The 111609-nt window shown below is 71.3% G+C and carries 93 protein-coding genes, 1 rRNA gene and 4 pseudogenes; 60 read left to right on the top strand and 38 right to left on the bottom strand.

Annotated features, from left to right (window positions below; translation table 11 throughout):
• Positions 1 to 211: 211 nt before the first annotated feature.
• The 3 genes and pseudogenes from rrf to ACZ5U5_RS26280 all read left to right on the top strand — a co-directional run bounded on the left by rrf (position 212) and on the right by ACZ5U5_RS26280 (position 2551).
• Positions 212 to 328, top strand: a 5S ribosomal RNA gene (gene rrf, locus ACZ5U5_RS26290).
• A gap of 321 nt (positions 329 to 649) precedes the next feature.
• A pseudogene (locus ACZ5U5_RS26285) lies at positions 650 to 1195 on the top strand (DEAD/DEAH box helicase); the annotation flags it as partial.
• 522 nt (positions 1196 to 1717) lie between these two features.
• Positions 1718 to 2551, top strand: a complete 834-nt coding sequence (locus ACZ5U5_RS26280) for a tetratricopeptide repeat protein (protein ID WP_469026142.1) — start codon at positions 1718 to 1720, stop codon at positions 2549 to 2551.
• A gap of 73 nt (positions 2552 to 2624) precedes the next feature.
• Here ACZ5U5_RS26280 and ACZ5U5_RS26275 read toward each other — a convergent pair whose 3' ends face one another.
• Positions 2625 to 3902 carry a DUF1015 domain-containing protein gene (locus tag ACZ5U5_RS26275; RefSeq protein ID WP_469026079.1) on the bottom strand — a complete coding sequence of 426 codons (1278 nt, stop codon included), beginning with the start codon at positions 3900 to 3902 and terminating at the stop codon, positions 2625 to 2627.
• A gap of 72 nt (positions 3903 to 3974) precedes the next feature.
• On the opposite strand from ACZ5U5_RS26275, the gene ACZ5U5_RS26270 reads away from it, so the two are divergent.
• Entirely contained in the window at positions 3975 to 5003 is a 1029-nt protein-coding gene (locus ACZ5U5_RS26270) for an HAD hydrolase-like protein (protein ID WP_469026077.1), read from the top strand.
• A 123-nt stretch (positions 5004 to 5126) separates the two neighbouring features.
• Here ACZ5U5_RS26270 and ACZ5U5_RS26265 read toward each other — a convergent pair whose 3' ends face one another.
• From ACZ5U5_RS26265 to ACZ5U5_RS26255, 3 genes are read right to left on the bottom strand one after another with little or no spacing between them, the layout of a single operon-like run.
• Positions 5127 to 5960, bottom strand: coding sequence for a siderophore-interacting protein (locus ACZ5U5_RS26265; protein ID WP_469026074.1), 834 nt, complete (start codon positions 5958 to 5960; stop codon positions 5127 to 5129).
• Positions 5960 to 6997: an ABC transporter substrate-binding protein gene (locus ACZ5U5_RS26260; protein ID WP_469026071.1), complete on the bottom strand. Its 1038-nt coding sequence runs from the start codon at positions 6995 to 6997 to the stop codon at positions 5960 to 5962. The genes ACZ5U5_RS26265 and ACZ5U5_RS26260 overlap by 1 nt, the downstream gene beginning before the upstream one ends.
• Positions 6997 to 7329 carry a hypothetical protein gene (locus tag ACZ5U5_RS26255; RefSeq protein ID WP_469026069.1) on the bottom strand — a complete coding sequence of 111 codons (333 nt, stop codon included), beginning with the start codon at positions 7327 to 7329 and terminating at the stop codon, positions 6997 to 6999. The genes ACZ5U5_RS26260 and ACZ5U5_RS26255 overlap by 1 nt, the downstream gene beginning before the upstream one ends.
• Before the next feature lie 53 nt (positions 7330 to 7382).
• Between ACZ5U5_RS26255 and ACZ5U5_RS26250 the strand changes: the two genes are divergently transcribed.
• Genes ACZ5U5_RS26250 through ACZ5U5_RS26240 form a run of 3 tightly spaced genes read left to right on the top strand, consistent with a single transcriptional unit; the run spans position 7383 to position 10362 of the window.
• A complete protein-coding gene (locus ACZ5U5_RS26250) occupies positions 7383 to 8426 on the top strand; it encodes a FecCD family ABC transporter permease (protein WP_469026067.1) in 1044 nt (347 codons plus the stop codon).
• Positions 8423 to 9451, top strand: coding sequence for a FecCD family ABC transporter permease (locus tag ACZ5U5_RS26245; protein WP_469026064.1), 1029 nt, complete (start codon positions 8423 to 8425; stop codon positions 9449 to 9451). The genes ACZ5U5_RS26250 and ACZ5U5_RS26245 overlap by 4 nt, the downstream gene beginning before the upstream one ends.
• Positions 9448 to 10362, top strand: a complete 915-nt coding sequence (locus tag ACZ5U5_RS26240) for an ABC transporter ATP-binding protein (RefSeq protein ID WP_469026062.1) — start codon at positions 9448 to 9450, stop codon at positions 10360 to 10362. Before ACZ5U5_RS26245 ends, ACZ5U5_RS26240 begins: the two co-directional genes overlap by 4 nt.
• On the opposite strand, the gene ACZ5U5_RS26235 is transcribed toward ACZ5U5_RS26240, so the two are convergent.
• The gene (locus ACZ5U5_RS26235; RefSeq protein ID WP_469026059.1) at positions 10346 to 10693 is read right to left on the bottom strand and encodes an alkyl sulfatase C-terminal domain-containing protein; all 348 of its coding nucleotides are present in this window, start codon (positions 10691 to 10693) and stop codon (positions 10346 to 10348) included. The two genes, ACZ5U5_RS26240 and ACZ5U5_RS26235, sit on opposite strands and share 17 nt — an antisense overlap.
• 42 nt (positions 10694 to 10735) lie before the next feature.
• Between ACZ5U5_RS26235 and ACZ5U5_RS26230 the strand changes: the two genes are divergently transcribed.
• Genes ACZ5U5_RS26230 through ACZ5U5_RS26220 form a run of 3 tightly spaced genes read left to right on the top strand, consistent with a single transcriptional unit; the run spans position 10736 to position 12811 of the window.
• Positions 10736 to 11071, top strand: a complete 336-nt coding sequence (locus tag ACZ5U5_RS26230; protein ID WP_469026057.1) for a hypothetical protein — start codon at positions 10736 to 10738, stop codon at positions 11069 to 11071.
• Positions 11072 to 11078: 7 nt separating this feature from the next.
• Positions 11079 to 11894, top strand: a complete 816-nt coding sequence (locus ACZ5U5_RS26225) for a TlyA family RNA methyltransferase (protein WP_469026055.1) — start codon at positions 11079 to 11081, stop codon at positions 11892 to 11894.
• Positions 11891 to 12811 carry an NAD kinase gene (locus ACZ5U5_RS26220; protein WP_469026052.1) on the top strand — a complete coding sequence of 307 codons (921 nt, stop codon included), beginning with the start codon at positions 11891 to 11893 and terminating at the stop codon, positions 12809 to 12811. The genes ACZ5U5_RS26225 and ACZ5U5_RS26220 overlap by 4 nt, the downstream gene beginning before the upstream one ends.
• 75 nt (positions 12812 to 12886) lie before the next feature.
• Here ACZ5U5_RS26220 and ACZ5U5_RS26215 read toward each other — a convergent pair whose 3' ends face one another.
• A complete protein-coding gene (locus ACZ5U5_RS26215; RefSeq protein ID WP_469026050.1) occupies positions 12887 to 14236 on the bottom strand; it encodes an FtsX-like permease family protein in 1350 nt (449 codons plus the stop codon).
• A gap of 222 nt (positions 14237 to 14458) precedes the next feature.
• Between ACZ5U5_RS26215 and recN the strand changes: the two genes are divergently transcribed.
• The 3 genes from recN to ACZ5U5_RS26200 all read left to right on the top strand — a co-directional run bounded on the left by recN (position 14459) and on the right by ACZ5U5_RS26200 (position 19252).
• Positions 14459 to 16186, top strand: coding sequence for a DNA repair protein RecN (gene recN / locus ACZ5U5_RS26210; protein WP_469026140.1), 1728 nt, complete (start codon positions 14459 to 14461; stop codon positions 16184 to 16186).
• 114 nt (positions 16187 to 16300) lie between these two features.
• Positions 16301 to 17077, top strand: coding sequence for a hypothetical protein (locus ACZ5U5_RS26205; RefSeq protein ID WP_469026047.1), 777 nt, complete (start codon positions 16301 to 16303; stop codon positions 17075 to 17077).
• 1029 nt (positions 17078 to 18106) lie between these two features.
• Positions 18107 to 19252 carry a glycosyltransferase family 4 protein gene (locus ACZ5U5_RS26200; protein WP_469026045.1) on the top strand — a complete coding sequence of 382 codons (1146 nt, stop codon included), beginning with the start codon at positions 18107 to 18109 and terminating at the stop codon, positions 19250 to 19252.
• 27 nt (positions 19253 to 19279) lie between these two features.
• Here ACZ5U5_RS26200 and ACZ5U5_RS26195 read toward each other — a convergent pair whose 3' ends face one another.
• Both ACZ5U5_RS26195 and ACZ5U5_RS26190 read right to left on the bottom strand, forming a co-directional pair.
• Complete coding sequence (locus ACZ5U5_RS26195) at positions 19280 to 20917, bottom strand: PucR family transcriptional regulator (RefSeq protein ID WP_469026043.1); 1638 nt, start codon at positions 20915 to 20917, stop codon at positions 19280 to 19282.
• Between the two features lie 126 nt (positions 20918 to 21043).
• Entirely contained in the window at positions 21044 to 22849 is a 1806-nt protein-coding gene (locus tag ACZ5U5_RS26190) for a glycoside hydrolase family 15 protein (RefSeq protein WP_469026041.1), read from the bottom strand.
• Between the two features lie 415 nt (positions 22850 to 23264).
• On the opposite strand from ACZ5U5_RS26190, the gene ACZ5U5_RS26185 reads away from it, so the two are divergent.
• From ACZ5U5_RS26185 to der, 17 genes are all read left to right on the top strand, one after another.
• Positions 23265 to 24923 carry a CTP synthase gene (locus tag ACZ5U5_RS26185; RefSeq protein WP_469026038.1) on the top strand — a complete coding sequence of 553 codons (1659 nt, stop codon included), beginning with the start codon at positions 23265 to 23267 and terminating at the stop codon, positions 24921 to 24923.
• An 86-nt stretch (positions 24924 to 25009) separates the two neighbouring features.
• Complete coding sequence (locus tag ACZ5U5_RS26180; RefSeq protein WP_469026035.1) at positions 25010 to 25636, top strand: NUDIX domain-containing protein; 627 nt, start codon at positions 25010 to 25012, stop codon at positions 25634 to 25636.
• A 159-nt stretch (positions 25637 to 25795) separates the two neighbouring features.
• Entirely contained in the window at positions 25796 to 27895 is a 2100-nt protein-coding gene (locus tag ACZ5U5_RS26175; RefSeq protein WP_469026033.1) for a tetratricopeptide repeat protein, read from the top strand.
• A gap of 144 nt (positions 27896 to 28039) precedes the next feature.
• The gene (gene ald / locus ACZ5U5_RS26170) at positions 28040 to 29155 is read left to right on the top strand and encodes an alanine dehydrogenase (protein WP_469026138.1); all 1116 of its coding nucleotides are present in this window, start codon (positions 28040 to 28042) and stop codon (positions 29153 to 29155) included.
• Positions 29156 to 29479: 324 nt separating this feature from the next.
• Positions 29480 to 30673, top strand: coding sequence for a ParA family protein (locus ACZ5U5_RS26165; RefSeq protein WP_469026030.1), 1194 nt, complete (start codon positions 29480 to 29482; stop codon positions 30671 to 30673).
• Positions 30658 to 31254, top strand: a complete 597-nt coding sequence (locus tag ACZ5U5_RS26160) for a hypothetical protein (RefSeq protein ID WP_469026027.1) — start codon at positions 30658 to 30660, stop codon at positions 31252 to 31254. The genes ACZ5U5_RS26165 and ACZ5U5_RS26160 overlap by 16 nt, the downstream gene beginning before the upstream one ends.
• Positions 31255 to 31271: 17 nt before the next feature.
• Entirely contained in the window at positions 31272 to 32210 is a 939-nt protein-coding gene (locus ACZ5U5_RS26155; RefSeq protein ID WP_469026024.1) for a segregation and condensation protein A, read from the top strand.
• Positions 32207 to 32863, top strand: a complete 657-nt coding sequence (gene scpB / locus ACZ5U5_RS26150; protein WP_469026021.1) for an SMC-Scp complex subunit ScpB — start codon at positions 32207 to 32209, stop codon at positions 32861 to 32863. Before ACZ5U5_RS26155 ends, scpB begins: the two co-directional genes overlap by 4 nt.
• A 10-nt stretch (positions 32864 to 32873) precedes the next feature.
• Positions 32874 to 34088, top strand: coding sequence for a pseudouridine synthase (locus ACZ5U5_RS26145; RefSeq protein ID WP_469026018.1), 1215 nt, complete (start codon positions 32874 to 32876; stop codon positions 34086 to 34088).
• A 109-nt stretch (positions 34089 to 34197) separates the two neighbouring features.
• Positions 34198 to 34941, top strand: coding sequence for an NUDIX hydrolase (locus ACZ5U5_RS26140; RefSeq protein WP_469026015.1), 744 nt, complete (start codon positions 34198 to 34200; stop codon positions 34939 to 34941).
• The gene (locus tag ACZ5U5_RS26135) at positions 34938 to 35954 is read left to right on the top strand and encodes an ADP-ribosylglycohydrolase family protein (protein ID WP_469026013.1); all 1017 of its coding nucleotides are present in this window, start codon (positions 34938 to 34940) and stop codon (positions 35952 to 35954) included. The genes ACZ5U5_RS26140 and ACZ5U5_RS26135 overlap by 4 nt, the downstream gene beginning before the upstream one ends.
• Before the next feature lie 228 nt (positions 35955 to 36182).
• A complete protein-coding gene (locus ACZ5U5_RS26130; protein WP_469026012.1) occupies positions 36183 to 36638 on the top strand; it encodes a YidB family protein in 456 nt (151 codons plus the stop codon).
• A gap of 144 nt (positions 36639 to 36782) precedes the next feature.
• Positions 36783 to 37145, top strand: a complete 363-nt coding sequence (gene aroH / locus ACZ5U5_RS26125; protein ID WP_363210717.1) for a chorismate mutase — start codon at positions 36783 to 36785, stop codon at positions 37143 to 37145.
• A complete protein-coding gene (locus tag ACZ5U5_RS26120) occupies positions 37142 to 38227 on the top strand; it encodes a prephenate dehydrogenase (RefSeq protein ID WP_469026009.1) in 1086 nt (361 codons plus the stop codon). Before aroH ends, ACZ5U5_RS26120 begins: the two co-directional genes overlap by 4 nt.
• A gap of 112 nt (positions 38228 to 38339) precedes the next feature.
• On the top strand, positions 38340 to 39041 hold the full coding sequence (cmk, locus tag ACZ5U5_RS26115) for a (d)CMP kinase (protein ID WP_469026006.1): 702 nt from the start codon (positions 38340 to 38342) through the stop codon (positions 39039 to 39041).
• Positions 38999 to 39685, top strand: coding sequence for a lysophospholipid acyltransferase family protein (locus ACZ5U5_RS26110; protein WP_469026003.1), 687 nt, complete (start codon positions 38999 to 39001; stop codon positions 39683 to 39685). Before cmk ends, ACZ5U5_RS26110 begins: the two co-directional genes overlap by 43 nt.
• A 70-nt stretch (positions 39686 to 39755) precedes the next feature.
• A complete protein-coding gene (gene der / locus ACZ5U5_RS26105) occupies positions 39756 to 41228 on the top strand; it encodes a ribosome biogenesis GTPase Der (RefSeq protein ID WP_469026001.1) in 1473 nt (490 codons plus the stop codon).
• A gap of 89 nt (positions 41229 to 41317) precedes the next feature.
• Here der and ACZ5U5_RS26100 read toward each other — a convergent pair whose 3' ends face one another.
• Both ACZ5U5_RS26100 and ACZ5U5_RS26095 read right to left on the bottom strand, forming a co-directional pair.
• Entirely contained in the window at positions 41318 to 41614 is a 297-nt protein-coding gene (locus ACZ5U5_RS26100; protein WP_469025999.1) for a hypothetical protein, read from the bottom strand.
• A gap of 178 nt (positions 41615 to 41792) precedes the next feature.
• Positions 41793 to 42599, bottom strand: a complete 807-nt coding sequence (locus ACZ5U5_RS26095; RefSeq protein ID WP_469025997.1) for a hypothetical protein — start codon at positions 42597 to 42599, stop codon at positions 41793 to 41795.
• A 526-nt stretch (positions 42600 to 43125) separates the two neighbouring features.
• Here ACZ5U5_RS26095 and ACZ5U5_RS26090 point away from each other — a divergent pair.
• Positions 43126 to 43758: a LysM peptidoglycan-binding domain-containing protein gene (locus ACZ5U5_RS26090; protein ID WP_469025994.1), complete on the top strand. Its 633-nt coding sequence runs from the start codon at positions 43126 to 43128 to the stop codon at positions 43756 to 43758.
• Positions 43759 to 43877: 119 nt separating this feature from the next.
• Positions 43878 to 44780 carry a LysM peptidoglycan-binding domain-containing protein gene (locus ACZ5U5_RS26085; RefSeq protein WP_469025992.1) on the top strand — a complete coding sequence of 301 codons (903 nt, stop codon included), beginning with the start codon at positions 43878 to 43880 and terminating at the stop codon, positions 44778 to 44780.
• Here ACZ5U5_RS26085 and ACZ5U5_RS26080 read toward each other — a convergent pair.
• From ACZ5U5_RS26080 to ACZ5U5_RS26070, 3 genes are read right to left on the bottom strand one after another with little or no spacing between them, the layout of a single operon-like run.
• The gene (locus ACZ5U5_RS26080; protein WP_469025990.1) at positions 44755 to 45447 is read right to left on the bottom strand and encodes an ATP-binding cassette domain-containing protein; all 693 of its coding nucleotides are present in this window, start codon (positions 45445 to 45447) and stop codon (positions 44755 to 44757) included. The two genes, ACZ5U5_RS26085 and ACZ5U5_RS26080, sit on opposite strands and share 26 nt — an antisense overlap.
• Positions 45444 to 48749 carry an ABC transporter permease subunit gene (locus tag ACZ5U5_RS26075; protein WP_469025988.1) on the bottom strand — a complete coding sequence of 1102 codons (3306 nt, stop codon included), beginning with the start codon at positions 48747 to 48749 and terminating at the stop codon, positions 45444 to 45446. The genes ACZ5U5_RS26080 and ACZ5U5_RS26075 overlap by 4 nt, the downstream gene beginning before the upstream one ends.
• Positions 48750 to 48753: 4 nt before the next feature.
• On the bottom strand, positions 48754 to 49266 hold the full coding sequence (locus ACZ5U5_RS26070; protein ID WP_469025986.1) for a hypothetical protein: 513 nt from the start codon (positions 49264 to 49266) through the stop codon (positions 48754 to 48756).
• A gap of 136 nt (positions 49267 to 49402) precedes the next feature.
• Here ACZ5U5_RS26070 and ACZ5U5_RS26065 point away from each other — a divergent pair, with 136 nt between their 5' ends.
• From ACZ5U5_RS26065 to ACZ5U5_RS26045, 5 genes are all read left to right on the top strand, one after another.
• The gene (locus ACZ5U5_RS26065) at positions 49403 to 50002 is read left to right on the top strand and encodes an MTB12 C-terminal domain-containing protein (RefSeq protein WP_469025983.1); all 600 of its coding nucleotides are present in this window, start codon (positions 49403 to 49405) and stop codon (positions 50000 to 50002) included.
• Positions 49977 to 51269 (top strand): ABC transporter substrate-binding protein, encoded by a 1293-nt coding sequence (locus ACZ5U5_RS26060; protein WP_469025980.1) that lies wholly within the window; start codon positions 49977 to 49979, stop codon positions 51267 to 51269. The genes ACZ5U5_RS26065 and ACZ5U5_RS26060 overlap by 26 nt, the downstream gene beginning before the upstream one ends.
• A 164-nt stretch (positions 51270 to 51433) precedes the next feature.
• On the top strand, positions 51434 to 52714 hold the full coding sequence (locus tag ACZ5U5_RS26055; RefSeq protein ID WP_469025977.1) for a glycosyltransferase family 4 protein: 1281 nt from the start codon (positions 51434 to 51436) through the stop codon (positions 52712 to 52714).
• On the top strand, positions 52711 to 53586 hold the full coding sequence (locus ACZ5U5_RS26050) for a hypothetical protein (RefSeq protein WP_469025974.1): 876 nt from the start codon (positions 52711 to 52713) through the stop codon (positions 53584 to 53586). The genes ACZ5U5_RS26055 and ACZ5U5_RS26050 overlap by 4 nt, the downstream gene beginning before the upstream one ends.
• Before the next feature lie 82 nt (positions 53587 to 53668).
• Positions 53669 to 54739, top strand: coding sequence for a helix-turn-helix transcriptional regulator (locus ACZ5U5_RS26045; RefSeq protein WP_469025971.1), 1071 nt, complete (start codon positions 53669 to 53671; stop codon positions 54737 to 54739).
• Between the two features lies 1 nt (position 54740).
• On the opposite strand, the pseudogene ctaD reads toward ACZ5U5_RS26045, so the two are convergent.
• A pseudogene (ctaD, locus tag ACZ5U5_RS26040) lies at positions 54741 to 56312 on the bottom strand (aa3-type cytochrome oxidase subunit I); the annotation flags it as partial.
• Positions 56313 to 56729: 417 nt separating this feature from the next.
• Between ctaD and ACZ5U5_RS26035 the strand changes: the two are divergent.
• The gene (locus ACZ5U5_RS26035; RefSeq protein ID WP_469025969.1) at positions 56730 to 56945 is read left to right on the top strand and encodes an I78 family peptidase inhibitor; all 216 of its coding nucleotides are present in this window, start codon (positions 56730 to 56732) and stop codon (positions 56943 to 56945) included.
• Between the two features lie 113 nt (positions 56946 to 57058).
• Here the strand turns inward: ACZ5U5_RS26035 and ACZ5U5_RS26030 are convergent, their stop codons facing one another.
• The gene (locus ACZ5U5_RS26030) at positions 57059 to 58072 is read right to left on the bottom strand and encodes a phosphatase PAP2 family protein (protein ID WP_469025967.1); all 1014 of its coding nucleotides are present in this window, start codon (positions 58070 to 58072) and stop codon (positions 57059 to 57061) included.
• A 237-nt stretch (positions 58073 to 58309) separates the two neighbouring features.
• Positions 58310 to 59500 (bottom strand): glycosyltransferase family 39 protein, encoded by a 1191-nt coding sequence (locus ACZ5U5_RS26025; protein ID WP_469025964.1) that lies wholly within the window; start codon positions 59498 to 59500, stop codon positions 58310 to 58312.
• A 230-nt stretch (positions 59501 to 59730) separates the two neighbouring features.
• On the opposite strand from ACZ5U5_RS26025, the gene ACZ5U5_RS26020 reads away from it, so the two are divergent.
• Both ACZ5U5_RS26020 and ACZ5U5_RS26015 read left to right on the top strand, forming a co-directional pair.
• Complete coding sequence (locus ACZ5U5_RS26020; RefSeq protein WP_469025961.1) at positions 59731 to 61356, top strand: MFS transporter; 1626 nt, start codon at positions 59731 to 59733, stop codon at positions 61354 to 61356.
• 113 nt (positions 61357 to 61469) lie between these two features.
• On the top strand, positions 61470 to 62666 hold the full coding sequence (locus tag ACZ5U5_RS26015; RefSeq protein WP_469025958.1) for an acyl-CoA dehydrogenase family protein: 1197 nt from the start codon (positions 61470 to 61472) through the stop codon (positions 62664 to 62666).
• 13 nt (positions 62667 to 62679) lie between these two features.
• Here ACZ5U5_RS26015 and ACZ5U5_RS26010 read toward each other — a convergent pair whose 3' ends face one another.
• Positions 62680 to 63123 (bottom strand): cell division protein SepF, encoded by a 444-nt coding sequence (locus ACZ5U5_RS26010; RefSeq protein WP_467686985.1) that lies wholly within the window; start codon positions 63121 to 63123, stop codon positions 62680 to 62682.
• Between the two features lie 289 nt (positions 63124 to 63412).
• On the opposite strand from ACZ5U5_RS26010, the gene ACZ5U5_RS26005 reads away from it, so the two are divergent.
• The 5 genes from ACZ5U5_RS26005 (at position 63413) to ACZ5U5_RS25985 (ending at position 69134) form a co-directional block, all read left to right on the top strand.
• On the top strand, positions 63413 to 64684 hold the full coding sequence (locus ACZ5U5_RS26005) for a DUF5685 family protein (RefSeq protein ID WP_469025955.1): 1272 nt from the start codon (positions 63413 to 63415) through the stop codon (positions 64682 to 64684).
• A gap of 56 nt (positions 64685 to 64740) precedes the next feature.
• A complete protein-coding gene (locus tag ACZ5U5_RS26000) occupies positions 64741 to 65559 on the top strand; it encodes a DUF1684 domain-containing protein (RefSeq protein ID WP_469025952.1) in 819 nt (272 codons plus the stop codon).
• 255 nt (positions 65560 to 65814) lie between these two features.
• Positions 65815 to 66714, top strand: a complete 900-nt coding sequence (locus tag ACZ5U5_RS25995) for a S1 family peptidase (protein WP_469025949.1) — start codon at positions 65815 to 65817, stop codon at positions 66712 to 66714.
• Between the two features lie 168 nt (positions 66715 to 66882).
• Complete coding sequence (locus ACZ5U5_RS25990) at positions 66883 to 67773, top strand: slipin family protein (RefSeq protein ID WP_469025947.1); 891 nt, start codon at positions 66883 to 66885, stop codon at positions 67771 to 67773.
• A 275-nt stretch (positions 67774 to 68048) separates the two neighbouring features.
• Positions 68049 to 69134 (top strand): S1 family peptidase, encoded by a 1086-nt coding sequence (locus ACZ5U5_RS25985; RefSeq protein WP_469025944.1) that lies wholly within the window; start codon positions 68049 to 68051, stop codon positions 69132 to 69134.
• Between the two features lie 167 nt (positions 69135 to 69301).
• On the opposite strand, the gene ACZ5U5_RS25980 is transcribed toward ACZ5U5_RS25985, so the two are convergent.
• Both ACZ5U5_RS25980 and ACZ5U5_RS25975 read right to left on the bottom strand, forming a co-directional pair.
• A complete protein-coding gene (locus tag ACZ5U5_RS25980) occupies positions 69302 to 70447 on the bottom strand; it encodes an AAA family ATPase (protein WP_469025942.1) in 1146 nt (381 codons plus the stop codon).
• Between the two features lie 49 nt (positions 70448 to 70496).
• On the bottom strand, positions 70497 to 71552 hold the full coding sequence (locus ACZ5U5_RS25975; protein WP_469025939.1) for a DUF3533 domain-containing protein: 1056 nt from the start codon (positions 71550 to 71552) through the stop codon (positions 70497 to 70499).
• A 174-nt stretch (positions 71553 to 71726) separates the two neighbouring features.
• Here ACZ5U5_RS25975 and ACZ5U5_RS25970 point away from each other — a divergent pair, with 174 nt between their 5' ends.
• Together ACZ5U5_RS25970 and ACZ5U5_RS25965 are read left to right on the top strand one after the other, a co-directional pair.
• Positions 71727 to 75152 carry a DNA polymerase III subunit alpha gene (locus ACZ5U5_RS25970; RefSeq protein WP_469025937.1) on the top strand — a complete coding sequence of 1142 codons (3426 nt, stop codon included), beginning with the start codon at positions 71727 to 71729 and terminating at the stop codon, positions 75150 to 75152.
• Entirely contained in the window at positions 75149 to 76123 is a 975-nt protein-coding gene (locus ACZ5U5_RS25965) for a DNA polymerase Y family protein (RefSeq protein ID WP_469025935.1), read from the top strand. Before ACZ5U5_RS25970 ends, ACZ5U5_RS25965 begins: the two co-directional genes overlap by 4 nt.
• A 12-nt stretch (positions 76124 to 76135) precedes the next feature.
• On the opposite strand, the gene ACZ5U5_RS25960 is transcribed toward ACZ5U5_RS25965, so the two are convergent.
• Positions 76136 to 76996 carry an ABC transporter permease gene (locus ACZ5U5_RS25960; RefSeq protein WP_469025932.1) on the bottom strand — a complete coding sequence of 287 codons (861 nt, stop codon included), beginning with the start codon at positions 76994 to 76996 and terminating at the stop codon, positions 76136 to 76138.
• Entirely contained in the window at positions 76993 to 77901 is a 909-nt protein-coding gene (locus ACZ5U5_RS25955; protein ID WP_469025930.1) for an ABC transporter ATP-binding protein, read from the bottom strand. Before ACZ5U5_RS25955 ends, ACZ5U5_RS25960 begins: the two co-directional genes overlap by 4 nt.
• A 132-nt stretch (positions 77902 to 78033) precedes the next feature.
• Between ACZ5U5_RS25955 and ACZ5U5_RS25950 the strand changes: the two genes are divergently transcribed.
• Together ACZ5U5_RS25950 and ACZ5U5_RS25945 are read left to right on the top strand one after the other, a co-directional pair.
• Positions 78034 to 79329: a sensor histidine kinase gene (locus ACZ5U5_RS25950; RefSeq protein ID WP_469025928.1), complete on the top strand. Its 1296-nt coding sequence runs from the start codon at positions 78034 to 78036 to the stop codon at positions 79327 to 79329.
• Positions 79326 to 80000, top strand: coding sequence for a response regulator (locus ACZ5U5_RS25945; protein ID WP_469025925.1), 675 nt, complete (start codon positions 79326 to 79328; stop codon positions 79998 to 80000). The genes ACZ5U5_RS25950 and ACZ5U5_RS25945 overlap by 4 nt, the downstream gene beginning before the upstream one ends.
• 150 nt (positions 80001 to 80150) lie before the next feature.
• Here the strand turns inward: ACZ5U5_RS25945 and ACZ5U5_RS25940 are convergent, their stop codons facing one another.
• Together ACZ5U5_RS25940 and ACZ5U5_RS25935 are read right to left on the bottom strand one after the other, a co-directional pair.
• Positions 80151 to 81164, bottom strand: coding sequence for a lytic polysaccharide monooxygenase auxiliary activity family 9 protein (locus tag ACZ5U5_RS25940; protein ID WP_469025922.1), 1014 nt, complete (start codon positions 81162 to 81164; stop codon positions 80151 to 80153).
• A gap of 255 nt (positions 81165 to 81419) precedes the next feature.
• Complete coding sequence (locus ACZ5U5_RS25935; protein ID WP_469025919.1) at positions 81420 to 82106, bottom strand: response regulator; 687 nt, start codon at positions 82104 to 82106, stop codon at positions 81420 to 81422.
• A 228-nt stretch (positions 82107 to 82334) separates the two neighbouring features.
• Between ACZ5U5_RS25935 and ACZ5U5_RS25930 the strand changes: the two genes are divergently transcribed.
• From ACZ5U5_RS25930 to ACZ5U5_RS25915, 4 genes are read left to right on the top strand one after another with little or no spacing between them, the layout of a single operon-like run.
• Positions 82335 to 83318: a Bug family tripartite tricarboxylate transporter substrate binding protein gene (locus ACZ5U5_RS25930; protein ID WP_469026135.1), complete on the top strand. Its 984-nt coding sequence runs from the start codon at positions 82335 to 82337 to the stop codon at positions 83316 to 83318.
• Positions 83315 to 83857, top strand: coding sequence for a tripartite tricarboxylate transporter TctB family protein (locus ACZ5U5_RS25925; RefSeq protein WP_469025916.1), 543 nt, complete (start codon positions 83315 to 83317; stop codon positions 83855 to 83857). Before ACZ5U5_RS25930 ends, ACZ5U5_RS25925 begins: the two co-directional genes overlap by 4 nt.
• 1 nt (position 83858) lies before the next feature.
• Entirely contained in the window at positions 83859 to 85367 is a 1509-nt protein-coding gene (locus ACZ5U5_RS25920) for a tripartite tricarboxylate transporter permease (protein ID WP_469025914.1), read from the top strand.
• A complete protein-coding gene (locus ACZ5U5_RS25915) occupies positions 85364 to 85819 on the top strand; it encodes a GNAT family N-acetyltransferase (RefSeq protein WP_469025912.1) in 456 nt (151 codons plus the stop codon). The genes ACZ5U5_RS25920 and ACZ5U5_RS25915 overlap by 4 nt, the downstream gene beginning before the upstream one ends.
• Before the next feature lie 21 nt (positions 85820 to 85840).
• Here ACZ5U5_RS25915 and ACZ5U5_RS25910 read toward each other — a convergent pair whose 3' ends face one another.
• On the bottom strand, positions 85841 to 85981 hold the full coding sequence (locus ACZ5U5_RS25910) for a hypothetical protein (RefSeq protein WP_469025910.1): 141 nt from the start codon (positions 85979 to 85981) through the stop codon (positions 85841 to 85843).
• Between the two features lie 132 nt (positions 85982 to 86113).
• Between ACZ5U5_RS25910 and ACZ5U5_RS25905 the strand changes: the two are divergent.
• A pseudogene (locus ACZ5U5_RS25905) lies at positions 86114 to 87013 on the top strand (NUDIX domain-containing protein); the annotation flags it as partial.
• Between the two features lie 9 nt (positions 87014 to 87022).
• On the opposite strand, the gene ACZ5U5_RS25900 reads toward ACZ5U5_RS25905, so the two are convergent.
• Both ACZ5U5_RS25900 and ACZ5U5_RS25895 read right to left on the bottom strand, forming a co-directional pair.
• Entirely contained in the window at positions 87023 to 87517 is a 495-nt protein-coding gene (locus tag ACZ5U5_RS25900; RefSeq protein ID WP_469025907.1) for a ribonuclease FAU-1 family protein, read from the bottom strand.
• On the bottom strand, positions 87498 to 88427 hold the full coding sequence (locus tag ACZ5U5_RS25895) for a GNAT family N-acetyltransferase (RefSeq protein WP_469025905.1): 930 nt from the start codon (positions 88425 to 88427) through the stop codon (positions 87498 to 87500). Before ACZ5U5_RS25895 ends, ACZ5U5_RS25900 begins: the two co-directional genes overlap by 20 nt.
• A gap of 75 nt (positions 88428 to 88502) precedes the next feature.
• Between ACZ5U5_RS25895 and ACZ5U5_RS25890 the strand changes: the two genes are divergently transcribed.
• Positions 88503 to 88895, top strand: a complete 393-nt coding sequence (locus ACZ5U5_RS25890; protein WP_469025902.1) for a GntR family transcriptional regulator — start codon at positions 88503 to 88505, stop codon at positions 88893 to 88895.
• Positions 88896 to 88936: 41 nt separating this feature from the next.
• On the opposite strand, the gene ACZ5U5_RS25885 is transcribed toward ACZ5U5_RS25890, so the two are convergent.
• Positions 88937 to 90031: a DUF5925 domain-containing protein gene (locus tag ACZ5U5_RS25885; RefSeq protein WP_469025900.1), complete on the bottom strand. Its 1095-nt coding sequence runs from the start codon at positions 90029 to 90031 to the stop codon at positions 88937 to 88939.
• A 153-nt stretch (positions 90032 to 90184) separates the two neighbouring features.
• Between ACZ5U5_RS25885 and ACZ5U5_RS25880 the strand changes: the two genes are divergently transcribed.
• On the top strand, positions 90185 to 91609 hold the full coding sequence (locus ACZ5U5_RS25880) for a GH39 family glycosyl hydrolase (protein ID WP_469025896.1): 1425 nt from the start codon (positions 90185 to 90187) through the stop codon (positions 91607 to 91609).
• Positions 91610 to 91636: 27 nt separating this feature from the next.
• Here the strand turns inward: ACZ5U5_RS25880 and ACZ5U5_RS25875 are convergent, their stop codons facing one another.
• The 6 genes from ACZ5U5_RS25875 to ACZ5U5_RS25850 form a co-directional block, all read right to left on the bottom strand.
• Complete coding sequence (locus tag ACZ5U5_RS25875; RefSeq protein ID WP_469025894.1) at positions 91637 to 95584, bottom strand: lipopolysaccharide biosynthesis protein; 3948 nt, start codon at positions 95582 to 95584, stop codon at positions 91637 to 91639.
• Entirely contained in the window at positions 95577 to 96377 is an 801-nt protein-coding gene (locus ACZ5U5_RS25870) for a polysaccharide deacetylase family protein (protein ID WP_469025891.1), read from the bottom strand. The genes ACZ5U5_RS25875 and ACZ5U5_RS25870 overlap by 8 nt, the downstream gene beginning before the upstream one ends.
• Positions 96374 to 97405 (bottom strand): glycosyltransferase family 2 protein, encoded by a 1032-nt coding sequence (locus ACZ5U5_RS25865; protein ID WP_469025888.1) that lies wholly within the window; start codon positions 97403 to 97405, stop codon positions 96374 to 96376. The genes ACZ5U5_RS25870 and ACZ5U5_RS25865 overlap by 4 nt, the downstream gene beginning before the upstream one ends.
• The gene (locus ACZ5U5_RS25860) at positions 97402 to 98235 is read right to left on the bottom strand and encodes a glycosyltransferase family 2 protein (protein ID WP_469025885.1); all 834 of its coding nucleotides are present in this window, start codon (positions 98233 to 98235) and stop codon (positions 97402 to 97404) included. The genes ACZ5U5_RS25865 and ACZ5U5_RS25860 overlap by 4 nt, the downstream gene beginning before the upstream one ends.
• Before the next feature lie 377 nt (positions 98236 to 98612).
• On the bottom strand, positions 98613 to 99713 hold the full coding sequence (locus ACZ5U5_RS25855) for a GNAT family N-acetyltransferase (protein ID WP_469025883.1): 1101 nt from the start codon (positions 99711 to 99713) through the stop codon (positions 98613 to 98615).
• A gap of 1 nt (position 99714) precedes the next feature.
• Positions 99715 to 100146, bottom strand: coding sequence for a hypothetical protein (locus tag ACZ5U5_RS25850; RefSeq protein WP_469025880.1), 432 nt, complete (start codon positions 100144 to 100146; stop codon positions 99715 to 99717).
• Positions 100147 to 100380: 234 nt separating this feature from the next.
• On the opposite strand from ACZ5U5_RS25850, the gene ACZ5U5_RS25845 reads away from it, so the two are divergent.
• Positions 100381 to 101205 carry an SGNH/GDSL hydrolase family protein gene (locus tag ACZ5U5_RS25845; RefSeq protein ID WP_469025878.1) on the top strand — a complete coding sequence of 275 codons (825 nt, stop codon included), beginning with the start codon at positions 100381 to 100383 and terminating at the stop codon, positions 101203 to 101205.
• Positions 101206 to 101251: 46 nt separating this feature from the next.
• Here the strand turns inward: ACZ5U5_RS25845 and ACZ5U5_RS25840 are convergent, their stop codons facing one another.
• A complete protein-coding gene (locus tag ACZ5U5_RS25840; protein ID WP_469026133.1) occupies positions 101252 to 102859 on the bottom strand; it encodes a serine/threonine-protein kinase in 1608 nt (535 codons plus the stop codon).
• An 807-nt stretch (positions 102860 to 103666) separates the two neighbouring features.
• Between ACZ5U5_RS25840 and ACZ5U5_RS25835 the strand changes: the two genes are divergently transcribed.
• Entirely contained in the window at positions 103667 to 103933 is a 267-nt protein-coding gene (locus tag ACZ5U5_RS25835) for a hypothetical protein (RefSeq protein WP_363210773.1), read from the top strand.
• Positions 103934 to 104130: 197 nt separating this feature from the next.
• Positions 104131 to 105858, top strand: coding sequence for an amidohydrolase (locus ACZ5U5_RS25830; RefSeq protein ID WP_469025875.1), 1728 nt, complete (start codon positions 104131 to 104133; stop codon positions 105856 to 105858).
• Positions 105859 to 105888: 30 nt separating this feature from the next.
• On the opposite strand, the pseudogene ACZ5U5_RS25825 reads toward ACZ5U5_RS25830, so the two are convergent.
• A pseudogene (locus tag ACZ5U5_RS25825) lies at positions 105889 to 106365 on the bottom strand (ABC transporter permease); the annotation flags it as partial.
• A 36-nt stretch (positions 106366 to 106401) separates the two neighbouring features.
• Between ACZ5U5_RS25825 and ACZ5U5_RS25820 the strand changes: the two are divergent.
• The gene (locus tag ACZ5U5_RS25820; protein WP_469025873.1) at positions 106402 to 106725 is read left to right on the top strand and encodes a TetR/AcrR family transcriptional regulator C-terminal domain-containing protein; all 324 of its coding nucleotides are present in this window, start codon (positions 106402 to 106404) and stop codon (positions 106723 to 106725) included.
• Between the two features lie 28 nt (positions 106726 to 106753).
• Here the strand turns inward: ACZ5U5_RS25820 and ACZ5U5_RS25815 are convergent, their stop codons facing one another.
• The 3 genes from ACZ5U5_RS25815 to ACZ5U5_RS25805 form a co-directional block, all read right to left on the bottom strand.
• Positions 106754 to 109516 (bottom strand): helix-turn-helix transcriptional regulator, encoded by a 2763-nt coding sequence (locus ACZ5U5_RS25815; protein WP_469025870.1) that lies wholly within the window; start codon positions 109514 to 109516, stop codon positions 106754 to 106756.
• 43 nt (positions 109517 to 109559) lie between these two features.
• Positions 109560 to 110498, bottom strand: coding sequence for an NADP-dependent oxidoreductase (locus ACZ5U5_RS25810; RefSeq protein WP_469025868.1), 939 nt, complete (start codon positions 110496 to 110498; stop codon positions 109560 to 109562).
• Between the two features lie 77 nt (positions 110499 to 110575).
• Complete coding sequence (locus ACZ5U5_RS25805) at positions 110576 to 111559, bottom strand: zinc-binding dehydrogenase (RefSeq protein WP_469025866.1); 984 nt, start codon at positions 111557 to 111559, stop codon at positions 110576 to 110578.
• Positions 111560 to 111609: the final 50 nt, after the last annotated feature.

Genomic DNA, 111609 nt, shown 5'->3' with positions numbered 1-111609 from the left:
GTTGATAGGCCAGATCTGGAAGCCCGGCAACGGGTGGAGGTGACTGGTACTAATAGGCCGAGGGCTTGTCCTCAGTTGCTCGCGTCCACTGTGTTAGTTCTGAAACAACGAACAGTTGTGTCGGCTGAACGGCTACACCACTTAATTGAAGAGTGTGCTTGTTCGCTGCCCTGTTTGGGATCCCGCTTTGCGGCGGGATATTTCATAGGGTTTCGGTGGTCATAGCGTGAGGGAAACGCCCGGTTACATTCCGAACCCGGAAGCTAAGCCTCAAAGCGCCGATGGTACTGCAGGGGGGACCCTGTGGGAGAGTAGGACGCCGCCGAACAATTTTTGGAGGACCCTTGGTCCCAGCGTCCACGCTGGGACCAAGGGTCCTTTTTGTTTTTGTCGAAGCGCGCCGGCTACCCGGCTGCGCGAGAATGACTGCGGTACCGAAGACTAGGAGTCACCGATGTCCACCAACTCTCCCGACGAGCGACCGGAGCGCGGGCAGCGCAGCCGGGACGGTGGCGACCGTGGCGGTTACCGTGGCGGCGCACCGCGTCGCGACAACGACCGTAGCGGTGGCGGGCGTCCTCCGTTCCGCCGCGACGACCGCTCCACCTCCGGTGGCCCCCGCCGTGACGACCGCGACCGGGGCGCCCCCCGTCGCGACGACCGGGGTGGCGAGCGCGGTGGCTTCCGCCGTGACGACAACCGTGGCGGCGGCGGTGACCGCCCGGCGTTCCGTCGTGATGACAACCGTGGCGGCGGCGACCGTGGCGGTTTCCGCCGTGATGACCGGCGGGACGATCGCGGTGGTGACCGTGGTGGCTTCCGTCGTGACGACAACCGCGGTGGTGGCGGCTTCCGCGGCCGTGATGACCGGGATGGTGGCGGACGTCCTCCGTTCCGTCGCGATGACCGTTCGACCTCCGGTGGCCCGCGCCGTGACGACCGTCGCGACGGTGACCGTCCCGCGTTCCGCCGTGACGACCGTTCGACCTCCGGTGCCCCGCGCCGTGACGACCGCCGTGATGGCGACCGTCCCCCGTTCCGCCGTGACGACCGGCGTGATGACCGCGGTGGTGACCGTGGTGGCTTCCGTCGCGACGACAACCGTGGCGGCGGCGAGCGCGGTGGCTTCCGCCGTGACGACAACCGCGGCGGCGGCAGTGACCGTCCCGCGTTCCGTCGTGACGACAACCGTGGTGGCGGCAGTGACCGCCCCGCGTTCCGTCGTGACGACAATCGTGGTGGCGGCGACCGTGGCGGTTTCCGCCGTGATGACCGTCGTGACGATCGCGGTGGCGACCGTGGTGGCTTCCGGCGTGACGATCGCCGTGATGACCGGCCCCGCGGTGGCGACCGCCCCGCTTTCCAGCGTGACGACCGTCGTGACGACAACCGTGGCGGTGGCGATCGCGGTGGTTTCCGCCGTGACGACCGTCGGGATGACCGTGGTGGCGATCGTGGTGGATTCCGTCGTGACGACCGCGGCAGTGACCGTGGTGGCGATCGCGGTGGTGACCGTGGCGGTTTCCGTCGCGATGACAACCGTGGTGGTGGCGGCGGTGGCGGCTTCCGTGGGCGCGATGACCGTGGTGGGCCGCGGCGCGACGACCGTGGTGGGCGGCCCGGTGGGTTCCGTGGGCGCGATGACCGGCGCGACGGCGACCGTGGTGGATACCGCGGCCGTGACGACCGTGACCGTGACCGCGAGCCGATCAAGCGGCTGCCGATCCCCGAGGACGTCACGGGTCACGAGATCGACAAGGACGTGCAGCAGGAGCTGCAGAGCCTTCCCAAGGGGCTCGCTGAGGACGTCGCCAGGAACCTGGTGATGGTCGCGAACCTCATCGACGAGGACCCCGAGCAGGCCTACGAGTACTCGCGTGTCGCGCTGCGGCTCGCCTCGCGTGTCGCCGCCGTACGCGAGGCGGCGGGTTTCGCGGCGTACGCGACCCAGAAGTACAGCGAGGCGCTCGGTGAGTTCCGTGCTGCCAAGCGGATGACCGGCAGTGTCGAGCTCTGGCCCGTCATGGCGGACTGTGAGCGCGGTATGGGCCGGCCCGAGAAGGCGCTGGACATGGCCGGGGCGCCCGAGGTGCAGAAGCTGGACAAGCCGGGGCAGGTCGAGATGCGTCTCGTCGCCGCCGGTGCGCGGCGCGACCTGGGGCAGATCGATGCCGCGATCGTCACCCTGCAGGGTCCTGAGCTGGCGTCGAACTCCGTCCAGCCGTGGACCGCGCGGCTGCGGTACGCGTACGCCGACGCGCTGCTCGCCGCGGGTCGTGAGGACGAGTCGCGCGAGTGGTTCGCGAAGGTCATCGAGTCCGACAAGGACGGCAGCACCGACGCGTCGGACCGTCTCGCCGAGCTGGACGGCGTCGAGTTCGTCGACGCGCTCCATGGCGACGTGGACGCGGCCGCGGCGGTCGCGGAGCCCGCGGTCGTCGATGCCGCCCCCGTCCTGGAGGACGAGGACGAGGGTGTCGAGGAGTACTACGACGAGGACGACTTCGAGCTGGACGACGACGGTGACGGTGACGAGGACCGCAAGGCCTGAGCACTGACCTGGTAATACGACAACGGGCGGGATCCCTTCGGGGATCCCGCCCGTTGTCGTATGTGTGCGTGCTTCAGAGGTCCAGGCTGCGCAGGACCAGGCCCGATGCCGGCTTGGGGCCGAAGGACGTGGACTTGCGGGGCATCGTGACCCCCTGGCGGGCCAGGTCGCGTACGACTTCTTCGCGGACCGGGTGCATCAGGACCGCCGTACCGCCGTCGCGTTCCGCCTTCTCCACCGTCGCCTCGGTGTCGTGGATGTACGCGATGTGTTCCGGGGCGTCCGGGATCTGCCAGATGTGATCGAGGAGTGTGGAGTGCAGGACCGTCGCGTCCAGGGTGCGCCAGGCCTCCGGCGGGTCCGCCGGGATCGTACGGGCCAGGAGGTCGGGGGAGGGGCGGTCCACGAGGTGGAAGGCGCCGTCACCCACGAGGAGGAAGGCGTTGCCCTCGGCCGCCGCTTCGGCCAGGGCTTCGAGGGCGCGGGGCAGGGGTCCTTCGAGGGTGCGGACGCGGAAGGAGTCCTTGAGGGCGGCGAGGGCGTCGGCGACCGGGAGCCCGTGCAGGTAGCGGTGGATGGAGCGGACCCGGAGCGGGTAGCGCGCGGTGTCCACCAGGAGCACCAGGCCGTAGTCCCAGGCGCTGTCGGACGGGTGCTCGGAGCGCAGCCGGAGATTGGTCGCCCAGCGGTGGTGGCCGTCCGCGATCAGGGCCTGGTGGTGGGAGAGATCTGACTGGATCTCGGCGAGGTCGGCGGGGTCGGTGACCGCCCACAGGCGGTGGCTGAAGCCGTCCTCCGTGGTCGTCGACAGGAGAGGTTCGGTGATGACGGTGCGCTCGATGACGGCTGTCGCGCCCTTGGCGTCGTCGTCCGAGCGGTAGGTCAGGAGCAGCGGTTCGAGGTTGGCGCTCGTCGCGCGCATCAGGGCCGCGCGGTCCTCCACGACGTGCGGCATGACGCCCTCGTGGGGCAGGACGATGCCGTCCTCGGCCTCGGAGAGGCGCAGTGCGCCGATGACGCCGCGCTGCAGGATGCCGGCGTCGCGCTGTTCGTAGATGTAGAGGCTCGGCTCCGGGTCGGGGGCGAGGATGCCCTCGGTGAGCCAGGCGTGCAGGGTCTCGGCGGCCTGTTGGTTGCGGGCCGCCGGTGTGGTCGCCTGCGGGAGGATCAGCCGGACGATGTTGTGCGGGTCGGCGGACTCCAGGTGGAGCAGGCCGTCGGGCCGTACGACCACGTCGTACGGCGGGGACGTCACGGCGGCAAGGCTGCCGACCCGGTCGGGGTCGTAGCGCACGCCCCGGAACGGGATCAGGTCGAGGCCTTGGTCGTCGGTATGACCCGCTGTGTTCATTGCTGCATCGTATGTGTGTCAGTGGCATGAGCGATGATCGGGGGAGTGGGATCGATCGAGGAGCGATGCGTAATGAGCCAGACCGTCAGGACGCGGCCCGAAGGCAGCCGGAATGTGCTGAGCGAGGCGTATGACACGGCGCTGCTCGACCTGGACGGGGTGGTGTACGCGGGCGGCCACGCGATCGACCATGCCGTCGAGTCGCTCGGGACGGCCCGGTCCGGCGGCATGCATCTCGCGTACGTGACGAACAACGCGCTGCGTACGCCGGACGCGGTGGCCGAGCATCTGTCGGAGCTCGGGATCCCCACGGGGGCCGCGGACGTCATCACGTCCGCGCAGGCGGCGGCACGGCTGGTGAGCGAACAAGTCCCCGAAGGGGCACGGGTGTTGGTGATCGGCGGGGAAGGGCTGCGGGTCGCGCTGCGCGAGCGTGGTCTTGAGCCGGTGGAGTCGGCGGACGACGAGCCCGTGGCGGTCGTGCAGGGGTACGGCGGTCCCGACATGGCGTGGGGGCGGTTCGCCGAGGCCTGTTACGCGATCGCGCGGGGCGTGCCGTGGTTCGCGTCCAACACGGACCTGACGATTCCCAGCGCGCGGGGCATCGCGCCGGGCAACGGCGCGGCCGTCGAGGTCGTGCGCATCGCGACGGGTGCGGAGCCGCAGGTGGCGGGCAAGCCGTTGCCTCCGATGCACCGCGAGACGATCCTGCGGACGGGCGCCGAGCGGCCGTTGGTCGTGGGGGACCGGCTCGACACGGACATCGAGGGCGCGTTCAACGGCGAGGTGGACTCGCTGCTCGTCCTGACCGGGGTCACGGACGGCGCCCAGCTGCTCGCCGCCCCGCCCGAGCACCGGCCGGCGTACGTGGACGCGGACCTGCGCGGCATGCTGACCGGCCAGCCCGAGGTGACCCCGGCGGAGGGCGGCTTCGGCTGCGGCGGTTGGACGGCTTCGGCGCGGGGTCACGAGCTGGTGCTCGACGGTGAGGGCGAGGTCATGGACGGGCTGCGGGCGCTGTGCGCGGCGGCGTGGACGGAGGCGGGGGACGGCAAAAGCACGTTGGACGCGGGGAAGGCGTTGGCGCGGCTGGGGATGTAGCCGCCGCCTCTTGAGCGCCCTGCTGCCCGACGTACGGCGAAGCCCCGACCTACGGCGAAGCCCCGGCCGGCGGTGGGCGGTCGGGGCCTCGGGCGGCTTCGGTGAGGGGCGGGCCAGGGAAGGTCAGGCCGTCTCGTTGCGGTCGATCAGCTCGTCCGTGGTGGTGCCCTTGCGCCAGTAGCCGGAGAAAGAGATCCGCTTGCGGTCGAAGTCGCGGTCGCCGACCAAGTGACGCCGGACCGTCTTGACCGTCGCGGACTCGCCCGTGACCCAGGCGTACGGGGTGCCCGAAGGCAGTTCGGCGGCGCGGATCGCGGAGGGCGTCGAGCCTTCCTCCGTGAGCCAGGTGATCTCGGCGTCGGCCTTCGTGGGCAGTTCCTGCTTGTCCGCCAGGTCGTGGACCTCGATCCAGACGCGGGTCGGCGTCCGGGGCGGGAGCGTCTCCAGGATGGCCGCGACCGCCGGGAGCGCGGACTCGTCGGCGGTCAGCAGGACCCAGTCGGTGTCCTGCGGCGGCCTGAAGTCGTAGGCGCCGTTCTCCTCCTCGATGGGGGCGAGCACGCCGATCCGCGCGCCGGGCCCGGCGGACCGCGCCCAGCTGGTGGCCGGGCCGTCGGAGGGCGAGGGGGTCGCGCCGTGGACCGCGAAGTCGACGATCAACTCGTCAGGATCGCGGCGCAGTTCACGCGTGGTGTAGGTGCGCATGATGCCCCGCACGTCGGGGTCGAGGGCGCACCAGTCGGCGTACCAGTTGGCCGCGTCGCCGTTCGTCGTGTCCGGCATGACGGGGGCGTCCTGGCCCGGGTGTGGCAGGAACACCTTGATGCGCTGGTCGCGGCCCGCCGATGCCATCCGCGCCAGGTCGTCGCCGCCGAGGGCCACGCGGATCATGGAGGGGGTGACGTACTCGGTGCGCAGTACGTGGGTGTCGAAGAAGTGGTACGGGGATTCGGACATCAGGTGAGCCTCTTCGACTTCTCGATGGCGGCGGCGAGTTGTTCGAGTACGGGGGCGAAACCGGCGTAGCTGTAGCGCTCCTCCATCGACCAGGGCACGGTCTGGTCGGCCTTGACGGCGGGGAGCAGTTCCCAGGTGGGTTTCTTCGCGAGCTCCTTGGGCGGCAGCGCGCTCGACCGGTTGTCCATCATGATGAGATCCGCGTGGTATTTGTCGGCGTTCTCCCAGCTGAGGAACTCCCAGAAGCCCCAGTCGTCGCTCTTCTTGCCCTCGACGAACTCGACGCCGAGGTCCTTGAAGTAGTTCAGGTCGCAGTAGGAGTCCGGTACGGCGACATAGAACTGGTCGGCGTCGCCGGTCATCGCGAGGACCTTCAGGCCGGGGTTGGCCTTCGCCGCCTTGCGCAGTCGGCGCTCGGCCTTGTCGAAGCGGGCCTTGGCGGTGCGTACCTTCTCCGACGTGAGGTCCCCGCCGAGCGCCTCGGCGAGTTCGGTGTAGCGCTTGAGCGGTTCCAGGAGCGAGGCGCGGGCGCCGTTGATGCCGACCGTGGGAGCGAGTGCCTCGATCTTCTTGGTGCTCTCCTCGGGCACGAACCAGAGGGCCGGCGGCGGGAACATGTTGCTGACCAGGAGGTCGGGTTCGAGCGCCGCGTACTTCTCGATGCTGAACTGGTTGAAGGACTCGCCCAGGCTCGTCAGTTTGTCGACATCGAGATCGCCTGCCTGGGGGTTGGGCTTGCCGTCCACCGGCTTGGAGGGGCCGAAGACTCCGGTACAGGTGACGCCGTAGTCGTGCAGCGCCGCGGCCGTGCTGATGTAGGCGACGATGTTCTTCGGCGCGTGGGCGACCTTGGCGGTCCTGCCGCGGTCGTCCTTGAAGCTCCAGGATTTCGAGCCCGCGCTCTTCCCCTTCCCGGACTTCTTCTCCTCGCCCCCGCAGGCGCTGAGCAGCGCGCCGATGCCGAGGGCTCCGCCGGACGCCAGCAGGCCGCGGCGGGACATACCTCTGGAGGCGAGGGGGCGGTGGGTCGTGGGCATCAGGCTGCCGCCTTCTCTGAATTGAGCTCGTCGGGCTGGAGATTGCCGGTCTGTTTGTCGACAAGGATCAGATCGGCGGCGTATGTGTCGATGCTGAACTGGCTGGAGACGGCGGGTCTCGATGTCGACAAGGTGACCGTCATCGGCAACGCCTGGGTCGCCGTCGTGCCGTGGTCGTCCCGGAAGCTCCACCCCTTGCCGCCGCCTGACGATTTTGTGTCGTCCTCAGTGCCGCCGCATGCTGTCAGGAGCCTGCCGACGCCGAGGGTGCTGCCCGTGCCGAGTACGCCACGTCGGGTCGGACCGGGAGGTATCGGGCGGCGGACACGCATAGGTGGTGCTTCTCTCGTCGAAGTCCAGTGCGAGGGTAGGCTAACCTAACCTGGTGTTGGTCGACAGTCCCCCCGAAGCCAGCGCGGAGACCGCCCCCGCGCCACCCAACCGCCGCGCGATACGCAGCGCCGGGCTCCTCGTCTCGGTCTGTGTGCTGCTGCTCGTCGTCGTGGCGAGCATCGCGGTCGGTGCCAAACAGCTGTCCATGGACCAGGTCTGGCACGGCCTTTTCCAGGACACCGGGACGTACGGCGATGTCGTCGTCGGAGAGCGGCTCTCGCGGACACTGCTCGGCGTGCTCGTCGGCGTGGCCCTCGGCCTCGCCGGAGCCGTCCTCCAGGCGCTGACGCGCAACCCACTCGCCGACCCGGGACTGCTCGGCATCAACCTCGGGGCGTCGGCCGCCGTCGTCACCGCCATCAGCTTCTTCGGCGTCACCTCGCTGAGCGGCTACGTGTGGTTCGCCTTCGCCGGAGCGGCCGTGGTCGGAGCCGCCGTCTACGTGCTCGGCGGGACCCGCAACGCGACGCCCGTACGGCTCGCGCTCGCCGGTACCGCGCTGAGCGCCGCGCTCTACGGCTATCTGCAGGCCGTGATGATCACGGACAACGCCGCGCTCAACAAGATGCGCTTCTGGACGGTCGGCTCCCTGGCCTCCGCCAAGACCGAGACCATCCTCCAGGTCCTGCCCTTCCTCGTGATCGGCATCGTGCTCGCGCTTGGCCTCGCCCGGCCGCTCAACGCCATGGCCATGGGCGACGACACCGCCCGCGCGCTCGGCGCCCATCTGAACCGCACCCGTGCCCTGTCCATGGCCGCCGCGACGCTGCTCTGCGGTGCGGCGACCGCGGCCTGCGGGCCGATCATGTTCGTCGGCCTGATGGTGCCGCACGTCGTGCGGTCCTTCACCGGGCCCGACATGCGCTGGATCCTGCCGTACGCGGCGATCCTCTCGCCCGTCCTTCTGCTCGGCGCCGACGTCATCGGGCGTATCGTCGCGCGCCCCGCAGAGCTGCAGGTCGGCATCATCACCGCGTTGATCGGCGCCCCGGTCTTCATCTTTCTCGTACGACGGCGGAGGCTGGCCCAGCTGTGAAGGCGATACGCACCCGGGGCGGGCTCAGCTTCCGCCTCGACGTCCGCACGGCCGTGGTCGTCGCCGTGCTCATCCTGGCCGCGCTCGTCGCGAGCGTCGTCCTGATCGGCACCGGCGACTTCCCCATCCCCGCCGCCGACGTCATCCGCACCCTGCTCGGCGACGGCGACGCCGGCCAGGAGTTCATCATCAACGACCTGCGCCTGCCGCGGGTCCTCGTCGGCCTCCTCGTGGGGGCCGCGCTCGGGCTCGGCGGCGCGATCTTCCAGTCCATCTCCCGCAATCCGCTGGGCAGTCCTGACATCCTCGGCCTCGGGCAGGGGGCCACCGCGGGCGCGCTCATCATGATCGTCCTCTTCCAGGGCACCGCGGTGCAGGTCGCGGGCGGGGCGCTCGTGGGCGGCCTGGTGACCGGCTTCGCGATCTACGTGCTCGCCTGGAAGCGGGGCGTGCACGGCTTCCGGTTCGTCCTGGTCGGCATCGGCGTCTCCGCCTTCGTCACTGCGATCAACGGATATCTGCTCACCAAGGCGGACCTCGTCGACGCCGCCCGCGCCGTCGTCTGGATGACCGGCTCGCTCAACGGCCGTGACTGGGAGCAGGTCTGGCCGCTGCTCGTCCTGTGCGCCATCCTCGTACCGCTCGTCATGACGTACGCACGTCCGCTGCGGATGCTGGAGATGGGCGACGACGTCGGCTACGCGCTCGGCGTGCCCGTCGAGCGCACCCGCATCGTCCTGATGGCCTCGGCGGTGCTGCTCACCGCCGCGGCCACCGCTGCCGCGGGCCCCGTCAGCTTCGTCGCGCTCACCGCGCCGCAGCTGGCCAGGCGGCTCACCCGTTCGCCGGGGCCGAACCTGATGCCGGCGATGTTCATGGGCGCCACCCTGCTGATCGTCGCGGACTGGGCCTCGCAGCGGGCCTTCGGCGCCGACCAGCTGCCCGTCGGCGTGGTCACGGGTGTGCTCGGCGGTATCTACCTGCTGTGGCTCCTGGTCATCGAGCGCAAGGCAGGGCGGATATGAAGACGCGTACGGCGACCGATACGAATACCTCCCAGAGCACCGACAGGCAGGAGCGTGCCGCAGTGAACCGGCTCATCGCGGACGACGTGACCCTTGGCTACGACCAGCGCGTCATCGCGGAGAAGTTGTCCGTCGAGATACCCGACAACTCCTTCACGGTGATCGTCGGCCCGAACGCCTGCGGCAAGTCCACCCTGCTGCGCGCCCTGTCGCGGATGCTCAAGCCCTCGGCGGGCCGGGTCCTGCTCGACGGCAACGTCATCCAGTCGATGCCCGCGAAGAAGGTGGCACGGACGCTCGGCCTGCTCCCGCAGTCGTCCATCGCGCCCGACGGGATCACCGTGGGCGACCTGGTGGCGCGCGGCCGCTACCCCCACCAAGGGCTCCTTCGCCAGTGGTCGGCGGAGGACGAGCGGATCGTGAACGAGTCGATGGCCTCGACCGGTGTCGCCGAACTGGCTGACCGCTATGTCGACGAGCTCTCGGGCGGCCAGCGCCAGCGCGTCTGGATCGCGATGGCGCTCGCCCAGCAGACCCCGCTCCTTCTCCTTGACGAGCCGACGACGTTCCTCGACATCCAGCACCAGATCGACGTACTGGATCTGTGCGCCGACCTCCACGAGGAGCAGGGGCGCACGCTCGTCGCCGTCCTGCACGACCTCAACCACGCGGCTCGCTACGCCACCCACCTCATCGCCCTGCGGGAGGGCGAGGTCATCGCGGAGGGCCCGCCGTCGGAGATCGTCACGGCGGAGCTCGTGCGGGAGACCTTCGGGATGGAGTGCCAGATCATCGACGACCCGGAGTCGGGGACGCCGCTCGTGGTGCCCGCGGCACGGCGGGGGCGGACGAAGCCCGTGGACACCGCGGGCGTGGGGTCGGCGGGCGTGGGCTCTAAAGCAGCGACCTGAGGCGGAGCATGTCGCGCAGGCCCGCCTCCAGCTTGACCCGGCCGGAGGCCCAGGCCTTCGCGAAGTTCAGCTCCCCGTCGACCATCGCCACCAGATCGTCGCCGGACATGGCGAGGCGGATCTCGGCCCTCTCGCGAGGGGCACCGGGATGCGTGTCGAGCACCGTGATCCGGCCGTTCTCGAGACGGCCGGTGAAGGTCACGTCGAGATCGGTGATGCGGCAGCTGAGCGAGCGGTCGAGCGCGGCGGCGCCGCGCACGCCGTCTTCGGCGCCCGCCAGGTTGTCCGAGAGTTTGTCGAGCGCCGTGCGGCACTCTTCGATCGTCGCCATCGTGATCGACGGTACCGCAGCGCTTCGCGGTAGCGTCGTGGCATGAGCGACTCGTTGCCGGGACCTGAGCCTGAGCCGGAGACGTACGACCCCGTCGGCCCCGCGCCCCTCGGGGTGGAACGTGTCCCGACCGGTGACGCGGACGTGGACGGCCTGCTGCGGCGTCTCGGCGACGCCGACCACCTCGCCACGGACGGCCACATCGAGGTGTACGAGGATGTACACCGGGGCCTGCGCGACGCGCTGACCGCGCTCGACGCACGCCCCGGGCCGCCGGCGCCCTCGCCCACGGGGACGCCCGCGGCTTCGTCCCAGCCTGCATCCCCGTACTCACCCCCTCACTCATCCCCGCACTCACCCTCGTACAACAGGAGCTGAACAGAACGTGGCAGGAGTGGCACGCCGCCGCCTCGACGCCGAGCTCGTCCGGCGCAAGCTGGCGCGCTCGCGCGAGCACGCCAGCCAGCTGATCGCCGCCGGCCGTGTGACCGTCGGCAAGAACCCCGCGACGAAGCCCGCGACGCAGGTGGAGACCGCCGCGGCCATCGTGGTCGCGAACGACGAGGGCGACCCCGACTACGTCTCGCGCGGCGGCCACAAGCTGGCGGGCGCGTTCGCCGCGTTCGTCCCGCAGGGCCTGGTCGTCGAGGGGCGGCGCGCGCTCGACGCCGGCGCGTCCACCGGCGGCTTCACCGATGTGCTGCTGCGCGCGGGCGCTTCGGGCGTCGTCGCCGTGGACGTCGGGTACGGCCAGCTCGCCTGGTCGCTGCAGAGCGACGACCGGGTCACCGTCAAGGACCGTACGAACGTACGCGAGTTGACGCTCGAGTCCCTCGACGGCACCCCCGTCGACCTGGTCGTCGGCGACCTGTCGTTCATCCCGCTCGGTCTGGTGCTGCCCGCGCTCGTGCGCTGCGCCGCCCCGGACGCCGACCTGGTCCTGATGGTCAAGCCACAGTTCGAGGTCGGCAAGGAACGCCTGGGCAGCGGCGGCGTGGTGCGCAGCACCGCGCTGCGGGCCGATGCCGTACGCGGTGTGGCGCGCCAGGCGTGGGGGCTCGGGCTCGGTGTGCGTGGCGTGACCGCGAGCCCGCTGCCCGGACCTTCCGGGAATGTCGAGTACTTTCTGTGGCTGCGTGCCGGGGCGCCCGAACTCGACCCGGCGGACGTTGACCGTGCCGTGGCGGAGGGGCCCCGTTGACTCAGACCGGATCGACCCAGACCCGAGCTCGTACCGTTTTCCTGCTCGCGCACACCGGACGGCCAGCCGCCATCCGCAGCGCCGAACTCGTCGTCCAGGGGCTGTTGCGCAGCGGCATCGGCGTACGCGTCCTGGAGGCGGAGGCGGCCGATCTGCCGCTGCCGTCCGAGGTGGGCACGGTGAAGGAGGCCACGCCGCAGTGCCTGGACGGCTGTGAACTGCTCGTCGTGCTCGGCGGTGACGGCACGCTGCTGCGCGGCGCTGAGTTCGCCCGCGCCTCCGGGGTGCCGATGCTCGGCGTGAACCTGGGCCGGGTCGGCTTCCTCGCCGAGGCCGAGCGCGACGACCTCGACAAGGTCGTCGACCGGGTCGTGACGAAGGCGTACGAGGTCGAGGAGCGGATGACCATCGACGTCGTCGTACACAGCAACGGCGGTGTCGTGCACCGCGACTGGGCGCTGAACGAAGCCGCCGTGCAGAAGATGTCCGCCGAGCTGATGCTCGAGGTCATCCTGGAGATCGACGGGCGTCCGGTCACCGGCTTCGGCTGCGACGGCATCGTGTGCGCGACGCCCACCGGATCCACCGCGTACGCCTTCTCCGCGGGCGGGCCCGTGGTGTGGCCGGAGGTGGAGGCGCTCCTGATGGTGCCGATCAGCGCCCACGCCCTGTTCGCCAAGCCCCTGGTGACCTCGCCGGACTCGGTGCTCGCCGTCGAGGTCCAGCAGCACACGTCGCACGGGGTGCTGTGGTGCGACGGCCGGCGGACCGTGGAGCTGCCGCCGGGTGCGCGGGTCGAGGTGCGCAGGGGGGAAGTGCCGGTGCGGCTCGCGCGGCTGCACCACGCCTCGTTCACCGACCGGCTCGTGGCCAAGTTCGCCCTGCCGGTGTCGGGGTGGCGGGGGGCGCCTCACTAGCGTGGGGCGCGGGGCGGAATTGGCTGCGGGTCTGTCGTGGTTGCGCGCGCCGTTCCTCGCGCCCGTGTGGGGCGCTCATGCTGACTGCACCACAGTGATCGCTCGGCGCCGCATCACACTCCCCACCGGAAGCCCTGTGGCCAGCAGGGTGAGCAACAACGTGCCCGTCGCGATTCCTGTCGGTACCGCCCACGGCAGGTGGGGGAGCGACGAGCCGAAGGCCGTGCTGAGGATGGGGGCCAGTGTGCCGAGCGCTATCGCGGTGCCGAGCAGCAGGGCCGTCCCGGCGACCACCACGGCTTCCCAGGCCGCCATGGCCCGCACCTGGGAGCGCCGGCTGCCCACCACCCGCAGCAGGGCGACATCGCGGCGGCGCTCGAAGGAGATCATGGCGAGGGTGTTGGCCGCGGCGATCGCGGCGAAGCCCGCGTACAACCCCGTGCCCACGTAGTCGAGCCAGACCTCGCCCGTGCTGCCCGCAGAGCCCGTGTGGTGCTGCGCCGTCGTGTGCATGCCGATCTTGGTCAGGCCGAAGCCCACGACCAGGACGAGCGGCACGACCGCGGCGGAGAAGCGGCGGGGCTGCGAGCGGATGTTGAGCATGGCGAGGCGCGCGCTGCCGCCGAACCGGCCCACCAGCGCGGAGACCAGCCAGGCCGCGGGCCCGATGATCCGCGGACCGAGCAGACCCGCGCCGACGCAGAAGAGGATCAGGACGAGGAAGGCACCCTCACCGGCCTCGTCAGCCGGCTGCTTCGACAGGAGCACGGCCAGGGCGCAGGCCCCCACGATCGCGATCACGCCGAGCGGCGCCCGCAGCATGCCGAGGCCCCGCCGCCCGGTCGCCGCCTCGCTCAGGGCGCGGGCCGGGCGAAGGAGCGAGAACCGCAGTGCCGAGAGGAACGCGGCGAGCGTCGTCGTCACCACGGCCACGCCGAGGCACACCGGCAGGGCGACCCAGCCGAACCGGAAGTCGGACTCGGCGGGGAGCAGCCCGTGCGACACCATGCCCGCGTGCCACCAGCGTGCGACGAAGCCGCCGACGACGAAGCCGACGAGCGCCGCCGGGACCGACGCGGCGAGCGCCTGGCCTGCCACCGCCCGGCGGATCTGCCGGGGCCTGGCGCCGATGGACCGTACGAGGGCGAGCTCGCGGTGCTGTTGGGTGACGGCCGTGCCCATCGTCGACGCGACCACGAATATCGACATGTAGATCGATCCGATGAGCAGGACGAGGGCCATGTCCCCGACGCCGTTCTCCGTGATCTGCCTGCGGGCCCGCGCGGAGAGTCCTTCCGTGCTCGTCGCGCCGAGCATCATCGTCGACGCGCTGACCACCGTCGCCGCGAAGAGCGCGGCCACCGCCGTACCCACGAAGGCCGGGCGGTGCGCCCGCAGCGCCGCCTGTGCCAGTCCCGTTCCCATACCGATCATGGTGGGGCCCTGGGTCCCCCACGCACCAGGAGGCTGTCAGGAAGATCGTGGTGGGGTAATCCCCACCCCGGAAAACCCCACCCCCTGCGAGTGACAGCGTCCGTTCGGTCCGCCTTTGCCACCTGCGTCTTCGTGGAAGGAACGGGGAAGGGGACCAGGGGCCGTCGCACACCTGGCCCATGACCTCGTAAGGTCGTGTCCGTGTTGGAGGAGATGCGGATACGGTCGCTCGGAGTCATCGACGACGCTGTGGTCGAGCTGTCGCCGGGGTTCACCGCGGTGACCGGCGAGACCGGTGCGGGCAAAACGATGGTGGTCACCAGCCTTGGCCTGCTGCTCGGCGGACGTGCCGATGCCGCCTTGGTGCGGATCGGCGCCAAGGCGGCGGTGGTGGAGGGGCGGATCACTGTGCCCGCGGATGCCGCGGCTGCCGTGCGCGCCGAGGAGGCGGGGGCCGAACTCGACGACGGGGCGCTGCTCATCAGCCGTACGGTCTCGGCGGAGGGGCGTTCGCGTGCGCACCTCGGCGGCCGTTCGGTCCCGGTGGGTCTGCTGTCCGAGCTCGCCGACGATCTCGTGGCGGTGCACGGTCAGACGGATCAGCAGGGTCTGCTCAAACCGGCCAGGCAGCGCGGGGCCCTCGACCGGTACGCGGGTGACGCGGTCGCCGTGCCGCTGGCCAAGTACACGGCGGCGTACCGCAGGCTGCGGGCCGTGACGACCGAGGTCGACGAGATCACCACGCGCGCGCGTGAGCGGGCCCAGGAGGCCGACCTGCTGCGTTTCGGCCTCGAAGAGGTCGCCGGCGTCGAGCCGCGTGCCGGTGAGGACACCGAACTGGCCGCCGAGGCCGAGCGGCTCGGCCACGCGGAGGCCCTCGCCTCCGCCGCCACGTCCGCGCACTCCGCGCTCGCGGGCGTCCCCGAGGACCCGGAGGGTGTCGACGCGACGACGCTCGTGGCGGGCGCACACCGGGCGCTCGAAGCGGTGCGGTCCCACGACCCCGCGCTGGCCGCCCTCGCCGAGCGGATCGGTGAGATCGGGATCTTGCTGGGCGATGTGGCGGGAGAGCTCGCGGGTTACGCCGACGACCTCGACGCCGATCCCCTGCGCCTCGCGGCGGTCGAGGAGCGGCGGGCCTCGCTCACCCAGCTGACCCGGAAGTACGGCTCCGACATCGACGCCGTGCTCGCCTGGGCCGAGGAGGGGGCCGCGCGGCTCACCGAACTCGAGGGCGACGACGACCGCCTGGAGGAACTCACCGCCGAGCGGGACGCGCTCCGCGGCGAACTCGCCGGGCTCGCGCAGGCGTTGACCGACGCGCGCCAGGAGGCCGCGTCGCGGTTCGCGGCGGCCGTCACCGCGGAGCTGGCCTCGCTCGCGATGCCGCACGCGCGCGTGACGATCGACATCACCAGTACGGAGGTGCCGGAGGGTGGGGACGGAGTGCCGGTCGACGGGCGCTTCGTCGCGTACGGCCCCGCGGGCGTGGACGAGGTGGAGCTCCTCCTCGCCCCGCACCCGGGGGCCCCGCCGCGGCCGATCGCCAAGGGTGCGTCCGGCGGTGAGCTGTCGCGGGTGATGCTCGCCGTCGAGGTGGTCTTCGCGGGCACGGATCCCGTGCCGACGTATCTCTTCGACGAGGTCGACGCAGGTGTCGGCGGGAAGGCCGCGGTCGAGATCGGCCGCAGGCTCGCCCGCCTCGCCAAGTCCGCGCAGGTCGTGGTCGTGACGCATCTGCCGCAGGTGGCGGCGTTCGCGGACCGGCAGCTCCTTGTCGAGAAGACGAACGACGGGTCCGTGACGCGGTCCGGGGTGCTTGTGCTCGAAGGCGAGGACCGGGTGCGGGAGCTGTCCCGGATGCTGGCGGGCCAGGAGGACTCGGAGACCGCGCGGGCGCATGCGGAGGAGTTGCTGGCCACGGCTCGGGGGGACGGGTAGCCGGGCGGGGCGCCTTCAGCGGGCGACTCGGGGTCGGCGTACCACCGATCACCGGCTTCGCCGGGTTCGTCCTCGAACGCCGGACGGGCTGGGCCTCCCCGTAGCCTGGTCCGCATGATCGACCGCAAGCCTGCCCGGCGCCTCACCGCCCTCCTCGCCTCGGCCGCCGTCACCCGCGCCGCCACGACCGCGTTGCGCTCCCGCGCCCCCGGTGGCCCCGACCGCTGGCAGCGGAAGAACTACGCAGGGCGGACGGTGGAGTTGTACGCCGGGCCGGCTGCCGCCATCGGTGCGGCGGCCGGAGCCGTGGCGCTGCCTCTCAGGACCCGCGCGGCGGCCGCGCTCGCCGTGCTCGCGGCGGGAGCCTGCGGGGCGTACGACGACGCGGCGGGGGAGGGTGACCCGCGCCGGGGCTTCCGCGCGCACCTGGGCGCGCTGCGGGACGGCGAAGTGACCAGCGGGGCCGTGAAGTTGTTCGGCGTCTCCGCGGCGGGGCTCGCCGCAGGTGCCCTGCTCAAGGAGCGGCCGGTGGACAAGCTCCTCGCGGGCGTCGTGATCGCGGGCGCCGCCCACTTCGTCAACCTCGTGGACGTACGCCCGGGAAGGGCCGCCGCGGCGGTGGTCGCGCTGGGGGCGCCGGGGCTGCTGCGCCGGGGCGCCGCCGGAGTCCTCTCGGCCGCCGCCGTGGGCGCCGCGACGGCCGTGCTGCCGGATGACATCGGGGAACGCGCCATGATCGGCGACGCGGGCGCACACGCCTTGGGCGCGGCACTGGGCCTCGCCATCACCACGGGCAACGGGCGCGCCGGCCTAGCGCTACACGCGGCAGGGGTTGTGGCGGCGGCCGTGGGCGGGGAGAAGGTGAGCGCGGTGGCGCGGGGCTGGGCCTAGGGGCTCGGCCGCGCTGGGCCGTGGTTTTGTCGCGTTGAGGGTGGGCCCTGTTGCTGGCGCGGGAGTGCGGCCTCGGGCGGGAAGCTCGGTCCCACCCGCCACGCGCTGCACGCGGCGGGGGTTGTGGCGGCTGCCGTGGGCGGGGAGAAGGTGAGCGCGGTGGCGGGGGGTTGCGCCTAGGGGCTGGGCCGGGCTGGGTCGTGGCTTTGTCGTGTTGAGGGCGTGCTCTGCTGCGGGGTGTGGGAGTGCGCGTGGGCGGGAAGTTCGGCCTCACCGGCCACGCGCTGCACGCGGCGGGGGTTGTGGCGGCGGTCGTGTGCGGCGAGAGGGCGAGCGCGGTGGCGGGGGGCTGGGCCCGTGGCCCCGGCTGCAGGGGCCGTATCGCTGAAGGGTTTGAGGAGTGCGCCGTGATGAGAGCGCGGGAGTGTGCGCCGTGGGTGTGGCGCTCGGCGCCACCGTCACCTGGTTTTGTCGCGTTCAGGGCGTGCCCTGCTGCGGGGTGCGGGAGTGTGCCTGGGCGGGAACCTCGGCCTCGCCGTCATCACCGGCAACGGCCGCGCCGTGCGCGGCGGCTGGGTGGGGCGAGACGGTCAGCGCGGTGGCGGGGGCCGTGTGGGGAGTGCGCCGGGATGAGTGAGGGCGCGTCCTGTTGCGGGGTGCCGGAGTGCGCGGCCCCGGGTGTCAAGCTCGGCGGCGCCATCGCTACAGGCAGTGCCTGCCGCCGCTGGGAGTTGGCGTGGCTGGGTGCGGGGTGGTTTCTTTGGGGGAGGGGTGGGGGCACTGCTGGGGGAAGTCCTGGCGTGCCGAAGTTTCGGAAGTCTTTCTTCGGGAGTGGGGTCGCTGCGAAGATGCGAGGGCCGTGAGTCGTTCGCGGTGCTGAATCCTCGTTGTCCTCACCCGTGTGGGTGATCCGCGTCAGGGAGTTGCCCGCCCCGACACGGAAGAGACCTGTCGGCGGTGCCGGAACGTCCGTGCGGGCTGGCATCCTTGGCGCAGCCCCCCGACGCCGAACCCAGGAGCCCCGGCTACGTGAGCCACGTGAGCAGCCAGTCGTCGCACGGCCGGCCCCCGTTGCACACTGTGCAAGTACTGGGCGGTGGCAGCGCGGGCAGCAGTGCCCACGTCAGGTCGCTCGCAACGGGCCTCGCGGCGCGGGGCGTGCGGGTCACGGTGTGCGCCCCCACCGAGGCGGCCGACGCCTACGACCTCACGGGCACCGGTGCCCGGCACGTACACGTACCCCGCAGCAGCGACCCCGCGTCCGTCGCCTCCCTCCGCCTGGCCTGCGCCGACGCCGACCTGGTGCACGCGCACGGCCTGCACGCCGCGCTCCGCGCCACCCTCGCGCTCACCGGCCGCCGTACCCCCCTCGTCGTCACCTGGCACACGCGCGCGCACGCGGAAGGCGCGCGCGCCCGCCTCCTGCGCCTCCTGGAGCGACGCGTCGCCAAGGCCGCGGCCGTGGTCCTCGGCACCTCGTCCGACCTCGTCGACCGCGCCCGCAGCAGGGGCGCGCGGGACGCCCGGCTCGCCCCCGTGACGTTTCCCGCACCGCGACCGGTCACCGGAGCAGGTGGTGATGCCGAGGATGCCGAGGGGCTCCGACACAAGGCGCTTGCCGAACTGGGAGCCGTCGGGCGGCCGTTGGTCGTCACGCTCGGCACGCTCGAACGGCAGCGCGGCTACGACATCCTCCTGGAGGCCACGCGCGCGTGGCGCCACCTCGATCCCCTGCCGCTCCTCGTCATCGCGGGCGAGGGGCCGGAACGCGCCGCGCTGCAACGCCGTATCGAGGGCGAGGGCCTGCCGGTCCGGCTCGTCGGGCGGCGCGACGACGTACCGGAGATGCTCGCGGCGGCCGACGTCGTGGTGCTGCCCAGCAGCTGGGAGTCCCGCTCCGTGCTCGCCCAGGAGGCCCTGCACGCACGCGTGCCGCTCGTCGCGACCGCGGTCGGCGGCATCCCCGAACTGGTCGGCGACGCCGCGGTGCTGGTCCCGTACGGCGACGCCGAGGCCCTGGCCACCGCCGTCGCGCGCCTCCTGGCCGACCCCGCGCTCCGGGAGCGCCTCAAGGACAAGGGCACGGCGCAGGCGGCGACATGGCCGACCGAGGACGAGACGGTCACTCAAGTCCTCAGCGTCTACGACGAGTTGACGCGGCCGTTCGGCATGTAGGGCAGGGGCTGGGGCGGGGAGGCGACGTTACGCCACATGTCTGCGTGCCCGCAGCGCCAGGCTCAGCGCGAGCACCGTCTGCGGGTCGTCCAGGTCCGTGCCGAGGAGCTCACTGATCCGGGCGAGCCGGTTGTAGAGCGTCTGACGGTTCAGGTGCAGTTCGCGCGCCGTCTCCGCCTTGCGTCCCGCATGCGCCAGATAGGTCTGCAGGGTGGGCAGCAGCGGCGGCTTCGAGCGCAGGTCGTGGGCGCGCAGCGGGCCGATCGCACGGTCCACGAACGCCGCGAGCGCCGAATCGTCGTAGTTGTGCAGGCGCCACAGCAGCAGGTCGATGTCCAGGCGCCGCGCGTCGTACCAGGGGCGGTCGACGAGACCCTGCGCGGCCGTCGCCGTCTCCGCCGCGTGCCGGAGCCCCGCCGAAGCCGCCGCCCAGCCGCCCGCGACCCCGACCACCACGACCGGCGGCAGCGCCCCGGCCCGCTGCATCCCCGCCCGCTCCACGCCCGCCCGCAGCGCGGCGGCGACCCGGTCGGCCACCGCGGTGCGCTCGGACTCCGAGCGGAGCCCCAGGAGCAGCGGGACACGCCCCTCGACCGGACGTACGCCGAGCAGCACCGGCACCCCCACCGCCGCGAGCTCCTCCGCCACGGCCCGCGCGAGCACCGCCCAGCCACCGCCGGGCGGCAATCCGTCCGCGAGGCGCATCACGACCGGCAGCAGCGGGCTCTCGCCGGGCTTGAAGCCGAGCACCCGCGCCTGGGCGGGCGCGTCGTCGGCCAGGATCCGGCCCTCCGCCAGATCGGTCAGGAAGTCGCCCCGGCCCCGCGCGGCGAGCTCCTCCTCCTGGCGCGCCTGCATCAGGACCACCGCGAGCGAGCCCGCGGCCCGCTCCGCCGCGATCCGGTGCACCGGAAGCAGCGCCGACTCCACGGCGAGCAGTACGAGGCGGGCGCGCACCGAGCCCGAGCCGGGGCCGCCGCCCGGCACGTCGACGAGCAGCGCACCCGCGGGCGGTCCGTCCTTGTGCTGACCCCGCAGGCCCTCCCACACCTGGAGCGGATCGGCACACTCCGTGCCCGCCCCGGCGGCGTACAGAAGCTGCCCGTCCGGAGACTCCAGGAACACCGGATTACCGCTGAAGTCCGCGAGGACGCGCAGCACTTGAGGCACGCCGCCCCCGCCGAGCAGCGCCTCCGTGCAGCGCCGGTGGACCTCCTCGGCCCGCTGGAGCAGCGCGTAGTGACCGTTGACGATCTCGGTGTGGATCTCTTCGGTGACCGTCACGAAGGGCACTTCCCGGTGCAGCTGCACCAGCGGAAGGCCCGCGGCCCGCGCCGTCTCCACTATCGCCGCGGGCAGCCGTGTGAACCGCGGGCCCAGCTCGACGACGAGGGCCGCGATGCCGCGCTCGGCGAGCTTGCGCACGAAGACACGCTGCTCGGCGGGGCGCGCGCCGAGACCGAGGCCCGTGGTCAGGAGCAGCTCGCCGCCCTTGAGGAGCGAGGCGATGTTCGGCACCTCGCCCGCGTGCACCCAGCGCACCGTGCGCTGCAGCCGCTCGGCGCCCGCGACCACCTCGGGCAGCCCGCCGCGAAGACCCGGAAGTTCCAGGGCGCGCTGCACGGTGATGCCGCCCTGAGTCCCCTGCGTACCCTGACTTTCCATGGGCGGACCGTACCTGCGCTCACGTTCCGGGAACATCTCCGACCGGTCACGGGAATGATCTGACCCGCTCATACCCCGACAAGTCGAACATCCCGGAACGTCACTCGCAAGACGCCGTACGCCCCGCTAGCCGCCGTACGCCCCGCTGGCAGTCAGCCGCAGTGCCGTGTCGATCAGCGGCACGTGGCTGAACGCCTGCGGGAAGTTGCCGACCTGGCGCTGCAGCCGCGGGTCCCACTCCTCGGCGAGCAGCCCCAGGTCGTTGCGGAGAGCGAGCAGCTTCTCGAAGAGCTTGCGGGCCTCGTCCACCCGGCCGATCATCGCCAGGTCGTCCGCCATCCAGAACGAACAGGCCAGGAAGGCGCCTTCGTCACCCTCAAGCCCGTCCACGCCCGCGGCGTCGCCGGTGGTCGGGTAACGCAGGATGAAGCCGTCCGACGTCGAGAGCTCCCGCTGGATCGCCTCGATCGTGCCGATCACGCGCTTGTCGTCGGGCGGCAGGAAGCCCATCTGCGGGATGAGCAGCAGCGAGGCGTCCAGCTCCTTCGAGCCGTACGACTGCGTGAACGTGTTCCGCTCCGGGTCGTAGCCCTTCTCGCAGACGTCCCGGTGGATGTCGTCACGCAGGTCGCGCCACTTGTCCAGGGGGCCGTCCGCGTCACCGGACTCGATGAGCTTGATCGTGCGGTCGACGGCGACCCACACCATCACCTTGGAGTGCACGAAGTGGCGGCGCGGGCCGCGGACCTCCCAGATGCCCTCGTCCGGCTGGTCCCAGTGCGTCTCCAGATACCGGATCAGCTTGAGCTGGAGCAGCGAGGCGTAGTCGCTGCGGGCCAGGCCCGTCATGTGCGCCAGGTGCAGGGCTTCGGTGACCTCGCCGTACACGTCGAGCTGGAGCTGGTGCGCGGCGCCGTTGCCGGCCCGGACCGGTGTCGAGCCCTCGTACCCCGGCAGCCAGTCGAGCTCGGCCTCGCCGAGCTCCCGCTCGCCCGCGATGCCGTACATGATCTGCAGGTTCTCGGGGTCGCCCGCCACCGCGCGGAGCAGCCACTCGCGCCAGGCGCGGGCCTCCTCGCGGTATCCGGTGCGCAGGAGCGAGGAGAGCGTGATGGCGGCGTCGCGCAGCCAGGTGTAGCGGTAGTCCCAGTTGCGGGAGCCGCCGACGTCCTCCGGCAGCGACGTCGTGGGCGCCGCGACGATGCCGCCCGTGGGGGCGTATGTCAGGGCCTTCAGGGTGATCAGCGAGCGGACCACGGCCTCGCGGTACGGGCCGTGGTACGTGCAGTGGTCCACCCACTCCCGCCAGAAGTCCTGCGTCGCCGTGAGGGCGTTCTCGGGCTCGGCGGGCGGCGGCGGCTCCTTGTGCGAGGGCTGCCACGAGATGGTGAACGCCACCCGGTCACCGGGCGAGACCGTGAAGTCCGAGTACGTCGTGAGGTCCTTGCCGAAGGTCTCGGCCGTCGTGTCGAGCCACACGGAGTCGGGCCCCGCGACGGCCACGGTGCGCTCGTCGACCTTGTGCACCCAGGGCACGACCCGGCCGTACGAGAAACGCATCCGCAGGGCGGAGCGCATCGGCACCCGGCCGCTGACACCCTCGACGATCCGCACCAGCTGCGGGGCGTCCGTGTCGCGCGGCGGCATGAAATCGGTCACACGGACCGTGCCGCGCGGGGTGTCCCACTCGGATTCCAGGATCAGCGAGTCGCCGCGGTACGTGCGCCGCGCGGCGGTCGGCGGTGGTGCGTCGGGGCTGTGAGCGGGCCCGAGCCGCCAGAATCCGTGCTCCTCCGTGCCGAGCAATCCGGCGAAGATGGCGTGAGAGTCGAAGCGGGGCAGGCACAGCCAGTCGACTGTCCCGTCCCGGCAGACCAGGGCAGCGGTCTGCATGTCTCCGATGAGTGCGTAATCCTCGATGCGCCCGGCCACGTGCATCTCCAGTCAAACGGCCACGTCGCCCTCTCGGGGCGCTCGCTACTACGGTCAAGGGTTCGCTGTGAAACGAACTGCGCGAGCCTCTTGTTCCAAGAACGGTAGGGGGTGGTTGCCGTTGATCGGTCCGGCTCGGCAGCGAGTGTCCGAGCAGGATACGACGCACCCCGGTGATCTGCGCGCCGCTCCCGGCAACCGGCCTGCGCCGAACGGGTGAGCGCCCGGTGAGGGACGTGTGACGTGGGTGTCCGTGCGTGGCCGGAAGCAGCCTCGTCCGGTCGCTGATACCCTGGTAGCCCGTGAGCCGGTGGTCATCGAACCCCCGAACCGCAGCGACGGCACCTCCTCCGAAACCTGGGACGAGGCCGGTACGCACCCTTCGAACCGCGACCACGGGAGCCCCCTCTTGGCCATGCAGACTCGATCCTCTGCGTCATCGACGACCAAGCACATCTTCGTCACCGGGGGTGTCGCCTCTTCCCTCGGCAAGGGTCTGACTGCCTCGAGCCTGGGTGCGCTCCTCAAGGCGCGCGGCCTGCGCGTCACCATGCAGAAGCTCGACCCGTACCTGAACGTCGACCCCGGCACGATGAACCCCTTCCAGCACGGTGAGGTGTTCGTCACCAACGACGGCGCCGAGACCGACCTGGACATCGGCCACTACGAGCGCTTCCTGGACGTCGACCTCGACGGCACGGCCAATGTCACCACCGGCCAGGTCTACTCGCAGGTCATCGCCAAGGAGCGGCGCGGCGAGTACCTCGGCGACACGGTGCAGGTCATCCCGCACATCACGAACGAGATCAAGCACCGCATCCGCCGCATGGCCACCGACGACGTCGACGTCGTCATCACGGAGGTCGGCGGCACGGTCGGCGACATCGAGTCCCTGCCGTTCCTGGAGACCGTCCGTCAGGTCCGCCACGAGGTCGGCCGCGACAACGTCTTCGTCGTGCACATCTCGCTGCTGCCCTACATCGGCCCGTCCGGTGAGCTGAAGACCAAGCCGACCCAGCACTCGGTCGCGGCCCTGCGCAACATCGGTATCCAGCCGGACGCCATCGTGCTGCGCGCCGACCGCGACGTGCCGACCGCCATCAAGCGCAAGATCTCGCTGATGTGCGACGTCGACGAGGACGCGGTCGTGGCCTGCAAGGACGCCCCGTCGATCTACGACATCCCGAAGGTCCTGCACACCGAGGGCCTGGACGCCTACGTGGTCCGCAAGCTGGACCTCCCGTTCCGCGACGTGAACTGGACCCAGTGGGAGGACCTCCTGGACCGGGTGCACAACCCGAACCACGAGGTCACCATCGCGCTGGTCGGCAAGTACATCGACCTGCCCGACGCCTACCTCTCGGTGACCGAGGCCCTGCGCGCCGGCGGCTTCGCCAACCGCGCCCGGGTCAAGGTCAAGTGGGTCACATCCGACGACTGCAAGACCCCGGCGGGCGCCGCCAAGCAGCTCGGTGACGTCGACGGCATCCTGATCCCCGGCGGTTTCGGCGAGCGCGGCGTCAACGGCAAGGTCAGCGCGATCCAGTACGCCCGTGAGCACAAGGTGCCGCTGCTCGGCATCTGCCTCGGCCTGCAGTGCATCGTCGTCGAGGCCGCCCGCAACCTCGCGGACATCCCCGACGCCAACTCCACGGAGTTCGACGCCGCGACGGCCCACCCGGTCATCTCGACCATGGCGGAGCAGCTGGACATCGTCGCCGGTGAGGGCGACATGGGCGGCACGATGCGCCTGGGCATGTACCCCGCGAAGCTCGCCGAGGGCTCCATCGCCCGTGAGGTGTACGACGGCAAGGAGTACGTCGAGGAGCGTCACCGTCACCGCTACGAGGTGAACAACTCCTACCGCGCCGAGCTCGAGAAGAAGGCCGGCATCCTCTTCTCCGGCACGTCCCCGGACGGCAAGCTCGTCGAGTACGTCGAGTACCCCCGCGAGGTCCACCCCTACCTGGTGGCCACCCAGGCGCACCCGGAACTGCGCTCGCGCCCGACGCGTCCGCACCCGCTCTTCGCGGGTCTGGTGAAGGCCGCGGTGGAGCGCCAGACGGGTAAGTAACACAAGAGCGATACGGTTGCCGGGGTGCGGGCCTCATGAGGCCCGCGCCCCGGTTTCTGTTTGCACGTGTGGGAGGACAGGGCGACATGACGATCAAGGACACCGCCGAGGAGTGGCAGGTCACGGCGACGAAGACGCCCTTCGTGGGGAACAAGACCTCGGTTCGCACCGACGACGTGGTCATGCCCGACGGGTCCGTCGTCCACCGTGACTACCAGGTGCACCCCGGCTCCGTCGCGGTGCTCGCCCTGGACGACGAGGGCCGCGTCCTGGTCCTGAGCCAGTACCGCCACCCCGTCCGCCACAAGCTGTGGGAGATCCCGGCGGGCCTGCTCGACATCCCCGGCGAGAACCCCCTGCACGCCGCCCAACGCGAGCTCTACGAAGAGGCGCACGTCAAGGCCGAGGACTGGCGTGTCCTGACCGACGTCTACACCACGCCCGGCGGCTGCGACGAGGCAGTGCGGATCTTCCTGGCCCGCGATCTGTCCGAGGCCGAGGGCGAGCGCTTCGAGGTCTCCGAGGAAGAGGCCGACATGGAGCTGGCGCGCGTACCGCTCGACGAGCTCGTACGGGGTGTGCTCGCCGGTGAGCTGCACAACAACTGCCTCGTGGTGGGCGCCCTTTCGCTGACCGCCGCGCTGAGCGGCGACGGCGTCGACACGCTGCGTCCCGCCGAGGCGCCCTGGCCCGCGCGCCCCTTCGAGGCCTGAAGGGGCCATCAGGGCTCTCCGGTGTGACGATCTGCTGATCCGATCGGGGGACTTGCGCGTGCCGCTCGCCAGGGGGGACACCAGGGCCTGAACTAGGCTCTGGAAGCGTCCCGACCGGAGTCCCGGCGGGTTCGCGCGCAGGCGGACGGAGCATGACCCGTGACGGATCAGGCGGTCGACACGGACGGTGCGGCGGCGGGCGGCGCGGTGCCGCGGCCCGCTCCGGCCCAAACTCCCGAGGACAGTCAATTCGTCGGCCGGCTCAGAGAGTTGAAAGAGCTCCGCGCCGACATCGACCGCGCCGGGCTCGACACCATCGCCGGCCGTAAGGCGCCCAGGGCACGCGTGCTCCTCATCGCGGGCCGCCCCGGCTCGGGCCGCTCCGCGCTCGCCGGGGAACTCGCCCGGCAGGTCGCCGACGACTACCCCGACGGGGTGCTGCGCGCCCACCTCACCGAACCCGACGGCACACGCGTGCCCACGGAACGCACCGCCCGGGAACTCCTCGACGCCCTCGACGTCCCCGCGCCGCCGGGCGCCGACGAGGACGAGCTCGCCGAAGTGCTCCGCGAAGCCCTGTCGGGCCGCAGGGCCGTGCTGCTGCTCGACGGAGCCGTGGACGCCGAGCAGGTCGACCCGCTGCTCCCGGACGCGCCCGAGTGCCTGGTCGTCGCCGTGTCGGAGGGCCCGCTCACCGGGATCCCGGACGTGCGGCCCTGCACGCTTGGCGGCCTGGACACCGCCGCGGGGGTCGAACTGCTCTCCCGCGCGGCAGGCCCGGTGCGCATCACCGTCGACCCGCGGTCGGCGGAGTCCCTGGTCGAGGCCTGTGCCGCGCACCCCGCCGCGCTCGTGCTGGCCGGCGGCTGGCTCTCCGGGCGGCCCAAGGCGGCCGTCGCCGATCTGGCCAAGCAGGTGCACGACCGGCCCGAGGACGAGTCCGTGTCCGGTGCGCTCGCCCGCATCTTCGAACTCTCGTACACCTCCCTGCCGGGGGCCGCCGCGCGGATACTGCGCTACCTCTCCCTCGCCCCGGCCGGCTACCTCGACCCGCACACCGCGTCCGCGCTCGCGGGCTGCTCGGTCTCCGCGGCCCGCACGACCCTGGACGACTTCGTGAAGCTCGGCCTGGTCAGGGCCGTGGATTCGCCCCTTCCGCAGTACGAGCTGCCGGCCTGCCTGCTGCCGCTGCTCCGTGCGCGCACCGAGAGCCAGGACCGGCCCGCCGAGGTGCAGCTCGCGCGGGCCAGGATGCTGGAGCGGACCGTACGTCTCCTCCAGTCCTGCCGGGCGGTCACGGAGCCGGACGGCTCGGGCGCCCGCAAGAAGCTCGCCGGGCTGCCGCGCGCCCTGCGGTTCCCGAACCCGGCGGCCGCCTCCGAATGGCTGCGCATCCGGCAGCCCGCCCTGCTCGCCGCGGCCCGCCTCGCGGTCGCCGACGGGGAGCTCGACACCCTCGCGCGGCGCCTGATGGCGGCCCTGACGCGGGCCCTGGTCGCCCACCGGGGCACGGAGGACGCCGCTCCCGAGCTGTACGGCGTACACCGGCTGGTCCTGGATGTCGCCGAGCGGCGGAACCTGCCCCGCGAGAAGGCGGCGGCCCTGCTGAATCTCGCGGATCTGGACGCGCGGACGGGACGTACCCAGGAGGCACTGGCGCGATATCGGCTCGCTCTGGATGCCGGACGGGAAGCAAATGATCCGTACGCGACCGGCCGCGCGATGGAATCCGTAGGCGGCGCCTACCAGGAGCTGGGGGACTGGTCGCGGGCCTCCGACTGGTTCGGGCGCGCGCTCGCCCACCGCCTCGCGCGAGGCGAGCGCGCCGACGCCGCCCGCCTGTACGGCCGCATCGCGACGGCGCACACCTACGCGGGCCGCTACGGCGAGGCGCTGCGCAACTGGAGCTCGGCGGTCACCGGCTACCGCAAGGCCGGTGATGTGGCGGGCCAGGCAAGGGCGTTGAGCGAGCTGGCACGGGTGCAGGAGTACGCGGGACGGCCCGAGGAGTCGCTGCGCACCTGCCAGGAGGCCGTCGACTGGGCGCGGCAGGCCGGTGACGTACGTCTCCAGGCCGCGCTGCAGCTCAGGCTCGCCGACACCCTGGACCGGCTCGGCGACCCGGCGGCCGCCCGGCTGCACCGCAGTGCCGCCGAGCGCATGCTGGGAACAGGGACCGAGGAGGTCACCGGGCTTGCATCGCAAGCTGGAGCGACGCCTTCCGCCTGCGAAATCCGTAGCACTTCCGCAGAAGATTGATGCTTTGAAAGGCTAGACAGCGAGAAGTCCTTCATTAGACTGGCTCCGCCGCGTACTTCCGTGGTGTCTCCGATGCGCCCTCTTGTGTATCGGTATGTAGTGCATTGCCCGAAGAACCCCTGAGCCAAGAGGACCGTGATCGACGTGAAGGTCGGCATCCCCCGCGAGGTCAAGAACAACGAGTTCCGGGTGGCCATCACCCCCGCCGGCGTGCATGAGCTGGTGCGCCATGGCCACCAGGTCGTCATCGAGCGGAACGCCGGTGTCGGCTCCTCGATCACGGACGCGGAGTACGTCTCCGCGGGCGCCGTCATCCTGGACACCGCGGACGAGGTCTGGGCCACGGCCGACCTCCTCCTGAAGGTCAAGGAGCCCATCGCCGAGGAGTACCACCGCCTCCGCAAGGACCAGACCCTCTTCACCTACCTGCACCTGGCCGCGTCCAAGGAGTGCACGGACGCGCTCCTGGAGTCCGGCACGACGGCCATCGCGTACGAGACGGTCGAGACCGCGAACCGCGCGCTCCCGCTGCTCGCCCCGATGTCCGAGGTCGCGGGCCGCCTGGCCCCGCAGGTCGGCGCCTACCACCTGATGGCCGCCCAGGGCGGCCGCGGTGTCCTGCCCGGCGGTGTCCCGGGTGTCGCGGCCGGCAAGGCCGTCGTCATCGGCGGTGGCGTCTCCGGCTGGAACGCCGCGCAGATCGCCATCGGCATGGGCTTCCACGTGACCCTGCTCGACAAGGACATCAACAAGCTCAAGGAGGCGGACAAGATCTTCGGCACGAAGATCCAGACCGTCGTCTCCAACGCCTTCGAGCTGGAGAAGGCCTGCCTCGACGCCGACCTCGTCATCGGCGCCGTCCTCATCCCGGGCGCGAAGGCGCCGAAGCTCGTCACCAACGAGCTCGTCTCGCGCATGAAGCCGGGAAGTGTCCTTGTCGACATCGCGATCGACCAGGGCGGCTGCTTCGAGGACTCGCACCCGACGACGCACGCCGAGCCGACCTTCCCGGTCCACAACTCGGTGTTCTACTGCGTCGCCAACATGCCCGGCGCGGTGCCCAACACCTCGACGTACGCGCTGACCAACGCGACGATGCCGTACATCGTCGAGCTGGCGAACCGCGGCTGGGTCGATGCGCTGCGCCGTGACCACGCCCTCGCCCTGGGTCTCAACACCCATGACGGCAAGGTCGTTTACAAGGAGGTCGCCGAGTCGCACGGCCTCGAGCACGTCGAGCTGGAGACGCTCCTCGGCTGAAGCTGACCGCTTTCGTCAACGAAAGTCGTCAATCTCACGCCCACGGCCGGACCTTGAGAGGGGTCCGGCCGTATGCGTATGTCCGTGGACATGGTCAACTCGCCTTGAACGTAACCGTTTAACCGATTCGCACACCCCGGAATCGCGCCGAAGACACGCCGCACGCCCTTGACATGAGGGCGTTCGATTGCCGACACATCGGGCCGGGTCCGGCGGATTGTGTTGCTGCGGACCGGTGACACGCCATAGAGTCGCCAACCGTCGGCATGGTGCCACGCTGACCTATCGAGAAATTTCCTGGTCACCAAGGAGGTAAGACGACTTGTGAATGAGTCGACATTTGCTCCCGGGGGTGGTCAACCAGGAACCTCTGAGCGGGGCCAAGGACCCGTGGGGCTCGAGGCTGTCGGCTCCGTCGCTGTCCGCACCTTCGAAGCCCGCCAGAAACCGCAGCCGACGCAAGCGATTCAGTCGGCATCGTCTGCACCCCAGAGCATGGATGGCCATCACGTGAACGCCATGGCCGGCGACCGGAGTGGCGAGAACACCACCCACACCCAACTCGCCGACTACGAGGAACTGCCCCAGGGGCACTTCTACGACCCTGACGCCGAGTACGAGCCCGATCCCGAGTACGCGGCCACGCTGGCCCCGGACGCGGCCCGTCAGCGCCGTGAGCGCATCGGTCCCACCGGACGCCCGCTGCCGTACTTCCCGATTCCGGGTCCGCTGACCGATCACGGTCCCGCGAAGATCATCGCGATGTGCAACCAGAAGGGCGGCGTGGGCAAGACGACGTCGACCATCAACCTGGGTGCCGCGCTCGCGGAGTACGGACGCCGGGTCCTGCTGGTCGACTTCGACCCGCAGGGCGCCCTGTCGGTGGGCCTCGGGGTGAACCCGATGGAGCTGGACCTGACGGTCTACAACCTGCTCATGGAGCGGGGCATGTCGGCCGACGAGGTGCTGCTGAAGACGGCGGTCCCGAACATGGACCTGCTGCCCAGCAACATCGACCTGTCCGCCGCCGAGGTGCAGTTGGTGAGCGAGGTCGCGCGCGAGTCCACGCTGCAGCGGGCGTTGAAGCCGCTGATGCAGGACTACGACTACATCGTGATCGACTGCCAGCCCTCGCTCGGCCTGCTCACCGTGAACGCCCTGACGGCGGCCCACAAGGTGATCGTGCCGCTCGAGTGCGAGTTCTTCGCGCTGCGCGGTGTGGCCCTGCTCACGGAGACCATCGAGAAGGTCCAGGAGCGGCTCAACCCCGACCTGGAGCTCGACGGCATCCTGGCCACCATGTACGACTCCCGCACGGTGCACAGCCGTGAGGTGCTCGCGCGGGTGGTCGAGGCCTTCGACGATCACGTGTACCACACGGTGATCGGACGCACGGTCCGCTTCCCGGAGACCACGGTCGCCGGTGAGCCGATCACGACGTACGCATCGAACTCGGTCGGCGCGGCCGCTTATCGCCAGCTCGCCAGGGAGGTGCTCGCCCGGTGTCACGCCGAGTGAGTCTGCCGGGGGCCGACGAACTGTTCCGTACGACCGGGGGGATGGCGCTGACGTCGTCGTCCCCGCGTCGCCAGGCGAACGGCGACGCGCGGGTGCCCGCGCCCGCCGGCGAGAGCGACGAAGCCGCTGCCGTCGACGCGCACGGCAGTGTCACGGCGGGAGGTGGCGGTGACGGCGCCGAACACGGCGCCGCCGACGCGGAGTCGGGAGAATCCCGCAGCCGGCCGGCCACCGCCGAGGGCCGCGCCGCCCAGGGGCAGGGTCAGGACCAGGAGGGCGCCGCCGCACAGAGCGGCGCCGGCCGGTCCGCGAACGCCTCCTCCACGGCACAGGCGCGGCGGCGCGCACGGGCGGCCAACCGGCGGCCCAGCGGGCGCGAGCGGCACGACGAGAAGATCACCGTGTACGTCTCCGCCGAGGAGCTGATGGACCTGGAGCACGCGCGTCTCGTGCTGCGGGGCGAGCACGGGCTCGCGGTCGACCGTGGGCGCATCGTCCGCGAGGCGGTGGCCGTGGTGCTCGCGGATCTGGAGTCCCGCGGGGACGCGAGCATTCTCGTACGACGGTTGCGCGGGCGGTAGCGGTAGCGTTCCCGCCGATGCCCCTGAACGACGATTCCGCACCGGCCGCCCGTCGGCGTGCGCTGGGGCGCGGCCCGGGGGCGGCTCCGGCGGAGCCCGAACCGGAGCCAGCGGCTCACGAGCCCAAGCCGGAGCCCGAGCCCGACGACGGGCGGTTCAAGGTCCGTCTCGCCAACTTCGAGGGCCCCTTCGATCTGCTGCTCCAGCTCATCTCGAAGCACAAGATGGACGTCACCGAAGTAGCGCTTTCGACGGTGACCGACGAGTTCATGGCGCACATCCGCGCCATGGGGCCCGACTGGGACCTGGATCAGACCACCGAGTTCCTCGTGGTCGCCGCCACCCTGCTCGACCTCAAGGCGGCCCGCCTGCTGCCCTCCGCCGAGGTCGAGGACGAGGCGGATCTCGCGCTGCTCGAAGCGCGGGACCTGCTCTTCGCCCGGCTGCTCCAGTACCGCGCGTACAAGCGGATCGCCGACATCTTCAGCGAGCGGCTCGAGGAGGAGGCGCGGCGCTACCCGCGCACCGTCGGTCTCGAGGCCCACCACGCGGAGCTGCTGCCCGAGGTCGTCATCAGCATCGGCGCGGAGGGGTTCGCCCGGATCGCGGTGAAGGCGATGCAGCCCCGTGCGAAGCCCCAGGTGTACGTCGACCACATCCATGCCCCGCTCGTGTCCGTGCAGGAGCAGGCCGGGGTGGTCGTGGCCCGGCTCCGGGAGCGGGGCGAGCTCAGCTTCCAGGTGCTGGTGGAGGACGCGGGGGACACCCTCACCGTCGTCGCCCGTTTCCTCGCGCTCCTGGAGCTGTACCGCGAGAAGGCCGTGGAGCTGGACCAGGAGACCGCCCTGGGCGAGCTGATGGTGCGCTGGACCGGCGGGGACGGCGACGGGGAGCCGACGGTGACCGACGAGTTCGACCGTGCCCCGGAGCCGGTGAGTGAGGAGAAGGCCACATGAGCGTGGAGAGTCCTGCGGGAGACCTGGCGGGCACTGTCGCCGATCTGGAGCTGCGGCCCGCCCTGGAGGCCGTCCTCATGGTCGTCGACGAACCGGCCACCGAGGAGCACCTCGCCAAGATCCTCGACCGGCCCCGGCGGCAGGTCGCCGACGCGGTGCGGGAGCTGGCCGACGAGTACACCGTGCAGAAGCGGGGCTTCGAGCTGCGGCTCGTGGCGGGCGGCTGGCGGTTCTACACCCGGCCCGAGTACGCCGCCGCCGTGGAGCGCTTCGTGCTCGACGGGCAGCAGGCACGGCTCACCCAGGCGGCCCTGGAGACCCTCGCGGTCGTCGCGTACCGCCAGCCCGTCAGCCGTTCCAGGGTCTCCGCGGTGCGCGGAGTGAACTGTGACGGCGTGATGCGGACGCTTCTCCAGAGGGGTCTGGTGGAGGAGGCGGGCGCGGAACCCGAAACAGGTGCGATCCTGTACAGGACGACGAACTACTTTCTGGAGCGGATGGGCGTGCGCGGCCTGGACGAGCTCCCGGAGCTCGCGCCCTTCCTCCCCGAGGCGGAGGCGATCGAGGCCGAGACCCTTGAAGGCGTTCCGTCGTTCGATCCGGACGCACCCGATGCGCCGGGTGATGAGTACACCGAGAGCACAGACGACTAACGGAAATTTGATGCGAAGCAGCAACGGCAGGAACAGCAGCGGAAACAACGGCGGGAGCCGTGGTGGCAACAGCGGCAGCCGTGGCAGCAGCGGTGGCGGTCGCGGAAGCGGCGGGAGCAGCGGTGGCCGCGGGAGCGGCGCCGGTCGTGGCGGCGGTGGCGGCCGCGACTACCGGGGTTCCGGCAACAGCCCCGACCGCCAGGGTCGCGGCGCCGGTGGCGCGCGCGACGACCAGGCACCGAAGCGCGAGAGCAAGCCCCGTCCCGAGGAGCGCCGCTACGACGTAGGCGGCGACGCGTCGAGGAAGGGCCGCGGCGCGGCCGCGCGCGGTGGCGCCAAGGGCGGCCCCAGGGCTCCTCAGGGCTCGGACAGGGGCACGCGGCGTGGTGCGGGAGCTCCCGCGACGTCCCGTGAGTACGACGCGCGGCAGGAAGAGCGCAACCGCGAGCGTTACGCGGGCAAGCCGAAGGCCAGCCCGCCCAAGACCTTCCCCGGCGCCGAGCAGGAGGGCGAGCGGCTGCAGAAGATCCTCGCCCGCGCGGGCTACGGCTCGCGCCGTGCCTGCGAGGAGCTGGTCGAGCAGGCCCGCGTCGAGGTCAACGGCGAGATCGTGATGGAGCAGGGCCTGCGGGTCCAGCCGGAGCGGGACGAGATCAAGGTCGACGGCCTGACGGTCGCGACGCAGTCGTACCAGTTCTTCGCGCTGAACAAGCCCGCCGGTGTCGTCTCCACCATGGAGGACACCGAGGGGCGGCAGTGCCTGGGCGACTACACGAACAACCGCGAGGCGCGGTTGTTCCACGTCGGGCGGCTCGACACCGAGACCGAGGGCGTCATCCTGCTCACCAACCACGGTGAGCTGGCGCACCGCCTCACACACCCGAAGTACGGCGTGAAGAAGGTCTACCTCGCGCACATCGTCGGCCCGATCCCGCGTGACCTGGGCAAGCGGCTCAAGGACGGCATCGAGCTGGAGGACGGGTACGCCCGCGCCGACCACTTCCGCGTCGTCGAGCAGACCGGCAAGAACTACCTGGTCGAGGTGACGCTGCACGAGGGCCGCAAGCACATCGTGCGCCGCATGCTCGCGGAGGCCGGCTTCCCGGTCGACAAGCTGGTGCGGACGTCCTTCGGACCCATCGCGCTCGGCGACCAGAAGTCGGGGTGGCTGCGCAGGCTCTCGAACACCGAGGTCGGCATGCTGATGCAGGAGGTCGACCTCTAGGCGAGCCCTTAGGTCAGCTGAGGCGGCCGGTCCCTGCGGATGCAGGGGCCGGCCGCCTTTTGCGTATTGCGGTGCGAGCGCTCCCCTTTTATAGTCGTCCTGACCATAAATGAAAGGGGGGATCGTGCAGGGCTACGACAAGTACGCCTTCGAGCCGTTCGCCGTCACCGTCGACCTCGCCGTCTTCACCGTCCGCGCGGGCCGCCTGCACGTGCTGCTCGTCGAGCGCGGGCAGGAGCCGTACGCCGGACGCTGGGCGCTGCCCGGCGGATTCGTGCTGCCGGACGAGTCCGCCGAGACCGCGGCGGGGCGCGAGCTCGCCGAGGAGACCGGCCTCACCGACAGCGCCGGACTCCACCTGGAACAGCTGCGCACCTACAGTGAACCGGACCGCGACCCGCGGATGCGCGTCGTCTCGGTCGCCTTCGCGGCCCTCGTCCCCGATCCGCCCGCGGTACGCGCCGGCAGCGACGCGGCTCGCGCGGAATGGCTGCCGTACGGCACCCAGGGGTCCCTCGCCTTCGACCACGACCGGATCCTGGCCGACGCCCACGACCGGGTCTGCGCGAAGTTCGAGTACACCGGCCTCGCCACCGCCTTCTGCCCGCGCGAGTTCACGCTCGGCGAGCTGCGGCAGGTCTACGAGACGGTGTGGGGCGCCGAACTCGACCCGGCCAACTTCCGGCGCAAGGTGCTCGGCACGTCCGGCTTCGTCGAGGCGATCCCCGGCGCCGCGCGCCTGACCGGGGGCCGGGGCAAACCCGCGGCCGTCTACCGGGCGGGCCCGGCCACCGCCCTGCACCCGCCCCTCCTGCGCCCCTCGACCGTCCCCTCGGAAGGAAAGCCCTCATGAAGCGTGCCGCCACCGGATCCCTCATAGGCCTCGCCCTCGGGGACGCGCTCGGCTTCCCGACCGAGTTCAACGACGTGCCCTCGATCCTCGCCAAGTGCGGGCCCTGGCGGGAGATGGAGCTGCCCCGGCCCGCGATCGTCACGGACGACACGCAGATGACGCTGGCGCTGGGCCGCGGCCTGCGCACCGCCATGGACCGAGGACTGCTCGGGCCGAAGCGCATGGAGCGGCCGGTGCGCGAGGAGTTCGTGGAGTGGTACCAGTCGCCGGAGAACAACCGCGCACCCGGCAACACCTGCCTCAAGGCCTGCTACCTCCTCAAGACCGGCAAGCCATGGGAGGAGGCGAGCCAGATCCACTCCAAGGGCTGCGGCGCCAACATGCGCGTCGCGCCGATCGGGCTCGTCCCCGGTCTGAGCGACGAGCAGCGGGCGGGTGCCGCCCAGCTGCAGTCCGCGCTCACCCACGGCCACCCGACGGCGCTCGCCGCGTCGGACCTCACGGCGCACGCCGTGCGGCTGCTCGCGGAGGGCGCCGAGCCGACGGGGCTTGTCGGGCTGCTGCGCTCGTACGCGTACGAGAACCGGCAGACCTACCACGAGCGCTGGCTCGGCGAGCTGTGGACGCGGGACGACGACCCGACGCCGGGGATGTTCATCGCCCGCGGCTGGGACGAGTGCCTCGCCGTCCTCGAACGCCTGGAGGCCGCGCTGCGGGACACCAACCCGGAGACGGACCCCTGCCTGGCCACCGGCGCGGGCTGGATCGCCGAGGAGGCGCTCGCCACGGGGCTGCTGTGCTTCCTGCAGTTCGTGGACGAACCCCTCACCGCCCTGCGCAGGGCCGCCTGCACCTCCGGCGACTCCGACTCCATCGCCTGCCTGGCCGGCGCCTTCGCGGGCGCCCACCTGGGCGCGGACGCCTGGCCCGCCGAGTGGGCCGAGCGGATCGAGTACCGGGCGGAACTGCTTGAGCTCGGGGCGCTGTGGGACGGGGTGGACGCGAACGGTTAGGCCGTTGCTGTTGCCGCCGGTCTAGCCGCGTGTGATCGAATCTCCGGTGACCTTGATGCTCTCCGGGGGGGGGCGGGCGTGGTGCCGGACCGTGCCCCCGGCGTCCATAGTTGAACGGCCACCAATCGGGCCAAGTGGCGACAGGGGGCGATTCGGGTGACATTGGCAGGGTCTGAGGCCCGCGCCCCCGGCGGCGCGGGACCGGCCACACACGCGAAAGGCGCGACCATGGCGGGTAACGATCTGGGAAGCCTTCTCGGCGGTCTCCTCGGCGGAGGCCAGGGCGGCCAAGGCGGCCAGGGCGGAGGCGGCAACATCCTCGGCTCGCTGCTCGGCGGGCTGCTGGGCGGCGGCGCGGGCGGTTCCGGCGGCCAGGGCGGCTCCGGCGCCGGCAACCCGCTGGGCGGCCTGATGGACATGATCACGAAGTCGGGCCTGGTCAACCAGGAGCAGCTGGACTCCTGGGTCGGCAAGGGCGACAACCAGCCGCTGAGCCCCGACCAGGTCAAGCAGGCCGTCCCCGACGAGACCCTGGACAAGGTGGCCACCGACGCGGGCGTCAGCCGCGAGGAGGCCGCCGACCAGATCGCGCGGCAGCTGCCCCAGGCCGTCGACAAGCTGACCCCGGAGGGCCAGGTCCCGACGGGCTCCCTTGAGGACATCATCAGGGAGCAGAAGCTCTGACCCCACGGTGCTCCCCACCCCGGTGAGGCACGGCGAGGCACGCGGCGTCCGTCTCGGCAGACGGGCGCCGCGCACTCGTCCCCCGGGCGCTGACTACCCTTGGTCCGCACAGCAGTCGTAGACACGCGAGCGAGGAGCAGCACAGTGGCGGTACGAGCGGTCCGGGGCGCCGTCCAGTTGGAGCGGGACGCGGCCGACCACATGGACGAGCAGGTCAGCGAGCTGCTCACCGCCATCCTTGAGCGGAACGCGCTGACCCAGGAGGACCTGATCAGCATCTGGTTCACCGCGACGCCCGATCTGCACAGCGATTTCCCCGCGGCGGCCGCGCGCAAGCTCGGCATCGTGGACGTCCCGCTGATCTGCGCGCAGGAGCTGCAGATCGACGGCGCCATGCCACGGGTCGTCCGCGTCCTCGCGCACATAGAGTCCCCCAAGCCCCGCGCCGAGATCACGCACGTCTACCTCGGCGCCGCGGCCACCCTGCGCAAGGACATCGCCCAGTGAGAACCGCCCTCGTCATCGGCACCGGCCTGATCGGCACCTCCGCCGCCCTGGCCCTCGCCTCGCGTGGCGTGACCGTGCACCTCGCCGACCACGACTCAGGTCAGGCCCGCACGGCGGCCGCGCTCGGCGCCGGGACCGACGAACCGCCGGAGGGGCGGGTCGACCTGTGCGTCGTCGCCGTGCCGCCCGCGCACGTCGCCGCCACGCTGGCCGACGTCATGCGGCGCGACGCGGCCCGCGGCTACCTCGACGTGGCGAGCGTCAAGGGCGGCCCGCGCCGTGAGCTGGAAGCGCTCGGCGTCGACCTCACCTCGTACATCGGCACGCACCCCATGTCGGGGCGCGAGCGTAGCGGCCCGCTCGCCGGCACCGCGGACCTCTTCGAAGGGCGGCCCTGGGTCCTCACGCCCACCCGCGACACCGACACCGAGGTCCTCAACCTCGCCCTGGAGCTCGTCGCCCTCTGCCGTGCCGTGCCGGTCGTCATGGACGCCGACGCGCACGACCGCGCGGTCGCGCTCGTCTCGCACATGCCGCACCTGGTCTCCAGCATGGTCGCCGCCCGCCTGGAGAACGCCGAGGAGACGGCGGTGCGCCTGTGCGGACAGGGCATCCGTGACGTCACGCGCATCGCCGCGTCCGACCCGGGGATGTGGATCGACATCCTGTCGGCCAACCCAGGCCCCGTCGCCGATCTGCTGTCCGCCGTCGCCACCGATCTCGACGAGACGGTGACGGCGCTGCGCGCGCTGCAGTCGGTGGACGACGCGAAGCGGCGCGAGGGTGCCACGGGCGTCGAGAACGTCCTGCGGCGGGGGAACGCCGGACAGGTCCGGGTGCCCGGCAAGCACGGCGCGGCCCCGACCGCGTACGAGGTCGTCGCGGTGCTCATCAACGACCAGCCGGGACAGCTGGCCAGGATCTTCGCCGACGCCGAGCGGGCCGGGGTGAACATCGAGGACGTCCGCATCGAGCACGCCACGGGGCAGCAGGCGGGCCACGTGCAGCTCCTCGTCGAGCCGAAGGCCGTGCCGGTGCTGGCGGCGGCCCTGCGCGAGCGGGGCTGGGCGATCCGGCAGTGAAGGCCCGGGGCATCCGGCAGTAAGAGGTGCGCGCGGGAGCCAGTAACCTTGTGCGGGGCGTGTCTGCGCCCCGCTACCCCGCCCCCGCGTCCTGAGAGAGGTTTCGCACCCCGTGGAAACCGTGGAAACCGCCGGTCCGGCGCCCGCAGCAGTGATCGTCGCCATCGACGGGCCCTCCGGCACGGGCAAGTCGAGCACCTCCAAGGCCGTCGCCGCCCAGCTCGGCCTCAGCTACCTGGACACCGGTGCCCAGTACCGCGCGATCACGTGGTGGATGGTGCACAACGGCATCGAGCTGACGGACCCGACCGCCATCGCCGCGGTCGCGGGCAAGCCCGAGATCATCTCCGGCACCGACCCGCTCGCCCCGACCATCACGGTCGACGGCACGGACGTCGCGGGGCCGATCCGCACCACCGAGGTCACCTCGAAGGTCAGCGCCGTCAGCGCCGTCCCCGAGGTGCGCTCCCGCATCACGGAGCTGCAGCGCACCATCGCCGCCTCCGCCGAGAAGGGCATCGTCGTCGAGGGACGCGACATCGGGACGACCGTCCTGCCCGACGCCGACCTGAAGATCTTCCTCACGGCCTCGCCCGAGGCCCGCGCGGCCCGCCGCAGCGGCGAGCTCAAGGGCGCCGACGTCGCCGCGACGCGTGAGGCGCTCATCAAGCGGGACGCGGCCGACTCGAGCCGCAAGACGTCCCCGCTGGCCAAGGCCGGCAACGCCGTCGAGGTGGACACCACCGAGCTCACGCTGCAGCAGGTCATCGAGTGCGTCGTCACCCTCGTCGAGGAGAAGCGGGCGGCGAAGTGACCGCGGCGCCGTCGGAACGGGGTGCGGAGGTCGGCCGCCGCATCGGCGTCGGCCTCATGTACGGCCTGTGGAAGCCCCGCGTCCTCGGCGCCTGGAAGGTTCCCGTGAGCGGCCCGGTGATCCTGGCCGTCAACCACTCCCACAACGTCGACGGCCCGATGGTGATGGGCACGGCACCCAGGCCGACGCACTTCCTCATCAAGAAGGAAGCCTTCATAGGCCCCCTGGACCGTTTTCTCCAGGGCATCGGGCAGGTGAAGGTGGACCGCGAGATCGCCGACCGCACGGCGATCACCCGGGCCCTCGGCGTCCTCGACGGCGGCGGCGTCCTCGGCATCTTCCCCGAGGGCACCCGGGGCGAGGGCGACTTCGCCTCGCTGCGCGCCGGCCTCGCGTACTTCGCCGTACGGAGCGGGGCGCCGATCGTTCCGGTCGCGGTCCTGGGAAGCACGGAGAAGCGCGGACGGTTGTTGAAGGGGCTGCCCCCGCTGCGCAGCAGGGTCGACGTCGTCTTCGGCGACCCCTTCGAAGCGGGCGACGACAGCGGACGGCGTACGCGCAAGGCGCTCGACGAGGCGACCGTGCGCATCCAGGAGCGGCTCACCGCCCACCTGGCGGACGCCAGGCGCCTGACCGGGCGCTGAGCGAGACTTTCAGTAGTGGGCGCCTCCGAGGCGGGCCACCGATCACGAATACGACAGAGGTACGGACTTCATGAACGACCAGATCCAGCCCGAAGGCTCGGCTGAACACGAGCACGGGGCGCTTGGCGACGCCGAGTACGCGGAGTTCATGGAGCTCGCCGCGGAGGAAGGCTTCGATCCCGAGGACGTCGAGGGCGCGATCGGCGACGCGGGCCACGGCCCGCTGCCCGCCCTCGCGGTGATCGGCCGCCCGAACGTCGGCAAGTCGACCCTCGTCAACCGCATCATCGGCCGCCGCGAGGCCGTCGTGGAGGACCGCCCCGGCGTGACCCGCGACCGCGTGACGTACGAGGCCGAGTGGGCGGGCCGCCGCTTCAAGCTCGTCGACACCGGCGGCTGGGAGCAGGACGTCCTCGGCATCGACGCGTCCGTGGCCGCCCAGGCCGAGTACGCGATCGAGGCCGCCGACGCGGTCGTCTTCGTCGTGGACGCCACGACCGGCGCCACCGACACGGACGAGGCCGTCGTGCGCCTCCTGCGCAAGTCCGGCAAGCCCGTCGTCCTGTGCGCCAACAAGGTCGACGGTCCCTCGGGCGAGGCCGACGCCACCGCCCTGTGGGCGCTCGGCCTCGGTGAGCCGTACCCCGTCTCCGCACTGCACGGCCGCGGTACGGGCGACATGCTGGACGCCGTCCTGGAAGCCCTGCCCGACGCGCCCGAGCAGTCCTTCGGCGGCGGCATCGGCGGCCCCCGGCGCATCGCGCTCATCGGCCGCCCGAACGTCGGCAAGTCGTCGCTGCTCAACAAGGTGGCGAACGAGAACCGCGTGGTCGTCAACGAGATCGCGGGCACCACCCGTGACCCGGTCGACGAGCTCATCGAACTCGGCGGCGTCGTCTGGAAGTTCGTGGACACCGCGGGCATCCGCAAGCGCGTCCACCTCCAGCAGGGTGCCGACTACTACGCCTCCCTGCGCACGGCGGCCGCCGTCGAGAAGGCGGAGGTCGCGGTCATCCTGATCGACGCCAGCGAGTCGATCAGCGTCCAGGACCAGCGCATCGTCACGATGGCCGTCGAGGCGGGCCGCGCCATCGTCGTCGCGTACAACAAGTGGGACACCCTCGACGAGGAGCGCCGCTACTACCTGGAGCGGGAGATCGAGACCGAGCTCCTCCAGGTCGCGTGGGCCCCCCGGGTGAACGTCTCCGCCGAGACCGGCCGTCACATGGAGAAGCTCGTCCCGGCGATCGAGGCTGCCCTCGCGGGCTGGGAGACGCGCGTCCCGACGGGCAGGCTCAACGCCTTCCTCGGCGAGCTCGTGGCCTCCCACCCGCACCCGATCCGCGGCGGCAAGCAGCCCCGCATCCTCTTCGGCACGCAGGCCGGAACGAAGCCGCCGCGGTTCGTGCTGTTCTCCTCCGGCTTCATCGAGCACGGCTACCGCCGCTTCGTGGAGCGCAGGCTCCGTGAGGAGTTCGGTTTCGAGGGCACGCCGATCCACATCTCGGTGCGCGTGCGTGAGAAGCGCGGCCGCAAGAAGTAGGCACGGATGGACCAATGGGCCGGGCCCCGCCTTCGAGGAGAAGGCGGGGCCCGGCCCATTGCGTGGGGCGCCGGTGGCGCGGTGGTGGCTCAGAGCCCCCTGCGCGGCCCCGGCGGGAGCGCCGCGGGCTGCTGGTGCACCGTGCCGTGCTGCTCGTGGCCGTAACGGGAGACGTGCAGCTGGCTGAAGGTGTTGTGCCGCGGGTCGAGCCGGTCGCCCACCCGGTGCATGCCGTACGGCGCGGAGCCGAACGACGTGAACCCCAGATCCTCCTCGCCGGTCCGGTCCCCCGGGAGGGCCTTGAACGACCTGCGGTACTCCGAGTAGAGCGCGTCGTAGATCGGTGTGGCCGAGTGGTCGCCCCCCGAGTCCTGCGCCGAGCGCATGGACGGGATGGGGGTCTGGTACGCCGGCCGGGGGCGGGAGGGGTCGTATGTGTGCACGTATGTGCCAACGACCCCGTGCTCGTACGGATGCGGGGGCCGCGCCGCTTTCACGGGGCGCCGGGGGCATGACCGGCGCAGCCGGGACCCGGTGCGTGACGGCGGCGCGGCCCGCACGGGCTCAGGTGCCCGCGAGCGGCATCGAGGCCGCGACCAGACGCCCGTGCGTCGCCGCCTTGTCCAGGGCGCCGCGCAGCAGGTCCTCGCGGGGCTGGCGGCCGATGGAGCCGACCGGTGCCGCGAACAGGAGCACCGTCTGGAGCTTGTTCGCCGCGGACCGCCAGGCCTCCGTGACCTGCAACGGGTGGTGGGCCTGCCACCAGGCGACGGGAGAGCCGCCGCCCGCGGCGGGCTGGAGCACCGCGTGCAGTTGGCCCGCCGCGAGCAGCACCGACCAGCCGTGCAGCACGGGGGGTACGCCGTCCAGCGAGGCCACCGGCGCGAATCCCTGCTCGGCCAGGAGCTGCAGGAAGTCGTCGCCGCCGCCGGGGGCGGACCCCGGGCGGGCGACGGCGCCGGTCGGCTCGACGACGAGGGCGGGATGCAGCTCGCCCTCGATGAGGACGAGACCGCTGGTCACACCGAGGACCGCCTGGTCGGGCACTCCTTCGACGGGGCCGGGGCCCGCGACACCGGCCATGCCGGTGCCCTCCTCGCCGGTGATGGAGCGCACGGCACCCTGCAACTGCTCCTCGGAGACCTGGACGATCTGGGAGGGCAGGCAGGTGGCGTGCGCGAAGGCGAGTACGGCGGTCTCGTCGCCGATGAACAGGACGGTGCTGGTGCGTTCCTGCTCCGTGTCGCCCGGGGTCCGGCAGGACGTGCAGTCGTAGCTGCCCGGGGCGTTCTCTCCGGCGAGCAGCCGGTCTGCTTCTTCGTCGCCGATCTCGGCGCGTACGTCGTCGCCGACGTCGAGCATGCGCGGCACGGGGGGCTCCTCGGAATCGTTGCGTGCGGACCGGGGGTGCCCGGCTCATAAGAAGACAACGGGCGATCAGTGGCGCAGGTCACGCGCGAAGGCGAACGGAATCGAACCATCCGCAGCGGAGGGTGAGTTGCCCGACGGTATCCGTCACTCCGCGCCAACATCTGCCGCGTACAGGCAAGTTGCACCCATGAGCTGGGTCACAGATCGCCATGCTGACAGGTCGACAAATCGTGAAATCGGGGAATTAAATGGCTGGCTTGAATTGGCTGATACCCCGGGTAACGGCCAACTGGCCTGGAATGACAAGGAGTTGGTTGATACCGGGGCGAGGACGCACCTAGATTCCACCGCCGTGTGCAGCGAGCACCGCTCGGGTTCGTCCGCCGGCCGCACCAGGCAGCCAGCTCAAGCACCACGGCACGAATGTGCCGAACTCCGGCGGACGGGGTGAGCGGGCCTCCGGCGTCAGATGCGCGAGGAGGTCCGGGTCACCTGGGGGATCCCGGGTCCTTCGAGAGGGATATACATGTCCGCACATCCCAAGCGCGTTCGCAGGACGGCAGTGATTGGCGGAGCGGCGTTGCTCGCCCCGCTGGGACTGCTCACCGCCACCGGCCAGGCCGGAGCGGCGGACAGCGGAGTGTGGGATCGCATCGCTCAGTGCGAGAGCGGCGGAAACTGGAGCATCAACACCGGGAACGGCTACTACGGAGGGCTGCAGTTCTCCGCGTCCACCTGGCGAGCGTACGGCGGAGGCGCCTACGCGGCGACCGCCGACAAGGCGTCCAAGGCGCAGCAGATCGCTGTCGCCACGAAGGTTCAGCGCGCCCAGGGGTGGGGCGCTTGGCCCAGCTGCTCGGCGCGGGCGGGAGCGTCCGGCAGCGCGCCGGGGGCGGCAGCCGCTCCGGCGGCCCCCAAGGCGGCCAAGGCTCCGCAGGCCCCCAAGGTGGCCGAACAGCCCGCGAAGCCGCAGAACCGTACGCCGAGCCATGCCGGCCGGGGATCCGGGCGCGGTGACTACACCGTTCGGCAGGGGGACACCCTCAGCCGGATCGCGGCCGCGCACGGCGTCAGTTGGCAGAAGGCGTACTCCGCCAACAAGGTGGTCATCGGCGGGAATCCGAACGTGATCCTGCCGGGGCAGCGGCTCGACCTCTGAGTTCCGCCCCTCCGGGGTGTGGTCCCGCCCGGTCGTCCGACCGGGTGGGGCCGCGCCCGTGGCGGCGCGGCACGGCTCCTCGCCGCGGTGGCGCTGCCTAGCTTGGGCGGATGCATCCGATGCCGATCAAGAGTCTCCGGTCGCTGTGGCCCGCAGGTCTGGTCATCGCCGCTGTCACCTCCCTGCTGCTGCCCGCGTCCGCGACCGCGCAGGCCGCTCCGGCTCCGGCCGCTCCCCTGCCGGGGTCCGGGTCCGCGGCCGAGGCGCTCGAATGCTCCCGGACCAAGGGTCCCTGGAACTGCCTCGCACAGTGCGAGAGCACCGGCCGGTGGAATGTGAACACCGGGAACGGCTTCTACGGAGGGCTGCAGTTCCGGCAGTCCACCTGGGAGGAGCACGGTGGGCTCAAGTATGCGCCGCGTGCCGACCTCGCCACCAAGAAGGAGCAGATCAAGGTCGCCGAGGCCGTGGTCCGCAACCAGGGGTGGAATGCCTGGCCCGTCTGCTCCAAGAAGATCCCCAAGGAGGTCCGGGACGGCTACTTCGACGTGCACGTCGTGAAGGCGGGGGAGACGCTGAGCTCCATCGCGCGGCGGTACGAGGTGCGGGGCGGCTGGCAAGCGCTGTATCGAGCCAATCGCAAGGCCGTGGGAAGCGAGCCTGACCGGCTGGGTGTCGGTACCAGGCTGGTCATCCCGGGGAAGTCCCCGGCGAAGCCCGCGAAGCCGAAGCCCGGGGGTACCGGCAAGCCCGGGGCGACGGCCAAGCCTTCGGAGCCCGCGGAGCCTTCGGAGCCCGCGGAGCCTGCGAAGCCTGCGGAGCCTTCGAACACGGCCAAGCCGTCGCAGTCTGCTGAGCCTTCGGAGACCGCGAAGCCCTCGGTCAGCCCCAAGCCTTCGGCGACCCCCCCCAAGCCCTCCGCTACCCCCAAGCCCTCGGCGACCCCCAAGCCTCCGAAGGCCTCCGAGCCCGAGCCTGCCGCGAGCGCTGAGCCGGTCAAGACCACATCCGCCGACGGCTGAGTTCGGTTGCCTCGCCGCTGAACACGACCTCGCCACGGCGTAGTTCGTGAACCACCACTGCCGTCCGGTCCGCGTGTCCGCGCAGACCGGGCGGCAGGCGTTGTTCCGCGGTCAGGACGCAGGCGTGCGCGCTCAGGCCCACCAGGAGGTCGTACGTTCGTGACGCGACGGAGGGGGACATCCCCTGGGTGGGTTCGTCGATGAGGATCACCCGGGCGCGGGCCGTCAGGAGGGCGCGGGACAACGCCAGCATGCGTTGCTCGCCGCCGGAGAGGGTGCCCGCGCGGCGGGCGAGGAGGGGGCGCAGTTCGGGGTACGCGTCCAGGGCGGGGGTGAGGTCAGGGGCGGCCTCGGAGCCTGCGAGGCCGAGGTTCTCGGCGACCGTGAGGTGGCTGAAGACGGCTGGTCCGTCCGGTACGAAGCACAGGCCCCGCGTCGCGCGTGCGTGGGCGGTGAGCCGGGTGATGTCCGCCCCGTCCCAGATGGCGGCGCCGGCGGTGAGGCGTGCCGTGCCGGCCAGGGCCCGCAGCGTTGTGGTGCGGCCCGAACCGTTGCGGCCCAGGAGGATGGTGAGGCCGGGGGCGGGGGCGGCGAGGGTCACGCCGTGCAGCGCTTCGAGGGGGCCGTAGCGGACCCGGGCCGCGTGGAGTTCGATGCCGGTTCTCACGGGGCCGCCTTGTGGAGGACGTCGGTCGGGGTGCCTGAGGTGACGATGCGGCCCGCTGCCATGACGTGCACGGTGTCGGCCAGGTCCGCGATGAGGCCGATGTCGTGCTCGACCACCAGGAGGGCCATGCCGTCGGAGGCGAGGGCGCGCAGGACGCGGGCCAGTGCGGCCACTTCGGCGGTGTCCAGGCCTGCCGCCGGTTCGTCCAGGAGGAGGGTGTGGGGGCGGCCTGCGAGGGCTCGGGCCAGTTCGACGCGTCTGAGGGTGCCGGTGGGGAGGTCCGCGGCGGGGTGGTGGCGGGTCGCGGGGTGGTGGAGGGAGAGGAGGCGCAGGGCTTGGGTGGTGGTCCGGGGGTGCCTGAGACCGGCCTGGTCCGCGCCTACTTGCACGTTCTCCGCGACGGTCAGGGACGGGAACACCGCCAACTGCTGGAACGTGCGGGCTATGCCGAGACGGGTCCGGGTGTGGGCGGGGGCGCGGGTGATGTCCCTGCCGCCGAGGCTGATGCGGCCCGCGGCGGGGCGAAGGGTGCCGGCGAGGCAGTGGAAGAGGGTGCTCTTGCCTGCGCCGTTGGGGCCCACCACGGCGGTGATGCGGCCAGGGGGCACGGTGAGGTCCACGCCGTCGAGGGCGAGGAACCCGTCGTCGTAGGTGGCGGTGATGTGGTGGGCGGTGAGGGTGTGCTGTGGGTGTGGCGGGAGCGGGACTTCGCGGCGGGGCCGACCGGGGGACGGGACCGCCTCGGTAGGTCCGTCTACGCCGTCCGCCGACGGACGTGAGGCTGCTATGGCTCCGGGGTGCCGCGTATGGCGCTCCGGGCGGCCATACGGAACCGCCCCCTCCGGAGGGAGCGGAGCCTGCGCCCCGCTGCCACTTTCCGCTGCGGCGGGGGTGTTCTCACGGCCGGTCTGCTCGCCGCGGGGCGGCAATTCAGGCGGCCGTCTGGGCGACCGGGCGAGGTTTGCCCGCCAGGGAAGCAGCCGGGTGAGGGCCGTTATTGCGACGCTGGGGGTCGATCCGGTTTCCGCTGCTGCGGGGGTGCTCTCGCGGCCTGTCTGCTCGCTGCGGGGTGGCCGGCCAGACGATCGGGTGAGGCTTGGCCGCCAGGGAAGCAGCCGGGTGAGGGCCGTTATCGCTCCGCTGGGGCCCGATCCGGGTTCTGCTGCTGCGGGGGTGTTCTCGCGGCCCGTCTGCTCGCTGCGGAGCGGCCGTTCAGGCGATCGAGTGAGGCCTGCTGTCCCACCGCTGGGAGCCGATTCCGTTTCTGCTGCTGTGGACGTGTTCTCCCGGCCCGCCTGCTCACCGGGGTGTGGTTGTTCAGGCGGTCGGGTGAGGGCCGTTGTCGCGACGCTGGGGGTCGATCCCAGCGGGTGGGTGACGGGGTCCCGTTCGTTGCGGGGTGATCGGGTGGGTGGGTGGGAGGGGCTGTTCGTGGGGGTGGCGCTGCGGGGTGATCGGAAGGGCAGTGCGGTTCGGGTCCGTTTGCCCAGGGGCGTCAGTGTGGGGTGGCGGTTCAGGCGGGGGGTGAGGGAACGCAGTGCCTCGTAGGGGCCGCCGGGGAAGCGGCCCACCAGGACCGCGAGGACACCGATCAGCGCGGCGGCCACACCGCCCCGCGTACCCGCGTCCAGGCCCACCAGAAGCGCCGCCGCCAGCAGGGCCCCGAGGAGGCTGTCGGCGCCGAGCACCACCACCGCCGCAAACCACAGGAGCCCGCGCACGGGATCGAACGCGGCGGGGTCGAAGGCCCGTAACCCCATGCCCAGCATCCCGCCCCCCAGAGCGGCAAGACCCGCGCCGGCCACGAACGCCTTGAGCTTGAGGCCGCGTACCGGAACCCCCGCGGCCGACGCCCCCGCCTCGTGGTCCCGCATCGCGGCAAGGGCACGCCCCATGCGGCCCCGGCGCATACCGGCCGCGAAGAGCAACGCCGCCGCAAGGAGGACCAGTTCGAGGACGTAGTACGCGCGGTCGCTGCCGAAACCCGCCGGGCGGCCAAGGGCGAGGCCCGACGTCGCGTACGGCTGGGCGAAGACGAAGCGGCTGACGCCGACGCCGACCGCGAACGTCGCGAGGGCGAGCGCGAGCCCGCGGCGGCGAAACGCGGGCCAGCCGGTGAGGAGGCCGAGGGGGGCCACCAGGAGGACGGCCACGGCCAGGGCGGGCAGGTGGGGAAGCTCGGGCAGGCCCGGGAAGCGGCCCGACGTGAGCAGCGCCGTGAAGAGCGCGCCCAGACCCGCGTACGCCGCCTGACCGAGGGAGATCTGGCCGCCCCTGCCGGTGACGACCACCAGGGAGAGAAGGACGACGGCAAGGGCGGGCACCTGGACCGAGGTCGTCAGGTCCGAGCCCGCGAAGCCCAGAGGGATGAGGAAGAGGACCGCGGCCACGATCCACGCGCCCGGCGGCGTGGGGAAGCGTGCCGTCGCCGTGCGGGGGAGTGTGCTGTGCGAGCCGATGCCCGGAAGCACGAGGGCCGCGACGAGGAGAGCGACGACGAAGAGGTTGGCCCCCAGGGACTGCAGAAGCGGCTCCGCCCACCCCGACGGGTGCAGGCGGGTCAACTGGCTCTGCGCCACGCCGAGTCCGAGGGCCACCGTGACCGCGATGAACAGGCTCCGCATCCGGGCCGCCACCGCCACGGCCACCACTTCCATCACGAGCAGCGGCATGCCGTAGGGGTCGAGGCGTACGAAGGGGGCGAGCAGTATGCCGGTGAGCCCCGCCGTGAAGGCGCCGAACGCCCAGCCCACCGACGCCACCCGGTCCGCGTCGATGCCGCTGAGGACGGCGAGGGGACGGTTGTCGACCACGGCCCGCAGCTCGCTGCCGAAGCGGGTCCAGCGGGTCACCGCCCAGACCGTCGAAGCGAGCGCGACCGTCACCGCCAACGGAGCCCAGGGGTCCGCCGATACGAGCGTGGGCGCGTCCGCCTTCGCTCCCGGGCCCCAGACCAGTGCGGCGCCCCCGACCAGCAGGACGAAGACGCCGATGGACGCCACCAGGGTCTGGGCCGGGTCGCTGCCCAGGATCGACAGGGGGCGGAAAACCGCCTTCTCCAGGAGCAGGCCGATGGCCGGGGCGATCAGGAGGAGCGTGACCGCGGCGGCCGCCGGCAGGGGCCAGTTCCACTCCACGGTCAGCTGGCGCAGGACGTATGCGCAGAGCATCGCCATCGCGCCGTGTGCGAAGTTGAGGACGCCGGTCGCGCGGTACGTGACGAGCAGGCCGATGCCGGTGAGGGCCGCCGCGCTGCCGACCGCGAGCCCGGCCAGCGTCAGGTCGTAGCTCAGGGAGGCCACCGGGTCAGCGCTCCGGCGACGGGGTGATCGGGGTCGGCTGCGGTTCGCAGATGGGGCACGGGCTCAGGCCGCCGGTCGCGAGGATGTGGGCGTCGGCGGGGACCGCTTCCGGTTTGTCCGCCACCAGGGGGCAGTCCGCGCGGTGCCAGAGCGTGCCGCCGGGGATCATCAGCAGTTCGCCGCTGGTCGGCACCGTGGCTGCTCGCTCCGTGGGGTCGGCGGGCGATCCCGCCGTAACCAGGAGCTCGTACAGCTCCTCTACGCGGGCCGTGGCCAGGGTGCTTCTGCCGTGCGTGTAGAGCACCGCCCCGGCGACGATCAGCGCCGCGCCGGGCACGGTGCACGACGCCAGATACGGGAGTTGCCGTTCCGCGAAGCGTTCGCCGGACGTGCCGTACCAGCCGACCACGCAGAGCACCGCACCCGCGGCGAGGGCGGCGAAGGCCACCCAGAGCACGGGGCGCACGGCACGCAGCCGGGCCGAACGGAGTGTCTGATCCGGTTGAGCCGCCCGCATCTGCGCCCCCTGGGACACGTTCGTAGCGTCGGTGGGCTGTCCATGTCAGCCGATGGCTTGCACTATGCCTTCTGCAAGCTGACCCTGAAAGCTCCGGGCCCCAGGCGGCCCGGACCGACACCCGGTGGTGAGCCAGATGGTTTTCTGGACCAGCCCCAAGCGGGGGAGCGATCTCAGGCGGGGAAGGGTGCGGAGCGCGGCCCTCGCGGCAGCCGCGGTCCTGCTTCTCGCGCCGGCCGCCGTGGCATGCGGTGACGACAGCGGCGGGGGCGGTGACAGCGATCCGCCCGCGCCGTCCACGGACAGGACGAGCCAGGAGGCCTCTTCACAGGCGCCTGAAGACGACGAGCCCGCAGAGCCCGCTGAGGACGAGCCCGCGGATCCGGCTGCGGCCGAGAAGGAGGTCAAGGAGAACTTCGAGAAGTTCTTCGACCCTTCCGTCCCGCTGAAGGAGAAGGAGGCCGTCCTGGAGGACGGGGCGAAGATGCGGGGCGTCCTGGAGAGCTTCAACGGCGACGAGCGCGGCAAGCAGGTCAGCGCCGACGTCAACAAGGTCGAGTTCAGCTCGTCGACCGAGGCGGACGTGACGTACGCCCTGACCCTGAAGGGCGCCACCGCGCTGCCCGACGCCTCGGGCACCTCCGTCAACGAGGACGACACCTGGAAGGTGTCCGTCAAGACTCTCTGCGCACTGGTGAAGCTGAGCGGCAATGAGTCGCCCGGTCCGGGCTGTTGAGGTCCTAGGGGGCGCCCTGGCCGCAGCCGCGCTGCTCGTGGCCGTGGCGGGGTGCGGCAGCCGGCTCCCCGAGAGCGACTTCGAGGACAGGAGCAGGGCGCCCGCCCCGCCGGGGGCGCCGATGCGGGTCGGAATCATCACCAGTGCGACGAGCCCGGTCGGCGGCTCCGCGTTCACCGGGCCCCGGGACGGGGCCAAGGCGTACTTCGAGGGGCTGAACGCGCGGGGCGGGATCGACGGACGCAAGATCGAGGTGCACACGTGCGACGACGGCGGCAGCGGCGTCGGCAACAACGAGTGCGTGGACAAGTTGGTCGAGGAGAAGCGTGTCGTCGCGCTCGTCGCCACCAGCTCACTCGACTACGCGGGCGCCTCCCGCGTCTCGCGCGCGCGCGTGCCCGACATCGGGGGCCAGCCGATCGGGTCCGCGTACGACACCTATCCGCATCTGTACGGGATCTACGGCAGCCTCGCCCCGCGTGACGGGAAGCCCGGCTGGGGCGGCAAGCTGATCGGCGGGACCGAGGTCTACCGCTACTTCAAGCGGGAGCAGGGGGCACGGACGGCCGCCGTCGTCTCCTACAACCAGGCCGCGTCCGCCGCGTACGCCCGTCTCGTCACCCGGGGCCTGAAGGCCGAGGGCTACAAGGTGGTCACCGAGCAGGTCGACTTCGCGCTGCCCAACTTCCGCGCGGCGGCGGCCGATCTGAAGGAGCAGGGCGCCGACCTCGTCTTCGACGCGATGGACACGCACGGCAACGCCCGGCTGTGCGAGGCGATGGATGACGTGGGCGCCGACGTCACCGCCAAGGTCACCAACGTCCAGAACTGGACCTCGACCGTCGCCGACGACTACAAGGACGCCCCGCGCTGCCGCAACGCCCTGTGGGTCACCGGCGCGAGCCGCAACTACGAGGAAACCGGCCAACCCGCCGTACGGGAGTTCCGCGACGCCATGAAGGGGCACAAGGATGTCTCGCAGTGGCAACTGGAGGGGTGGGCGGCAGCCATGTGGTTCACGGACGCGGCGAAGTCCTGCCGGGGTGACGTCACGCGCGCATGCGTCGACCGCTTCATGAACCGAGGCGAGTCCTACACGGCGCGTGGACTGCTGCTCCCGGTGAGGTACGAGGAGCGGGCGCAACCGCCCGGGACCCGTAGGACCTGTGTGTCGGTGGCCCGCTGGAAGGACGGTGAGGGATGGGTCACACAGGGGGACATGGACGACAACTGCTTCGACGTGCCGCAGCTCTCCTACCAGCCATGATGCGTGTACCTAGCAGGAAAGTTCCCGAAACCGGATACCGATGGCACAACTGTTCAAGAACAAGATGATGATGAAACCCAACCCTGTGCCCGTAATCCCCGTCTAACCCTGCGGTAGGCGGACGAGAAGGACTGTCCGCGGGGAAGCGTGGGATACGGGGACGCATGCATATTTCTTTCCTGATTCACAACGCGTACGGAATCGGCGGGACGATCCGGACGACGTACAACTTGGCGAACACCCTCGCCGAGCAGCACGACGTCGAAATCGTCTCCGTCTTCCGGCATCGCGACGAACCCGTGTTCGCGCCCGACTCCCGCGTCAGGCTCAGTCACCTCGTCGACATGCGCAAGGAAAGCCCCGGCTACGACGGGGAGGCCGCCGACGCCCTGCGGCCCGCAAGGACCTTCCCCAGCGCGGAAGGGCGCTACGACCAGTACAGCGCCCTCACCGACCGGCGCATCGCCGCGCACCTCTCCTCGGTCAGCGCCGATGTGGTGGTGGGAACGCGTCCCGGCCTGAACGTGCACCTCGCCCGCGAGACCGCGCGCGGCCCGCTGCGGGTCGGCCAGGAGCACCTCACCCTCGACAGCCACTCCAAGGAACTGCACCGTCAGCTGCGCAGCGTCTACCCCCGCCTCGACGTCCTGACCACGACGACCGAGGCGGACGCCCGCGCCTACCGCCGCAAGATGCGCCTGCCCGGAGTCCACGTCCAGGCCCTGCCCAACCCGGTGCCCGCGCCCGGCATAGAGCCCGCCGACGGCTCCCAGAAGTGGGTCGTCGCGGCGGGGCGGCTCACCCCCGTCAAGCGGTACGACCTGTTGATCCGCGCCTTCGACCAGGTGCGCGCCCAGCGCCCCGACTGGCGCCTTCGGATATACGGCGGCGGCAAACAGAAGGACAAGCTGCGCGCCCTGATCGACGAACTCGGGCTCTACAACCACGTCTTCCTGATGGGGCCCGCCCACCCCATCGAGCCCGAGTGGGCCAAGGGCTCCATCGCGGCGGTCACCTCCAGCCTCGAATCCTTCGGCATGACCATCGTCGAGGCGATGCGCTGCGGACTGCCCGTCGTCGCCACCGACTGCCCGCACGGGCCGGGCGAGATCATCGACAACGGTGTCGACGGGCGTCTCGTCGAGGTCGGCAACCCGGACGCGATCGCGGGCGGACTGCTCGAACTGATCAACAACGACACGCTCCGCCGGCGGATGGCGGGCGCCGCCCTGGAGGACTCCGAGCGCTTCGACCCGGTCCGCATCGCCGAGCGCTACGACGCGATGTTCACCGGGATGATCACCCGCGGCAGCTCCTTCGGCGGCCGGATGCGCGGCTCACTGCACCGCACCCGCGGCGCGCTCCTGAACGGCGCCTACGCGGTACGGGACATCGGACACGGGGTACCGGCCAGCGGCATACAGACGAAGGGATCCACCGCATGACGGCCTTGGCCACCTCGGACGCCTCATCGCCCTGCGACTCCGGTGCCGATCAGGACGTCGCCGCGGCCCCCCGCGCCGACTGCATCGCCGACTCCGCGGGCGGTCTGACCTTCGACGTCACCGACCCCGGTGGCCAGGGCGCGGCCTACCTGCTGCTGCGCCACCGCGACGCGGCGTCCACCGACGAGGACGTACGCCTTCCGCTGTCCCCGGCGGCCGACGGCCGGCTGCGGGCCGCGCTGCCCAGAAGCGTCGAGCTGGCCGAGGGCCGCTGGAACGCCTACGCGGAGGTCGGCGGCGCCACCCCGCGCCGTCTGGCGCCCGGCGTCAACGACCTGCGCTCGCTGGTGGACCGCGCCCCCAGCGGGGCCCGCGGCCACATCGACGTCCGCATTCCGTACGCGACCAAGCAGGGCAACCTCTCCGTACGCAGCTGGCTGCGCGCCCCGCACGCGGAGATCGGCGAGCTGGAGATCACCGGCCCCGCGGTGACCGCGCAGGGCCGCGTGTACGGCACCGCGCTGACCGGCGCCGCATACGCCGAGGCGACCCGCCGCGCCGAGCCCGACAAGGTCGAGCGGTACGAACTGACCGCGGACGGCGTGGAGTTCAGCTTCGGTCTGCGGTGCGACGTGCTCGCGGACAGCGGCGTGGGCCCCTGGGACCTCTGGCTGCGTCCGGCGGGGGAGAGCGGGCCGCGGGTCCGGCTCGCCCGGCTCCTCGACGACATCCCGGACAAGAAGCAGATCTTCACCTACCCGGCGGTCCGGCTCGACACGGCGGCGCACGGCCCGCTGGAGGCGGGGCCGTACTACACGAACGACAACGACCTCGCGATCCGGATCCGCGAGGCGAACACGGTCGAGGGCTGACCCAGAGATCCAGGGGCACGGCTCCAAGGACCGGCGCCATCGCGGACCGTGGCTGTCCGCGACGCCGGGCACAATCGGCCCCATGTTGGAGACCTCCGCACGACTGCTCCGCCTGCTCTCGCTGCTGCAGGCCCACCGCGACTGGTCGGGCGCGGACCTGGCCGACCGGCTCGGCGTCACCCCGCGCACCGTACGGCGTGACGTGGACCGCCTGCGCGAGCTCGGCTACCCCGTCAACGCCAGCCCCGGCACGGGCGGCGGCTACCAGCTCGGCGCGGGCGCGGAGCTGCCCCCGCTGCTCCTGGACGACGACGAGGCGGTCGCGGTGGCCGTCGGCCTGCGCACCGCAGCGGGGCAGGGCATCGAGGGCATCGGTGAGACCTCCGTACGCGCCCTGACCAAGCTGGAGCAGGTCCTGCCGAACAGGCTGCGACGCAGGGTGGGAGCGCTGACGGCGTACACCGTGCCCATGCTGCGGACCCCGCGGCAGCAGGCCGTCGACCCCTCCGTCCTGACCGAACTCGCCCACGCCTGCCGGGACGCGGAGCGCCTGCGCTTCGACTACCTCGACCACGGCGGCAGTTCGACCCGCCGCACTGTCGAACCGCACCGCATCGTCTGCACCGAGCGCCGCTGGTATCTCGTGGCCTGGGACGTGGACCGCGCCGACTGGCGCACGTTCCGCGCGGACCGCATCACGCCGAGGCCGCCGCACGGACCGCGCTTCGCGCCGCGCACCCCGCCCGCCGACGACCTCGCCGCTTACGTCTCCCGAGGCGTCTCCACACGTGGGTACGCCGCCCAGGCGGTGTTCCGGCTCCTGGTGCCCCTGGAGGAGGCGGCCCAGCGGGTCACCCCGTCGGATGGCACCCTGGAGGCCGAGACCGAGCACAGCTGTCTGTTGCGCACGGGTGCCATGAGCCTGGACGTCATGGTGATCCATGTGCTTCTGATGGGCTTCGAGTTCGAGGTCGTCGAGCCTGTGAACTTCACCGAGCGGATCAGCTCGGCGAGGGACCTCCTGAGCCGGGCCCTGGACCGGGGTGTTCGGTCTGCGGGTCCGGATACTGCGCCTGGCTCGGATGGAACGGCGCGTACTCCGGATGATGCAGGTCGAACGCCGGGGACTCGGAGCGGATCCGGGGCAGCGTGACGAAGTTGTGGCGCGGCGCCGGGCAGGCGGTGGCCCACTCCAGGGAGCGGCCGAAGCCCCAGGGGTCGTCGGTCTCGACCTTCTTGCCGTACTTGGCGGTCTTCCAGACGTTGTAGAGGAACGGCAGCGTGGACATGCCGAGCAGGAACGCCCCGATGGACGAGACGGTGTTGAGCGCCGTGAAGCCGTCCGCCGCCAGGTAGTCCGCGTAACGCCGTGGCATGCCCTCGGCGCCCAGCCAGTGCTGGACGAGGAACGTCACGTGGAAGCCGATGAAGAGCGTCCAGAAGTGGATCTTGCCGAGTCTCTCGTCGAGCATCTTCCCGGTGAGCTTGGGCCACCAGAAGTAGAAGCCGCCGAAGGTCGCGAAGACGACGGTGCCGAACACGACGTAGTGGAAGTGCGCCACGACGAAGTACGTGTCGGTGACGTGGAAGTCGAGGGGCGGCGAGGCCAGGATGACGCCGGTGAGCCCGCCGAAGAGGAAGCTCACCAGGAAGCCGACCGACCACAGCATCGGTGTCTCGAACGACAGCGACCCCTTGAGCATCGTCCCCGTCCAGTTGAAGAACTTCACGCCCGTGGGCACCGCGATGAGGAAGGACATGAAGGAGAAGAAGGGCAGCAGCACCGCGCCCGTCGCGAACATGTGGTGCGCCCACACGACGACGGAGAGCCCGGTGATGGCCATCGTCGCGCCGATCAGGGGCAGATAGCCGAAGATGGGCTTCCTGCTGAACACCGGGATGATCTCGGAGATGATCCCGAAGAACGGCAGGGCGATGATGTAGACCTCGGGATGCCCGAAGAACCAGAAGAGGTGCTGCCACAGCAGCGCGCCGCCGTTCTCCGAGGCGAAGACCATGGAGCCGAAGCGCCGGTCCGCCTCCAGGACGAGCAGCGCGGCGGCCAGGACGGGGAACGCGAGCAGCACCAGGATCGACGTGAACAGGACGTTCCAGGTGAAGACGGGCATCCGGAACATCGTCATCCCCGGCGCCCGCATCCCGATGATGGTCGTCAGGAAGTTCACCGAGCCGAGGATCGTGCCGAACCCGGAGAGCGCGAGGCCCATGATCCACAGGTCGGCGCCGATCCCCGGTGTCCGCTCCATGCTGTTGAGCGGCGCATAGGCGAACCAGCCGAACGAGGCAGGGCCGCTGGGCACCAGGAGCGAGCCGAGCACCATCAGGCCGCCGAAGAGGAACAGCCAGTACGACAGCATGTTGAGCCGGGGGAAGGCCACGTCAGGGGCGCCGATCTGCAGCGGCATGATCTCGTTGGCGAAGCCCGCGAACGTCGGTGTCGCGAACAGCAGCAGCATGATCGTGCCGTGCATGGTGAACGCCTGGTTGAACTCCTCGTTGGTCATCAGCTGCAGCCCGGGACGGGCCAGCTCGGCCCGCATCATCAGGGCCATCAGACCGGCGACGAGGAAGAACGCGAACGACGTGATCAGGTACAGGTGACCGATCTTCTTGTGGTCGGTGGTGGTCAGCCAGTCCACGAGCACCCGGCCCGGAGTCCTCTGCCGGACCGGCGGTGCCGCCGCGCTTGCGGTCTCAGTCCCCATCGCTCGCCCCTTCGCCGTCACGCCGCCGGTCCTGTTCGAAGCACCCGCCATGATGCTCGTGTCACCCCCGGATCCGACAGGGGGCGTACGGGCCCCGCTGTGCTGGAATCTTGAATTCCCTATGCGTCGTCACATCTCACCCGGCGCCCTGGATTCGGAAATGAGGGCGCGTGAAAAAGGTGAGTCGGTGACCTGTCCGCCGCGCTATTGAGGTGGTATCGGTGGCATCTCGAAGGGCCCGAGGTAAATCCGCTAATGGCAGGGGAACAACTCCGGAACCGCCCGTACGTGTGACGGAGTTAAGGGGAAACGGGCGTCGTGATCCTGTGACAGAAGCGTGACCGGAGAGGTACCGGTGACGCATGGTGTCCGGCTACGGCCTTCCGCGGCCGGGCCGCGCCGCCTAACGTGGCGGCCATGGCACCTATACCGACCCCTCCCGCCGAACCCCAGGACTCCTTGGACGCCTACGTCGGCCTCGCGGCCGACGGCGCCGAGACGCAGGCCCGTGAGCGCGGCTGGTCCACCGTCAGGGCGTTGCCGCCGGGCGCGATCATCACCATGGAGTACCTCGCGGGGCGGCTCAACTTCGAGGTCAAGGAAGGCGTCGTGGTCCGCTGCTGGAAGGGCTGACCCGCGGCGGGACGTGACCACGGCACGGCGAAAGGCCCCGGTTCCTGGACGGAACCGGGGCCTTCGCGATGCGGGGGATGGGTTGTGCGTACCGACCCCCGCGGTCTTCGGGGTCAGCCGCCCGCCACCGGGCGGGGTGACGTGGCGGCGCGTGTGCCGCGCTCTGTGTGCGGCGGGCGGCGGCTGCCCGCCGGGGTGACCGGGCTGCGCTCGGAGCGCGGTGTGTGCGGGCCCGGGGCGAGGTAGGCCGGGGCGCGGGCGGGGCGCGCGGCGCCGACCGGCTCGCGGAGCGGGGGCTCGTCGGCCGGTGCGGGCAGGGGCTGCGGAACCCTGGCCGGGGCGGGGGCGGCCGGTCCCGCGAGGCCGGTGCGACGGGAGCGCCACAGTTCCCGCAGGCTGAAGATCCAGCCCTCGACCTGGGTGAGCAACGGCTCCACCCAGGGCAGCGCCAGCAGGACGAGCAGGCCCGCGGCCCAGCCGAGGAAGACGTCGCTCAGCCAGTGCGTGCCGAGGTACACGGTGGTCAGGCCGACGCTGAGGGAGACCACGGCGGAGAGCGCCGACAAGTAGCGGCGGGTACGCGGGGTGGAGGCCATATAGGCCAGGATTCCCCAGGTCACGACGGCGTTGGCGGTGTGGCCGGAGGGGAATATATCGCCGCCGAGCCACATCTCGTTGGCGCCGATCGTGGTCGCGTAGTGCGGGCCGAGGCGGCCCATGCCGATCTTGGCGGCGCCGACCGTGACGTTCAGGAGCAGCAGGGCGGCGCCGAACGTCAGGAGCGGGCGGATCGTGTGCTGACGCCAGGAGCGCCAGCCCAGCCATGCCGCGACCATCACGGCGGTCGGGCCGCGCTGGCCGAGGACCACCCAGTAGTCGAGGAAGGCGTGGATCTCGGGCCACTGCTGGTAGGGCCGGAAGAACATGACCTGCCAGTCGAACCGCACCAGCCACGACGTGGTCAGCACGGCGACCACGATCGCGAGGTAGAAGGCCAGGGTCGCGCTGAAGAGCACGATCCTGTGCCTGCTCATCCTCGGCAGATCGAGGCCGGCCGGTCGTTCCGGCTCACGGTCGAGCCGGGCGAAGACCCGGTCCAGACGGGTGAGGTTTCGTTCGGTACGCACCCAATCGACGTTACAGCGAGTGAGTGAGGGACTAGGCCGAATCAGTGGCTTTGTGATGACGATGTGATGTGGCATTGATCTCAGGCGGGGGTTTATTCCTGCGGTTTCCCTATTCCGAGATCGGGCCCTTACCGAATTCGTTGATCATTGGCGCGGTCGTTTTATGGCCCTTATTAATTCGTTCACCGGGGGCTGGTGCGGAATTTCCCGGCCGCTCACCGGGAGCCCCGAAAACGATCATGGCGGACCCGAGCCGTTCAGCCAGAACGCCCCGTACACCGCGCTCACCGCTGCCACCGCCCCGAGCACCGGCGCCGACCTGGACGTACGCAGTTCGGCGAGCGCCACAGCGAGGGGCAGGAGCAAGGGGAAGGCGGGCAGCAGGAGGCGCGGCTTCGAGCCGAAATAGCCCGCGGCGCACAGCGCGAGCGCCACGACGATCCCGCCGTACACGAGGAGCGGCAGCGGCTGCTTCTGCCGTACGCCGACGACGTACAGCCAGACCACCAGGGCGACCCCGACGATCAGACCGACCCCCGCGAGGGCCCCGGGGAAGCCGGTGAACTGGTCGCCGACGAAGCGGGCGAAGGCGTAGCCGAAGTCGAAGCCGTTGCCCCAGCCGGCCTGGACGTCGAGATAGCCGAGGATGCCGTCGCCGGTGCGGTGGCCGACCCACAGGACATAGCCCGCGGCGCCGAGCGGGGCGAGTACCACCCCGAGGATCAAGCGGAGGTCCATGCGCTGGTCCCTGCGCGGGTCCTGCTTGCGGTCCCGGTACAGGCGGACGGCGGCCGTCACCCAGATCGCGGCGACCACCGCGGCGCCGACCGGCCGGGTCAGGCCCGCGAAGGAGGCCAGTACGCCCGCCCACACCCAGCGTCCGGTGAGCACCGCGTACAGCGACCAGGCCGCGAGCGCCGTGAACAGTGACTCGCTGTACGCCATCGACTGCACGATGCCGACCGGGAGCACCGCCCACAGCGCGACCGCGCAGACACCGGCCCGGCGCCCGTACAGATGGTCGGCGATCGCGAAGATCCCCGCGGCGGCGCAGAGCGAGGCGAGCCAGCTCACCACCAGGCCGGCATCGGCGTACGACAAGGGGCTGATCGCCGAGACGAGACGCTCCAGCCAGGGAAGGAGCGGGAAGAACGCGAGGTTCGAGTGGACGCTGCCGTCCGGGAGCGTCACCTCCCAGCCGTAGCCGTGCTCGGCGACGCGGGTGTACCAGAGCGAGTCCCAGCGGGCGGTGAGCAGCGTGTGGGCGCTCTTTCCCGCGGCCGCGCTCCAGATGGCGAGCACCGCGAGCCCCAGGGCACGCACCCCGGCGTAGACGAGCAGCGCGGGCGCCGCACGGCGCAGCGCGGCGCGCGCACGCGCACGGGCGCCGGGGGACGGCGGGGGCGGGCGTTGGTCCAGGTCGGTCACGGGCTCGATTATCGGCGCAGGCGGGAACCGGCCACCCTGGCGGGGGCGTGGTCCATGCGTGTGCAGCGTGGCGTATGCCACACCGTCTCCGCTCAACCGTGAGAGGTCCGCCACGCGCCACAGCCGTGAACTCGCGTACTCTGGCGGCTCACTCGCCTTTCGTTGCCGCCAGCTGGGAGATCACGTCCCGCGGGGCCGCCGATGCGAGGGATCACTGGGAGGTATCGCACATGTCGGGTTCAACCACGGCCACCGCTCCTTCCGGCCGTCGGGTACCCGGGTCGCAGGGCGGCGCCAACCGCTGGCTGGTGCTCGTAGTCCTCTGCGTAAGCCTGTTGCTCGTCGCCGTCGACGCCACCGTTCTGCACGTGGCAGTGCCCGCCGTCACCGAGGACCTGAAGCCCGGTGGCATCGAGCTGCTGTGGATCGTGGACGTCTATCCGCTGGTCTGCGCCTCGCTGCTCATCCTCTTCGGCACGCTCGGTGACCGTGTGGGCCGCAGACGGGTGCTGCTCCTCGGGTACGCCCTCTTCGGCGTGGCCTCGGCCGTGGCGGCCATGGCGGACAACGCCCAGGTGCTGATCGCGGCCCGCGCCCTGCTCGGCGTCGGCGGCGCGATGATCATGCCGGCGACGCTCTCGATCCTCCGCCAGGTCTTCCCCGACCGGCGTGAGCGCGCGGTCGCCATCGGTGTCTGGAGCGCCGTGGCCGGAATCGGCGCGGCGGGCGGCCCGCTGCTCGGCGGATTCCTCCTCGAGCACTTCTGGTGGGGCTCGGTCTTCCTGATAAACATTCCGCTGATGCTGGTCAGCCTGCCCATCGGGCGTCTGCTGCTCCCCGAGTCGACGGGTGATCGCGACGGGCCGTGGGACGTGGTCGGCGCGCTGATGGCCGCGGGCGGCCTCTTCGGCATCGTGTTCGCGGTGAAGCGGGCGGGCGGCGGCGAGTCGCCGTTCGGCATGACCACCCTTCTCTCGTTCTTCCTGGGCGCGGCCCTCCTGGTCGGCTTCGTCCGCAGGCAGCGGCGGCGCAAGCATCCGCTCATCGACCTCTCGATGTTCGCGCGGCCCGCCTTCAGCACCTCGCTGGGCTGCATCGTGCTCGCGATGCTCGCCCTGGTGGGCCTCGAACTGGTCGCGGCACAGTATCTGCAGCTGGTGCTCGGCCTCTCCCCGCTGGAGACCGGCATGCGGCTCGTGCCGCTCACCGTCGCCGCGATGGCCGCGGGCCTCGCCGGATCGAAGCTCCTGCACCGCTTCGGCCCGCGCACGATGGTCGCCTCCGGCTTCACCCTCACCGCGGTGGCCGTGCTGGTGCTCACCGGCCTGGGCGACGAGGTCAACGACCCACTGCTGCTCCTCAGCTTCGTGCTGCTCGGCCTCGGCCTGCAGACCACGCTCTTCGGTTCGTACGAGTCGATGCTCAGCGAGGCGCCCCAGTCGCAGGCGGGCGGTGCTGCCGCGATCGGCGAGACCTCGTACCAGCTGGGCGCAGGCATCGGCATCGCCCTGCTCGGCAGCGTCATGAACGCCGCGTACGCGCCGGGCCTCTCGTCCGTGCGGGGCGTGCCGGCCGAGGAGAGCGCCGCCGCGAGCCACTCGCTCGGCGAGGCGTACGAGGTCGCTTCGAGTCTCGGTGGCGGGGCGGGCGCGGCACTGCGCGACGCCGCACGCGAGTCCTTCGTGCACGGGCTGCACGTGACGCTGCTTGTCAGCGCCGGGCTGCTGCTGCTCGGTGCGCTGATGGCGCTCAAGCTGCCGCGGACCATGGAGTGCGGGACGCCTGCGGCGCAGCTCGACCAGGGGGTCCCGGCGCCCCGGAGCGAGGCGGAGGTCCCGGCGGAATCCCTCCGCTGAGGTGCTTCCGCGGCCTTCGGCCGGGGAATTCCCCCACCCGCCAGCCCTTGGTACCGTCAACGCGAGCCGTAAGTAACTACCACTGCTAGTTTTTGCGCCGCCGGAGGCCCGAGATGTCCGCACGCAGCCGCATGCCCCTGCCGCCCTTCGACCCCACCGACCCCCTCGGCATCGACGATCTCCTGGAGCCGGAGGACCTCGCGATCCGCGGGACCGTCCGCACCTGGGCGGCCGACCGCGTCCTGCCGCACATCGCCGACTGGTACGAGAAGGGCGAGCTGCCCGGCATCCGCGAGCTCGCCCGGGAGCTCGGCTCGATCGGCGCGCTCGGCATGTCCCTGGAGGGCTACGGCTGCGCCGGGGCGACCTCCGTCCAGTACGGGCTCGCCTGCCTGGAGCTGGAGGCCGCCGACTCCGGCATCCGCTCGCTGGTCTCCGTGCAGGGCTCCCTCGCCATGTACGCCATCCACCGCTTCGGCTCCGAGGAGCAGAAGCAGCGCTGGCTGCCCGGCATGGCCGCGGGCGAGATCATCGGCTGCTTCGGCCTGACCGAGCCCGACCACGGCTCCGACCCGGCGTCCATGCGCACCTTCGCCAAGAAGGACGGCACCGACTGGGTGCTCACCGGGCGCAAGATGTGGATCACCAACGGTTCGGTGGCCGGGGTCGCCGTGGTCTGGGCGCACACCGACGACGGGATCAGGGGTTTCGTCGTCCCCACCGAGACCCCCGGCTTCTCGGCGCCCGAGATCAAGCACAAGTGGTCGCTGCGGGCGAGCGTCACCAGTGAGCTGGTGCTTGACGAGGTACGGCTGCCCGCCGACGCGGTGCTTCCCGAGGTCACCGGGCTCAAGGGCCCGCTGAGCTGTCTCTCCCACGCGCGCTACGGCATCGTCTGGGGAGCCATGGGCGCCGCCCGCTCCTCCTTCGAGGCGGCCGTCGAGTACTCCAAGACCCGCGAGCAGTTCGGCAGGCCCATCGGCGGCTTCCAGCTCACCCAGGCCAAGCTCGCCGACATGGCGGTCGAGCTGCACAAGGGCATCCTGCTCGCGCATCACCTCGGCCGGCGTCTGGACGCGGGCCGGCTCCGTCCCGAACAGGTCAGCTTCGGCAAGCTCAACAACGTGCGAGAGGCGATCGAGATCTGCCGCACGTCCCGGACGATTTTGGGCGCCAACGGGATCTCGCTGGAGTACCCCGTGATGCGGCATGCGACGAATCTCGAGTCGGTGCTCACCTATGAGGGCACCGTCGAGATGCATCAACTCGTGTTGGGCAAGGCGCTCACCGGCCTTGACGCCTTCCGGTGAGCGGCCTCGCCCGCTAGCTCTGGTTGAAGAAGCCGTCCGCCGGACGGCTCCGGGCCTCCCCGTTGACGATGTTCGTGTCGGCGGGGCTGAGCAGGAAGACCCGCGTCGCCACGCGCTCGATGGAGCCGCGCAGTCCGAACGTCAGGCCCGCCGCGAAGTCCACGACGCGCTTGGCGTCGCCGGGCTCCATCGACGTGAGGTTGATGATGACCGGGACACCGTCCCGGAAGAGTTCGCCGATGCCGCGTGCGTCCCGGAAACTGTCCGGGGTCACGGTCCCGATCCGGCGCCCTTCCTCTTCGGCGGCCTCGGCGACCACCCGCACCCGCGGGTCGGTCACCCAGGCTTCGCCGGGCCCCTCGGCCCCGTCGTCGTCGTAGCCGTCGTAGTAACGCTCGTCATTGTTGTTGTCGTCGACGAGGCCAAGCCAGGCACTCGCCTTGCGCACCGATCCCATGGACGCCTCCTCTCACAGCGGGCTTTCTGCGTTCCCTGTCCCCATGTTCGTCCATGATGCGGATAGTGCGCCAAGTGGATAGTCGCCGCGCGGGGTTTTCGTGACGGTACTGGTGCAGAGTCAACACGCCGTGACGCGTGATTCCCCAAGGGTCCAGCTGTGTACGGCTGCTGACAGTGAGTGAAATATGATTCTTCACGGCGTATGGGTGACGACCAGTGCGTACGGGTGAACGGACCCCTCGATACCATGCCCGAGTTGATCGACAACAGGCTCACGGGGGAGTCGCATGTTCGGAATCGTCAGGCCCTGCAGCCATCGTCTGGGCGAAGGGCTCAAAACGCAATGGATGGCGCACCTCTGCGGCCTCTGTCTCGCGCTGCGCGGTGATCACGGGCAGTTCGCCCGCGTCGTGACGAACTACGACGGCCTGATCATCTCGGTTCTGACGGAGGCTCAGGCGCAGGAGTCGACGGGGTGGCGCCGCACCGCGGGCCCCTGCCCGCTGCGCGGCATGCGCACCGCGTCCGTCGCGCAGGGCGAGGGCGCACGGCTCGCCGCCGCGGTCTCGCTGGTGCTCGCGTCGGCGAAGGTGCGCGACCACGTCGTGGACGGGGACGGCCTCTTGGCGCGCAGGCCGGTGGCCGCCGCCGCCCGCAAGGTCGCACGGAGCTGGGACCGGGCCGGCGCCCGCACCGGCGCCGACGTGGGATTCGACACGGCTGTCCTGCTCGACGCCGTCGAACGGCAGGTCGGCATCGAGGGCTTGGCGGGCCCCGGCACCTCCCTGCTCACGGTCACCGAGCCGACCGAGACCGCGACCGCCGCGGCCTTCGCGCACACCGCCGTCATCGCGGGCAGGCCGGGCAACGCAGAGCCGCTCGCCGAGGCCGGGCGGCTCTTCGGCAGGCTCGCGCATCTCCTGGATGCCGTGGAGGACAAGGAAGCTGACGCCGCGTCGGGCGCCTGGAACCCCCTGACGGCCACGGGCACCAGCCTCGCCGAGGCCCGGCGCCTCGCCGACGACGCCCTGCACGGCATACGCCTCGCGCTGCGCGAAGCCGAATTCACCGACGGCAAGCTCGCCCACCTGCTGCTCGCGCATGAGCTGGGGCGTTCGGTGGACCGCGCTTTCGGGACCGACGCGTGCGGACACCCGCATGAGGTGACGGCCCATCAGGGCGGCTCCTTCGGACCGCCGCCGGGCGGGCCCTACGATCAGCAGGGCGGGGCATACGGCAGCGGCAATCCGTACGGAGGCAGCAATCCGTACGGGGGCGGGGCGCCCGGTGGCCCTGTCGGTCCCGGCGGTCCAGGTGGGCCCGGCGGGTTCGGGGGAGGGCCCGGGTTCGAGCCGCAGCCGCCGAAGCCGGGCAAACGGGGCTTCTGGGCGGGGTGCGCGGTCGCCATCGGGCTCTGCTGCACCTGCAAGCTGTGCTGTGCCGATTCGTACGAGGGCCCCTGGTCCCGCAAGAGGCGGGAGGGCTGCTGCAGCAACTGCGGCGACAACGGATGCTGCTCCTGTTGCGAGTGCTGCTCCTGCTGCGACTGCGGTCTTTAGGGGCCACCGACCCGGCCGTCCGGGTTCTCGCGAACCCGTATGGAAGGGTTGATCACATGACCACGGACGCATCGACGGACGCAGCACGCGACTGGAAGCACTGGCACGAGCAGCGGGTGCGGACGGTGTCCGCGCCCTACGGCCCGCTCTCCCTCACCGGAACCCACTGGCTCGCGGATTACCCGGATGGATCGCTTCCGGACATCCCCGGGCGCTGGACCGAGGCGGGCGACGAGATCGTCCTGACCGCCGACGTCGGTGCCGGGCTCACCCTGGACGGGCAGTCGTTCACCGGCGAGGTCCGCCTCGCCGCCGACCCCGGCCCGGTCGCCGCGGCCCGCGTCGGGCACGGCGACCGCCGCCTGGTCGTGCTGCGCCGCGAAGGTCTGTGGGCGGTACGCGACTTCGACCCGGAGTCCGCCACGCGCCGTGCCTTCAAGGGCATCGAGGCCACGGAGTACGACGACCGCTGGGCCGCGCCGGGGTGCTTCACGCCGTACGCCGCCGAGAGCACCACCGACGGGGTGCGCACCGTCCGGGTCGGCAACGCGGACGGGGTGGAGCGAGGCCTCGGTCTCGGGGGTGAGCTGGCCTTCGACCTGGCCGGAAAGGAGCACACGCTCCAGGTGTCGGTGGAGGGCGACGGCTCATTGTGGGCGGTCTTCGCCGACGCGAGCAGCGGGGTGTCCAGCTACCGGTTCCGGTTCCTGCGGCCCGCCGCTCCGGACGCCGAAGGGCGCACGACGGTGGACTTCAACCGCGCGCTTCTTCCCCCGTGCGCCTTCGCCGACCACTTCATCTGCCCCTTCCCGCCCCCGGGGAACACCCTCGACGCCGACATCGCCGCGGGAGAGCGGAACCTGATCGGCAGCTGACACGTCAGAGGCAAGCCGATGACCCGAGCCCCGATGGCGTACGACAGACATGTCAGCCGTCGGGGCCGGCCGCCGTGTACCCCGCCGACGGCCGAAAGGCGCCCTTGTGCGCGATGTCCTTGGCCCGAATACTCCCGAGCAGCGCTTGTCAGGGGCACGGCGTAACCGGAATCCGGCTTGCCTTTTGTCTCTTGGCTGCGCCTCACGGGCCCCAACCCACCGGGCCCACTGACTTCCCCTCGGGAGGAACAACAAGTGAGGAACAAGCGCACCACCCCCCGCAGCGGCATAGCGAGACGTACTCGTCTGCTCGCCGTGGCCACCGGACTCGTGGCCGTCGGCGCGCTCGCCGTCCCCGCCGCGAACGCCAATGACGTCACCACCTTCAGCTCGGCGCAGCTCACCAAGGCGAGCGACGCGGTGCTCGACGCGGATGTCGCAGGCACCGCATGGAGTGTCGACAAGGCGACGAACCGTCTGGTCGTCACCGCCGACAGCACCGTCTCCAAGGCCGAGATCGCCAAGATCAAGGAGGCGGCCGGCGGCAACGCGGGCGCCCTCAAGGTCGAACGCACCCCCGGCAAGTTCAGCAAGCTGATCTCCGGCGGCGACGCGATCTACGCGTCGAGCTGGCGCTGCTCGCTCGGCTTCAACGTCCGCAGCGGCAGCACCTACTACTTCCTCACCGCAGGGCACTGCACCGACGGCGCGGGCACCTGGTGGGCCAACTCCGCGAAGACCACGGTGCTCGGCACCACGCACGGCTCCAGCTTCCCGACCAACGACTACGGCATCGTCAGGTACACCAACACCTCGATCACCAAGTCGGGCACGGTCGGCAGCCAGGACATCACCAGCGCGGGCAACGCCACCGTGGGCCAGAACGTGACCCGGCGCGGCTCCACCACCGGCACCCACAGCGGCAGGGTCACCGGCCTGAACGCGACCGTCAACTACGGCGGCGGTGACGTCGTCTACGGCATGATCAAGACCACGGTCTGCGCCGAGCCCGGCGACAGCGGCGGTCCGCTCTACGCGGGGACCAAGGCCCTCGGCCTCACCTCGGGCGGCAGCGGCAACTGCTCCTCGGGCGGCACGACCTTCTTCCAGCCGGTCACCGAGGCGCTGAGCCGGTACGGCGTGAGCGTCTACTGATCCACGTACGTCACTGATCCACGTACGGCCAGTTCGCAGCCAGCGGCTGAGGAGAGCCCCCGTCCGGCAGTCCGGGCGGGGGCTCTCTCCTGTCTCCCTTTGTTCGCCCTGCGGCGCTACCTTCGAAGTGCACGCCCAACACGCCCAATTCGGACCCTGGGGGCCGGCATGGTCGAGGAGCTGGTGGCGGCGGGAGTGGCCGTCGGATGTGCCGGAGCGGTCTATGTGATGGCCGCGGCGCGTGTGGTCAAACAGTACGAACGGGGCGTGGTGCTCCGGCTGGGGAAGCTGCAGCGCTCGGTGCGCAGCCCAGGGTTCACGATGATCGTGCCGTTCGTCGACCGGCTCCGCAAAGTGAACATGCAGATCGTCACGATGCCGGTCCCGGCGCAGGACGGCATCACCCGGGACAACGTCACCGTGCGCGTGGACGCGGTCATCTACTTCAAGGTGATCGATGCCGCCGAGGCCGTCGTCCAGGTGGAGGACTACCGCTTCGCCGTCTCACAAATGGCGCAGACGTCGCTGCGTTCGATCATCGGCAAGAGCGATCTGGACGATCTGCTCTCCAACAGGGAGAAACTCAACCAAGGCCTTGAGTTGATGATCGACTCCCCCGCCATGGGCTGGGGCGTGCAGATCGACCGGGTCGAGATCAAGGACGTGTCGCTCCCGGAGACGATGAAGCGCTCGATGGCGCGGCAGGCCGAGGCCGACCGCGAGCGGCGGGCCCGCGTGATCAACGCGGACGCCGAGCTGCAGGCCTCCAAGAAGCTGGCCGAGGCCGCGCACCAGATGTCGGAGGAACCGGCCGCGCTGCAGCTGCGGTTGCTGCAGACCGTGGTAGCCGTCGCCGCCGAGAAGAACTCGACCCTCGTCCTGCCCTTCCCCGTGGAACTCCTGCGTTTTTTGGAGCGGGCCCAGCAGCCGGCCGCGACCATCAGCGAGCCTCCCGCGGCGACCGAGCCTCCCGTCGTCGCGCTGCCGGATTTCGGTGCTCCGGATTCAGAAGCCGGTGAGCGGGACGCGCCAGGAGCGTCGAAAACCGGACAGGACTAGTCCTTACCCGCTGCCGATCACCCGCTCGCAGGCGGTGTTTGCAGCGGGAACCGACGTGGTGAGACCGGCGTCGGTGAAGACCCGGGGAGCGCGCGGTGTTCGTCGCGTGCGCGTCCTGAAGTAGACCTTGTGTGCTACCGGGCGGTATCGGGATAGTGGGCCGCACCCTTTGGCATGGACGCGGCTTTCGCAGCGTGTGCGACTCCGTGCCGGTACGCCTTCCGGTCCCCAGGTCCCCACACCGAACGGGCCGACCCCCCACAGGAGGACGTGACTTGAAGCACCGACGCATATCCAAGCGACGTGCAGCCGTGGCAGGTGCGGGCATCACCGCACTGATCGCCGCCGGAATCACCTTCCAGACTGCGAACGCGAGTGAGAGTGCCCCGACCCCCACGCCGGACACCCTCTCGGTCGCGAAGGCCGGAAAGCTCGCCTCGTCCCTCGGCAAGGACCTCGGCCTGGACGCGGCAGGCTCGTACTACGACGCCAAGGCCAAGAACCTCGTCGTGAACGTCCTCGACAAGAGCGCGGCCGACGCCGTCGAGTCGGCGGGAGCCAAGGCGAGAGTCGTCGAGAACTCCCTGGCCGAGCTGAAGAGCGCCCGGACGACGCTGAGCGACAAGGCGTCGATCCCCGGCACCTCGTGGGCGGTCGACCCGGCCACCAACAAGGTCGTCGTCACGGCGGACCGCACGGTCAAGGGTGCCCAGCTCGACAAGCTCGGCGCGGTCGTGAAGAAGCTCGGCTCCAAGGCCGAACTCCAGCACAGCAAGGGGGAGTTCAAGCCCTTCATCGCAGGTGGCGACGCCATCTGGGGTGGCGGGAGCCGCTGCTCGCTCGGCTTCAACGTGGTCAAGGACGGCGCTCCGCACTTCCTGACCGCGGGCCACTGCACCGAGGCGGTGACCAGCTGGTCGGAGGAGCAGGGCGGCCCGGCCATCGGTGAGAACGCGGGCTCCAGCTTCCCCGAGAACGACTACGGCATCGTCAAGTACAGCGGCGACACCGCGCACCCGAGCGAGGTGAACCTCTACAACGGCTCGACGCAGGCCATCACCAAGGCGGGCGACGCGACCGTCGGTCAGAAGGTGCAGCGCAGCGGCTCGACCACGCAGCTGCACGACGGCACGGTCACCGGTCTCGACGCCACCGTGAACTACGGCAACGGCGACGTCGTCAACGGACTCATCCAGACCGATGTCTGCGCCGAGCCCGGTGACAGCGGCGGCGCGCTCTTCGCGGGTGACACCGCGCTGGGTCTCACCTCCGGCGGCAGCGGTGACTGCAGCGCCGGCGGAGAGACGTTCTTCCAGCCGGTGCCGGAAGCGCTGTCCGCCTACGGCGCGGAAATCGGCTGACCCTTCGGGTAGCTCGACAGGAAGTCCCGGTCCCACCCCTGCGAGAGCGGGGGTGGGATTTTTTCTGTGAGGACGGGGCCTTCGGCCACATCGTCAAGAAGGCCTCTCTCGCCGCACTGGACCGCCACGGCGAACTTCGCCGAGGAAGGCGTCGACGTGCCTGACCCTCAGCGCGTGGGCCAGTACCACAGCGGCTCGTCCAAGAGGCTGTCCCGGCCCGCCACCGTCGTTTGCCCCGACTCCTTGAGCAGTTCTATGGAGTTGACGTCGACGCGGTGGCGGGCCGCCCCCTTGGCGACTGCTTCGGCGAGAGGCTGGGCGTGGGTCACCAGGACGATCTGCGTGTCCGTGGTCGCGGTGAGGATCAGGTCCGCGAGCGGGCGCAGGAGGTCCGGGTGCAGGCTCGTCTCCGGCTCGTTCAGGACGAGGAGGGACGGAGGCCGGGGCGTGAGCAGTGCCGCGGCCCACAGGAGATAGCGCAGGGTGCCGTCGGACAGTTCGGCCGCTCCCAGGGGGCGGTTCAACCCACGCTGGTGCAGCTGGAGTTCGAAGCGTCCGCCCTGCTCGACGATGCCCACCCGGCTGCCGGGGAAGGCGTCGTCCACCGCCGCGTCGAGCGCCGCCGGGTCGCCGATCTCGCGGATGGTCTGGAGCGCGGCGGCCAGGTCGGCGCCGTCATGGCCGAGGACAGGCGTACGGGTGCCGATGCGGGCGGCGCGGGCGGGCGCTTCGGCGTCGGTGCGCACATGGTCGTAGAACCGCCAGGAGCGGATCAGTTCGCGCAGCCTGAGCAGGTCGGGGGCGAGCTGCGGGTCGGCCAGCTCGCCGAGCATGCTGTCGTACGGCCTGATGCCCTGGGTGCGGTGCCAGCCGCCGTCGGCGGTGCGGGTGCGCACGGCGGGGCCCGCGCGGTCGCAGAGCAGCGCGGCGGGGCGAAGGACGGGTCCGGCCCAGGTGCACTCGCGCTTGATCTCCGGGTCCAGGTCGAACATGGAGGGGACCGCGCCGGAGCCCGAGGTGGGGATGGGGTACCCGAAGTCGACCGCGTACCCGAACTCGTCGCCCGCGAAGCCGAGTCGGAGGCCGGTGGCCTCCGCCTTCGAGGGGCCCGCCCACAGCGCCGAGGGGAGTCCGCCCTCGCGGGCCAGGGCCGAGACCGCGCCGCCCCGCGCGGAGTCGGCGAGCAGCCGCAGAGCGCGGTACAGGCTCGACTTGCCGGTGCCGTTCGCGCCCGTGACCACGTTCAACCGGTCCAGGGGGACGATCAGTTTGCGCAGGGAGCGGTAGTTCTCGACAGCCAGGGTGGTGATCATTGCTCCAGCCTCGCACCCGGGTCTGACAACGGCCGGGGGAAGCGGGTCTTCACCGGCGGTGGGCGCCGGTGTCCGTCTCCGGTTCCTCCATCGCCGGCCGCTGACCCGGCTGGCGGTCCCCGCGCAGCGCGGACATGGCCAGGGTGATGACGGTGCCGAGGACCGCCCAGGCGGCGAGCACCAGCATCGGTCCGGTGATCGCGTTGCCCTTGAAGTACGCGATGGAGCGGGCCACCCAGGTACCGGCACCCGGCGGCAGCCAGGGCCCGATCTCCTTCCAGAACGGCGGCAGCATCGGCAGCGGGAAGGCGCCGCCCGCGCTCGGGTTGCCCGCGATCACCACGAGCAGGACGGCGAGGCCGATGCCCACGATGCCGGTCAGCGACTGCAGGGCGAGCGTGATCATGCCGACCGAGAAGACGACGAGCGAGCCGAGGCCCCACAGGCCCATGATGCTGCCGGGCAGGGCGCCCAGGATCGGCCCGATGATGAGCGAGCCGCCCAGACCGCCCGCGATCGAGTAGAGCGCCATGACGCCGGTCCTGATCAGGGCGCGCTGCCGGTTGGTGGCCCGGGCGCCCGCGCTGATCGCCAGGATCGAGGCGCACAGGTAGCCGCCGACGCACCAGCCCACGACCAGGTAGAAGGACGAGAGCCCGTCGAAGTCCTTGCTGGACGCGGGGGCCACGTCCACGGTCTTGACCGTCCGCTTCTCGGCCCCTTCGACCTCGGTGGCGATCTTCTCCAGTGCGGTGGCGAGAACGGTGCCGCCACCGGAGCCGACCAGGAGGGTGTCGTCGGTGCCCCGGGGGTCGAGGAGCAGGGCACCGTCGATGTCGCGGTTCATGATCTGGTGCTTGGCCGCGGCCTCGTCCTTGAGCACACGTGGGTCGAGCGGGTCCCCGGGGAGCTTCCCGAGCTTGTCCGCCGTCTCCTTCGCCGCCGGGCCGGGAGCGACGACTCCGAAGGGCACGTCCTTCGGCTTCGGGTCGTGCAGGGCCCCTACGTAGGAGGCGATGAACAGCAGCTGCAGGGCCAGTACACCGATGACCAGCAAGGCTGCTCGCGGGGTGACGGCGCTCTTCAACTCATCGGTGAAACTCATGCCCCCACGCTCCGTGCCCCCTGCCGTTCCCGCAGGTGGGCGGGGCCGAATGGGCGAAACGGAGTGCCCTTCGACTCCGGTCCGGCTCGGGTGTCGTACGTACGTTCGAAACTTGGTCTATGGTGGAGGCGGGGCATGTGAGGTCGGATCGGTTCAGGGTTTCAGGAGGTGCGTGTGACCGGGTTCACGCATCTGCACACCGTCTCCGGGTTCTCCCCGCGGTACGGGGCCTCGCACCCGGAGCGGCTCGCCGAGCGCGCCGCCGAGCGGGGCATGGACGCCCTCGCGCTCACCGACCGGGACACCCTCGCGGGGGCCGTCCGGTTCGCCAAGGCCTGTGCGAAGGCGGGGGTGCGGCCGCTGTTCGGGGCCGAGCTCGCGGTGGGGGAGCCGGCGCCGTCACACGATGCGCGGCGGCGGACCCCGGTGCGCGGAGGTGCCTTCATCGACGAGTCGACCCCCCGCGTGACCTTCCTCGCCCGTGACGGCGCCACGGGCTGGGCCGCGCTGTGCCGCCTGATCACCGCCGCGCACCGGAGCGGCGAGGGGCAGCCCGTGCTTCCGTGGGAGGAGAACCAGGGCGACGGCATGACCGTGCTGCTGGGCCCCGCCTCCGACGTGGGGCGCGCGCTCGCCGCCGGGCGCCCCGACCGGGCCGCCCGCCTCCTCGCACCCTGGCGCGAGCGCTACGGGGATGCGCTGCGCCTCGAGTCCGTCTGGCACGGCCGCGAAGGCACCGGACCCGGTTCGCTCCGCCTCGCCGCCCGCACCGTCGGCTTCGCCGCCGAGCAGGGTGTGCGCCCCGTCCTGAGCAACGCCGTCCGCTACGCCGACGCCGGCATGGGCCCGGTCGCCGACGTGCTCGACGCCGCGCGCCGCCTCGTCCCCGTCGACCCGACCAAGGAACTCGACACCGGGGAACGGTGGTTGAAGGGCGCCGACGCCATGCTGGGCAACGCCGAGCGGATCGTGGAGGCAGCCGGGTTCCGCCGTGACACCGCCCGCCGCCTGGTCGAGCAGACCCAGGCGGTCGCCGCCGAGTGCCTCGTCGACCCCGAGGACGACATCGGCATCGGCTCCGTCCGCTTCCCCGAACCGCACCTCGTCGGCGCGGGCCGCCGCAGCGCCCAGCGCGTGCTCGCCTCGCGGGCGGCGGCGGGGATGGTGCTGCGGGGCCATGACACGCGCCGTGAGTACTGGGAGCGGATGCACCACGAGCTGGACATCATCGCCCACCACGGCTTCGCCTCCTACTTCCTCACCGTGGCCCAAGTGGTCGACGACGTACGCGACCTGGGCATCCGGGTGGCGGCGCGCGGCTCCGGCGCCGGGTCCCTGGTCAACCACCTCATCGGCATCGCGCACGCCGACCCCGTCGAGCACGGCCTGCTCATGGAGCGGTTCCTCTCCACGCGGCGGGCCGTCCTGCCGGACATCGACATCGACGTGGAGTCGGCCCGCCGCATCGAGGTCTACCGCGCGATCATCGACCGCTTCGGCACCGAACGGGTCGCGACCGTCGCCATGCCCGAGACCTACCGGGTCCGCCACGCCATCCGCGACGTGGGCGCCGCCCTCTCCATGGACCCGGCCGAGATCGACAAGATCGCCAAGTCCTTCCCGCACATCCGCGCGCGGGACGCCCGCTCGGCGATGGAGGAGCTGCCCGAACTGCGGGCGGTGGCGGGGGAGTCGGAGAAGCACGGCCGCCTGTGGGATCTTGTCGAGGCCCTGGACGCGCTGCCGCGCGGGGTCGCCATGCACCCGTGCGGGGTGCTGCTCTCCGACGCCTCGCTGCTCGCGCGTACGCCCGTCATGCCCACCAGCGGCGAGGGCCTGCCCATGTCCCAGTTCGACAAGGACGACGTGGAGGACCTCGGGCTTCTCAAGCTCGATGTGCTCGGCGTGCGGATGCAGTCGGCGATCGCGCACGCGGTGGGGGAGGTCGAACGGGCCACGGGTGAGCGGGTGGACGTGGACGCGGCGCCGCCGGACGACCCGGCGACGTATCAACTCATCAAGTCCACCGAGACCTTGGGCTGCTTCCAGATCGAGTCGCCGGGCCAGCGGGACCTGGTCGGGCGGCTGCAGCCCGCGACCTTCCACGACCTGGTCGTCGACATTTCGCTCTTCCGACCCGGACCGGTCGCCGCCGACATGGTGCGGCCCTTCATCGAAGCCCGGCACGGCCGCGCGCCCGTCCGCTATCCGCACCCGGATCTGGCGGGCCCGCTCAAGGAGACGTACGGCGTCGTCGTCTTCCACGAGCAGATCATCCAGATCGTGGACATCATGACCGGCTGCGGACGCGACGAGGCGGACCGGGTGCGGCGCGGGCTCTCCGATCCCGAGTCGCAGGGGCGGATCCGGTTCTGGTTCGCGCAGCAGGCGGCGGCGCGGGGGTACGACGCCGAGACGATCGCCCGCACGTGGGAGATCATCGAGGCCTTCGGCTCGTACGGCTTCTGCAAGGCGCACGCGGTGGCCTTCGCGGTGCCGACGTATCAGTCGGCGTGGCTGAAGGCCCATCACCCGGCCGCGTTCTACGCCGGGTTGCTCACGCACGACCCCGGGATGTACCCGAAGCGGTTGCTGCTCGCGGACGCGCGGCGGCGAGGGGTGCCGATCCTTCCGCTGGACGTGAACCGGTCGGCGGTCGCTCACCGTATCGAACTGGTGTCCGAGCCCAGGGAGGCGTGGGGCCTGCGCCTCGCGCTGGCCGACGTCCACGGCATCAGCGAGGCCGAGGCCGAGCGGATCGCCGCCGGGCAGCCCTACGCCTCGCTCCTGGACTTCTGGGAGCGGGCCAGGCCCGGCAAACCGCTCGCGCAGCGCCTCGCGCAGGTCGGCGCCCTAGATGCGTTCGGCGCCAACCGCCGCGATCTGCAACTGCACCTGACGGAGCTCCGGCGAGGCTCACGGGGCGCCTCCGGGGCCCAACTCCCCTTGTCCGGCGGGCGGAAGACGGCACCCGCGGGTCTTCCCGACCTGGACGACGCGGAACGGCTCAGCGCCGAGCTCGGCGTCCTCGGCATGGACTCCTCGCGCCATCTCATGGGCGACCACGCCGAGTTCCTCCGGGAGCTCGGCGTGCAGAGCGCCCGCCGCCTGCGGGAGGCCGAACACGGGGCGACCGTCCTGGTCGCGGGCGCCAAGGCGGCCACCCAGACCCCGCCGATCCGCTCCGGGAAACGGGTCATCTTCACCACCCTGGACGACGGCACGGGCCTGGTCGACCTGGCCTTCTTCGACGACGCCCACGAACGGTGCGCGCACACCGTCTTCCACTCCTGGCTGCTCCTGGTCCGCGGCGTGGTGCAGCGGCGCGGGCCGCGCAGCCTCAGCGTGGTCGGCGCCGCCGCGTGGAACCTGGCGGAACTGGTGGAGCTGCGGCAGGAGGGCGGACTCGAAGCGGTGGGAGCACGCCTTGCCGAGCCAGGGCCGGATGAGGCGCGCGACGGGGCCCCGGCGGACGACGGCCGCCGCATCCGGATGTCCACGGGGTACGAGATGCACCCCTGGGCCGACCTCCAGCCGCCCGGCGAACGGGCGGCCACCGGACGGAAGCTGTGGCACCAGAGCCCGGGGAGCGCGGGATGAGCACTCTTTGCGTACGTTTTCTGCTGACACCCATGTACGAGGCCGCCGTGCCCCGGCTGCTCACGCTGCTCGGCGAGTTCAGCCCTGTCGTCGAGGCCCTGCCGCCCGACGCCGCGCTCGTCGACGTACGGGGAGCGATGCGTTACTTCGGCCGGGACGCCGTCGAGCTCGCCTCGGTGATCCGGGTGCGGGCGCTCGCCCTGTATGGGGTGGACTGCGTCATCGGCGCCGGGCCGGGGCCGATGCTGGCGCGGATGGCCGCACGGGAGGCCGCGCCCGGGGTGACCCGGTTCGTGGGCCCGGGGCCGGACGCCGTCGCGGAGTTCCTCGGGCCGAAGCCGGTCGCCGAACTGCCCGGGGTCGGCCGCGCCACCGCCCGTACCCTCTGCTCGTACGGGCTCGACTCCGTCGGCAAGGTGGCCGCCGCGCCACTGTCCACGCTGCAGCGCCTCGTCGGCGCCCGAGCGGGCCGTGAGCTGCGCGAGAGGGCGAACGGCATCGACCGCGCACACGTCGTGCCGAACGCCGCCGCCCGTTCCCTCGCCTCCGAACACCCCTTCGCCCGCGACGAGTTGGACCCGGCACGCCATCGCAGGGCGCTGCTCTCCCTCACCGAGGAACTCGGCGCGCGGATGCGCGACGAGGGCCAGGTGTGCCGCTCCCTGACCCTCACCGTGCGTTACGCGGACCGCTCCACGACGAGCCGCACGCGTGCGCTGCCCGAGCCGACCGCGCACTCCTGCGCACTGACCGGGTCCGCGTACCGCATGTACGAGGCGCTCGGCCTCCAGCGGGCCCGGGTGCGCGGCATCTCGCTGCGTGCCGAAGGGCTCGCCCCCGCCGAACACGCCGCCCACCAGCTGATGTTCGACCCGGTGGACGACAGGGCCCGCAAGATCGAGGCGGTGTCCGACCGGGCGCGGGCGAAGTTCGGTCCTGGCGCGATCGTGCCGGGGACGCTGGCGGCGTAACCCCGGGACTCCTCACAGATCCCTGCGTCGTACGGCAAGGACCATGACGATCACCGCGGCCACCGGCCACGCCGCGAACACGATCCATGCCTCCGTGATCGTCTCCGCGTACTTGCCCGGCGGGTGGTCCATCGCGGGGTTCTCGATGAGGGCGTTCCACGCCGTGATCGGCATCGTGTTGCCGAGCTCCTTCACCCACCGGTACGTGTCGCCCTGAAGGAAGGCGGGCACCAGGATCAGCGTCACGAGGGTCGTGACGATGCTGCCCGTGGCGTGCCGGACGAGGGCCCCGACGGCCATCCCCACGAGCGCGCTCAGCGGTACGAGCAGCGCGGACGCCGCGACGGCACGCAGCGCGCCCGGGTCCCCGATCGACAGACCCCCGTGGTCCCGCAGGATCGCCTGCGTCACGCCGAACGAGGTCACCGAGACGAACACGCCGATCGCGGCCATCACCGCCGTCATGACGACCGCCTTGGCCAGCATCACCGCACGCCGGTCGGGGACGGCCGTGAACGTCGTACGGATCAGACCGCTGGTGTACTCGCCGAAGACCGCGAGCGCGCCCACGCTGCCCGCGACGACCATGAGGATCTGCCAGGCGGGGTCGACGAACGCGCTCGACAGCGCGTCGAACCGCATCCGCGGGTCCATCGGCGCGGGTGCGTCCTGTTGTGAGAGCCAGTCCAGGTTGACCACTGCGGAGTTCACGTTGATCCCGGTGACCGCCAGCGCGCCGACCGCGAGGACCCAGTACGTGGACCGCAGTGACCACAGTTTGATCCACTCGGCGGCGACGAGATGGCGGAAACGGGCCCGGGGCCCGGTGACCTCGGTGACTTCAGTGGCGGAGGCAGGGGCGGTGGTCGTCATCGGGCATCTCCCGCGAGGTATTCGACGCTGTCGGCGGTGAGTTCCATGAACGCCTCTTCCAGGGAGGACGTCCGCGTGGTCAGTTCGTGCAGCAACACGCGGTGATGGTGGGCGAGTTCACCGATGCGGGCCGCGGGCAGACCGGTGACGGTGAGCGTGTCGCCGTCCGCCTCCACCGACGCGCCCTCGGCACTCAGCGCGTCCGTCAGCATCAGGGCGTCCGGAGTGCGCACCGTCACGCTCAGCCTCGTGCCGCGCGCGGCGAACTCCAGGACGCTCTCGGCGGCGATGAGTTCGCCCCGGCCGATGACGACCAGCTGGTCGGCGGTGTTCTCCATCTCCGACATGAGGTGGCTGGACACGAAGACCGTGCGCCCCTCGGCGGCAAGGCGGCGGAAGAGCCCGCGCACCCACAACACACCCTCCGGATCGAGGCCGTTGAGGGGTTCGTCGAAGAGCAGCACCGGCGGGTCGCCGAGCAGCGCGGTGGCGATCCCGAGGCGCTGCCGCATGCCGAGAGAGAAGCCGCCCACCCGCCGCCTGGCCACCTCGGTGAGGCCGACCTCCCGCAGCACCTCGGGCACCCGGCTCCGGGGAATGTCGTTGGCGTGGGCCAGCGCACGCAGATGGGCGCGGGCCGTGCGGCCGCCGTGCACGTCGCCCGCGTCGAGCAGCGCACCGACATGGCGCAGGCCGCGCGGCCGGGACGCGAAGGCGCGGCCGTCGATGGTGGCGGTGCCGTCGCTGGGGGTCACCAGGCCGAGCAGCATCCGCAACGTCGTGGTCTTGCCCGCTCCGTTCGGGCCGAGGAACCCCGTGACCTGGCCGGGGCGCACGGTGAAGCTCAGGCTGTTGACGGCGGTGGTGCCGCCGTACCGCTTGGTCAGCTCATTGACTTCGATCATGTGCTCCACGGTGTCGCGGGCCGGGGCGCCCGGCATCGGACCGTCGGCCACACTCACGACGGCTCGCACCGCCCACGGGCGTACGACCGCAGGCCAATACCCCCACGCGGGGCTGCCGCATACGATCGGCGCATGGACGTCACACCAGGTCAGCCGCTGCCCGCGCCGGGCAGAAGCAAGGGGCGCGGCACGCTCACGCGCGGGCGTGCGTGGCAGGCCCTGCGCACGGGCCTTGCCTGGAGCGGAGCCGCCCTCTTCCCGGCCGTCACCTACGTCACGTTCTCCAACGGGCAACAGGGCTTCGACCTCCTGATGGTGCTCGCGTCGATCCTGCTCGCCGCCGTGGCCGCCTCGCTGCTGCGGCGCAGACCCCTGCCCGCCCTGACCCTGCTGCTCCTGGGCGGGGTCGCGGCCACGATGGAGATGCACACGACGGAGGTCAGCTATCTCCAGGTCCTGGTGGGGGTCTGCGCCGTCGGCTATCTCGCGGCCACCCGCCCGCGCCGCACGTCGGTCATCGGCGCCCTCCTGGCGTTCACGGCACAGATGGGCAGCCTCTTCGGCTTCCCGGCCGACAGCGGCTGCCTCCCCCGCCCGTACGAGATGAGTCACTGCGTGGCCTCCGAGTGGGCCGAAGACAGGGCGCAGACCGCCGTGTTCGTCGCAGTCCTCCTCATCGCCGCCTGGATGGCGGGCAGTTCGGCCCGCGAACGCCGCACCCATGCCGAAGCCCTGCGCGCCCAGGCCACGGACCGCGCCATCACCGCCGAGCGGCTGCGCATAGCAAGGGAATTGCACGACATGATCGCGCACAGCATCGGCGTCATAGCCATCCAGGCGGGTGTGGGCAGCCGGGTCATCGACACCCAGCCCGCGGAGGCCCGCAACGCGCTCAGCACCATCGAGGCCACCAGCAGGGAGACCCTCGCGGGGCTGCGCAGGACGCTGGTCGCGTTGCGCAGGCCGGAGTCGGATCCGGGAGCCGCCGACGGGGCCGCTGCCGGTGACTCGTCCGCGCCGCCCCGCGAACCCGCCCCCGGGCTCGCCGACGTCGACCGCCTCGCCGCCGCGGCGCGGGACGCCGGGGTCCACGCGGAGATCCGCCTGGTGGGGGAGGGGCCGCCGCTGCCCGCCGACATCGACCTGGCCGCGTTCCGCATCCTCCAGGAGGCCCTCACCAATGTCGTACGGCATGCGGGGACGGACGCCTGCCGGGTGACCGTCGAGCGGCGGGAGGCCGAACTCTCCCTGGAGGTCGAGGACGACGGCCGCGGTGGCCTGCCCGCAGGCACTGGGTTCGGCCTCGTCGGCATGCGTGAGCGAGTGGCCCTGCTGCACGGCCGGTTCACTGCGGGGCCGCGCCCCGAGGGCGGCTTCCGGGTGGCGGCCCTGCTGCCGCTGCCCCTGCCTTCGGTGGAGGCCCGGTGACCGCCCCCGCCGTCAGAGTCGTCCTCGCCGACGACCAGCCCCTCGTCCGCGCGGGCCTGCGCGTCCTGATGGCCGACACCCCCGGCATCGAGGTCGTGGGGGAGGCGGGGAACGGCGCCGAAGCGCTGCAACTGGCGCGCGAGATACGCCCCGACGTGGTCGTGATGGACATCCGCATGCCCGGCATGGACGGCATCGAGGCGACTCGCCTCATCACGGCCGAACTGGAGTCGACGCGCGTCCTCGTCCTCACCACCTTCGATGACGACGACTACGTGTACGGAGCGCTGCGCGCGGGCGCGAGCGGATTCCTGGTCAAGGACATGGCCCTCGAGGACATCCTCGCGGCGATCCACGTGGTGGCCGCGGGGGACGGCCTGATCGCGCCGAGCGTCACCCGGCGTCTGATCGCGGAGTTCGCCGCGCGGCCCGAGCCGGCGCCGCGGGCGGCCCGGCGGACGGTCGACGGCATCACCGACCGCGAGTGCGAGGTGCTCACGCTGGTCGGCCGCGGTCTGTCCAACACGGAGATCGCCGCCGAACTGTTCATCACCGTGGCCACGGTGAAGGCGCATGTGGCGCGGCTCTTCACCAAGCTGGACTCCCGTGACCGGGTCCAGCTGGTGATCATCGCGTACGAGGCGGGGTTGGTCTCGCCGCCCGGACGGTGACCCGGCGGGCCGGTGACCGCGCCAGTGTCTGCCGGAAGTTCTGCCGACGCGCAACTTCACACTTTTACTACTCGCCCACCTGTTTCTCCTGAGCCGGCGAAAGCCGCCGCTGACCGGGTCAGCGGCGGCTCTCCGTACGTCCTGCCGGGATCAGCGGCCGTGGCGCGCCGTGCGACGGCGGGCCGTGCCGAACATGGCCGCGGCACCGATGGCGAGGGCGGCGGCGCCACCGATCGCGATGTACGGGGTGGTGCTGTCGCCGCCGGTCTCGGCGAGGTTCTCGTCGGCCGCGACGGGCTTCGCGTCGCCGCCGTTCACCTCGGGCTGGTTGGCGGGAGCGTCGCCGCCCGCGGCGGTGTCGTCACCCGGGGCCGGGGCCGCCTCGGAGGCCTCGGCGCCCGTCTTGGCGTCGCTGTCACCGTGGCCGTGGTGCTCGACGGTGGACTTCTCGGCGCCCGCGGCGATGTCCTGCTCGGAGGGCGCGGAGGCGGTCGGGGCGGGAGCCGCGGCCTCGCTGCCGCCGCTGTCCTTGCCGAAGACGACGTCGGAGCAGGTGTAGAAGGCCTCGGGGGAGTCCGAGCGCTGCCAGACCGAGTAGATCAGGTGGCGGCCCGACTTGGCCGGGACCTTGCCGTCGAAGACGTAGTCACCGTTCTCCATCTTCGGGTCGGCGACATCGACGAACGGCTTCTCCTCCAGGTCCGACCACTTCAGGGGCTTGGTCGGGTCGTACGAGTCCTTCGTGATGTACAGCTCGAAGGAGCCCTTGTGCGGGGCGGTGCCCTTGTAGCGGAAGGTGTGGTTGCCGCCGGACATCTTGCTGGACGGCCAGTCGGCGCGCGGCAGGTCGAGGCCCTTGTACTTGTCGTTGCCCGCGCTGCACAGCTTGCCGTCGGGGATGATCTCCTTCGACTTGCCGGCGGCGTTGGCGATGTTCACGCCGTTCCAGTCGTAGAAGGCCTGCGCGCCGCTCGAGGCGACAGCGGCCTTGCAGGCGGCCGACTTCGGAGCCTCGGGCCCCTCCTGGAAGCACGCGGAGACACGGCTCACTGGGTCCGTCATCGAACCGTGCGCGGCGGCAGGGGACACGGAGAGGGCGGTCAGGGCGAGCGGGGCGATCCCGACGGCGGCGATCGCGGCGACCTTGCTTCGGCGTGCGGTCATGAGTGGTTCTCCTCAGCGGCGGTTCTGGGGGGGTGGGGGGACACGAGACGGTTGCGAACGGCCGGTGCCGCCCCCCGATCACGTGCGGCGCCGACGGTTCGTAACCGGCCCGGCGACGAGAAAACTAGCCGCTGAAATCCCCGGATTCGCCTGCTGGGAGGGGGTGATGGCGATCTTTATGGTGCGGTTAAGGGAGCCCTCAGGCTCCGCTCAGGTCGTGCCCGAATTGCCCCGGGGAGACCACCGGGCCCACCGTCACCGAACCCACCGGTACCGCCGCTCCGGCCGCCCCGTCCCCCCGTACCGAAGCGTCACCTCCACGCGGCCCGTGTCCGCGAAGAACTCCAGGTAGCGGCGGGCACTGACCCGGGAGAGCGTGCCCTCCTGGGCGCACTCCGAGGCCGAGAGGCCCCCGGGGTGGCCCCGCAGCGTCTGTTCCACCAGGTCCGCGGTGTGCGCCGCCAGGCCCTTGGGGAGTTCGCGGGAGCCGGGCGGGCGGGGGCCGAAGATCTGGTCGACGTCCTCCTGACGCGCCTCGTCCAGGCCGTCGAGGCGGGCCCGGAGCGCCGCCACGTGCAGCAACTGCTCGCGCAGCGCCGCCTGGTTGAACGGCTTGATCAGGTAGTGCAGCGCCCCGGCCCGCAGCGCCGCCCGTACGATCTCCGCGTCCCGCGCCGCCGTGATGAACAGCGCGTCCAGCGGCTGCCGGTCCCGGTCGCGTTCCTCGACGGCCCGCAACTCCCGTAGCACCGCGATGCCGTCCATGTCGGGCAGATAGATGTCGAGCAGGACCAGATCGGGGCGCAGGCGCTCCACCGCCGCCAGTGCCTCCGCGCCGCTGTGCGCCACTCCCACCACCGAGAATCCGTCCACCGCGGACACATAACGGCTGTGCAGTTTGGCGACCATGAAGTCGTCGTCCACGACCAGCACCCTTGTCATCGCCGCAGGCTATGGGCGCGACCACAACGACCACAACGTCCGTTGATTCCGGAAGAGAGACAGCTTCTTAACGCGCAGGCAACATGTGGGCCACCTCACAGGAATCCCCGTCCCCGCGGACGGCGGCCGGGTTCCCTCCCCCCACGGGGAGCCCGGCCGCAGCAACTCCTCCGTACCGAACGACGTACGGACCACGTACCGACTACGTACCGACAGGTGGTGGCACACGTGCGTCTGCGCACACCCCTTGCCCTGCTCGGGGCCGCGCTGCTCGTGCTCGCAGGGCCGCCGCTGCTCTCCACGGGCAGCGGCACCGAGACCGGCACCCAGATCCCCGGCCTGCGCCTCATGGTCCCCAACACGCCGGGCGGCGGCTACGACATCACCGCCCGCACCGCGGCGAAGAACGCCGAGGACGCCGGACTCACCCACAACATCGAGGTGTTCAACCTGCCCGGCGCCGGCGGCACCGTCGGCCTCAGCCGCCTCGTCGGCGAGCACGGCAACGGCAAGCTCGCCATGTCCATGGGCCTGGGCGTCGTGGGCGCGGCCCGCTCCAACGACTCGCCCAAGACCCTGGCCGACACCACCCCGATCGCCCGCCTCACCGAGGAACCGGACGTCGTCGTGGTCGCCAAGGACTCCCCGTACAAGGACATCAAGCAGCTCGTCGCCGCCTGGAAGAAGAACCCGGGCAAGCTCCCCGTGGGCGGCGGCTCGTCTCCCGGCGGCCCCGACCACCTCGCCCCGATGCTGATGGCGCGTGCCGCCGGGATCGACCCCAAGAAGGTCAACTACGTCCCCTTCGACGGCGGCGGCGAACTCCTCGCCTCGATCCTCGGCAACAAGGTCGCCTTCGGCGTCTCCGGAGTCGGCGAATACCTGGACCAGATCAAGTCGGGCGAGCTGCGCCTCCTTGCGACCACCGGACCCAAGAGGGCCAAGGGACTCGACGGGCCGACCCTCAAGGAGTCCGGCTACGACGTGAACTTCACCAACTGGCGCGGCATCGTCGCCCCGCCCGGCCTCTCCGACGCCGAACGCAAGAAACTCACCGGCCTGGTCAAGAAGCTCCACGACTCCCCTCAGTGGCGCAAGTCCCTCAAGACCAACGGCTGGGACGACGCCTTCCTCACCGGCGACAAGTTCGGCGACTTCCTGGCCGCCCAGGACAAGAGCGTGGTGTCCGTGCTGAAGGAGCTGGGACTGTGACGACCCCGACCACCGAAACCCCGCCCGACGAGCACGGCGGCAGCCGCCGGACCTGGCTGCGCGAGCACTCCGAACTCGGCGTGTGCGTCATGCTGCTCGCCCTCGGCGCCCTCGTCCTCACCGACGCCCTCACCATGGACGTCGCGATCGCGCAACGCGGCCCCATCGGCCCCAAGACCGTCCCGATCGCCGTCGGCATCGGCCTCCTCGTCGTCGCCGTCATCCTCGCGATCGACGTCCTGCGCGGGGGCCGCGGCGAGGCCGAGGGCGGCGAGGACATCGACCTGTCCGAACCCGCCGACTGGCGCACCGTGCTGCTCCTGGCCGGCGTCTTCCTCGGCGCAGCCGTCCTCATCGAACCGCTCGGCTTCCCCATCGCGGGAGCCCTGCTCTTCTGGGGCGCGGCGTACGCGCTGGGCAGCCGCCACCTGGACCGCGATCCGCTCATCGCGGCGGGGCTCTCCCTCCTCACGTACGTCGTCTTCAACAACCTGCTCGGGGTGCCGCTGCCCGGCGGGCCGCTGATGGGAGTGCTGTGACATGAACGCCTTCAACTCCCTGATGGACGGCTTCGGCACGGCCCTCACCCCCATGAACCTGCTCTGGGCGGCCATCGGCGTGCTCCTGGGCACCGCGATCGGCGTCCTGCCCGGCATCGGTCCCGCGATGGCGGTGGCACTGCTGCTCCCCGTGACGTACGGCCTTGAGCCGACCGGCGCGTTCATCATGTTCGCCGGCATCTACTACGGAGCGATGTTCGGCGGCTCGACGACCTCGATCCTGCTGAACACACCGGGCGAGAGCGCGGCGGTGGTGGCCGCCATGGAAGGCAACCCGATGGCCAAGTCCGGCCGGGGCGCACAAGCGCTCGCGGCCGCCGCCATCGGGCACTTCGCGGGCGGCATCATCGGCACGATCCTCCTGGTGGCCCTCGCGCCGAAGGTCGCGGAGCTCGCGGTCGACATCGGGGCGCCCGACTACTTCGCCATCATGGTCCTCGCGTTCATCGCCGTGACGTCCGTCCTCGGGTCCTCCCGCGTACGAGGACTGGCCTCCCTCCTCATCGGCCTCACCCTCGGACTGGTCGGCCTCGACCAGATGACCGGGCAGCAGCGTCTGACCTTCGGTTCGCTCCAACTCGCCGACGGAATCGACGTGGTGATCGTCGCGGTCGGTCTCTTCGCGATCGGCGAGGCGCTGTGGGTGGCGGCTCATCTGCGGCGCACGAGCGGAGAGGCGATCCCGGTCGGCCGCCCCTGGCTCGGCAAGTCCGACGTGAAGCGCACCTGGAAGTCCTGGCTGCGCGGCCCGCTCATCGGCTTCCCGTTCGGAGCGATCCCGGCGGGCGGCGCGGAGATCCCCACCTTCCTCTCGTACGTCACCGAGAAGCGCCTGTCCAAGCACAAGGACGAGTGGGGCAAGGGCGCGATCGAGGGAGTGGCGGGCCCCGAGTCCGCGTCATCCGCCTCGGCCGCGGGGACCCTGGTCTCCATGCTGACGCTCGGGCTGCCCACGACGGCCGTGGCCGCCGTGATGCTCGCGGCCTTCCAGCAGTACGGGATCCAGCCGGGCCCGCTCCTCTTCGAACGCGAGCCGGATCTGGTCTGGGGCCTGATCGCGTCGTTGTTCGTGGGCATGGTCCTGCTCCTTGCCCTGAACCTCCCCCTTGCCCCGGTCTGGGCGAAGCTGCTCCGCATCCCGAGGCCCTACCTCTACGCGGGCATCCTCTTCTTCGCCGCGGTGGGCGCGTACGCGGTCGGTGGCGAGGCCCTCGACCTGGTGATCCTGCTGATCATCGGCCTGATCGGCTTCGGCATGCGGCGCTACGGGCTGCCCGTGCTGCCCGCGGTCATCGGCGTCATCCTCGGCCCGAACGCCGAGCAGCAGCTGCGCCGCGCCCTGCAGATCAGCGACGGCAGCGTGAGCGGCCTGGTCGACACGCCCTTCTCGATCACGGTGTACGTGATCATCGCGCTGATCGTGCTCTGGCCGCTCCTGAAGAAACTGCTGGTGCGGGGCAGGAGCGGTGACGTAGACGTAAAGGCATGACCCAGGAGAGCCCCACCGCCGTCCGCCTCGCCACCGCCGCCGACGTCCCCGCCGTGAAGGCGGTGACGGACGCGGCGTACCACCCCTACATCGAGCGCATCGGTGTCGTGCCCGTCCCCATGGAGGCGGATCATGCGGCGGATGTGGCGGCGGGGCGGGTTTTCGTCACCGGTGATCCGGTGGTGGGCGTCCTGGTCCTCGTCCCGCACGAGGACCACCTGTTCCTGGACAGCATCGCGGTCCACCCCGAGGCGGCAGGCCAAGGGGTGGGCCGCCGCCTGCTCGCCTTCGTGGACGAGCGGGCGCGGTCGCTGGGACTGCCGGAGGTCCGGCTCTACACGAACGCGCTGATGTGGGAGAACCAGAAGATCTACCCTCGCTACGGCTACGAGATGGTGGAACGCAGGGTGGACGGGCCGTACGACCGCTTCCACTACCGGAAGAGGATCTAGCTCGTCCCGCGCCCCTGGTGCTCACCCGTCCGGCCACCAGGTCCGCTGGATGTCCTTGCGGACCTCGGGGCGCTCGCGAGGACGTTCCCGCTCCTCGGACTTCTCCCGGATCTGCCGATTGGTGGGCTTCCCGACGGTCTTGTGCACGGTCACACGGCGCATGGCTGCCTCCCTGTACTACCGATGTCCAAGGTGGGACGTCTGTAGACCTCTGCCGGGAGGGTTTCTCATCGAAACCGGATTGTCAGTGGTGAGTGTCACCATCGCCGGATGACGACCGACCGGGACGAGAGCCCGCCCGCAGCCCGCCGCCACAAGGAAGTGGTGGACGTCCACCTGATCCTCCGCCGCGGCGACGAGGTGCTCCTGGCCCGCCGCGCCAACACCGGTTACGGGGACGGTTTGTTCAACCTCCCGTCCGGCCACGTAGAACCCGGCGAGGACGTCCGCACGGCGCTGATCCGCGAGGCCCACGAGGAAATCGGCCTGATGCTCACCCCCGAGGACATCACCGCCGAACTGGTCCTCCAACACCGAGGCCCGGGCGAGGACCCCCGCATCGGCTGGTTCTTCGAGGCGGCGTACGGCGCGGGGGGCGAGCCCTTCAACGCGGAGCCAGACAAGTGCACAGAACTGAGCTGGCACCCGGCGACCGCGCTGCCGGACGACATGGTGGCGTACTGCAGGGCGGCACTGGAGGCATGGCGGACGGGGGAGCGGTTCGCCTTGCACTGGCAGGAGGAGGGGGACGCGGTGCGGTGGGAGGGCGGCGGGGCCGAGCGGTCTTCCGTCCTCGGGGCCGCGCGGGGCGTGCACCATGTGGAGCTCTGGGTGCCGGACTTCGCTGCCGCGGAGAGTTCGTGGGGCTGGCTCCTCGGAGAGTTGGGGCACGTCCGTGAGCAGCGCTGGGAGCGCGGTGGGAGTTGGCGGCGGGGCGCGGCGTATGTGGTGCTCGAACAGTCGCCCGACATGCGGGGCGGGGGGCTCGACCGGCAGCGGCCCGGCTTGAATCACGTGGCGTTCCACGTGGTGAGCAGGCCGGAGCTCGACCGGCTGGTGGGGCAAGCTCCGGGGCACGGATGGTCGCTGCTCTTCCCGGAACGGCACCCCTTTGCGGGCGGTGAGGAGCACTGCGCCGCATATCTGGAGGACGGGGCGGGGTTCGAGGTGGAGTTGGTGGTGGTCGGGGGCTGAGGCGAGGGTTCAGAACCCGGGAGGGGAGAGGGAGGCTCCGGTTCGGGCCAGGGTTTCCAAGGTGTCCAGGGCGGACAGGGCCGCCGAGGCTGCCTCGGGGTCGCTCTCGGTGAGGCCGCTTTCCGTGAACTCGTCCTCGTCCAGGCGGAGGATTGTCTTGCCGTCCGCCGAGCACCACAGGTCCAGGTCCAGGTCTTCCACCGTGAGGGTGGCGCCGTTTCGTACCGCGGGGCGTGTCACGTCGCAGTACCAGCCCTTCAGGACGCCCGTGGAGGTGCGGACCTCCTTCACGGCGTACCAGCGGTCACGCCAGTAGTGCTCCGTGAAGACGTCGCCCGGCTCGAAGCGTACGAAGCCGAAGTCCCGTACCCCGGCAGCCGCCCACGGCGCGCGGACCGTCACCACGGTGCCGTCGTCCGTGATCAGCTCCGCCGGGTAGCGGATCTTCGTGCGGCCCGCCTTCATCAGGATGATCTCCAGCGAATCAGCCGAGCTTCCTGACATGGCGTACCTCCGTCGCGCAGATCTCGTAGCCGAACCACTTGTTGATCGCCAGCATCGGCTCGTTGCCGGCGTCGTTCCCCGTGAACGCCTCCGTGTAGCCCGCGGCCCGCGCCCGGTGCAGGGAGTCGTTCTTGGCGAGCTTGGCGAGACCGCGCCCGCGGAACGCGCGTCCCGTGCCGGTCATGCCGCTCGCGTAGCGCGACGCGTCGTCCGTGCGGGCCAGGGTGAAGGCGGCGGGACGGCCGTCCACCATGGCCACCGTGGTCAGTTCGCGGTTCACCAGGGGGTGGTTCCAGGTCTCGGCGAGCCAGTGCCCGTAATCCGTGAACTCCGCTGCCACATCGCCCGGTTCGTCCGCCACGGTCTCCGCGTCCAGATCGAAGAGGGCGCGCGGATCGTCCCCGAACGACGCCCCCGTACGCAACTCCACCCCGTCCGGCAGCTCTTGGCGCGGCGGCAACGGGCCACCGGCCAGGTCGAGGCGCAGGAAGTGGGCCGAGCGGCTCGCGCGATAGCCGCGCGCGGCGGCGAAGGCGAGGTTCGCGGGCTCGTCGAGAACCCAGGAGAAGACCGTGGTGGCCCCCTCGTCCGCCAGGTACTCCTCCGCCGTCCGCAGGATCAGCGAACCCGCGCCGAGCCCGCGCCGCTCGGGCAGTACGTAGACGTTGGCGAAGCCCTGGCCCGGCTCGGGGCTGTCGTGGGCGATGCCCACCTGCGCCGTGCCGATGATCTCCCCGTCGGTCTCGGCGACCAACTGGCGGTAGCGGGAGCGGGGGTGGGCGTGCGCCAGGTCGAACTGGATCGAGTCGGCGGTGGCGAGCATGGCGGGCACGCAGGCGCGGCGTACGACGGCGAACGCCTCGGCGTCCGGCGTGTCACCGGGACGCAGGGCGCGGACTAGGACGGTCATGGGGCCGCACGCTACGCGCGGGGCGCGCCTGGGTGCCTCTTATTTTCCGGGGGTGCGGTGCGGGACAATCGCCGCGTGACGTTGAAGATCGAGATCGACGGAGGCGCCGCCGGTGCGAGTGGCGTGCCCTCCTACGAACAGGTGCGGGCCCAGATCGCCGAGCAGGCGCGGGGCGGGACCCTGCCGGTGGGATACAAGTTGCCGACCGTGCGGGGGCTCGCCCAGGACCTTGGGCTCGCCGCCAATACGGTGGCCAAGGCGTACCGGGCGCTCGAGGCGGACGGGGTGATCGAGACGCGGGGGCGTCATGGGACGTTCGTCGCGGCCGCGGGGGACGCGGCCGCGCGGGAGGCGTCTGCCGCCGCCCAGGCCTTCGCCGAGCGGGCCCGGCGGCTCGGGCTTTCGGAGGCTGCGGCGCTTGCCGCTGCGCGGGACGCGTTGCGTGCGCTCTACGGGGACTCGGGGTGAGCCGCCCCGGGGGAGGGGTCGGGGCGGTACGTGACCGCCTGCTACAGGTACAACCCCGCGTCCGCCCCCTCCCGGGGATCCGGCACCGACGTAGGTGACGTGCCTCGGCGCAACGCGTACAGCTCCGCCAGCGTCGCCCCCTCGCGGGAGATCCCCTCCTCCGTGCCGAGCCAGTCGACCGACTCGGCGCGGGTCAGGCCGCCGACCTCGATCCGGGCGAGGCACCGGCCGGGGCGGACCACCGCCGGGTGGAGCCGCTCCAGGTCCTCGTTGGTCGTGACGCCGACCAGGACGTTGCGGCCCTGCCCGAGCAGCCCGTCCGTCAGGTTCAGGAGCCGCGACAAAGCCTGCCCGGCCGTGTGCTTCGCCTCCCCGCGGATCAGCTCGTCGCAGTCCTCCAGGAGCAGCAGCCGCCACCGCCCCTTGGTCGTACCGTCGTCCTCGCCGATCGCGATGTCCATCAGATAGCCGACGTCATTGAACAGCCGCTCCGGGTCCAGGACGCAGTCCACCTGGCACCAGTCCCGCCAGGACCGCGCAAGCGTCCGCAGCGCCGACGTCTTGCCCGTGCCCGGCGGGCCGTGCAGGAGCAGGAGGCGGCCCGAGATGTCCTCGGGGGTCGTCTTCATCAGGGAGTCCATGGCCTCGGCGACCGGCGCGGTGTAGTTCTCCCGCACCTCCTCCCACGTGCCGGCGGCGATCTGCCGCGCGGTGCGGTGCGGACCGCGCCTGGGCGAGACGTACCAGAACCCCATGGTCACGTTGTCCGGCTGCGGCTCCGGCTCGTCCTGCGCGCCGTCCGTCGCCTGCTTCAGGACCTTCTGCGCGAGGTCGGCGCTCGTCGCCGTCACCGTGATGTCCGCGCCGCGGTTCCAGCGCGAGACCAGGAGCGTCCAGCCGTCACCCTCGGCCAGCGTCGCGCTGCGGTCGTCGTCGCGGGCCGCGCGCAACACCGTCGCACCCGGCGGGAGCAGCGTGCAGCCGGACTTGACGCGGTCGATGTTGGAGCTGTGCGAGAAGGGCTGCTCGCCGGTGGCGAAGCGGCCGAGGAAGAGGGCGTCCACGACATCCGACGGAGAGTCGCTGTCGTCGACGTTGAGCCGGATCGGCAGGGTGTCCTGAGGGTTCGCAGACATGCCGCCATGATCCGGCACACAAGTACCCTCGTGCATCCCGGTTTACGCACTCCGCCGTACTCCGTTCAGGTGCCCATGGGCACGGGAAAGCCACCGGAACCTGTGGTGCGGAACCTGTCCTACCGCCAACCTCCCCGGATACTCTTGTCCTTGATGGGACGTCATGGGTGGAATTCGGGGGCACAGCGGTGGCGGCTCACCGCGCTGCTCGCAGTTGGTCTGGTCGCACTGGCCCTGGTCCTGACCGTCATCACCACGCTTCCCGATGACGACAAGGGCACCGAGGGCACCACACGCGACGGCGACAAGGTGCACGGCACCCCCGCCATCCCGCCCGGTGACGCGGAGCCGGCCGTCGGCTGGGGCTTCACCCACACCCAGTACAGCGCGGACGAGGGCGGCGCCGCGGCCACCGGGCGTGCCGAGGAACTGCTCGCGGGCCAGCCGCGCCCGCTGCCGCAGATCCAGCACATCATGGGCTGGGGCGCGGGCAACCCCGAGCCGGTCAAGGGGCGTTACGACTTCTCGGCGATGGACCAGCGGATGGACTTCATCCGCGCCACCGACGGCACGCCGGTCATCACCCTGTGCTGCGCCCCGGACTGGATGAAGGGCGGCAAGCCCGGCGCGGACAACACCGACTGGAGCCAGCAGGCCCTGGAGACCGCCCCGGAGCCCGCCCACTACAAGGACTTCGCGAACCTCGCGGCGACCGTCGCCAAACGCTATCCGGACGTCCGGCACTTCATCGTCTGGAACGAATTCAAGGGCTTCTGGAACAACGAGGAGGCCCGCTGGGACTACGAGGGCTACACCGAGCTCTACAACCTGGTCTACAAGGAGCTCAAGAAGGTCAACGAGGACATCATGGTCGGCGGTCCCTACCTCGTCATGGACAGCGTCGACCCGCGCCAGACCGAGGGCGCGTCGAAGGAGGTCAAGGGCCCTTGGGGCCGCCTGGACCAGCGGGTGCTCGACGCCTTCGACCACTGGAACAAGAACAAGGCGGGCGCGGACTTCGTCGTCGTGGACGGCTCCAGCTACACCGTGGACGACGAGATGCTCCCCGACGAGTTCAAGGCCACCGACAAGCTCACGGCCGTCGGCGAGTGGGTGCGGAAGCGCACCGGAGACCTGCCCCTGTGGTGGGCCGAGTACTACGTGGAACCGGGCGACAGCGAGGACAACCGCGACGACTGGTCCGAGCCGCACCGCGTCGCCGTCCACGCCGCGGGACTGATGGCGATGGCGCGCGGCGGCGCCAGCAGCGGTTTCTACTGGAACCCGCAGAAGAGGGGCGAGAACTGCGCGGGCTGCCTGTGGCGCTCCACCGAACTCGACGACGGCGGCACGGAGTTGCCCATGCTGACGATGCTCGCCCGGTTCAGCGACGCGTTCCCGCCCGGCACGCGGTACGAGAAGGTCTCCGTCGCCGCCGACGACGTACCGAATGTGCGGGTCCTCGCCGACGAGCAGACCGTGCTCGTCGTGAACACCCTCGACCGCCCGATCGACGCGAAGGTCGACGGCAAGCGGTTCGGGATGAAGGGGTACGAGGTGAAGTGGCTGAAGCGGTGATCCGCTCCAGCCCTCTCCGACCCCGTGTCAGGCCATCGTCAGGAACCGCTGGACCAGCGAGGCGAGCAGCACCGCGAGCAACGGCAGCGAGAACCAGAAACTGCTCTGCAGCCAGCGCAGCTGCCGCACGCTCGGCTCCACCGCCACCCGCACGACCTCCCGCGTGACGAGCAGCAGGACCACGGCGATCGCCGCGAGAGCGCCGATCACCGACCACGGGGTCCAGGTCACCTGAGGGCCGATCGGGCCCGGTGCGGCCTCCTCCACCTTGCCGTTCGGCTGCTTGCGCAGCGTGTAGAGGGTCGCGTCGTCGTTCGTGAAGACCTTCTTCAGCTCCTGGCGGTTGTCGAGGTTGGTGATCAGCCGGGTGTCCCAGGTGCCGGAGTAGCCCACGTCCATCTGGAGATAGACCGTCTGGCTCTTGTTGATCATCAGATACGAGTTCGGGCCCGCGTCTCTGAGGGCCTTCACCAGGCTGGACACCAGGACCGGATCGGCCGGGGCGAGCGTCGGGACGTACTGGACCTTCTCCATGTCCCGTGCGCCCCACGGCATCGCGGGCGTCACGTTGTTGAGCGTGTCGTCGCTCATCCACAGCAGCCGCACCGTCGGGTCGTCGTGCTCGTACACGTACTCCATCGCGGCGACCTCGCCGGCCCGGGTCCGCTCGAAGGGTTCGTTGCCCCACCGCGCCACCAGGAAGCCGCCCATCAGGACGAGACCCGCCATCAGCGCGGCCAGCGGCGCCAGACTCACCCGGTCGCGGTCCCGCTCCTTCGCGGTGATGCCCGCGCGCGGGAAGAACGCGAGACCGGCGAGGAGCGCGGCGCCCGGCAGCGCGAACATGAAGACCCGCAGGGCCATCTCGCCGCCGTACGACTGCATGCCGAAGCCCAGGAACGGGACGAAGGTCAGGGCGAGCAGCGAGCGTTCCGTGTACTTGTGGTCGCGCCGCCGCCACCAGCCCCAGCAGGCGAACGCCATGACGCCGCCGGCCAGCGCCACGCGGGCGTACAGCACCAGCTGGTGGGTCGAACTGCCGCCCTCGATGCGGCCGGACACCGACGACGACACATTGCCGCCGACGCCGCCGATCCCGCCGAACAGCTCGTCGAAGTGCCCCGACCAGTACGGCTCCGCGAGGAAGCCCACCCAGACGGCGACGAGGACCGCGAAGAGGATCGGCAGGCCGCGCAGCTCCGAGCGGCCCACCATGACGAGCACGGCAAGGACGCCGAGCATCACGAACGGCGTGAGCTGGTGCGCAGGGACCGTCGCCGCGAACAGGGCGATCAGGACCACGAGCAGCACCGCGCGCTGGCGCCGGTCGGCGGGCTCGACCTCCAGCTCGCCCGGACGCCGCTTGGCCCACAGCACGTGCGGCGCGCGGAACCACACGAGGAGCACCGCGACGAACACCAGATAGAGCAGATACGTGAAGCCCTGCGGGGAGAAGTAGTCCTGACCGACCCAGCCGCTCAGCGCGAAGATCCACAGACCGGCCCACTTGGCGCGCCAGGACGCCCGCATGGAGCGTACGAGCAGGAACATCGGTGCCAGGTAGAGCAGTTGCATGGCCAGCGGCCACCAGCGGATCACCTCGGTCATGTCCGAGACGCCGCACGCCTTCGCCACGAACGTGGCCGCGGCGAAGAACCCGGGCCAGCTCCAGCGCGCGTCCAGGTCCGGCACCGCGGAACCGGTCCTGTCGATGTACTCCATGAAGCCCAGGTGCTGCCAGGCCGTCGCGAACCGCGGCTCGTCCTCAAGGACGGCGGGCAGGGCGTGCAGGCACACCACCGTGGCGAGCAGTGTCACCAGGAGCAGGGCCTGGTGCGGCCGTTCCGCCCAGAGCAGCGAGGCGAAGGCGACGGCGAGCAGCGCGGCCCCGAGCAGCGTGGCCGTGGGCAGCACCGAGATGAGCCCGAGCCCGCCCATCGTGTCCAGGTCGGCCTCGGTGATGTCCAGGGCGGGCAGCCAGTAGAGGGCGAGCGCGAGGGCGAGGAACAGCGCCATGAAGACGGTGCGGCGGCGGGAGAGCGGTTCGTCGGGCGCGCCGACGGGCTCGGGCGGTGCCTCGCTCGTGCGTACGGCCGTGGGCGGCTCTCCGGCGGGCGGGGTGACGGCGACGGACACCGAGGAGGCCGGCGGGGAGGGTCGCGCCGCGGCGTCCTCGGCATCGGCATCGGTATCGGCCCTGGTCTCGTCCTCGGGGTCCGGTGACTTCAGCGGTGACCTCAGCGCCCAGGTCGGCCGGTGCTCCATGTCGTCCCCCTCGTCCCCCGTGCCCACGGGCTTCCCGGCCCCGGGCCTTCCCGTGGCGGCCCTCGTGGCAGTGGGCGTCCCGGCGGCGGGGGTCCCCGGTCCCGGCCGCATGTCGGGTCTGCGCTCGGGATGCTCGAAGTCGGGCTGCACGGCCAGTTGCAGTGTGTCCGAGTCGAGCGACTCGCGCAGGGCCCAGGCGGGCCCGCGCCGCTCCTTCTTCCGGTCCGCATCCTCGGCGGCGGGCGCTTGCGCGTCCCCGGGCGCACCCAGGTCCGCGAGGTCACCGTCCGGCGCCCCTCCGTCGTCAGGCGAGGACGGCCCGGCCCCCCGCGCCACCCGGTACAGCTTCGGCGCCGCGATCGCCACGATCACCGCGAGGCTGCAGATCTCCGCGACGCCCGCTCCCGTCAGGCCCATCCGCGGCAGCAGGATCAGCGTCAGGCCGAGCACCAGGAAGCACAGCAGGCCCTGCATCCAGGCGATCCCGGACGTACGGCTCTGCGCACGCTGCACCGCGAAGTACGTCTCCATGACGACCCGCAGCGCCGCGCCCACCGCGAACCAGCGCAGCAGCGGCGTCGCCGCGTCCGCGTACTCCTGGCCGAAGACCCGCAGGACGTAGGGCGCGCCCACGAAGAGCAGACCGCAGACCGGCAGCATGATGCGGGCCATGCGGCGCAGCGCTGCCCGGGTGTTCGCGGCGAGCCGCGCCGGGTCGTGCGCGCCCTCGACGGTCAACGAGGCGCCCATGTTGATGGCGAGCAGATTGACCGTGCCGCCGATCGTGGTGGTGATGTAGAAGTACGCGTTGTCGACCGAGCTGACCTGCGAGGCAACGATCACCGGCACCAGATAGACCACGGCGAGCGAGAAGAGCGAGCCCGTGTAGTCCCCGGCCAGGAAGCGGCCCATCTCGCGCAGCGTGGGCGCCTTGGTCTTGTCCTGCGTCGCCTTCACGTGCCGTGGCACGAGCCGGCGGAACACCAGCCAGCCGAGCGGTACGACCGACATGGCGATCGCGGCGACCCACGACACGAACACGCCGGCCGTCGGGATCGCCGCGGCCACCGCGATGAGCAGCCCCAGCTTGACGACGGAGAAGATCGTGTTGCCGACCGGCACCCACAGCGCGCTGCGCAGCCCGGTGAGCACTCCGTCCTGGAGGGTGAGCAGCGACCAGGCGATCACCGCGGCGATGAAGCCGAGGCCGTTCAGTGGGCCGTGCAGGAACTTGTACGAAGGACCCCACAGGTCGAGCGTGAACAGGAATATCAGCGCGGCGAACGCGACGACCACCGAACTGGTCGCGTACGTACGGAAGATGAGCCTGCCGGTGGCGCGCCCCGCGATGGGGATGAAGCGGGCGAGTGCCCCCGTCAGGGTGAGGGCGGTGAGCCCAGCGAGGAGTTTCATGGCGGCGATCGCCGCCGAGCCCTGGCCGACCGCCGACTCGGAGTAGTACCGGGCGGCGGCCAGCCAGAAGCCGACGCCGAGCACGCCGGAGATGCCGGTGTTCAGCATCAGCGCATAGGCGTTGCGGAACAGCGGACTTCCGCCGCCGGAACCGCCGGAACCGCCGGAACCGCCGGAACCGCCGGAACCGCCGAGCAGCCGCAGTCTGCGCGGCCTGCCCGACCTGCCGGACGTCGGCTGCTGTTCGGTGCCGGGAGTCCCAGAGACGTCTGCCTGGGCGGTCGACGTGTCAGACACGGGTACGAGTTGCCTTCCGGCGGGCCTGTCGTGCTCTGCGGACCACGGCGTACCCCTTGGTGTGGGCACGGTCCCTTGCGAAGTTGAGGGCGATCGAGCGGCCTTCGACGAGCCGCGCGAACTCCTCGATGCCGGTGGAGCGGCGCACGGTCACCCGCTGCAGGGCGTACGGCCCCTGGGTGCGCCGCGCGAGGGCGTTGCCTACCGCGAGCGACTGGGAGAACCCGGCACCGCGCACCGTTTCGCGCACCCGGCGGCTCGAATAGCCGTACGGGTAGGCGAAGGAGGCGGGCCGGGTGCCGAGTTCGTCGGTGACGATCTCCCTGCAGCGCAGCAGCTCGGACCAGAGGTCGTCGTCGGCCAGCTGGTCGAGCTGCGGGTGCGTGTGGCTGTGCCCGCCGATCTCCGTGCCCGCCGCCGCCAGTTCGCGTACCTGGTCCCAGTCGAGCATCACGTCGAGCCCGCCCCCGGTGTCGTGCGCCCCGCGCAGCCAGCCCGTGGAGACGAAGAGCGTCGAGGCGAAGCCGTGCTTGGCGAGCACGGGCAGCGCGTGCCGGTGCACGCCCTCGTAGCCGTCGTCGAAGGTGATCAGGACGGGACGTGCGGGCAGCGCGCGGCCGGGAGTACGCCAGATCGCGCCGAGTCCCGCGGTGGTCAACGGCGTGAACCCCCGCTCGCCGAGCAGTTCGAGCTGCTCGGCGAACGCCACCGGAGAGACCGACAACTTCCGTGTCTCCAGAGTCGGTTCATGCGCGATCGAGTGGTACATGAGTATCGGCACCGGAGTGTTCATGGCTGCCTCCCCTCACCGTCCGCGTCCGTCCCGATCTCCGCGACCGAGAAGGAGGCGCCCGCCCTGCGCGCGCGGACACTCCCGAGGACGTACCCCCCGGCCGCCGTGACCACGCCCGCCACGATGGCCCCCGCGCGGCCCGCGCCGCCGGGGCGGGCAAGGAGCGCGTCCCGCAGCCCGCGCCCGACACCGGCGGGCAGGACGCGCGTGGCGTACCGCCGCTCGGACTCAAGACCCTTCTCCGCGCCGACACTACGGGTCACGAGCGCCTTGGACAGGCCCTCCGCGTACGTCCGCGAGCGGAAGTACCCGAAGCGTTCCCGCGCCGCGGGGACGCGGTGGTGGATCACCGCGCGGTCGTCGATGAGCAGGATCGCGTCCGGCCGCGCGCGGGTGAGCCGGATGCACAGCTCCGTCTCCTCGCAGCCAAGGGGGCGTTTGTCGCCGTCACGCCCGATGCCGGTCGCGAAGCCGCCCGCCGCCTCGAAGGCACTGCGGCGGAAGGAGGCGTTGCCGCCCAGGACGTTGCGCACCCGCACGCGCCCCTCGGGCAGCCCCTTGTACGTGCAGCCGACGACCCAGTCGAACTCCTCGGGGAACCAGGCGGGCCTGCGCCGGGACTCCCAGACCGGCATGGTGCGCCCGCCCACCGCGAAGACCTTCGGGTCGGCGTACCCCTCGGCGAAGTGGCGCAGCCAGTCCCGCTCCGCGACGGCGTCGTCGTCGAGGAACGCGATGATCTCGCCGCCGGACGCTGCGATGCCGGTGTTGCGCCCCGCGGAGAGGCCGCGGGGGCCCGCGTTCGCGAGCACCCGCACCCCTTCGGTCTCCTTGTACTCCTTGCCGAGGCGGTCCAGGAGCGAGGCGTTGTGATCCACCACGAGAAGCGTCTCCAGCGCCGCCAGGGACTGCGCCCGCACCGAGGCGACCGCCGCGAGGATGTCCTCCCAGCGGTCCTCGGTGTAGACGCAGATGACGACCGAGATACCCGCGACCGTGCCTCCCCCGTGGTGGTGGGTACCGCTCAAGACACCTCTCCCTGACGCGTGCGGAAGGGGACGCCACGGGTGCCGCGGCGCTGCCCGCGGCGGTTGGAGCGTTCCGTGAGGATCACCTTCAGGACGCGCAGACCGTCGCGCACGGCGCTGAGATTGCTGACGCCGTGGATGCGCAGATACTCGTGGCTGGGAATCTCCTGCACCTTGAGCCCGGCCTTGACCACCCGGATGTTCATCAGGGTCTCCACCTCGAAGCCCGTGCAGTCGAGCTCTATCTTGTCGAGGCAGTGCCGCCAGAAGGCGTTGTAGCCGTAGCACAGGTCGGTGTAGCGGGCGCCGAACTTGGCGTTCACGACGGAGCACAGGACGTGGTTGCCGAGCTTGCGGATCGGTGTCATGTCGTCCGTGGCACCGCCGTTGGCGAAGCGCGAGCCCTTGGCGAAGTCCGCGCCCGAGACGAGGGCGGAGACATAGCTGACGATCTCGTGCCCGTCGGCCGAGCCGTCCGCGTCGACCATCACGATGATGTCGCCGGTGCACGCCTCGAAGCCGGTGATCAGGGCGTCGCCCTTGCCCTTGCCGAGCTGTCTCACGACCTTCACGTCGGGCCACAGTTCGCGTGCGACCGCGACGGTGTCGTCGGTGGAATTCCCGTCCACCAGAACGACTTCGTGGACCCAGTTGGGCAGTGTCTTGAAAACGTAGGGAAGATTTTCCGCCTCATTCATGGCGGGAATCACGACGCTCACCGGTGGAGTGATCGCCAGGTGTGAGGAAATCGGCCGGTAGCCGGCGGACAGCGCCGGCTTGTCCAATGGATCCGGACCCGGCTCGGTGGCCGGGCGCACAACAGAACTCATGAGTCTGATCCCTCTCGTCCGGTGGACCGCCCACCCCCGGGCGGTCCGGATTTGTATCCGGTTCGAAAGGGGGGTTGTCACTTGCGCATGACGAAATGGAACTCCGTGCATGCCGAGTGAGCTGGCATCGCGCGGGACGTGACTCGGCAAAATGCAGTCGCCGAGCACGGCACCCCCCTACCGCGCCCCGCGCCGGAACCACCGCGATCTTGAGCCCTCCCCTGGATCGCATTGCGTGATGGACCGATGCGGGTGGATGTAAGACGGTATTGATGGTTGAGACCGTATGGCAAGACCTGGAACGTGGCCTCACGCTTTCGATGATGTGGCCGGTCTTGACGGGCACAACTGGAGCATTCTGTTCCTGCTCCCGGTCTTTATTCCTTCTTTCTTGATCGTATTTTTCCCACCTGTTTCAGCAGCTTGTCGGCCGGTTCAAAGAATTCCGGCCGCGACAAGACGGTGTTGCGCAGCGCCCTGACCGGAGCGCGCCGCGCCCGGTGACCGATCGCTGCCGGATGGCGCAGAGCCACCCACCCCTCGTACACGGTGAGTTCGCGTGTCTTCAGGGAGTCCTTGTACTGCTTCTGGCCCCGGCCGAGGTCGAGATACGCGATGCCGTCGGCCGCGGCCGCCTCCGCCATGTGCAGATGCATGATCAGGCCCGGGGAGTACTTGGCGAACGCCGGGTCGTAGGCCGGGAACCACTGCCCGATGATCCGCTCGGAGCGCAGCCCGAAGTGCGCGGCGACCGGCACGTCGTCCACGTACAGCACGGAGAGCAGGCCGGCGAACTGGTCGGACCTGGTGTGGAAGAGCTGGTGCACCAAGTGGGTGATCCAGGCCTGCGCGAAGCGGTTGCTGCGGCCGGTTCTGCGGTACTGGGCCGCCTTCCACTCCATCAGGGTGCGAAGGACCGTGGGGTCGCGCTCGTCGTGCACGTAGCGCACGGTGCCGTGGTCGCGCGTGAGTCTGCGCTCCTTGGCGTGGGTCGTGCGGGTGAACTTCGGCGACTTCGCCTTGAGCTGGGCGAGATAGGCCTCGTACCCCTGGTCGATGTCCATGACGGGGGAGGCGAAGGAGCCGGAGGCGCCCGCCTCGAACGGCCCCTGGCCGCCGGCCAGATGGTCGAACTCGTACATCGCGAGCCCGCAGGCCCGCAGCAGCTCCCGCGCGTCCCAGGTGAAGCCGGGCCGGTGCACGAGGCCCTGGCAGTCGGAGACGCCGAGGCCGATGGCCCGGCCGACGCCGGTGATGGATCTCTGGAACGGGAAGAACGCCGCGGGCTCACCGTCCTCGCGTACGACCGCGACCCGCACCCCGCGCCGCCAGTGGCCCACCGCGAGGGTGAACTCGGGCGAGAGAAAAGGGTTGGCCAGCTCCGGGGCGCCGTTGAGGTGGGCCTTGGACTGCAACGCTGTCCAGGCCACCCGGTCCGCGGCGGTGAGTTCTCCGGGGCGGTGCACGGTGATGTCCACGTCAGGAGGTCCGCCTCGTCGGGGTACGGCGTCGCAGGCGCCGTACCAGTACCAGCAGATAAATGAGCGACCCGATCACGGTGATGGCGACCACCCCGCCGCGCACCGACCACATGTGGAGCGCCAGCATCGCCTGGGCCACCAACAGATTGACCGCGACGGCCCCGGAAACGGAAGTGATGATCCGGCCCCATGGATCAAGTCCCCTGAGCGCGGCGCCGATTGCGGCGCCGGGAGCGGCCAGGAGGAAGAACAGGGTGAAGGGCGCGCGCAGCGGCGAATCGATGTCCGTGAGCGCCAGCATCGCGCCGACCGCGCCCACCGCCACCGCCGTGCCCGCGAGCAGCGCGGGCGCGTCCTCGCGACGTCTCGGCCGCTCCCCGGGCTCACGCCCGGTGTCTGAAGTTGGTGCCTTGATCCTGATGGTCTGCATTGGCGACTTTGCCCCCCGACGCGCCGGATGCCGGGCTTCAATGTCGCGCAGTCTGCGGCGGCGCGTCAAGACGCGGAGGGAGTGTGCAGATGTTCGTCGATACACCCTTGAACCCGAGCGGAACTCCCGGCGTGGCCAAGGGAATTGCCGGGAAACTTATTGACATGAACACTATCGACGCCCGGAGGGGAGTGGTACCACAGTCGAGGCAGAAATCCTGCTAAGGGAGGTTCCATGAGATTGTCCCGAATCACGGCATACGCTTCCTCACTCCTCCTCGCCACCGCCTTCGCCCTCACCGGGGCCGCAGCGGCTCAAGCGGACCAGCGATCCGACCAGCAGGCCGCGGCCACCGGCTACGTGGCACTCGGCGACTCCTACTCGTCCGGGGTCGGAGCCGGCGCCTACGACAGCGGAAGCGGCAACTGCAAGCGCACCCCACGCGCGTACCCCGCACTGTGGGCGGCCGCCAACTCACCCTCCAGCTTCAACTTCACGGCCTGCTCGGGTGCTCGTACGGGTGATGTCGTGGCCAACCAGCTCGGCCCGCTCAACTCCGGAACAGGCCTTGTCAGCCTCTCCGTGGGCGGCAACGACGCCGGCTTCGCCGACGTCATGACCACCTGCGTGCTCCAGTCGGAGAGCAAGTGCCTCGCGCGCATCGCGCAGGCCCGCAGCTACGTCGAGACGACGCTGCCCGGCAACCTCGACCGGGTCTACTCCGCGATCAGCGCCAAGGCACCGGCGGCCCAGGTCGTCGTGCTCGGATACCCCCGCTTCTACAAGCTCGGGGGCGGCTGCCTCGCCGGCCTCTCCGAGAAGGAACGCGGCGCCATCAACAGCGCCGCCGACTTCCTCAACTCCACGACGGCCAAGCGCGCCGCCGACCACGGCTTCACCTTCGGCGATGTGACCTCCACCTTCACCGGCCACGAGATCTGCTCCGGCGACGCGTGGCTGCACAGCGTGAACTGGACCAACATCGGCGAGTCCTACCACCCCAAGGCCGCGGGCCAGTCCGGCGGCTACCTCCCCGTGTTCAGCGCCGCGGCGTCCTGACCCTCGCCGTCCCTGACCCGTTCCGTCCGGCGCTCTTCGTCCGGCCCTATTCGTTCGGCGCATAGGAGGAGGCCCCGCCCGTCGGGGTCTCCTCCTCGCACGTCACGGAGTACGCGACCGCGTTCGAGCCGGCCTTCACCGGACTGCGCACCTCCACACTGATCTCGTTCTGATGGGTCGAGCCCGGCTCCCCGGCGACCGTCTCCGTGTGATGCACCTGCTTGGTCTTTCCCCCGCCGGAGGCGAAGCTGAGCGTCTTCCAGCCGGGGTCGCTCGGCTCACCGGACTTGGTCACCCAGCGATAGTCGACGGTGACCGGGACCCGCCCCACGGTGAACGTCGCCGTGAACGAGGGCGCCTGCCCGGCGGCCGGCGGACAGGCGCCGCTGTACTGCGTGTTCGTGCCCGCGACCGTGACCTTGACGGACTGCGCCGGGTGCGTGGTCGAACCGCCGTTACCGCCACCGCCGTCGTTGCCGCCTCCACCGCCGCCGTTCGTGGAGCCCCCGCCGCCGTCGCTCCCGCCGCCGTCGCCCGACCCTCCGCCGTCGCTGCCGCCGGATGTGCTGCCGCCGTTCTTGCCGCCGTCGGAACCGCCGCTGCCGTTCCCCCCGCCGTCGCTCCCGCTGCCCTCGGAGGCCCCGCTGTTGTTGCCGCCCCCGCCACCGTCGTCGCGGTTGACCAGGGCGTACACGAGGCCGCCCAGCGCGAGCGCGAGGGCCACCAGGCCCGCGGTGAGGACAAGGACCGTGCGGCGTGAGCGGGTCGGGGGGACGGTGGTTGTCGTCGTGACGACGGGCTCCTGCCGGCCCGGGACCGGCGGATACGGCGTGGGCGCCTGCTGTTGCTGCTGCGACGTCACCGTCGGCATGTACGGCAACGGCGTCGCCGCCTGCGGTGTGCCGCCCGCCGCGACGAGCCGCAGCTGATTCTCGGCCTCGGCGGCGGAGATCCGGGCGGCGGGGTCCTTGCGCAGCAGCCCCTCGATGACCGGGACCAGCGGACCCGCGTTCCGGGGCGGCGGCAGCTGTTCGTCGACGACCGCGCGCAACGTGCTCAGCGGGGTGTCCTGCCGGAAGGGCGAACTGCCCTCGACGGCCGCGTAGAGCAGCACCCCCAGCGACCACAGATCGGACTCCGGACCCGGCCGTTGACCCAACGCACGCTCCGGGGCGAGGAATTCGGGCGAGCCGACCACCTCACCCGTCATGGTGAGGGCCGAACTCCCCTCCACCATGGCGATGCCGAAATCGGTGAGCACGACCCGGCCGTCGTTCGCGATGAGTACGTTGCCGGGCTTCACGTCGCGATGCAGCACCCCGGCGTCGTGGGCGGCGCGGAGCGCGGCGAGCACCTCGGCGCCGATACGGGCGACCCGCTGCGGCGGCATCGGCCCCTCCGCGTCCAGGACATCGGACAGCGAGAGCCCCCGCACGATCTCCATGACGATCCACGGGCGCCCGTCCTCGCTCGCCACGTCATAGACCGTCACCACATTGCGGTGCGGGATACGGGCGGCCGCCCACGCCTCGCGCTCCAGGCGGGCGTACAACCGGTCGACCTCACTGGCCGGAAGCCCGGCGGGCGCGCGCACCTCCTTGACCGCGACCTCACGGCCCAGGACGTCGTCGCGGGCCCGCCAGACGGTGCCCATGCCGCCTTCGCCCAAGGGGGCGAGCAGGCGGTAGCGCCCCGCGATCACACGCTCGTTCCCGCTCACGAACGTCCCCCATCCGCAGCCGTGCGATTCTTGACAAAACTACCTCAACCGAGCGCGGTTGCCGCCCCCTTGAACACCAATCCACACCCAAGGGCCACCACGACAAAGGCGGAGCCCAACGGCAGGAGACGATGCGTGGCCCGGTGCAGCCACTACGCCTGGCGGGCGCGGCCGCGGCCTCTCCGTCGCCCGCCCTGCGCGAGCGGGTGCTGGCCGCCGTACGCGCGACGGAGCAGGAGCCGCCGCCGCGGGCGCCCGTCACCCGGAGCGCGCCCTCTCGCACTCCGACACTTCTTGTCGCCGGCGGAACCGACCGCCGACTAGACGAGGAGCGCGCCGCAGCACGTGAGATCGCCCACGTCCTGGCCGTTCCGGACGACCGCGCGAGCGGAAGGTGGACGCGTGGGGCCGCGGCATCAACGTCGTCACGTCGGAGTCCAGGCGGCCAGCCGTGCAGCCCCGGTCCCTGGGCCTGCTGGACGGCGAAACGCCCGTGATCGCCGCGGGCTTGCGCGGATCCACCGCGTCACTTGCTGTGACCACCGAACCCGGCGGTGACTCAGAGAGGCCCACTTCCGCCCCTCTTGTCCAACTCGCCCTGGAATCAGTTGGATTCGGAGAGTAATCGTCAACCTCCTTACGGGGTAGGTGAATCCTGTGACCGGGATACACGAGTGTCGGGACGGGGCGATAGGGTTAACCTGCCCTGGGCCGGGTGCCCTCGTACGGGTGGGGAGTGACATGGAACAGATAACGGTGCGCAGCAGGGCGCGTGTCCCTGCGATCACCTGCGGGAGCAGCGCGACCAGCTCGCGTCTCGACCGCCATCTCTCAGTGCTGGGCGGCCCCGCCGTCCCGCAGCGGGAGACGGCGGAGGCGACGCTGCTGATGCGTGAGCTGACCTCACGGGGCGCGCATGACCGCAGCGGCCACGGTGCACGTGTGCGGAGGGTCTCCCTCTTCGCCCCCTTGCGCAGGCTGCGTCGGTCCCTCTTTGGGGGTCGCTGACCACGGGTGGTCGGGGGTTCGGCCGCCGCTCAGCGGCGGATTGCCTCCACCCACCCGCCCCTTCCCTCCGGATACGTCACCTCTCACGCACCCCGAGTAACACCCTTGTCATGCGCACCTGTTGACGCCGCAACTTTCCGGCCGCAATGTGGCTGGTTGATTGGCCGATACACCCAACCTCACCCCCGGAGGTGCGCGTGTGTGACCTGCACGATCAGCATGAGCATGAAGCACTCCCCGCGAGCGGCCCGTCCCTGAGCCGCCGCCACATCATGCAGCTCCTCGGCGCGGCCGGTGTCACCGCCGGCGTCATGACCGCCGACGCGGACCCGGCGATGGCCGCCGGAGCCGACGACAGCCCCGCGGCCTACGCGGCGCCCGAAGACCTTGCCGCCGACACCCCCGCCAAGCGTGCGGCGCTCGACTGGATCACCTCGCACGACGACCGGATCACCGGCCTGAACGCCGAGATCTGGGACAACGCCGAGCTGTCCCTGCGGGAGTGGAAGTCCTCCATCGCCGAGGCCGACTTCCTCGAACAGGCCGGTTTCGACGTGAAGTTCGGCACCGCGGGCTTCCCGACGGCCTTCACCGCGACGTACACGCACGGCAAGGGCGGACCGGTCCTCGGCTTCAGCGGCGAGTACGACGCGCTGCCGGGCCTCTCGCAGCACAAGGGCGTCGGCCACCATGACCCGCGCGAGTACATCCACGACCCCTTCGCCCCCAGCTACGGCCCCGGCCACGGCTGCGGCCACAGCGCGCTCGGCACGGCGGCGGCCGCCGCCGCGGCAGCCGTCGCGCAGGCCGCCAAGAAGCACCGCCTCCCCGTCACCGTGAAGTTCTTCGGCTCCACCGCCGAGGAAGCGCTGATCGGCAAGACGTACGCCGTCAGCAAGGGGATCTACGACGGGCTCGACGCGTTCCTGGACTGGCACCCCTCGACGGCCAACGCGACCGGCTGGGGCACCACCACCGCGATGACCGCCGTCACCTTCACCTTCCTCGGTGTGGCAGGACACGGCGGCACCCCGCTCGGCAACAAGTCCGCCCTGGACGCCGCCGTGATGATGGCGACGATGTCGGAGTTCCTGCGCGAGGAGAACCTCGCGCCGAGCGGCCGCCTGCACTGGGTGATCAACAACGGCGGCGACATCCCTAACGTCACCCCGGAGATCGCCGAGATCTCGTACTACGTACGCGAAGGAAGCCCCGCCCGCGTCCAGGTCCTCCTGGACAAGGTGATCGCGGTCTCCGAAGCGGCCGCGAAGGCGTCACAGACGTCCGTCCGCCACCGCGTCACATCGGCCTGCTGGAATCAGCTCCCGGCCAAGGCGTTCGCCGAGCTCCTGCACGCGAACATGCGCGAGATAGGCCCGCCCGACTTCACCTCCGAGGCGCACGATCTCGCCAAGGAGCTCCAGGAGTCGTTGGGCCTGCCCCAGAAGGGCATGCACGACAAGATCGGCGAACTCAGCCCGCCCAACCCGGTGTTCATGGGCGGCGGTTCGACGGACGTCGCCGACATCAGCTGGAACGTCCCCACCGTCTCGATGGGCGCCGCCCTCGCCCCCATCGGCACCAAGATGCACACCTGGTCCACCGCCGCCTGCGCGGCGGCCGCCCCCGGCCAGGCCGCCGTGATCGCCGCCGCGAAGTATCTGGCGGCGACGGCCGTCGACCTGATCACGCAGCCCGAACGCCTGAAGGCGGTCAAGGACGAGTTCAAGGAGCGCACGAAGGACGTCACGTGGAAGACCGCGCTGCCGGACGGCTATGAGCCGCCGATGTACGAACCCCCGGCGTGGTTCCTGAAGAAGACGGGCCAGAAGTGGCCGCCGCCGAACATCACGTGGCCGCCGAAGCGCGTGGTGTCCCAGGAGAAGTTCTCCTCGCTCGGCCCCGAGCTCGCGCCCCAGAAGTAGGGCGCCCCGCAGGAGATCCCGGCAGTCCGCTCACCGTCCCCCGCGCGTGTACCGGCGGACGGAGAGCGGCACGCACACGGCGAGCAGCGCCAGCGACCAGAGGACCGCTCCGGCCACGGGATGCGCCACCGGCCAGGCGGCGTCCGCCGGGACGGGCGCGTTCCCGAACAGGTCGCGCACCGCCGTGGCGACCGCGCTGATCGGGTTCCACTCGGCGACGGTGCGCAGCCACCCCGGGAGCCCGTCCACGGGGATGTACGCATTCGAGAGCAGCGGCAGCATGAACGTGGCGCCGCCCAGCATGCCGATCCAGGTCGTCGTGAACCGGAAGAGCAGCAACAGGCCGAAGGTGCCCAGGGCCTGGAGCGGTCCGCCCTCGATCCGCCAGCCCATCGCGAGCCCGACGAGTATCACCGGCACCAGTCCCACCGCGGTGGTCAGCAGATCGGCGACGGCCTGCCCGAGCGGACGTAGCCGAAGAAGAGCAGGAAGACGATGGGCATGGTCTGCGTCATGACGAGGACGGCGGTGCCGTCGTAGAGGATGACGCTCAAGAAAGACTCCAATGGAAGACCCCGCCTGGAGAGTCTCGACGCGCCCTACGGCACGAAGATGGAACTCATCGGGATGGTCAACGGCTCGGTCATGACGTACGTCGTCAACGAGTTCGCCATGGCGGAGCGCGCGCGGGCCCTGCCGTGGACGGAGGAGCAGGAGCAGCAGGTGCGGTTCGCGTATCTCGCCGGGCAGGTTGCGCGCGGGGCCTATCCCCAGCTTGCGGCGGCGCTGACGGAGGGGCCTTCGCCCGGGGACGCCGACGAGCTCTTCGACCGGATGCTCAACCGGCTCCTGGACTCGTTCGCCTGAGCTGCACCGGTGCCGGCACCGGTGCAGCTCAGGCCGTGGCCTCCTCCTGGTCCCGGAACCGGAGGCGGGCCAGCTCGCCGCGTGATGCCACGCCCAGCTTCGGATAGGCGTTGTAGAGGTGGTAGCCCACCGTGCGCGGCGACAGGAACAGCTGGGCGCCGATGTCCCGGTTGGTCATGCCGGTCGCCGCGAGGCGCACGACCTGCCGCTCCTGCGGGGTGAGCCGTTCCAGGGGCGCCTCGTCACCGACGTGCCGCGCCCTGCTCTCGCCGGTGGCCCGCAGCTCGGCGCGGGCCCGCTCGGCCCACGGCGGCGACGCGAGCAGCTCGAAGGTGTCGAGGGCCGAGCGCAGCGGCGCACGTGCCTCGCTCCTGCGGCCCGCGCGGCGCAGCCACTCCCCGAACAGCAGCTCTGTGCGGGCCCGTTCGAACGGGCGGCCGTCGTCGACGTGCAGCGCGAGGGCCTCCTCGTACGCGGCCTCCGCCTCCGTCTCCGGGGCGAGCAGCGCACGGCAGCGAGCGGCCAGCGCCCGTGCCCAGGCCGCACCCGTGTGCTCGGCCCACTCGCCGAACGTCCTCGCCGGCGCCCGTACGGAGTCGGCCTTCCCGGTCCGTACGGCCGCCTCGACCCGGTCCGGCACGCAGTACAGGACGACGATCGTGTGGCCGGACGGGCTCGCCGCCACGTCCTCGTACGCCCGCAGCGCGGCCTCGTGGCGGCCGAGGCCGAGCTCCAGCATGGCGATCGCGGTCCCGCCCCACACCTGCCCCGGCAGCACCTGCCGCAGATCACCCTTGGCCGCGAGCTCGCGGCAGCGCTCCTCGTCGCCGTCGAGCGCGGCGAGATAGGCGAGGACGCCCGTCAACTGCCCTACGTAATGCGGCTGCCCGGTGTCCTGGGCGATCCGCAGACCCTCCGTCGCGCCCATCAGGGCACAGCTGTGACGGCCCAGGAAGATCCGTGCCCGGGTGCGCAGGAGAAGCACGAGCGGCAGCGGGCCCAGGGCACCTTGTTCACGGCACTCGCGGTCCAGCTCGGCGGCGAGGTCGTTGCCGGTCTCCAGCGCGCCGAGCGGCGAGAACCAGGAGGCGATCGACACACGTTCGCGCAAGGTGTGCCCGCGGTCGTGCCGCTCGGCCCGCAGACTCTCGAAGAGCGCGCGCAGCGGCGGGAGTCCGCTGCCCGGATCGCCCGCCGCGAGCCGGGCGAGACCCTCGGCGGCCGGCAGATAGGGCAGGGCGTGCGGGGGAGTCGTGAGGTCGAGTCCGGCGATCCGGTGGCTCATCTCGTCGATCGACTGCCGGTGCCCGGAGAGCCAGGCGGCGGTCATCGCCTCGTACGCCATGAACGCCGCCGTCTCAGGGGCGTGCGGGGCGATGTCGGCGGCCGTGTCCAGGAGCACGGAGTACGAGGCCTCCAGGCGGCCCTGCTCGCGGGCCACGGAGGCGCGCACCTGCGCGAGCTGCGCGAGGACGGCCGGGTCGGTCAGGTGCGGGGCGGCGCGCAGGGCCAGTTCGGCGGCGCGTTCGTTGTGGCCCGCGTCCGCGGCGGCCGACGCGGCGAGCGCGAGGCGCCGGGCGCGGTGCACGCCGTCCGGACTCAGCTGGGCGGCGCGTTCGCAGGCGGCGGCGACGGCCGCGTAGCCGCCGCGGGATCGCGCGTGTTCGGCGGTCTGCTCCAGGACACCGGCGACGTACTCGTCGGGCTCCGTGGTGGCGGCCGCCAGATGCCAGGCGCGGCGGTCCACGTTGCCCACGCAGGGCAGGGCGTCGGCCAGTGCGCGGTGCGCGGCGATCCGGTCGCCGGCCGGGGCGCTCTGATAGGCGGCGGCGCGGATCATGGGGTGCCGGAAAGTGAGGCGCCCGCCGTCCAGGCTGAGCAGTTCCTTGCGCTCGGCGGGCTCCAGATCGGTGACGCCGGCGCCCAGTTTGCTCGCCGCGGCCGCCGTCACGGTCAGGTCGCCGGTCCCTTCCGCCGCCGCGATCACGAGCAGGGTGCGGGTGGCCCGGGGCAGCGACGACATCCGGTCCGCGAAGGTCCGCAGGAGGCGGGAGTGGCTCGGCAGGGAGCTCAAGTGCTGGCCGTAGACGGATATGTGGCCCTCGCGCTGGGCCGCGGGCAGCTCGCGCAGGGCGAGCGGGTTGCCGCCGGACTCGGCGCGGATCTGCTCGCGTACGTAACGGGGGAGATCGCCCGCGTGTTCGGCGAGGAGATCCCCCGCGGTCTCGTCGTCGAGCCCGGTGAGCCGCAGCTCGGGCAGGCCCTGGGCGGGGAAGGGCGGTGCGTGGGCGTCGCGCGCGGCGAACAGCATCACCACACCGTCGGCGGCGAGGCGCCGGGCGGCGAAGAGGAGGGCGTCCGCGGAGGCCTGGTCGAGCCACTGGGCGTCGTCGACCAGGCAGAGCAGGGAGCCTGCCTCGTCGGCGAGGTCCGCGAGGAGCGTCAGGACGGCCAGGCCGATGAGGAAGCGGTCGGCCTGCGCGCTCGGGGCGAGGCCGAGCGCCGCGCGGAGCGCCTTGGCCTGCGGTTCCGGCAGGGCGTCGATCCGGTCGGTCACGCGGTGCAGGAGCAGGTGCAGGCCGGCGAAGGGGAGTTCGCTCTCGGCCTCGATGCCGGTTGCTTGCAGCAGGCGGGTGTCGTGGCTCCTGGCGGTGGCTGCGGCGTGCGAGAGGAGTGCGGACTTGCCGATGCCGGCCTCTCCTCGCACTACGAGGGCAGCGCTGTGGCCCTGCCGGGCCTGGGCCAACAGGGCGTCCAGCTTTGCGATTTCATCGCCGCGTCCGTAGAGCATGGCTTGACCTTAACGGGGCGCCTGCCTGGCCTCGTCGGGCCAGTCAGAGGTCTTCCGTCAGGATCACCTTGCCCCGGCCATGCCCCCGTTCCACCTCCCGCTGTGCGTCCGCCGCTTGGTCCAGGGTGTACTGCGCGCGGATGTGGACCCGCAGCGCGCCCTTCGCGTACAGGGCCGTCATCTCCGCCAGGCGGGACGCCGTTCTCGTGCCGGTCAGTTCGGGCAGGCCCAGGCGGCGGGCCTCCTCCGTGGCGACCATCGTGATGACCCGGTCGGGGTGCTTGGCCACCGCGGCCGACGCACGCAGCGCCTCCGCGCCCGCACCGTCCAGCGCCGCGTCCACGCCCTCCGGGGCGATCGCACGCACCCGCTCCTCCAGGCCCTCCCCGTACGTCACGGGGATCGCGCCCAGCGACCGCAGATGGTCGTGATTGGCCTCGCTCGCCGTGCCGATCACCGTCGTCGCGCCCCACGCCCGCGCCAACTGCACGGCCAGCGTGCCGAGTCCGCCCGCCGCCGCGTTGATCAGGACCGTGTCGCCCGCGCCCACCCGCATCGCGCTCAACGCCATGTGCGCGCCCTGAGCGTTGCCCGAGAAGCCGCCCGCTACCGCCCACTCCATCGCGTCCGGCTTGGCGACCAGATTCTCCGCCGGGACGACGACGTACTCCGCGTACGAGCCGAGCAAGGAGAAGCCGAGCACCGGATCGCCGGGGCCGAGGCCCGTGACCCCGGAGCCGACCGTGTCCACCGTCCCCGCGAACTCATTGCCCGGCACCACGGGGAACACCGCCCCCGGCGGCCGGATCTCCCCCTTCCGCAGCCCGATGTCGAACGGCAGCACGCCGGCCGCCCGTACCCGCACACGGACCTCGCCCGGACCGGGCTCGGGGACGGACAGATCGATCGGACGCAGCACCTCCGCCGGGCCGTGCGCCGCGAACGCCACGGCTCGCATCGTCTTTGCCGTGTCAGCGTTCATGAGAGGTCCTCTCCAGGTTCCAAGTTCGAAGTTCAAAGTTGCAAGTTCCAGGTGTCGAGTAATGAGTTGCCTTGTGCTCACGGTGTGAGCACCACCTTCCCCACCGTCTCCCGCCCCAGCAGCGCCGCGTGCGCCGCCCCCGCGTCCCGCAGCGCGAACGTCGTCACCGCCGGTACGAGCGTGCCGCGTGCCGCTTCGTCCAGCGCCCGCTCCTGGAGGCCCCGCAGGCCGCCGGGAACCCGCGCGATCCGCGGGCCCAGTGCGTACGTCGCCGTCAGGAGTCTGCTCTGCAGGTCCTTCGTGCCCAGTTCCGTGGACGTGCCCGACGACCAGCCGTACATCACGAACCGGCCGCCGAAGCCGAGGAGTTCGAGCGCGGCACGTCCCGCGTCACCGCCCACGCTGTCGAAGGCGACGCTCACCTCACGGCCCCCGAGCGCCGCCCGCACCTTCTCCGCCCAGTCGGGCTCGTTGTAGTCGACGGCCACGTCCGCGCCGAGCTCACGGATCCGCGCGGTCTTGTCAGGCCCTCCCGCCGCGCCCACCACGGTCACGCCCGCGTTCCTCGCGGCCTGCACGAGGAGTGTGCCGATGCCGCCCGCGGCGGCCGTCACCAGGGCCACGTCGTCCGGTTCGAGCGCGGCGACGTGCAGGATGCCAAGGGCCATGCGGCCGGTGCCGACCATGGCGATGGCGGCCTCGTAGGAGAGAGCGTCGGGCAGGGTGAACAGTGCGTCCGTCTCCCGCACGGCCAGCTCCGCGTAGCCCGCGTTGACCAGGCCCAGATGCGTCACCACCCGCCTGCCGAGCCACTCATCGTCCACTCCTTCACCGAGGGCGTCGACCACGCCTGCCACCTCCCGGCCGGGCGTCATCGGCAACTCCGGCATGGGGAAGGGGAGTTCGTCGGCCGCCCCCTTCTGGAGCGCGGTGTCCAGGAGGTGGACTCCCGCGGCCTTGACCGCGATCCGGACCTGGCCGGGTCCTGGCTCCGGGTCGGTGACCTCCTCGTACCGCAGGTTCTCGGGCCCGCCGAAGGCGTGCAGTCGGATCGCTCGCATGGTCGACTCGCTTTCGTCGTACGGAGATGAGGCGGCGGGATGCGCTGCCC

The organism is Streptomyces sp. NPDC033177, from assembly GCF_055577715.1.
This window is presented reverse-complemented; position numbering and strand designations above follow the sequence as displayed.

Bases quoted from the DNA above. Each gene is read 5' to 3' on its own strand.
- ACZ5U5_RS26275 (WP_469026079.1), bottom strand. From the start codon at position 3,902: ATGAACACAGCGGGTCATACCGACGACCAAGGCCTCGACCTGATCCCG.
- ACZ5U5_RS26270 (WP_469026077.1), top strand. From the start codon at position 3,975: ATGAGCCAGACCGTCAGGACGCGGCCCGAAGGCAGCCGGAATGTGCTG.
- ACZ5U5_RS26265 (WP_469026074.1), bottom strand. From the start codon at position 5,960: ATGTCCGAATCCCCGTACCACTTCTTCGACACCCACGTACTGCGCACC.
- ACZ5U5_RS26260 (WP_469026071.1), bottom strand. From the start codon at position 6,997: ATGCCCACGACCCACCGCCCCCTCGCCTCCAGAGGTATGTCCCGCCGC.
- ACZ5U5_RS26255 (WP_469026069.1), bottom strand. From the start codon at position 7,329: ATGCGTGTCCGCCGCCCGATACCTCCCGGTCCGACCCGACGTGGCGTA.
- ACZ5U5_RS26240 (WP_469026062.1), top strand. From the start codon at position 9,448: ATGAAGACGCGTACGGCGACCGATACGAATACCTCCCAGAGCACCGAC.
- ACZ5U5_RS26235 (WP_469026059.1), bottom strand. From the start codon at position 10,693: ATGGCGACGATCGAAGAGTGCCGCACGGCGCTCGACAAACTCTCGGAC.
- ACZ5U5_RS26230 (WP_469026057.1), top strand. From the start codon at position 10,736: ATGAGCGACTCGTTGCCGGGACCTGAGCCTGAGCCGGAGACGTACGAC.
- ACZ5U5_RS26215 (WP_469026050.1), bottom strand. From the start codon at position 14,236: ATGGGAACGGGACTGGCACAGGCGGCGCTGCGGGCGCACCGCCCGGCC.
- recN (WP_469026140.1), top strand. From the start codon at position 14,459: ATGCGGATACGGTCGCTCGGAGTCATCGACGACGCTGTGGTCGAGCTG.
- ACZ5U5_RS26205 (WP_469026047.1), top strand. From the start codon at position 16,301: ATGATCGACCGCAAGCCTGCCCGGCGCCTCACCGCCCTCCTCGCCTCG.
- ACZ5U5_RS26195 (WP_469026043.1), bottom strand. From the start codon at position 20,917: ATGGAAAGTCAGGGTACGCAGGGGACTCAGGGCGGCATCACCGTGCAG.
- ACZ5U5_RS26185 (WP_469026038.1), top strand. From the start codon at position 23,265: ATGCAGACTCGATCCTCTGCGTCATCGACGACCAAGCACATCTTCGTC.
- ACZ5U5_RS26180 (WP_469026035.1), top strand. From the start codon at position 25,010: ATGACGATCAAGGACACCGCCGAGGAGTGGCAGGTCACGGCGACGAAG.
- ACZ5U5_RS26155 (WP_469026024.1), top strand. From the start codon at position 31,272: ATGCCCCTGAACGACGATTCCGCACCGGCCGCCCGTCGGCGTGCGCTG.
- scpB (WP_469026021.1), top strand. From the start codon at position 32,207: ATGAGCGTGGAGAGTCCTGCGGGAGACCTGGCGGGCACTGTCGCCGAT.
- ACZ5U5_RS26145 (WP_469026018.1), top strand. From the start codon at position 32,874: ATGCGAAGCAGCAACGGCAGGAACAGCAGCGGAAACAACGGCGGGAGC.
- ACZ5U5_RS26140 (WP_469026015.1), top strand. From the start codon at position 34,198: ATGAAAGGGGGGATCGTGCAGGGCTACGACAAGTACGCCTTCGAGCCG.
- ACZ5U5_RS26135 (WP_469026013.1), top strand. From the start codon at position 34,938: ATGAAGCGTGCCGCCACCGGATCCCTCATAGGCCTCGCCCTCGGGGAC.
- ACZ5U5_RS26130 (WP_469026012.1), top strand. From the start codon at position 36,183: ATGGCGGGTAACGATCTGGGAAGCCTTCTCGGCGGTCTCCTCGGCGGA.
- der (WP_469026001.1), top strand. From the start codon at position 39,756: ATGAACGACCAGATCCAGCCCGAAGGCTCGGCTGAACACGAGCACGGG.
- ACZ5U5_RS26100 (WP_469025999.1), bottom strand. From the start codon at position 41,614: ATGCGCTCGGCGCAGGACTCGGGGGGCGACCACTCGGCCACACCGATC.
- ACZ5U5_RS26090 (WP_469025994.1), top strand. From the start codon at position 43,126: ATGTCCGCACATCCCAAGCGCGTTCGCAGGACGGCAGTGATTGGCGGA.
- ACZ5U5_RS26085 (WP_469025992.1), top strand. From the start codon at position 43,878: ATGCCGATCAAGAGTCTCCGGTCGCTGTGGCCCGCAGGTCTGGTCATC.
- ACZ5U5_RS26070 (WP_469025986.1), bottom strand. From the start codon at position 49,266: ATGCGGGCGGCTCAACCGGATCAGACACTCCGTTCGGCCCGGCTGCGT.
- ACZ5U5_RS26065 (WP_469025983.1), top strand. From the start codon at position 49,403: ATGGTTTTCTGGACCAGCCCCAAGCGGGGGAGCGATCTCAGGCGGGGA.
- ACZ5U5_RS26060 (WP_469025980.1), top strand. From the start codon at position 49,977: ATGAGTCGCCCGGTCCGGGCTGTTGAGGTCCTAGGGGGCGCCCTGGCC.
- ACZ5U5_RS26055 (WP_469025977.1), top strand. From the start codon at position 51,434: ATGCATATTTCTTTCCTGATTCACAACGCGTACGGAATCGGCGGGACG.
- ACZ5U5_RS26050 (WP_469025974.1), top strand. From the start codon at position 52,711: ATGACGGCCTTGGCCACCTCGGACGCCTCATCGCCCTGCGACTCCGGT.
- ACZ5U5_RS26045 (WP_469025971.1), top strand. From the start codon at position 53,669: ATGTTGGAGACCTCCGCACGACTGCTCCGCCTGCTCTCGCTGCTGCAG.
- ACZ5U5_RS26035 (WP_469025969.1), top strand. From the start codon at position 56,730: ATGGCACCTATACCGACCCCTCCCGCCGAACCCCAGGACTCCTTGGAC.
- ACZ5U5_RS26020 (WP_469025961.1), top strand. From the start codon at position 59,731: ATGTCGGGTTCAACCACGGCCACCGCTCCTTCCGGCCGTCGGGTACCC.
- ACZ5U5_RS26015 (WP_469025958.1), top strand. From the start codon at position 61,470: ATGTCCGCACGCAGCCGCATGCCCCTGCCGCCCTTCGACCCCACCGAC.
- ACZ5U5_RS26010 (WP_467686985.1), bottom strand. From the start codon at position 63,123: ATGGGATCGGTGCGCAAGGCGAGTGCCTGGCTTGGCCTCGTCGACGAC.
- ACZ5U5_RS26005 (WP_469025955.1), top strand. From the start codon at position 63,413: ATGTTCGGAATCGTCAGGCCCTGCAGCCATCGTCTGGGCGAAGGGCTC.
- ACZ5U5_RS26000 (WP_469025952.1), top strand. From the start codon at position 64,741: ATGACCACGGACGCATCGACGGACGCAGCACGCGACTGGAAGCACTGG.
- ACZ5U5_RS25990 (WP_469025947.1), top strand. From the start codon at position 66,883: ATGGTCGAGGAGCTGGTGGCGGCGGGAGTGGCCGTCGGATGTGCCGGA.
- ACZ5U5_RS25980 (WP_469025942.1), bottom strand. From the start codon at position 70,447: ATGATCACCACCCTGGCTGTCGAGAACTACCGCTCCCTGCGCAAACTG.
- ACZ5U5_RS25975 (WP_469025939.1), bottom strand. From the start codon at position 71,552: ATGAGTTTCACCGATGAGTTGAAGAGCGCCGTCACCCCGCGAGCAGCC.
- ACZ5U5_RS25965 (WP_469025935.1), top strand. From the start codon at position 75,149: ATGAGCACTCTTTGCGTACGTTTTCTGCTGACACCCATGTACGAGGCC.
- ACZ5U5_RS25960 (WP_469025932.1), bottom strand. From the start codon at position 76,996: ATGACGACCACCGCCCCTGCCTCCGCCACTGAAGTCACCGAGGTCACC.
- ACZ5U5_RS25955 (WP_469025930.1), bottom strand. From the start codon at position 77,901: ATGATCGAAGTCAATGAGCTGACCAAGCGGTACGGCGGCACCACCGCC.
- ACZ5U5_RS25950 (WP_469025928.1), top strand. From the start codon at position 78,034: ATGGACGTCACACCAGGTCAGCCGCTGCCCGCGCCGGGCAGAAGCAAG.
- ACZ5U5_RS25940 (WP_469025922.1), bottom strand. From the start codon at position 81,164: ATGACCGCACGCCGAAGCAAGGTCGCCGCGATCGCCGCCGTCGGGATC.
- ACZ5U5_RS25935 (WP_469025919.1), bottom strand. From the start codon at position 82,106: ATGACAAGGGTGCTGGTCGTGGACGACGACTTCATGGTCGCCAAACTG.
- ACZ5U5_RS25920 (WP_469025914.1), top strand. From the start codon at position 83,859: ATGAACGCCTTCAACTCCCTGATGGACGGCTTCGGCACGGCCCTCACC.
- ACZ5U5_RS25915 (WP_469025912.1), top strand. From the start codon at position 85,364: ATGACCCAGGAGAGCCCCACCGCCGTCCGCCTCGCCACCGCCGCCGAC.
- ACZ5U5_RS25910 (WP_469025910.1), bottom strand. From the start codon at position 85,981: ATGCGCCGTGTGACCGTGCACAAGACCGTCGGGAAGCCCACCAATCGG.
- ACZ5U5_RS25900 (WP_469025907.1), bottom strand. From the start codon at position 87,517: ATGTCAGGAAGCTCGGCTGATTCGCTGGAGATCATCCTGATGAAGGCG.
- ACZ5U5_RS25895 (WP_469025905.1), bottom strand. From the start codon at position 88,427: ATGACCGTCCTAGTCCGCGCCCTGCGTCCCGGTGACACGCCGGACGCC.
- ACZ5U5_RS25885 (WP_469025900.1), bottom strand. From the start codon at position 90,031: ATGTCTGCGAACCCTCAGGACACCCTGCCGATCCGGCTCAACGTCGAC.
- ACZ5U5_RS25880 (WP_469025896.1), top strand. From the start codon at position 90,185: ATGGGACGTCATGGGTGGAATTCGGGGGCACAGCGGTGGCGGCTCACC.
- ACZ5U5_RS25870 (WP_469025891.1), bottom strand. From the start codon at position 96,377: ATGAACACTCCGGTGCCGATACTCATGTACCACTCGATCGCGCATGAA.
- ACZ5U5_RS25860 (WP_469025885.1), bottom strand. From the start codon at position 98,235: ATGAGTTCTGTTGTGCGCCCGGCCACCGAGCCGGGTCCGGATCCATTG.
- ACZ5U5_RS25850 (WP_469025880.1), bottom strand. From the start codon at position 100,146: ATGCAGACCATCAGGATCAAGGCACCAACTTCAGACACCGGGCGTGAG.
- ACZ5U5_RS25845 (WP_469025878.1), top strand. From the start codon at position 100,381: ATGAGATTGTCCCGAATCACGGCATACGCTTCCTCACTCCTCCTCGCC.
- ACZ5U5_RS25840 (WP_469026133.1), bottom strand. From the start codon at position 102,859: ATGGGCACCGTCTGGCGGGCCCGCGACGACGTCCTGGGCCGTGAGGTC.
- ACZ5U5_RS25835 (WP_363210773.1), top strand. From the start codon at position 103,667: ATGGAACAGATAACGGTGCGCAGCAGGGCGCGTGTCCCTGCGATCACC.
- ACZ5U5_RS25820 (WP_469025873.1), top strand. From the start codon at position 106,402: ATGACGCTCAAGAAAGACTCCAATGGAAGACCCCGCCTGGAGAGTCTC.
- ACZ5U5_RS25815 (WP_469025870.1), bottom strand. From the start codon at position 109,516: ATGCTCTACGGACGCGGCGATGAAATCGCAAAGCTGGACGCCCTGTTG.
- ACZ5U5_RS25810 (WP_469025868.1), bottom strand. From the start codon at position 110,498: ATGAACGCTGACACGGCAAAGACGATGCGAGCCGTGGCGTTCGCGGCG.
- ACZ5U5_RS25805 (WP_469025866.1), bottom strand. From the start codon at position 111,559: ATGCGAGCGATCCGACTGCACGCCTTCGGCGGGCCCGAGAACCTGCGG.